Below are 115,343 nucleotides of genomic sequence, written 5' to 3' on the forward strand. Positions count from 1 at the left end.
GTAGCTGGGTTCTTCAATCCAGGCGACATCGCCCGGATCGCAAAGCATTTTTGCCAGTAAATCCAGAGCCTGATGCGTACCGGCGGTGATGAGGATCTGGTCGGCAGTGCAGTCCACCGAGCGTGCAATACGCAGATAATCAGCGAGCGCATGCTGAAGTTCCGGGCAGCCACCGTGGCGCGAATAGGTGAGATATTCCGGATGCAGACGGCGGCTCAGGCGGTTTTGAAGCTTGCGCCAGATGTCATGAGGAAACTTTGTGACATCCGGTACGCCCGGCATAAACGCGCCCCACTGGTGCGACGCCACGCCGGTGCGCGTCAGCAAATTTGAACCGCGTTTGGAAAGTGAAACATGGCTGCGGAGCGGGGCACAGCGTGTGGTGTTTTTGTCGGCGATCACGCCGTCTTCCGGTAAATCGGATGTGACGAAGGTACCACTTCCGGTACGCGTCTGAATGTAGCCCTCAGCCTGCAATTGCTCGTAGACCGCCAGCACCGTATTGCGCGAAATATCCAGTTCTTTGGCCAGGTCCCGGGATGCGGGTAAACGGCTGCCGGGGCTGATGCTGCCGTCAAAGATAGCCTGTTGTAATGCCTGATAAACCCGCCTGTTCAGCGTGCCTCCTGAAGATTCAGAAAGCCCGGTGAGACGCTGAAAAATGAGGTCAGAGAGCAGTGAGCGCAAAAGTGGATCCTCAAAATAATTAAAACTGGTTCTGGATTATAGAACCGCTGACAGGATAAAAAACAAGGACAGATTGCTATTTCGACAAATTGTTCACCTTGCAACCGGCAATCTCCAAAACATAACCCTCAGGCAGGAGCGAAAGATGAGTCACAGCGAACTGGAAAAACGCCGTAAAGAAGCGACACCGCGTGGTGTCGGCGTCATGTGTGATTTCTATGCAGCGAAGGCGGAAAACGCAACGTTGTGGGATGAGCAGGGTCGGGAATATATCGATTTCACCGCCGGGATCGCCGTGCTCAATACCGGTCACCGCCATCCGAAAATTGTCGAAGCGATCCGCAAACAGCTCGACCTTTTCACGCACACCGCCTACCAGATTGTGCCTTATGCAAGCTTTGTCACGTTGGCCGAATGCATCAACGAAATCGCTCCGGTGACAGGAAATGCGAAAACCACCTTCTTCAGTACCGGTGCCGAAGCGGTAGAAAACGCGGTGAAAATTGCCCGCGCTGCCACCGGTCGCCCCGGCATTATCACTTTCTCCGGTGCATTCCACGGCCGCACCTTACTGACCATGGCGCTGACCGGAAAAGTCGTGCCATACAAAGTGGGTTTCGGTCCATTCCCGGCATCAGTATTCCACGGTCAGTACCCGAATGCGCAACACGGCGTCAGCACCGAAATGGCGCTGGAAAGCATCGAACGAATTTTCCGCAGTGATATCAGTCCGCAGCAGGTTGCCGCCATTCTTTACGAACCGATTCAGGGCGAGGGCGGTTTTAATATTGCGCCGGAAGATTTTGTGAAAGGTCTGCGCGACATCTGCGACCGTCACGGCATCGTGCTGATTGCGGATGAAGTGCAGAGCGGCTTCGCGCGTACCGGCAAAATGTTTGCATCTGATTACTACCCGAATTCCCGACCGGATTTAGTCACCATGGCGAAAAGCCTGGGCGGCGGGATCCCGATTTCAGGCGTGACCGGTCGCGCTGAACTGATGGATGCGCCGGAACCGGGCGGTCTGGGCGGCACTTACGCGGGCAACCCGCTGGCGGTGGCGTCGGCGCTGGCGGTTCTCAAAATCATCGAAGAAGAAAAACTCTGCGAACGCGCGAGTCGTCTGGGTGCGGAATTGGTTGAAACGCTGGAAAAAGCCAAAGCGAAATGCCCGGCGCTGGTTGATGTGCGTGCGCGCGGTTCCATGGTCGCGGCAGAATTCAACGATCCGGCGACAGGCAAACCGTCGGCAGAACTGACAAAACAGTATCTGCGTAAAGCGCTGGATGCCGGATTGCTGATGCTGAGCTGCGGCGTCCACGGCAACGTGATCCGTTTCCTGTATCCGCTGACCATTCCTGATGCGCAGTTCAAAGACGCACTGACTATTTTGTCCCGTGTGCTGGCTGACTGAGGAACGCTATGCAACTCAAACATACTGAACTCCTGCGCCAGCAATGCCTGATCAACGGTGAATGGGCCGACAGCGAAAATGGCGAACGCGAGGACGTCGTCAACCCGGCAACGGGCGCGGTAATCGGCAGCGTACCGCAGATCACCACCGCGCAAACGGCGCAGGTTATTGCTTACGCCGAACAGGCGCAGGCGGTCTGGCGGGAAAAAACTGCCAAACAACGTGCCTCGCTGATGCAGAAATGGGCGCAACTGATGCTCGAAAATGCGGACGACCTGGCTGCGTTGCTGACTGCTGAACAGGGCAAACCGCTGACGGAGGCAAAAGGCGAAATTGTTTATGCCGCATCGTTTATCGAATGGTTTGCCGAAGAGGCGAAACGCGTGGAAGGCAGCGTACTGGCACCGGTTCAGGCGTCACAACGCATGCTGGTTCTGAAACAACCGGTTGGCGTTTGCGCGGCCATCACACCCTGGAATTTCCCGGCGGCGATGATCACCCGTAAAGCCGCACCGGCGCTGGCCGCAGGTTGCGCGATGATCGTGAAACCCGCAGAACAAACGCCGTTCAGCGCTTTAGCGCTCGGGCAACTGGCGGTCGAAGCGGGCATTCCGGCGGGGGTATTGCAGGTGATCACCGGTTCCGCGCAAAAAGTCGGCAAAGTGCTGTGCGCGAGTCCGGTGGTTCGCAAACTGAGCTTTACCGGATCCACTGAAGTCGGGCGCATCCTGATGGCCCAAAGTGCGCCGACGGTGAAAAAACTCTCTCTCGAACTGGGCGGTAACGCGCCGTTTATCGTGTTCGATGACGCCAATCTCGAGCGCGCCGTGGCCGGTATTATGGCTTCGAAGTTTCGCAACAGCGGGCAAACCTGCGTCTGCGCTAACCGGATTTATGTCCAGCAGGGGATTTACCCGGCGCTGGTGAAAAGGCTGGTAGAAGAAGTGGAAAAACTGAAAGTGGGCGAAGGTTCTCAAACCGGCGTCACGCAGGGGCCGCTGATCGACGACGCAGCCGTCAGCAAAGTGCGTGAGCATATCGACGATGCGCTCTCACACGGGGCAACAATATTGACCGGCGGCGAGCCGCACGCGCTGGGCGGCACGTTCTTCCAGCCTACCGTGGTCGGCGGTGTGACATCTGCGATGAAATTTGCGCGCGAAGAAACCTTCGGGCCGGTCGCGCCGGTTTTCAGTTTTACCGATGAAGCGCAGGTGGTGGCGATGGCGAACGATACCGAATTCGGGCTGGCTGCTTATCTCTTCACGCGTGACGCTTCGCGCCAGTGGCGGGTACCGGAAGCCCTGGAATACGGCATGGTGGGCATCAATACCGGTCTGATTTCCAACGAAGTCGCGCCGTTCGGCGGTATTAAACAGTCCGGTCTGGGGAGGGAGGGGTCCCGCCACGGTATGGACGACTATCTGGAAATGAAATATCTGTGCATCGAACTGGGTGAGTAATCCTGAAGCACAACGTCCCGATAGGGTGCAGAAATGCACGTCAGCTGTGCAAGGTTCATTAATAAAAAGAAACTGAGTGGTCATGAGGCACAAAAAAATCACATAACGCCTCTGCAAAACCTGTCCGCCCGTCATTTACGGCGTGGCGGACGGACTCAACAGTAATGGCATGGTTTATGCTTCGTTATAAAATATGATGCATCATGTTTTTAACAATGCCGTTACCTTAGCGCTTTCCTTACTTTTTTAGTTAACCCAGGAGTCACAGCATGTTTAAAAAGATTGCCCTTACCACTCTTCTCGCCGGGTTGGTGTTTCAGGCTCAGGCTGAATCTCTGACAGTGATCTCTTTCGGCGGTCTGAACAAAGACGCTCAGGACAAAGCGTTTTACAAACCTTTCGCAGCAGCCGGTAAAGGCACCATCGAGCCGGGCGAATACAACGGTGAAATGGCCCGTATCCGCGCCATGGTAGAAACCAAACAGGTAGGCTGGGACGTGGTGGAAGTCGAAAGCCCCGAACTGATCCGTGGCTGTGATGAAGGGCTGTTTGAACCGCTGGACTGGAGCAAACTGGGCGACAAAACGCAGTACGTGCCGGGCGCGGTAACCGAGTGTGGTGCGGGCATTTTCCTGTGGTCAACTGTGCTGACGTATGACGCCAGCAAACTGAAAAAAGCGCCGACCAGCTGGGCTGATTTCTGGAATGTAAAAGATTTTCCGGGCAAACGTGCGCTGCGTAAAAGCGCCAAATTCACGCTGGAAATCGCCTTACTGGCCGATGGCGTGAAGCGTGAAGACATCTATAAAGTGCTCGCCACGCCAGCCGGTGTGGAACGTGCCTTCAAAAAACTTGATCAAATCAAACCGAACATTCAGTGGTGGGAATCCGGCGCGCAACCGCTTCAGTGGCTGGTGTCCGGGGACGTTGTGATGACTTCTGCCTACAACGGCCGCGTGAGCGCCGCGCAGGGTGAAGGTCATGACTTCAAAATGGTCTGGGACAACAGCCTGTATGACCTCGACAGCTGGGCTATCGTGAAAGGGTCCAAACATAAAGATCTGGCCGAACAGTTCATCGCTTTCGCCAACAAACCTGAAAACCAGAAAGTCTTCGCCGAAACCATCCCCTATGGGCCGACTGAAAAATCAGTCACCGGCATGATTGACCCTAAATATGCGCAGAACTTGCCAACTGCCGAGAAAAACCTGGCAGGCGCTTTGCAGGTAGATACTAACTTCTGGATTGAGCATGGCGAAGATCTGGAACAGCGCTTCAACGCCTGGGCTGCTAAGTAAATACCCGTCATCCTTCGGTCTGACTCTGCTTTGGCTTCGCTCACGAACCCCGGTCACAGTCTTTTGTGTGCTCCCGGGGACTTGCTCACTTGCCGCCTTGATTCAGACCGAATGATTTTGTGCTCAGCACCTGTGAAAAAAGAAATCAGAACCCGCAGCGGGAGAAAATTATGAGCCAGACCGAAATGCTGACGACACCGGTGCCGGACGACGCCGCTTCAGGGCCGACGCTGCGTCAGCGCCTGCGCAAAGTAGAAGCGGCGTATACGCGACGTTCTTTGTTGCTGATTGCGCCACTTTTGTTATTTGTGATTGTCAGCTTCCTGTTCCCGATTGCGTCCATTTTGGGTAAGAGCGTGACCAACCCGGAGCTTGGCGAAACCCTGCCGGAAACCGTGGCGCAGCTTGCGCATTGGGAAGGCAAAACTGTGCCGGATGAAGCGACGTTTTCCGCGCTGGTGACGGATCTGCGCAACGCCCGCAACAGCGGGCAGATGGCGACTATCGCCAAACGTCTGAGCTATGAGGATAACCGCTACCGGAGCCTGATCACCGGCACATTACGCCATGTGCCCGAAGGTACCGCGCCGGTCAAAGAGGCGCTGATCCAGAGCATGCCGCTGTGGGGCGAAATGAGCACCTGGCAGACGTTGCAGCGCGCGGCGAAACCGCTGACTTCCTATTACCTGCTGGCTGCGTTTGACCGCAAAGTTGACGTCGATACCGGCAAAATTACTGCGCTGCCGCCGGACCAGGCGCTGTATGTTAACGTTCTTCTTCGCACCTTGTGGATGGCGCTGGTCGTCACGCTGTGCTGCGTTGCACTCGGTTATCCGCTGGCGTACTGGCTGGCGAAACAACCGGCCGGTCGCGCCAATCTATTGATGATTTTGGTGTTACTGCCGTTCTGGACATCGCTGATTGTCCGCACCGCCAGCTGGATTGTTTTGCTGCAATCCGGTGGTCTGATCAACCGCGCGCTGCTTTCCACCGGCATCATCGATCATCCGCTAGTAATGGTGTTCAACCGTCTCGGCGTTTACATCTCGATGACGCACATCATGCTGCCGTTCATTGTTCTTCCTTTATATGCCGTGATGAAAAGTATTTCGCCGAACTATGTTCGCGCGGCGATTTCACTCGGCGCGCATCCTTTCTCCGCGTTCTGGCGGGTGTATGTGCCGCAGACCTATGCCGGGGTCACGGCGGGTGCGCTGCTGGTATTCATGATGGCAATTGGTTACTACATTACGCCCGCGCTGCTCGGCGGGCCGGGCGATCAGATGGTCAGTTATTTTGTGGCGTTCTTCACTAATACCACGATGAACTGGGGAATGGCGGCGGCGCTCGGGAGCCAGTTGCTGGTGATTGTTGTGCTGCTTTATATCGTTTATATCCGCGTGACGCGCACCAAAGCCGAAGTGGCTGCGAACTAAAGGGGCCTGACCATGAAACACAGTATGAAACAAAAAGGGGCGCTGATTTTGCGGTTGTGGCGCTGGTGTTTCAACTTCTACAGCGCGGCAATCTTGCTGTTTCTGATTGTGCCGGTGCTGATCATTGTGCCGCTGTCGTTTAATTCCGGCTCGTTTCTGAGTTATCCGCTGACCGGTTTTTCGCTGCGCTGGTATCACACGTTCTTCCACTCGGATGAATGGCTGAGTTCGCTGGGAAACAGCCTGCTGATTGCGCCGCTGGCGACGATCCTGGCCACCGTATTGGGTGTTCTGGCCTCTGTCGGATTAGTGCGCGGGGAGTTTCGCGGCAAATCTCTGGTGATGGCAATTCTGATTTCGCCAATGATTGCGCCGGTGGTGATCATCGCCGTCGGGATGTTCTTCTTCTTTGCCCGCGTTTCCCTGCTCAACAGTTATCTGGGGCTGGTGCTGGCGCACGCGCTGCTCGGCGTGCCTTTTGTGGTGATTACGGTTACCGCAATCCTCAAGAACTACGACCGTAATTTATCGCGCGCCGCCGCCAGTTTGGGCGCTTCGCCGTGGCGTGTATTTCGCAAAGTGACGCTGCCGCTGATTGCACCCGGCGTATTTTCCGGTGCGCTGTTTGCGTTTGCGGCCTCGTTTGACGAAGTGGTTGTGACATTATTCCTCGCCAGCCCGCGTCAGCGCACGTTGCCGATCCAGATGTTCGCCGGTATCCGCGAAAACCTTGACCCGACGATTGCCGCTGCGGCGTCGCTGATGGTCGGCGCATCGCTGATTTTGCTGCTGGTGATGGAACTGCTGCGCCGCCGGGGCGAACGCCTGCGCCATTCTTTCGCCGCACATTAAACATAAATGACTCAGAGGACTTTACAGGTCCTCTTTTTTTGATTATTCCTGATGCATCAAATATCAAAACGACAAGGACCTTCATCATGACAGAGAAAAAAACGTTACTGCTGACCGGAGCAAGCCGCGGTATCGGTCACGCAACGGTGAAACATTTTTATGCTGCAGGATGGCGGATTTTCACCGCGTCGCGTCAGAACTGGGTGGATGAATGTCCGTGGGCAGAAGGTTTTCTTAACCATATTCATCTGGACCTGGAAGACATCGACAGCGTGCAAAAAGCGTTGCCGATGATTAAAGAGCGCCTCGGCGGACGGCTCGATGCGCTGGTAGATAACGCCGGGATTTCGCCAAAAACGCCGGCGGGCGGGCGCATGGGCGTGCTCGGCAGCGATTACGCCACCTGGTTGCAGGTGTTCAACGTCAACCTGTTCTCGACGGCGATTCTGGCGACCGGATTATTTGATGAACTTAAGGCCGCGCAGGGCAGCATCATCAACGTTACGTCGATTGCGGGCAGCAAAGTGCATCCGTTTGCGGGCGTGGCGTATGCCTGTTCCAAAGCCGCACTTTCCACGCTGACCCGTGAAATGGCGCATGAGTTTGGCCCGCACGGCGTGCGCGTTAATGCGATTGCGCCGGGGGAAATCGATACCGCCATTCTGTCGCCGGGCACGCAGGAAATCGTCGAGCGCAGCGTGCCGTTACAGCGTCTGGGCAAAGCCGAAGAAGTGGCGTCGCTGATTTATTTCCTCTGCACGTCGGGCGCGTCTTATGTGAACGGCGCGGAGATCCACGTAAACGGCGGTCAGCATGTCTGAAACACCGTCACTGCTGACTACCGAAGTGCCGCGCGTCAGCCCGTTGCAGGCCGAAAACATCGCCGCGCAAATCTACGGGCTGGAAGGTTCCGCGCAGGTTTTGGGCGGAGAGCGCGACAGCAATTTTTGTCTGACCACGCTTTCAGGCCGCGCTTACATGCTGCGGTTTGTGAATCCGGCGGAAGTGCCGGAAGAAGTCGATTTTCAGACCGCTATTCTCAGTCATCTTGCCCGGCGCGACAGCCATCTGCCGGTTCCGCGTTTGCAGAAAAGCCGCAGCGGCGAACTGACGCCGCAGGTCAGCGTCGCCGGGCAGAACCTGACTTTACGCGCCGTCAGTTATCTTCCGGGCACTGCGCAATTTCAGGTTCCCCGATCTCAGACACTGATGCGCGAACTTGGCGATACGCTGGCGCGTCTCGACATTGCGCTCAGCGATTTTGAACATCCCGGCGCAAAACGGGATTTATTGTGGGACATCAGCGATATGTCACGCCTCGAAGGCTGGATCCCGCATCTGACTGACCCGGAGCAGCGCCACACCATCAGCCGCGTGCTGGATATCCATCAGCAAAAAGTGGTGCCCGCCAGTCGCTTTTTGCGCAAGCAGGTGATCCACAACGATTTGAACGCGCACAACGTGCTGGTAAAAAGCGCAGACCCGCAGCGTCTGGCGGGGATTATCGATTTTGGTGATGCGCTGCGTGCGCCGCTCATCAACGAACTGGCAACGGCGCTGGCGTATCAGCTCGACAGTCAGGGCGAAAATCTCTTCCAGTATTGTCGCCCGATGATTGCGGCGTACACCGCCCGTCAGCCGTTGAGCGAGGCAGAACAACACGTTTTGCCTGAACTGGTGGCCTCGCGTCTTGCGCTGAGTCTGCTGATCGCCCAGCACCGCGCCGTGTTATATCCGCAAAATCGTGACTATATTTTGCGTAATCAGGCGCACGCTTGGGGCAGCTTATCACGTCTGATGGCGCTGTCGTTTTCGCAGACTGGCGAGATTTTCAGTCAGTCTTGTACGTCTGATTGGCCGTATAGGGAGCAAAAATGCTGACTCAGCAACAGGTTCTGGAAGGCCGCCAGCAGTGGCTGGGCGGCGGTTATCGTCTGTTTTATCAGGAACCGCTGCACGTCGTGCGCGGCGAAGGCGTCTGGCTGTACGACAGCGAAGGGCGTCGCTATCTGGATGCTTACAACAACGTGGCGTCCGTTGGGCATTGCCACCCGGCCGTTGTCGAAGCGATTGCCACGCAGGCGGCGCAGCTCAACACGCACACGCGGTATCTTAATGACGCCATCGTAGAGTTTGCTGAAGATTTTCTGACGGAATTTCCGCCGGAACTGCGCAATCTCACCATGACCTGCACCGGCAGCGAAGCCAACGATCTGGCGCTGCGCGTGGCGCGGCAAATCACCGGCGGGCAGGGCGTTCTGGTCACGCGCTGGGCGTATCATGGCGTCACCAGCGCACTGGCCGGACTTTCGCCTTCATTCGGTGACGGTTTTGAGCAGGGCAAAAATGTCTGGCTGATTGATGCGCCGGATACTTTCCGCCGCAAGGGTGCTTTCGCCGATGGCGTGGAACGGGCGCTGGAAGAAATGAAACAGGCTGGCTTAAAACCGGCTGCGCTGCTGCTGGACACTATTTTCTCCAGCGACGGCGTTTTCAGCCCTGAACCAGCCGAAATGCAGCGCGCGGTGGCGCGGGTGCGTGCGGCGGGTGGATTATTTATCGCCGACGAAGTGCAGCCCGGTTTTGGCCGTACCGGCAGCCAGCGCTGGGGCTTTGCCCGTTACGGCGTGATGCCGGATCTGGTGAGTCTGGGTAAACCGATGGGCAACGGCCATCCGGTCGCCGGGCTGGTTGGCAGGCCGGAACTGTTCGCGGAATTTGGCCGTCGTCAGCGTTATTTCAACACCTTCGGCGGCAATCCGGTTTCGTGCCGTGCGGCGCATGCGGTTTTGCAGGTTTTACGACGTGAAAAGCTGCAACAAAACGCGCAACGGACGGGGGAAATTCTGCGGGAAGGGCTGCTGAAACTGGCGGCGCGTTATCCGGTGATCGGCGATGTGCGCGGTGACGGTTTGTTTATCGGCGTGGAACTGGTGAGCGATCAGCACAACACGCCCGCGCCTGAGCTGGCAGCATTTGTCGTTAACCAGATGCGGCACAAGCAGATCCTGATCAGCGCTACCGGCCCGGCGGCGAACGTCCTGAAAATTCGCCCGCCGTTGGTCTTTCAGCCCGAACACGCCACGCTGTTGCTGGAAACGCTGGCGGGCGTACTCGCAGATATCCCGCTCTAAAATCACCTTTCCCGGCTGGCGGCCAGGAATTCGACCATCTTCTGGCTGCCGTCGAGAATGTCTTCCTGAATGGCTTTTCTTGCCGTTGCGCTGTCGCCTTTGCGCAGTGCGCGCAAAATTTCTTCGTGATGTTCGATCGCCATCCGCTCGGAAAAATGTGCGTACGCCTGGGCAATCAGCGGGCCAGTGCGCATCCATAAACTGTCGATGAAATTACTCAGCAGCGGCATGCGCGCGCTTTCGGCCAGCATCAGATGAAATTCACTGTTGAGGCGCAGCGCCTCCGGCAAATCTTCACTGCTGATGGCTTTGCGATTGTTTTCAATGTTCTGTGCGATGCGCTGTAACTCATATTCGGTGACTGTCTGCGCCGCTTTTTCCGCCCCGAGACCTTCGAGATCTAAACGCAACGTGCGGATTTCCTGATACTGCTGTTCATCCAGCTGCGGAACACGAATATCTTTCGGTGTGCGCATTTCCAGCGCCTGCTCTTTTGCCAGCTGCAAAATCGCATCACGCACCGGCGTCACGCTGGTGCCGACCTGTTCCGCAAGTTCGCGGATCCGCAGACGGTCATTGGGTTTCAGGCGGCCGGTAATCAGGGCTTCGCGCAAGGTGGCGTAGACGCTGCTGCCCAGATAGGCGTGGTTAATTGAGCTGATGGGATAATTCAAAGTTCACCGTAGCAATAGAGTGCGCGCACCCGGATTAAGGAAGAATTCGTGGAAGCCGATTATACAACATGATGCATCAAATGTGACGGGCAGAAATACTCCGAAGTTTGATACCTATTCCGGGTGATGAGTAATGTGCGATACATCACGGTAATTAATACATAACCTTATGAAATTAAAAAATAATGGGCGTATACCCCGAAAGGAGAGGCCACCTGCGTGCGCATTGATATCACACAAGGAAAAATTTGACTTAAGCATGAGATGATTTTTTCTTTTGCGAGCTAATGTTATGAAAAATAATGAAGATTGTAAGGATCCCTCAGGCGTTAACCGCCGGGATTTTGTCAAACTCAGCGGCATGGTGGCTGCACTTCCTCTGATCGGCTTTAAATTTGCACATGCAGGCGGGAAAATCTCCGTCGCCTCTCAGGAATTCCCCTCCTCACCGGAAAACATCGTTCCCACCTGTAGTTCATTCGACTGTGGTGGCAAATGTGATATCCGCGCCCATGTTCAGGAAGGTGTCGTTACCCGCATTTCCACCCGTCCGGATGCCGATCTTGACCCGGAAATGCCCATCATGCGCGCCTGCGTGCGCGGGCGCAGTTACCGGAAGTTTGTCTATCACCCTGACCGGCTGAAATACCCGATGAAGCGCGTCGGCAAGCGCGGCGAAGGCAAATTCGAGCGGATCAGCTGGGACGAAGCCACGACGCTGATTGCGGATAATCTCAAACGCATCACGGAAAAATATGGCCCGGAATCGCGCTATGTTCACGTCGGCACGGCGGTCAGCGGCAGCCCGTTCTCCGGCGATACCATGGTGCGCCGGTTGCTGAACCAGACCGGCGGCTATCTCAATACTTATCACTCGGTGAGTATGGGCAATACGGCGGCGGCGACGCCTTACACCTATGGCGCGGCAGCCAGCGGCAATACGCTGGATACGCTGGCGGACACGCCGCTGGTGATTTTGTGGGGACATAACCCGAACGAGACCATATTCGGGCATACCAACCACTATTTTCAGAAAATGAAACAGAACGGCACACGGTTTATCGTGGTGGATCCGCGCTATTCGGATACGGCGGCTTCTCTGGCGGATCAGTGGATCCCGCTGCTCCCCTCCACTGACAATGCGCTGATGGACGCGATGATGTACGTCATCATCACGGAGAACCTGCATGATAAAGCGTTTGTTGAGCGTTACACCCTGGGTTTTGACGAACGTTCGATGCCAGAAGGCGTTCCGGCCAATGAGTCGCTGGTGGCGTACCTGACCGGCGCGAAAGACGGCGTGAAAAAGACGCCGGAATGGGCGGAAAAAATCACGCATGTGCCTGCGCAAACCATCCGCCAGCTGGCGCGTGATTACGCCACCACCAAACCGGCGGCGCTGATCCAGGGCTGGGGCCCGCAGCGTCACAACTGCGGCGAACGCACTGCGCGAGGTTCGACATTACTGGCGACGATCACCGGAAATGTCGGCGTGAAAGGCGGCTGGGCAGGCGGTTATGGCGGTGACAGCAGCCGTAAATTCACCGCCGGCGTGGAAATGCCGGACAATCCGGTATCGAAGAAAATCTCGGTGATGAACTGGGTGCAGGCGGCGGATGACGCCAGTAAAATCACGCCAGCGGACGGGCTGACCGGAGGCGACAAACTGGACAGCAATATCCGCATCCTGTTTTCGCTGGCGGGGAATTATCTGGCAAACCAGAACCCGGATATCCATCAGGCCGTCAAGGTTCTCGAAGATGATTCCAAAATTGAATTTATTGTGGCCAGCGACCTGTTCCTCACGCCCAGCGCGAAGTATGCCGATCTGCTACTGCCGGAAACCAGTTTTATGGAACGCTGGAATATCGGCGAGTCGTGGGGAACCGGCAACTACCTGATCCTTTCTGAAAAGCTGATAGAGCCGCAGTTTGAAAGCCGTACCGACTACGACTGGATACGGGAAGTCGCGGGCAAACTAGGCGTTGAAAAAGAGTTCAGTCTCGGACGTACGGAAAAAGACTGGATCGTCAGCATCTGGGAGAAAACCCGTGAATCGATGCCGGAGGAGAAACTGCCGACCTTTGACGAGTTGCTGATCACCCGCCGTTATCTTTTTAAAGACAAACCGCATATCGCATTCGAAGCGAATATCCGCGATCCGCAAAACAATCCGTTCCCGACGCCTTCCGGCAAAATCGAGATTTTCTCAAAGCGTCTTTACGACATGCAGCACCCGGAAATCCCGGCGTTGTCGCATTACGTTCCGGCGCACGAAGGCCCGGAAGATGAACTTTCTGCCCGTTTCCCGCTGCAGCTGATCACCTGGAAAGGTAAAAACCGCGCGAACTCGACGCAGTACGCCAACCCGTGGCTGAAAGAAGTCCTGGAGCAAAAACTGTGGATCAACCCGGCTGATGCCATGCAGCGTGGCATTGCGCAGGGCGACAGCGTGCGCATTCACAACGATCGCGGCGTGACGCTGATCCCGGCGGAAGTGACGCAGCGCATCATGCCCGGCGTGGTGGCTTTACAGGCGGGCGCGTGGTGGCAGCCGGACGAAAACGGCGTTGACCGTGGCGGTTGCGCCAACGTGCTCAGTTCGGCGCGCATTACCGCGCTCGCAAAAGGGAATTCTCATCAAACCATGCTGGTGGAGGTTGTTAAAGCATGAGCCAATTTATAGATTACGCGCCGGTCAGTGACCGCCAGCTGGGTTTCTTTATCGACTCTTCCCGTTGTTCTGGCTGCAAGGCCTGTCAGGTTGCCTGCAAGGATAAAAACAATCTGGAAGTGGGCCGCCGTTTCCGCCGTATTTACGAAGTGAAAGGCGGCGGATTCGTACCCACCGGGCAGGGCGGCGTTTATAACAACGTCTACGCCTACACGCTGTCGATTTCCTGCAACCACTGCAAAGACCCGATCTGCACCAAAAACTGCCCGACTACCGCCATGCACAAACGTCCTGGCGACGGCATTGTGCGCGTCAATACCGACAAATGTGTCGGCTGCGGCTACTGCGCGTGGTCGTGTCCGTACGGCGCGCCGCAGTTAAATCAGGAAACCGGCCAGATGTCGAAATGCGACTTTTGCGTCGATCTGCAAGCCGCCGGAGAACAACCGGTTTGCGTCGCGACCTGTCCGCTGGGCGCGATCAAATTCGGGCCAATTGACGAGTTACGCGCGCAATACGGCGACCTGTGCGACGTTCAGGGTTTGCCGGAGTCCACGCTGACGCAGCCCAGTCTGGTCATCAAACCGCATCAGGGCGCTGAAAAGGGAGGTAAATAATCATGCACGAATGGCCACTTATTATTTTCACTCTGCTGATCCAGAGTTCCGTCGGCATCACGCTGTTCACCACGCTGATCCTGATTTCCGGCGCGGACAAACTGAGCGCCAGAGAAAAGCATCGTCTTGCGCTGCCCGCCATGCTGACGGCGTTTATTGCCGGTGCGCTAGGGCTTATCGCGTCCACCGCGCATCTCGGGTATCCGCTCAACGCGTTGCATGCACTGAGCCATTTCAGCAGTTCGTGGCTGAGCCGTGAAATCGTGTTTGCCAGTGCGTATCTGGCGGCGCTGGGATTGGCGACGCTGATTGCGCTTCTGACCAAACGGGTGATCGCGCTGTTAATGGTGATTGCCGTTGCGATGGGCGCGGTGGATATCTTCTGCATGAGCGCGATTTACGTTCACGCTTCCGTTGTCACGTGGATGCACTTCAACACCTACGTGATGTTTGGCGGCACCGCGCTGACCCTCGGCGCGGTCAGCGGAATGTGGACACTGGCGGCTCGTCCGATGCTGGCGTGGGGAACGGTGCGCAGGCTGGCGGTGATGTCGATTGGCGTGCTGATTGCGATCACCGTTTTGCGCCTGCTGGTTCAGCCGGTTTACGGCAACTATCTGGCGAGCCTGGGCGGCGCGGATCTCATCACGTTCCCGCATCAGCCCCTGGAAGCTTACGGGCAGATGGCGGTCACGCGTTTTGCGGCCTGGGCGTTACTGATTGCAGGTGTGTGCGTGACGGCATTGTCTCTGCACACGCAGCGGTTCAGCCGCCTGCGGTTGCTGGCGGGCGCGGTGCTAATCCTTATAGCCGAAGTGATGTTGCGCTTTAACTTTTTTAGCATTCATTAATGAAACTGTTTTCGCTCAATGCCCGTCCGCCCGAAGCCGGTGCCGGACGGGCCTGCGTTCGTAACCAGCTTCCCCTCAACCCTTGCCAGGCCTGCGTGGATGTCTGCGGCGCGGGCGTCATAAAGGTAAACAACGGAAAGATTGAAATAGAAACCGCAGGCTGTACGGCCTGCGGGGCCTGTCTTTTTGCCTGTCCGGCCGGTGCGATTGAAGGCATTACGCCGCCGGAACGTGCTTACCGCGACGGCTGTCTGACGATGCCGCTGAGCCTGAGCGCGCCGTCAGTTAACGAACTGCTGATGTGGCACGTGCAACACCAGATACGCGGCGTCGAGATGGAGGCCGGTGCGCATTCCGGCTGGCTGATGGCGGTTGCCGCGCTGAATATCTGGCTGAAAAAAACCGGTGAACCGCTGTGGAATCTACAGCCGCCTTCTGAAGAGACTCAGCAGGGATCGCGCCGTCACTGGCTGCGGATTAAAGATGATTCCCGCCAGACCGGCTACGTTACACCGGGCGGCAGGGCAAGACGCGCCAGCTTCCCGCAGGTCACTGAATATCGCATCGTGCTGGATCGCGAAAAGTGCTCGTTGTGCGGCGCTTGTGCGCGGGTTTGTCCCGAATCAGCGATGCATATCAGCAACACGTCTTTTACGCTGAACGCGGAGAAATGCACGGGTTGCGGCAACTGCGAAACCCTGTGCTTCGAAAAAGCGATCGGCGCGGAGAAAGATATCGCGGCGGGTTTAGAAATTTTGGAAACAACGGGCGCGGTGTGTACGACATGCCGCCGCCCGTTTACGGCATGGTCAGCAGATGAAAAACGGTGCCCGGTATGCCGGAAGCACCTATTTTCTATGCGCGAGGCGTGAGTGAAAGGCGCATCCCTGCGCCGGTGAAAAGGTTTAAACGCCTGCCTGCTCTGGCGCAGGGTCATCCTGTAAATGCTTTTTGAAGTGTTTCTCGATCTGTTCCAGCGTTTTACCCTGGGTTTCCGGGGCGAAAATCACCGCGAATATCCCGCCCGCCACGCCGATGGCGGCGAACGTGAAGAAGGACCAGGTCAGCCCGATGCTTTCGAGCATGATCGGAAACATAAACGCGATGGAGAAGTTCGTCATCTGCATGGCAAATACCGAGACGCCGTTCGCCATACCGCGGATGCGCATCGGGAACATTTCCGACAGCAACAACCAGGTGACCGGCGACAGCGCGCCCTGCTGGAAGCACAGGAAAATCAGCATCCCGCCGAGCACCAGATAACTTCGCACCGCATCAGGATGGCCGTTGACCGTTTCCGGCATCAGCCAGGTCACCAGCCCGATGGCAAGCAGCGTACAGGTGCAACCAATTTGCCCGGTGAGCAAGAGCGGACGCCGTCCGAAACGGCTCAGCAGCATGATCCCCACGAACGTCATGATCACCGAAATTACGCCGTTCGCGATGGTCGCCATGAGCGACGCATTGGTGCTCAGCCCGGTGGCCTGCAACATCGTCGGCGCGTAGAACATAATCGTGTTCACGCCCGACAGTTGCTGAAGCATCGCGACCCCGATCCCCAGCGCGACCAGCCGCTTCATCCATACGGAAATGGTCTTCTGGCGGCGTGAGTGTTTCTCACTTTTAGAACTCATGGAACTGCGGATTTCGCTCAGTTCTTTCTCGACTTTGCCCGCTTTACGGGTGCGTTCCAGCACGTCGCGCGCCTCGCGGTAGCGGCCATGCATGGCGTACCAGCGCGGTGTGTCTGGCAGGAATAACATGCCCACCCACAAAATCACCGCCGGAACGCATGCCACGCCGAGCATCCAGCGCCACGTCGTTTCGCCGCCCCAGACTTCGTTAATCGCCGCATTACTGGTGTATGCAATCAGCTGGCCGGAAACAATCATCAGTTCCTGCAAGGTTACAAACTGCCAGCGACGGTTAGACGGCACAATTTCGGCGATATAAATCGGCACAATCGCCGCTGCGCCGCCGACGGCCAGCCCGAGAATGAAGCGGAAGATAATCATCAGCACGACGTTCGGTGCCAGCGCACAACCCAGCGAACCGAGCATGAAAATCAGCGCCATTACGAGGATGATTTTCTTGCGGCCAAACCGGTCAGCGACACGTCCGGCGCAGATGGCTCCGATGGCGGAACCCAGTATCAGAAAACTGGTGACCATCCCGGTGGTCACCGAGGTCAGGTGAAGGTCGTGCTTCATAAACAGCAGCGCGCCCGCGATCACCCCTGTGTCGTAGCCAAAAAGCAAACCACCGAGGGTGGCGATGAACGCTATTACTTTTACAAGCGGTTCGGTCGGCTGCGGCGTTTTCTTCGCCTCGCTTTCCTGTCCGTCTTTGAGTTTGTCAGTCACAAGTGCTCCCTGTATTTCATTATTGTCGTTATGGAGTGTGATGCAGATCACACAACTATTAAACGTAACGCATGTTGAGGATTTTGGTAGGAAAAAGGGAAAATGAGGGGTTTGTGGCACGCCGGATGCTGAAATTTCGGAAAATACTGAACAGCGCGCAGGAGCGGGACGTGAACTGGATTACACTTGCTCACAGAGGATAGTCCGGTGGTTTTTTTAACCATTCGGGTAAAATTGAATCAGTTTTCACTTAAGAGAAGTCTGTTTACGATGGGATAAAGCAGCAGGTTTTGCCTGAAACGGCGCAAACCTATATTCTATCGGCCAATTTACTGAGACAGTTGCAACAATGAGGTCTATATGATTATCAAACCACGCATCCGTGGCTTTATCTGTGTTACTGCCCATCCGGAAGGTTGCAAGGCGAACGTTAAAGAACAAATCGATTACGTGACCGCACAGGGTAAAATCGACGGCGGCCCGAAAAAAGTCCTGGTGATCGGTGCCTCCACCGGTTACGGCCTCGCTGCCCGCATCTCCGCTGCTTTCGGTTCTGACGCTGCCACGCTGGGCATCTTCTTCGAACGTCCGGGCGATGAATCTAAAACCGCCACTGCGGGCTGGTACAACTCTGCCGCATTCGAAGAATTCGCTGAAGCAAAAGGCCTGTATGCTAAAAGCATCAACGGCGATGCGTTCTCTGATGAAGTAAAACAGAAAACCATCGAACTGATTAAACAGGATCTCGGTCAGGTTGATCTGGTGGTTTACAGCCTGGCAGCGCCACGCCGTACCCATCCGAAAACCGGTGAAGTGTTCAACTCCACCCTGAAGCCAATCGGTAAGCAAGTGACTATCCGTGGCATCAACACCGATAAAGAAACCATTAACGAAACCACGCTCGAACCTGCAACGCCGGAAGAAATCGCCGGGACTGTTGCGGTGATGGGTGGCGAAGACTGGCAGATGTGGATTGAAGACCTGAAAGCAGCCGGTGTGCTGGCGGATGGCGCGAAAACCACGGCCTTCACCTACCTGGGTGAAGAAGTGACGCAGGACATCTACTGGAACGGTTCTATCGGCGAAGCGAAAAAGGATCTGGACAAACGTGTTCTGGATATCCGCAGCTCACTGTCAGAACAGCACGGCGACGCACGCGTTTCCGTTCTGAAAGCCGTTGTCACTCAGGCGAGTTCTGCCATTCCTGTGATGCCGCTGTACCTATCCTTGCTGTTCAAAGTGATGAAAGAGAAGGGCACCCACGAAGGGTGTATCGAGCAGGTTTACGGCTTGTACAAAGAGAGCCTGTACGGCGCTTCTCCGCTGCTGGACAACGAAGGCCGTCTGCGCGCTGACCTGAAAGAGATCGCGCCAGAAGTGCAGGAAGAAGTCGGTAAACTGTGGGACGAAGTCACCAACGATAACATCGCTGAACTGACTGATTTCGCAGGTTACAAAAGCGAATTCATGCGCCTGTTCGGCTTCGGCCTGAACGGCGTTGATTACGCCGCCGACACCAATCCGGACGTGAAAATCAAACATCTGATCCAGATGTAATCTGATTTAACGCGCAACGATTGCTGAAAACCCGGTTCTGCCGAATGGCGGAGCTGGGTTTTTTTATAGCGAATAACTCAGTGCTTTATGGCTTATTTATTTCAGTGCGGTATTACCCGTCTGGAAATCAATTTGTTGTCCCGCCGCAAAAGCACTTCTGATTTCAGCGGCACCTGCTTGCCCATTGTATTTAAATTTTAATTTTCCGGTTCACACGTCTACCGAATGAAAGCTGAGCATAATCCGGGGGGTTTGTGTTAGACACAAAACTACGTCTCACGATGAATTTCATAAGCTGACTGGCGTAGAACATAAAAAAAGCCACTTAATCAGTGGCTTTTGTCGCGACGGATGAGACAGTTCAGCCGTATTTCTTGGCAAAATTCTCATCTGAATCGCATAAGTAAATAATGAACTCAATGAATGCGATTATTGACGGAATAAACGTCCAGCAGAAAATGAGGTATAAGAAACCTTGCCCGATCTTGCCTAAGTAAAACTTGTGGACGCCGAAACCCCCTAAAAAGAATGCTAATAAAGCTGCCGCAATTCTGCTTTTAGTCCCCTGCGTATTAATGCCTTGAGTGGCTCCGCAGTGAGGGCATGCTTTGGCAGATTCGTGGATCTCCTTTCCGCATCCTCTACAAAAAACCATCGATCCCATTTCCTATCCCTTTCCTTATTTGTTGTTATTCGGGCTAATCTTACCCGTTCTTTACATTAAGAAAAAGAGAATGATGGGCGTTGATGGCGCAGAGTGTTCCCTTCAGTTGATGGCAAATAGCCATTCTGAGAATTAAAAAATGCCGCAAACCTTCCCGGTGTGCGGCATTTTCATTTCAACACTGCTGTTGTAATCCATTAGCCATAAGCCACTTTGTGGTTGATATGGTAGAAGGTCGCCGTTGCGGTCATAACGTGCTGATCTTCCTTGCCCGGTTTGTGCGATTCCACATTGGTGATGTGGTAGCCGACGGCACCGGCGTCTAACGCTTTTTTAACAAACGCGCTGTTGAGTTCTTCCATGGACGTAGCCCAGGAAACCGTGGTCACGCCGACGGCTTGCAGGGAGGCTATTTCACGATGCGATAATCCGGCGCGCACCAAAACAGGCTTAACAGCTTTTGGATAGAATATGGATAAAACATCATTTACTAAGCCTTTCATGGATTTACTCCTCACTAATACAGTCTCTATACCCGGATGATTCGGGTATTCAGAATGTGCCGTAATAATCAGAGGCGATTGCGCACTTGAGATATTTATCCGGCACAATGCCAATAAACACCTTTTCATGTTGCGACCTTTAGCTTTAATTGCTAATTCATTGTTAAGCAAACTTCCGCCACAATTAACGCAGTATTTAAAGAGGATATTTACAGTGGGTTACAGGTTCAGTGTTTTTGACATGAACAAATAAAAGGGCGCATTTAGCACCCTTAATCTTATTTCCTCAAACCTGTTTTTAAATCCGGTTCGCCGCGCGCGGTGGTCGCTGCATCAGCTCATGGGTGACAGGATGGTAATAGCGACCCGGCCAGATGACGGAAGGGGGAATACCCAGCGCCTGACCAATCAGCATTTCACCTTTGGGCCACGGTCTGGAAAGCGCATTTGAAAGCGTCGAAGAACTCAGACCGGCAGCGCGGGAAACGGCGGCAAGCGTGGTGCCTTTCTTGCGTAACGCGGCAATGATATCGGCCTGATGCCAGTCCTGATTAGTCATAACGGTTTGCTCCTGTGTTGGCTTGCGCAGGAACCGCGGTGCAGAAGGGCAGAAAAGTGGGGCTATGCGATAGTTTCATTGTCTTACTCTCTGGTTTGTTAATTTAACCACCGCCAGAGCTGCGAAACTCTTAATGGTGGTAGCTCAGACAAGGTTCGCAGTACCGGTACAAACCAGAAACCCGGCCAACCCGAGGGTTGCCCTGCCTGAGCCACCATTGAATGTGCAAACACGAAATCGGTGTTTGACAGGTACAAGGAAGCCCAACACATAATTATCACATATGTGTTACTGGTTTAGTATTCAGGCTGCGAAACCCGGCTGCGGATTTTGCCGCAGCGGGCGCACTATAGCGTAATACAAAGAAGTAAACCAACAGGCTTAATGCAAAATTGAGGTTTGCTTTCCAGAGAAATTTCAAGCGTTGCAGTGAGTTACATTCTGTACTGCCCATTTCAGAAAATGAGTTTGACGGTGAACAAACTAAACGAACGCACTTCGTGAATTCATGACGTCATGAATGGATGTTTGCTTTTTAATATAAAAGCAATGTTATTTTTTTCTGTTGTCGGTAAATAATATTATCGTCATAGCAGGCAGGGAGTTAGCGTATTTAGGGATGAATAAAAAACGATTTTTATTTTATATTTCTGATGAGATAAGTCTCAAACAAAATTTACGGGGCTCAAAGGGGCTACGCTTAATGAGTTAATAAATTCGCCTCCGTAAAAAGGAACTATAATGTCTATTACAACCTTAAAAGAATTATTTATTCATGATTTATCTGATGTTTATAGTGCTGAACGTCAGATAACCAAGGCGCTGCCTAAAATGGCCCGTGCCGCCACTGACCCTAAACTGGTCGATGCTTTCAAAACACACCTTGAAGAAACGCAGGGACAGATTGAAAGATTAGATCAGGTCGTTGAGTCTTCTGATGAAATTCGCCTTAAACGTATGAAATGTCATGCGATGGAAGGGCTGGTAGAAGAAGCGCAGGAGCTGATTGATTCTGTTGAAAAAGGCGAAGTGCTGGACGCCGGGCTTATCGGTGCTGCCCAAAAAGTTGAGCATTATGAAATTGCGACTTACGGAACCTTAGCCGCGTTGGCGAAAAAACTGGGATATTCTCAGGCTGCGAAATTACTTGAAGAAACATTGCAGGAAGAAAAAGACACCGATAAAAAATTAACGGTTATTGCGGGTTCACAACCCGTGACCAAAACTGCAAAGAGTTAATTGCGCACGAACTATTACGTAACGTCCCCTATAATGAAAGGAATAACAATGAGCAAATCTAAAGCGCAGGAAAATTATATTGACTGGGTGCGTGACGCGCATGCAATGGAAAAACAAGCAGAAACCATGCTGACTAAAATGGCGGACCGGCTTGAACATTACCCGCTTTTACAGCGCCGCATCCAGGAGCACATTGTGGAAACACAGGGCCAGCAGAAACTGGTTCAGGATGTGCTGGATCGCCTCGATACTTCCCATTCGGTGATTAAAGATGTTGCCGCGAAAGCCACGGCGATGGGACAGTCGTTGAGCGGAATGTTTGTCAGCGATGAAGTGGTGAAGGGCGGGATCAGCGGCTATGTGTTCGAGCATTTCGAGATTGCCTGTTACAGCGCCCTGATTGTTGCCGCCGAAGCCGTGGGTGACCTGCAAGGCGCACAGACGTTTATGACGATCAAAGTTCAGGAAGAGCAAATGGCGAAATGGCTGGAAGAGAATCTTCCTGAAGTAACGCAGCGTTATCTCGCCCTGCTTGAAAACCCGGATGTCGATGCAAGTCGCTAGTTCCCGGCCTAAACCATGCACCAAATCCCGCATAAAAAAAGGGCGCTTTCGCGCCCTGTAACTCTTTTCTTAAACGCCTCAGAATCCGATATTCACCCTTACCATGATCATCTGCGAACGGCTGCGCGCATCATCCAGCCCCAGCGTTCCCTGATACGCGATGCCCGGCGTAATGTTATGTGGCAGCAGGATATCCAGTCCCATGCCCAGCACGATATTTTCCTGACTGTCGCCGAAAACATCTGCGCTCCAGCTGTCATTGCCGCTGTCCGCATACCCCAGACGGGCGCGTCCCTGATCGCTGAAGGCGTGCGTGTATTCGACACGACTTTGCCAGCGCAACATCGACCAGGTCAGCGGCAACGCGTACTGCGTCCGGATCCCAACGGCGCCGGTGACGTCATTCAGCACTTGTGAGGCAAAGGCTAAATCATAGGCGTCGGCGTTCGATTCGGTGTAGCTGTTCAGACGGGTGCGCGATAATTGCAGACGTCCGTAAGGGGAAATAAGCAGGTCTGGCAGGCGGTAATCGTAACCTGTGGTGACTGCGCCAAATACCTGATAACCACCACGGTCGCCGCGTGCGTAGTGATCCATTTCTGTTACGTAGCGGCGGCTGTCATAGTCCAGACGGCTATAGCCGAGCAGGCCATCGATAAAGTAGTTGTCCGGATGATAACTGCCATAAAACGCTGAACTGACGGAGCGCCCGTTGCTGCGGGAACCGCTGTCCCCAATGTCGCTGACGTCCCGGCCAAAACCCATCCCCATACCTGCGGTAAATGCAGGGGTGAACTGATAGTCTGCGCCGGTGCTGATCCCCACCAGCGTATGGCTGAAACTCACGCCGTCTTTGCCGGAATGACCAAAGTCGACAAAGCCACCGGTCCAGTAATTGATGCGTGAATTATTGCGGTTGAGCGGATGCTGTGCGGAGGTTTTATCTGTCAGCCGGGGCAATTCGGGGGTCTGACGGTTATTTTCCCAGGCAGAATTCCACAGCGTATCGTCAAGTCCGCGTTCTTTTTTAGACGACGGCATGTTGAAGCGGATACCGTTCATCCCGCTGTGAACACTGGCCGGATTGTGCAGGGTTTCCAGACGATCGCTGAAGTTACGGATCTGAGCGCGCGCAAAATTCTGCGCCGACTGAATCTGGGCACTGACCAGACCGAGAACATCTGGATCTTTTGACGGATCAGGGCGTCCTGCGATGATGAATGTCACTGTCGCAGGCGCAGATTGTGAATCTTGCGTCAGCAGCACATAACGCAGAGCCACTGTGCCGGAAGCCTGACTTGCAGCATCAAAATCCAGATAAACGCTGTTTTCACTCTGTCCGAGCGTGGCGTTACCTAATGTTTTTGGGGGTAAATCAACCAGGCGCGCGCCGGTGAACGGTCCGCCTGTGGCGCTTTCGGTCAGGTTAACGCGCACTGATTTACCGGCCAGTACGGAAGCGGCATGGTTCGCACCCACCGGCTCCGCAGTGATGATATTGAGTGTATACGTGACCTGACCGGTTACGCCGCTGGCATCCGTTGCCGTCAGCGTGAAATTGCTGTTGCCTGCGGCGGCTGGCGTCCCGCTCAGGGTATCGCCAGCCAGCGCTAATCCGGCCGGTAAAACCCCAGAAATGCGGTACTGATAAGGCGCTGTGCCGCCGGAAGCGCTGAACGTCTGACGGTAACTTGTGCCTGCACGACCCTCCGGCAACGCCCCGCTGGCGGGCGTAAATGCCAGCGTCGTGGCGGTAACGTTAAGTGTGACCGTCGCCTGTGCCGCGCCAAAATTGTTGGACGCGCTGTAGATGAAACTGTCGCTGCCGGAATATCCCGCGACAGGCGTATAGCGGATTTTCAGGCTTTGGATCCGCGCAGTGCCGTGTGCGGGTTGTTGCACAATGGCAAGCGACGTTACTGCGCCGCCGGATAACACCGGTTCAATCAGATTCTCACGGGTATTGGCGACCACGGTTGATGACACCGCGCTGACGACCGGTGCCTGACCGGCAACGATAAGCTGATAACTGACCGTGCCGGTGATCCCGGAGTTATCCGCAGCGCTGACCTGAATGGTATAGCGACCAGATACCGTCGGCGTTCCGGAAACTTCGCCGGTGCTGGCGCTGATTGTCAGGCCGGCGGGCAGGCCGGACGCGCTGTAGGTGTAAGGCGAAGTGCCGCTGCTGGCCGTGATGGTCTGTGACCACGGCGTGCCCGCCGTGGCAGAAGACAATGTGCCGCTGGCCGGTGTGAAGCTCAGCGTCACGTTGGTCACATGGAGGCTGACGGTGGCTGGCGCAGAGGTTCCCCAGTTATTGCTGGCGGTATAGGTGAAGGTATCCGTGCCTGAATATCCGGCAACGGGCGTATAACTCAGGGATGTGCCGGAAGCGACCGCCGTGCCATGAAGGGGGGCGGTGGCAACGGTGACCGACGCCGCCGCTCCGCCGGAAAGTGAGGGCACAATGGCATTATTGCTGCTGTTCCCGGTGACGGTCGTGCTGACCGCATTGGCAACCGGCGCCTGCCCGGAAACCGTTATTGTGTAGTTTTGCGTCCCCGACGCGGCGTTCGCCGTATCGTGCGCAATAATCGCAAAATGATAACTTCCCGCCGCTGCCGGTATTCCCGAAAGTTCGCCAGCCGGTGTGAACGTTAAACCCGGCGGTAATGTGCCTGATATCGAGAAACTGTAATTGCCCGAACCGCCGCTTGCCGTGAATGTCTGGGCGTAAGCGGTGCCGGAAATCGCTGCTGCGAGCGTCGCGGGGGAAAGGGTTATCGTGGGCGCAGAAATCGTCAGGCTGATGGTCGCCGGAGTGGACGTTCCCCACGAATTGCTGGCGGTATAACTGAAACTGTCCGCGCCAGAATAGTTGCTTGCAGGTGTGTAAGTGGCGGTGGTTCCCGTGATGACAACGGAGCCGTGTGCGGGCGGAGACGTTACCGCCACCGATGTGGCTGTTCCGCCGGAAAGGGGCAGGGTGATGGCGTTATTGCTGCTGTTAAATGCCACGCTGGCGTTGTTCGAACCTGCGACCGGTGGCAGCCCGCTGCGTTGCACCACTACGGTATAGGCGGAAGTGGTTGTCCCGTCTCCCGCCGTAACGACCACGCTTAATGTGTTATTACCTTCGCTTAACGCAACCGCACCGGATGCGCTGCCCGATGTGACGGAAACGCCATTCACGGTGACGGTTGCCGTGTTATTGCTGGTGGTTGGCGTCAGAGAAATGCGGGTGACGCTGTTGGCCACAACCACGTTGTAAGACGAGGTGCCGGAGGAAAACGCCGGAGACAGTGAACCCTGAGAGGCCGAAAGCGCCGAAAGGCTGGCGTCTGTTGATACGCTGGCCGCAGAGGTACAGGAAACCGTGAGCGGGCTGAGGTAGCCGTGGCTGGTCGTCATGCGAAACCGGAGTCCGGCACTCACCAGTTGCGAGCCCGTGACGGTATAAGTATGTGTTCCCGCCGTACCGCCGGAGCCTGCTGTGGGGTAATAGGTTGTGAACGTGCTCATCCCGTAGTTCGTCAGGCCGAAACTGTCGGTGTTCGTGTTGTCACTGTTCACGCCAGCACCGGAGTCGGTAAACGTCAGGGTCAACGTATCACCGGCGTCAAACTGGCTGGCCTGATAAGCCTGTGCAGCGAATGTCGCGGAGGAAAACGTTGCGTTATTCAGTGCGGTACAGCCTGCGGATTGTGCGAAGGCCGATGATACCGAAACTAAAGACAACAGAAGAAAAGTGCAGACAAAACGGGCACAGCCGCCTGTTGCGCGATGAAGGCGAGTCATGGTTATTCCCTGAGATAATCAGACGTGCAGGCGTCGTTTTTGTTGGTTTATTTCAGGGATGTTATCGGAATATTCCGAAAGCCAATCGCGCAATTACCGCATCAAAAGGGGGTTAATTGCGCGATGGCGTTCGAAAGGTGAAAGCAGTCTTAGTACTGAAATCTCATTATTTCTTTGGCCGGTATTTGTGGATCATTTTGCGGAGAGTGAGTTTTTCACGGGCGATGCGTTTACCGGTCATAGACGTAACCTGAAAATTAAGGTGTATCTATTAGACCTGTTCAAGTTTTTTCCGCAGATGACCTGACTCAATAATTCAGTTCATGAATGCTTTCTGGAGAACAGAAAGCCGCAGGCACAACGCCTGCGGCAAAACGTTCATCGGGTCAAATCAGAACGCGTAAGAAAGGCTGACGGAATAACTGCGCGGCTGGCCGTAAACGGCGTAATCGCTCAGCCATGAGTAATAGCTGCGGTCAAAGAGGTTATCGATATTCGCCTGCACCGCGAGCTGACGGGTGACCTGATAACGGGTGAACAAATTAACCAGCGGAACGCTGCCCTGATACACGCGCACTGTGTTGCCGTCTGGCCCGGTGGCATCCTGGAAGGTACGGTTTTGCCAGTTCACGCCTCCGCCGACGGTGAGATCCGGCATCCACGGCAACTGATAGCGGCTGAACAGTTTGAGCTGCGTCTGCGGCATATTGCTGTTGAGACGCCCGCCGGTGTTATCGCGCGCAACGTAGCGTGTGGCGCCGAAAGTCATTTGCAGGTTGTCGGTCACTGCGCCGTTAATCTCGAATTCTGCCCCTTTGCTGACCGTGCCCTGCGCGGCGTAGTAGGCCTGTTCACTGGTGTCATTGACGAAGTTGTCGCCGTCAGCTTCTGCGACATTATCCTGTTCGATGCGGAAAACGGCGAACGTGGCGGTCAGGCGGTCGTTCATCCAGCTGGATTTCAGGCCGGTTTCGTAGTTTTTCCCGGTGGCCGGTGCCAGATAATGGCCGTCGCGGGTGCGGTAGGTTTGCGGCTGGAAGATGGAGGTATAACTGGCGTAAGCCGACCACGTATCGTCAATGTCGTAAACCAGCCCGCCATAAGGCGTGAGGTTATTTTTACTCATGTTGCCGCTGCTGCCAACGGTGCTCCACTGCGTATAACGCGCGCCGATAATCAGTGAGAGCGGGTCGGCCAGCGAGAACCGGGTCGCCAGGTAGCCCGCTTTCTGGCGCACCACGTCGTCGGCGTTCAGATACCAGTCGTCCCATTCCGGTTCCGCAACATCGCCGTTCCAGTTGTTGAAACTGCCCATGGTGTCGCTGTCGATCGGGCCGTTGGCGCTGTAGGTCGAGTTGTGCTGGCGGCTGTAACTGACGCCCGCGACCATTTCATGCTGGCGGCCAAAGAGCTGGAAAGGTCCGCTGGCGTAGGTATCCACCGAGTCCAGTTTGCGCGTTCCGCGGTCTTTACTGCCGAACCCGGAAATCCCTTCGCCCGTCGTCGCGTCCGGGAAGTCTTCGATATACAGCAGCTTGTCGTCGAATTTCTGTTCGCCGTGCGTACCGTTGACGCGGAATGTCCAGCCGTTATCGAAATCATGTTTCACATTGGCGAACACTTTGCGCGATTGTGTGTTGTAGTGCGTCCAGTCCGCGGAAGTGTTGGTGCTGCGGTCGAAATGCGTGCGTGCCCCGTTGCTGTACCAGGTCGGCAGCCCGCCCCACGTCGGATTGCCGGTATTGTTTTCCTGATAATCGTAGCCGAGCGACACCGTGGTGTTATCGGTCACGTCGGCATCGACCACGCCATAAATGAATTTCTTGGTTTTATGGTAACGGTCGAGCCAGCTGTCCTGATCCTGATAACCGGCCACGACGCGGCCGCGCACCGAGCCTTCTTCGTTGAGCGGGCCGGAAACGTCGAGCACATAACGCTGCTTATTCCAGCTGCCGTAGCTGGCGCTGATATTGCCGGTGAACTCTTTGCTGTCCGCCTGTTTACGCACCATATTGACGGACGCTGCCGGGTTACCGGCACCGGTCATCAGCCCGGTTGCGCCGCGGACCACTTCGATGCGGTCATAAATGGCGGTGTCTTCGGCGGCATCGCCAAAGTTCCAGGTATCGCTGACGGAAGAAGGAATGCCGTCGTAGGTGTAATTATTGATGTAAAAGCCGCGTGAGAAATAGGAAACGCGTTCGCTGTCGATCACTTCCGTCGAGATGCCGGTGGTGTTATCCATCACGTCGCCGACCGATTGCAGGTTCTGATCCTGCATGCGCTGTTTAGTGATCACGCTGACGGACTGCGGTACGTCACGCGGCGTCAGCAACATTTTCGTGCCCGCGCGCGTGGTTTTGACGTTGTAATCCTGTGACTCATCGGCGGTTCCGCCCGTCGTGCCTTCCACAACCATATTCTCATCGGCGGCGGGCGCGGCGGCTGTCGCTGTGCCGGTGGCGGCTGCGGCGTGAGCCGCGGAGGAAGCCGTCATGACCAGGATCGCCAGTGCCGACAATGAGGTTGAAAGCTTACTTTTGTTCTCCGGCGCAGACGTTTCCGCGCCGTAATCCCTGCCACTGAAAGACATAATGTATCCCGTAAAAACCACATTAATAGAAAGCGCCGCCGCTTCTTTTCATTGTCTTTAAACAGGATCATCTGACCGCAGTCATCAGCCCGAATCGCAAATTTTAAGAAGAGCACGCAATGAGAATGTGAATAGTAATCATTTGTGTTTTATCCGTCCCAAAATCTTTTGCCATCGTAAAGTAACAAAATATGTTTGCGTCTGACCGGCAGCATAAATCCCTGATTAAACGTAAACCACTGCCATCTAAAATCGCCAAAGTCGTCATTGCGACGCAGGCACAGGCGACTGAAATAACTGACTAAACATTCTTCAAGGCCTGCCGATAAACCGTGCAAAGGGCGATCACCCATTTGCCATCTTGTGCTGACGCCTTCCTGTTGGATTACCGCTGTTATCAGAGGAATTGATATGGGATTTACCATCAAGAGCCGGTTGATTGGCATCGTGGGATTGTTGTGCGTCTTGCTGACTGTCGCCGCCGTCTGGGCCATTTTAGGGTTGCGCGCCGCCGATCAGCGGGCGATTTCGACCTACCGTACCGAGTTATTACCGTTACAGCATTCTGCAAAATTATACCGTCTGGCACAGATGCAATCGGCGACGCTGTTTGAATCGCTGCGCTACTGGACCGATCCGGCAGAAGTCGATCAGCGTGTTGCGCAGATTGATGCTTACGGCGGGCAAATTGCCACCGAGCGCAAGGCGTATGAAGCCACGTATGCCGTGCCCGGCAGCGAAAAACTCCGCACCACTTTTCTCGATGACCTGAACAGTTATCAGGCCGCCATCAGCCATGCTGCAAAACTGGTCGCCGGAGGCAATCCGTCCGGTGCGCTGGTCATTATCGAAACCCGCCTGAAAAATGGCAGTCAGGCATTGCAGCAGGATATCGACGGGCTGGATAACCTGATGCGAAGCCACGCCGAAAACAATTACGCCACCAGCTCAGCGGCGTACGCCACGATGCGCAACAGTATGGCGGCGATCCTGGCCGTCGGTTTACTGGTCGCCGGGATAGCGGGCTGGTTGCTGGTGCGTTCGATTACCGGCGCAGTGCGTCGCGCACGTCGTCTGGCTGAATCCATTTCCGAAGGCGGCCTGAATCACCGTCTGGGCGCAATCCCGAAAGATGAAATGGGCGAACTGATGCAGGCGCTGGCGAAAATGGACGCCCGTCTGAGCGGCATTGTGCGCGAAGTCGGGGAAAGCGCGCTGGCGCTGAGCAGCGCAGCCGGGCAAATGGCCGACGGCAACAATGATTTGTCCTCGCGCACGCACGCGCAGGCCAGCTCGCTCGAACAGACAGCGGCGAGCATGGAACAAATGACCGCCACGGTGAAATTCAACGCCGATAATGCCGCGCAGGCCAGCGAACTGGCGCAGACCGTCCGCAAACAGGCGCAGCAAAGCAGCGGAATTCTGGACGATGCGGTGACCGCAATGCGCGACATCGAAGAATCCAGTAATAAAATTGCCGATATTAACCGGGTGATCGACGAAATTGCCTTCCAGACCAATCTGCTGGCGCTGAATGCGGCGGTGGAAGCCGCGCGGGCAGGCGAACAGGGGCGCGGTTTTGCGGTGGTCGCCTCAGAAGTGCGTCAGCTGGCACAACGTTCTGCCACGGCGGCGCAGGAAATCAAAACCCTGATCCAGACCAGCATCAGCAAAGTCGATGCGGGCAGCAAACTGGTGCTTCGCTCCGGCGAAACGCTTCAGGAAATCAACGGCGGCATGGCGAAAATGGTGGAATACGTGGCTGACATCGCCGTCGCCAGCCGTCAGCAGTCCAGCGGTATCGATCAGGTTAACGTCGCCATCGTACAGATGGACAGCGCGACGCAGCAAAATGCGGCGCTGGTGGAAGAGGCCAGCGCGGCCAGCCATACCGTGAACGAACACGCGGCGCGGCTGGTTGAGAAAATGTCGTTCTTCCATCTGCGTCCGTCAGCACAGTTTGCGCCGGGTGCCGTGGAAGGCGTGCTGGAACCGCTGCCTGCGCTGAATTCGCCGGAAACAGCGCCCCGTCAACCGCGTCTGGCGAATGCCTGAGCCGAAAAGGAGCACGAACATGTCAGGTCTCATGCCAGGTCTTTTTCAGCGACGAGTCTTCAGTATTTTGCTGCCGCTGGCCTTTTGCGCCAGCACGCAGGCGCAAACCGTGGTCAAAATTGCCACCATCGCCAACGGTGACATGACGATCATGCAGCAGATGTCCGGTGAGTTTGAGAAATCACATCCGGACATCAGACTCGAATGGCACGTCATGGACGACGGCGAGCTGCGCAAACAGGTGCTCAGCGACATGAACAGCGGGCAGGCGAATTTCGATGTGATCACGGTCGGCACGTATGAAGCGCCGTTGTGGGGCAAAAAAGGCTGGCTGCAACCGCTCAACAATTTGCCCGCTGATTACAATGTCGATGATCTGCTCAAACCCATCCGCAGCGCGCTTTCCTGGCAGGGCACGCTGTACGCGTTGCCGTTTTACGGCGAAAGCAGCATGACGTATTACCGCAAAGATCTGTTCGCGAAAAAAAATCTGACCATGCCGAAAAATCCGAGCTGGGATGAAGTGAAAGCTTTCGCGGCGCAGCTGACCGATAAATCACAAGGCGTTTACGGCCTGTGCCTGCGCGGCCTGGCGGGGTGGGGCGACAACGTGGCGTTTATCACCACGATGGCCAACGCCTATGGCGCGGAATGGTTTGATGAAAACTGGCATCCGCGCCTCGACAGCGACGAGTGGCGTGCAGTGCTCACTGATTATGTACAGATGATGCATGATTACGGCCCGCCGGATGGGACATCCAACAGCTTTGGTCAGAACCTGAAACTGTTTGCGCAGGGCAAATGCGCGATGTGGATCGACAGCACCGTCGCCGCCGGAATGGTAATTAATCCGCAGATTTCGCCTGTCGCCGACAGCGCCGGTTTCGCGCCCGCGCCGACGGCGCTTTCGAGTAACGGTTCGCACTGGCTTTGGGCGTGGGCGCTGGCTGTTCCGCAACGCGCCAGCCATAAAGACGAAGCGCAGCAATTCATCACCTGGGCCACATCGCAGGCATATATTCAGGACGTCGCGAAAACCGTGGGCTGGGGCGCTATCCCGCCGGGCAGCCGCTATTCTTCTTACGCGCAGGTGAAATACCAGAAACTCGCGCCTTACGCAGACGGCGTAAAACAGGCGGTGGAAACCGCGACGCCGGAACAGCCGACATTATATCCGGTGCCGTATCAGGGCGTGCAGTACGTGAGTATTCCGGGCTTTGATCAGATGGGTGATGCGGTCGGGCGGAATATTTCGGATTTGCTGGAAGGGAAGAAAACGCTGGATGAAACGCTGAGCGCCAATCAGCAGGCGGTCACCACAATTTACGCCGAGACGTCGCAGGGGAATTAAATGCAAAGAATCACAGGATGATGGAATCCTGTGATTCTTGTTTTGACCACACGTTTCTGTGATTACGTGCGGTCAGTCCAGACCGTCTGCACGTTGCAGAATTCACGCAGGCCGAAATGCGACAACTCGCGGCCATAGCCACTTTTCTTCACGCCACCAAACGCCACACGCGGATCCGATGCGCTGTATCCGTTAATGAACACGCCGCCGGTTTCCAGCTCTGCGGTCATCTGTTTTGCACGTTCTGCATCAGCGGTGAAAATCGTGGCGCTCAGGCCAAAATCGCTGTCATTGGCCAGTTCGACCGCGTGATCTGCGTCGCGGGCAACCGTAATCGCGGCGACCGGTCCGAACAGTTCCTGACGAAATGCCGTCATTTCCGGTGTAACGTTGCCGAGAATAGTCGGTGCATAGAAGTTACCGTTTCCGGCCATTTTCTCACCGCCCAGCAGCAACGTCGCGCCTTCGGACAGGCTGTCCTGAACTTGTTTATCCAGCTCATCGCGTAAATCGAAACGGGCCATCGGGCCGATATAAGTGGCGTCATCCAGCGGATTTCCTACGACCAGCGCCTGGGTGGCCGCCACAAATTTCGTCGTAAATGCGTCGAGCACGCCTTCTTCAATGATCAGACGTTTTGCAGCGGCGCAAACCTGCCCGGTATTCTGATAACGCCCGGCGACGGCGGCTTTCACCGCTTCGTCAAGACTTGCGTCGTTCAGAACGATAAACGGATCAGACCCGCCGAGTTCCAGCACGCATTTTTTAACCTGTTTGCCCGCCAGTTCCGCAATCGCCGCACCGGCACGCACGCTGCCGGTGACCGTCACCGCCACCACGCGCGGATCGGCAATCAGCGTGGCAACGGCCGGAGTACCGACATTGATCACGCCAAATGCACCCGCCGGGAAACCGGCTTTCAGCACGGCCTGCTTCACCAGATATGTGGTGCCCATGACGCCCGGCGCAGGTTTGAGCAGGAACGTATTCCCCGCCAGCAAGGCCGGAACCGCGCCGCGCAGGATCTGCCAGACCGGGAAGTTCCACGGCATAATCGCCAGAATCATGCCGGAAGGGCGGTAATGAATGTGCGCTTCGCCGTTATCGACCAGAGTCGGTTCCGGTGCCAGCATCGCCGGGCCATTTCCGGCATACCATTCGCACAAACCGGCGGATTTCTCCACTTCGGCGCGCGCCTGTTTCACCGGTTTGCCCATCTCAAGAGAAATGCTGCGGGCGATGTCTTCACTGGTTTCGCGCAGTGCGGCTGCCAGGCGGATCAAAAGGGCAGCGCGTTCGCTGACGTCTGTTTTGCGCCACTGTTTGAAGGCAGAAAAGCCCTGCGCAACGGCGGCTTCAAGTGCCAGATCGGTGTCGTACGCATAATCTGCGATACGTTCGCCGTTAAACGGATTGACTGAGATTGCATGTGTGTTCGAAGTTGCTGTCGTCATTTCGGTGTCCTCGTTAAGCCAGTTCATTAAGAATAGAGGCTTGCGCGATTTAATAAAAATGAATAAAAATAAGCAAACCGTTCACTTTTTGAGAATCACTATGAACCTGTCCCAGCTTGAGATGTTCCGTGCCGTGGCCGAAACCGGCAGTATCAGCGCCGCCGCGCAGCGCGTACACCGCGTGCCGTCGAACCTGACGACCCGCATTAAACAGCTTGAAGCCGAGCTGGGTGTGGAGCTGTTTATCCGCGAAAACCAGCGTTTGCGGCTTTCTCCTGCGGGCCGGAATTTTCTCAGCTATAACAACCGCATACTGGATCTAGTCGAAGAAGCGCGCTTGTCGGTGTCCGGTACAGAACCGCAGGGAATTTTCTCGCTCGGCGCGCTGGAAAGCACGGCAGCAGTGCGCATTCCGGCATTACTGACGCGCTATCATCAGCAGTTTGGCAAAGTCGAACTGGCGCTGAGCACTGGCCCTTCCGGCGAACTGCTGGATAAACTGGTGGAAGGTGAACTGGAAGCGACGTTTGTCGACGGGCCGGTTTTGCATCCGGTACTCGACGGGATCCCGGTTTATCAGGAAGAAATGGTGATTGTGGCACCGCTCAGTCACGCGGCGGTGACGCGGGGGAAAGAGGTTAACGGCGAAATTATCTATGCGTTTCGTTCGAACTGTTCGTATCGCCGTCATTTCGAAAGCTGGTTTGCCGATGACGGTGCCGCGCCGGGAAAAATCTACGAGATGGAGTCATATCACGGGATGCTGGCGTGTGTGATTGCAGGCGGCGGGCTGGCGCTGATGCCGCGCAGCATGCTGGAAAGTATGCCGGGCAGCACGACGGTCAGCGTCTGGCCGCTGGCGGATAACTACCGCTTTCTGACGACCTGGCTAATCTGGCGCCGGGGAACGCTGACGCGCAATCTGTCGGAATTCATCAGGATGGCAAAAGTCGCTGCGGTCAGCCCTCAACCGTCTGTAAAATAACCTGCCAGTCGAGCGCCAGTTTGAGTAACACGCAGGCGGAGCACACGAAAATAATGGTTTTGAACATAATATGAGGGAAATCCTGTTTGTGACCGAAGTCACAGTCTAAGGCGAGAAATGTTAAATTACGCCCTATTTCTTGTGCAGAAAATGCGTTGAGGCGTAGAAAAATCGGATGATTCTATCAAAACGCTATTTTCCCCGCAGCGGTTCGCACGAAAAGAAAAGAACTTGTGTCAATCGTGCATAATAGCAACATCGGTTATTCACGCTGCGATACTATTAAGAAGATGCCTAAATTTAGGTTAATAATTCCCAACCTATTTCAAGGGGGTAAAGCGGAAAGTGGATAACTTTATTTATTCTCATGCGGCAAGCCCTTATAAAAATAGCATATTAACATTCAATGAAACTAAACGGCAGGCAAAGGAATTGTGTAATCGCTTGTAATATTATCCTGGCGCAATTGATATCATTATTTGTTTGTGTAGAATCAGTGTCACTAATTTAATGATACCCCCTAAAGTGAGCACATCATGGACAACGCGTTAAACGTTTTGAATAATATCCGTACACTTCGGGCTCAGGCTCGTGAAACGCCATTAAGCACTCTGGAAGAAATTCTGGAAAAACTGACCGCTATTGTTGAAGAATCCCGCGAGAACGTGAAAGCACGCAGCGCGCAACAACAAGAACGTGATGAGAAATTACTGAAATATCGTGAAATGCTGGCAAATGACGGCATCGCAATTGATGACCTGCTGGGGCATCAGGCGGCAAAAGAAACCACCAAAGCGAAGCGCAAGCCGCGCCCTGCGCTGTATGAGTACACCGACACCGACGGTTCCAAAAAAACCTGGACCGGTCAGGGTCGTACTCCTTCAGCCATCAAAGCCGCTCTGGATAAAGGCGCTGCGCTGGAAAGCTTCCTGATCGCGCGTTAATTAAATCGTGATGTGTTGGGGCGTTACCTGTCAGCTTGTGAAACGGGCAGGTAGCGTTATCCAACTTCTCAGCTTTTAAAGCCCTTATTCATTCACCGCCAAAGCGGTTAATTTTTCTTTCCACACAATCTTCTCCCCGGCGCGTTTACCGCCGTCTTAATGTAAGCTTAAGTCTCAACAAGTAAGATAACGGTAACTTTGTTTACCGGAACTTCTATGCGTACACGATATTCTTATCCGCAAATTGTGCTGCACTGGCTGGTGTTTGTTTTGGTCGTTCTGACCTATACGACGATGGATATAAAAGACGCGTTCGCCAAAGGTTCCTTTGTACGAGAACTATTAACTCTTACGCATTACAGCCTGGGTTTCTGCGTATTATTTCTGATGTGCGTACGCCTTTTTATCCGCGCGATGTACGTCACGCCTGCCATTAAACCTGTTCCACCGCGCTGGCAACATTGTTTGTCGGTCCTCACGCATGGTTCTGTTTATCTGATGTTTATGGGTTTACCGGTGCTGGGCATTTTGTCGCAATATTTTGGCGGCCATGACTGGACGATGTTTAACATCAGAATGCCCAAAAGCTACCTGGCCGATCTGACATTACAAAAACAGTTAAAAACCCTGCATGAATGGCTGGCGAATGCCGGATATTATCTGATCGGATTACACGCTTTCGCTGCGCTCTGGCACCATTACCGCCGCCGCGATAATACGTTGATACGCATGTTGCCGGGGAAGAATTAGCAGACATTAAAAAAGGCAATCCGGAAGAATAAAATTTCCCGCGGTGGATTTTGTATTGGATATCACGCCAGGCGGTTTTATTGAAATAACCTGTTTAATTTTTGCAAACGGTTGAATTTATGGCTCAACTTAACTCAAATTAAACCCATGAAAGATATGCCAGAACAATGAGTTCGCGCGATTTGTAGCCGGGTGCGTGAATTTGAGTTAATCACCTCCCCGCAGGTCGTCTGTTTATTGTCAGACCGCTAATCGAAGCACCACAAAAATCCCGCCTTTTGGCGGGTTTTTTGTTTTTATCGTTTGAAGATCCTCTGGCCTTCAAATTTGGCAAAATCAGGTATTATTCGCGGTTCTTCTGATACACACACAAATGCGTATACGCTGCCTGTAAAAGTGGAATGCTGATCCCCACACGCGTTGCGCGTTCTACCAGGTCACCAATAATCTGCTCCGCTTCGATAGGATATCCCTGCGTCATATCGCGATACATAGATGACGTCTGCGGCGAATTTTTGTCGGTCACGGCTTCCCTGACTTTCGCCACCGCCGCCGCGCGTTCCGCGTAGCCAAAGGCTTTCATGGTGGTTAATGCTTCGCTCACGATGGCCTGTGCGAACTCCGTTCCGCCAGGCGCAGAGGCGACCTGACCGATGTTGCCGCGCATGGTGCAGGTGATGGCGCCGAAGCTTGACAGCAGCAGCCACTTCTCCCACAAATCGCTGATGATGGTTTCCGAAAGGAGGGCATCGATACCGGCGCTCTGAAATGCCTGATCGACGCTAAGAATGCGCTCGGTTTTCTCGCCGGAGAGTTCGCCATAGATAATCTGATGCAGCGGCGTCATCTGGTGGATATGGCCGTCGGCATCCAGCGTGGCGTTGATTTTGCACAGTCCGCCAATCAGCGCGTGCTCACCAAACCTCTGGCTGAGCGTTTCCATGTGCTTCATGCCATTAAGTACCGGCATGACCAGCGTATTTTCGCCAACGACCGGTGCGATATCCTTAATGGCCGCTTCCAGCCCAAAACTTTTCACCGTCAGCAAAATCAGATCATAAGGGCCGGTCAGCTGAGAAGCCTGTACCACGGCGGGTTGCAGGTGAAAATCACCGTGCGGGCTGTGAACCGTCAATCCGTCTTTCTGCACCGCCAGCGCGCGCTTCTCGCGCAGTAAAAATGTCACATCCTGCCCGGCCTGAGCCAGCCGCGCACCGAAATATCCGCCCGTCGCACCCGCGCCTACCACTAAAATCCGCATATGTTTTCCCCATTGTTTCAAGACATTCAGAAACCAAGCTGTGGGTTTAAACTACGGGACAGTGTGCCTTTTAATCAAGAGGGGGTAATAAAGGATTGAGTAACAAGGTGGTAATAAAGGGTTGAGTAACAAACAGAAAAGAAGAGTTTTTGATGATTTTTTTCACCTGATATTCTTCAGAGTCATTTATTCGACGAACTGCACTCCCCGCCCGTAGACGGGGAGTGCAGGCCAGACGCTATTTCCCCCGCGCTGTCATCAGCCTCCGGTAGAGCACAGGCAGCGAAATCACCACAATCAGCATCGCGCCGACGATGACTGACATCACAATCCCCGGCACGTTCAGCAGGCTGAGGCCGAAGGTCAGCAGACCCATCAGGAAGGCGGCAATAATGACGCCGGTCATGCTGCCTGAACCGCCCAGCACGCTGACGCCGCCGAGCACCGCCATCGTAATCACGCTCAGCTCCCAGCCAAGCGCCAGCGTCGGGCGTGTACTGCCGAGCCGTGACGTCAGCAGAACCGCCGCCAGCCCGGACATCACGCCGACCAGCACAAACAGCGTCAGGTTGTGACGCTTCACGTTAATGCCGGAATACCAGGCCGCCACCGGATTATTGCCGATGGCGTAGGTACGGCGGCCAAAGTTGGTTTTGTGCAGCAGGAAGTAAAAGACAGCGCCCAAAACCAGAAATAACGCGAACTCAAACGACAGCGGCCCCCAGACATAACCCTGCCCGAACCACGCAAAGCTGGCCGGATATTTATTCAGTGACTGATCGCCGAGCAGCACATACGTGATGCCACGGAACAGGCTCATGGTCCCGATGGTGATCACGATCGATGAGAGATTCAGACGCGTTACCAGCAGCCCGTTAATCAGCCCGCACAATAATCCCACGCTCAGCCCGACGCCCACCAGCGCCGGTGTTGGCATCCCGGCCTGCGCGCAGAATCCCATTATGGTGGAACTCAGCGCCATCGTGGAGGCGACGGATAAATCGATTTCACGGGCGATAATCAGCATCGCCATCGGCAGAACAATGATGGCCTTTTCCGTGAAATTGAACGTCGCGTCGGACAGATTCCAGATATTGAGGAAATACGGCGAGGCGAGGGCGTTCACCACGAACACCAGCAGCGTCACCACCAGCAAAAATCCTTCCCAGCACATCAGGCGGCGGAAGAAGGGCGTCACAGCCATCGGCACACTTTCCCGTGCAGGCGTGCGCGAAGTTAAGGTCTTATTCATGATCTGGCCTCTGATTCAGGTCCTGATGCGTGGACGGAAGGAGAATGGCGTAAAATCAGTCTTCCTTTACGTTTATTGCCGCGTTCGTTGAGGATCACCGCGATAACAATCACCGCGCCCGAAATGGCCATCTGCCAGAACGGCGACACTTCAATCACCGGCAGGGCGTTATTAATGACGCCGAGGAACAGCGCGCCGAGCAGGCAGCCCACCACTGAACCGATGCCGCCCATGGTGCTGATCCCGCCGATGACGCAGGCGGCGACAATCTGCAATTCAAAGCCGTTGGCGACGTCCACGTAGGCGACGGCAAAACGTGAAATCCACAGGTATCCGCAGAAACCCGCCAGCGCGCCGGACAGGCAGAAGCTGATGAACTGCATTTTGCCCGCGTTGATGCCGGTGTAATACGCCGCCGTGGCATTGCCGCCCGCGGTATACAACGCGCGGCCTGTGCGGCTGTAGCGCAGGAAATACGCCACCAAAATCAGCGCGGCAATCGCGCACCAGCCGAGCAGCGGCAGGCCAAGAAACGGCGCGCGCGGCAGGCTGAGGAAATCCGGGCTCATCTGGTGTGCGTTAATCCAGCCGCCGTTCGAGAGCAGGAAAATAATCCCGCGATAAATACTCATGGTGCCCAGCGTCACCACAATCGGCGGGATCCCTACTTTCCAGACCAGCAGGCCATTAACCGCGCCCATGATCAGGCCGAGAACCGTCGCCAGCACGACCAGCGACCATACCGGAATGTCAGGGTGATGGAAGTTGATCAGCGCAACAATCATGCCGGTGAGCGCCAGATTGGCGGCCATCGACAAATCAATGCCCTTGGTCAGCAGCACCATCATCTGGCCGAGCGCGAGAATGATCAGAATCGAGGTGTCGTTGAACATCTCAAGCAGGTTTCCGGCGCCGATAAACTCCGGTGAGCGTGCGCCGACGCCGAGCACCATCAGGACAATCACCACCGCCAGCAACAGCTCACGGTACTTGAGTAAATTCTTGATCATGCCGCCTCCTCGCCCGCGCCGCTGGCGGCACTGACAATCATTTCGGCGGTCGCGTCACCCGCGTTGAATTCCGCCACCATCAGCCCTTCGTGCATCACGATAATTCTGTCCGCCATGCCCATGACTTCCGGCAATTCGGAAGACACCATAATCACCGCCAGCCCGCGTCCGACCAGCTCGGACATAAACTGATGTACCGCCGCTTTTGAACCGATATCAATCCCTTTGGTGGGCTCATCGAGAATGATGATGTCCGGCTGCGTCGCCAGCCATTTTGCGATCACCACTTTTTGCTGATTACCGCCAGAGAGCGTGCCCACCGGTTGTTTCCAGCTTGAAGCTTTCACCTGCAACCGGCGCGCATAATCGTCGGCCAGCGCCCACTCTTTTTTATCATTGAGCACGCCGCGCGGGTTGAGCTGACTAAGCTGCGGCAAACTGATGTTCTGGCTGATCGGCAAATCGATGATCGCGCCCTGTTTCTGGCGCTCTTCCGGCACGTAAACGATTCCCGCGCGGATGGCCTGAGAAGGGCGGGTGAAATGATGTTCTTTGCCGTGGATCAGAATCTTGCCGCCGCCCGGTTGCGTCACGCCAAACAGCGCCTGCATCAGCTCGGTTCGTCCCGCACCGACCAGCCCGTAGAATCCGAGAATTTCGCCCTTGCGCAGTGAGAAACTGATGCCTGCAAATTCGGTCGGATGGCTGAGATTCTGCACCTGCAACACCGTTTCACCCGGTTCGCAGTTCACTTTCGGATACGCCTGGCTGACTTCGCGCCCGACCATCATCGTGACCATCTGCTGCTCGCTGATATCACTGATTTTGCCGGAGCCGACATAACTGCCGTCGCGCAGCACCGTGTAGTAATCGGAAATCGCGAAAATCTCGTCGAACTTGTGCGAGATAAACAGGATGGCTTTTCCTTCATGTTTCAGGCGTTCGACAATCTGATAAAACTCCACGATTTCATGCTGCGACAACGCCGCCGTCGGTTCGTCGAGGATTACCACCTGTGCATCAAACGACAGCGCGCGGGCAATCGCCACCATATGGCGTTGCGCGATGCTCAGTTCTTTCAAAATGGCATGCGGATCGATGTTCACTTCCAGACGCGTCAGAATATCGCGCGCCTGCTGATGCATCGCCGGCCAGTTCAGCCGCTTGAAAATCCCGCCGTAAACATAGTGGCCGACGAAGATATTTTCGGTCACGGAAAGCTCATCAAACAGCACGGTTTCCTGATGGATGGCGGTAATACCGACTTTGTGCGCGGATTCCGGATTGGGCAGTTTTATCGGAATCGCTTTATAGCGCAGCTCGCCTTCTTCCGGCTGATAAATGCCGGTCATGACTTTCACCAGCGTGGATTTACCCGCGCCGTTTTCGCCAATCAGGGCCGTTACTTTTCCCGGATACAAATCCACATGCACGTTATTCAGCGCCCTGACGCCCGGAAAGACCTTGCTGATGCCCTGTAATGACAACAGCGGAGTCGTGGAATCTGTCATTTCGTTTCCCCTGTCTGGCTAAGTACAACAAAACGGCTCACCGCAAAACGATGAGCCGCCGTCAGGATCAGAATATTTTCGAGAATTTGTCGATGTTGCTGGCGTCGTAAACAAACGGTTCAGCCATCGCGCCGCTGCCGTCCGCGTCCAGTTTCACTTTACCTAAACGTCCCATGCTGGCTTCGGTTTTGGTGGCGGTGCCTTTGACCAGATCGTCGGCCAGATAGGTTGCCGCGTAACCAAGATCAATCGGGTTCCAGATGGCAAAACTTTTGGTCGCCCCGGATTTCACCGCACCCGCCATTTCAGACGGCAGACCGAGGCCGGTGACGTAAACTTTGCCAATTTTGCCCTGATCTTTCACCGCCTGCGCGGCCGCCACGATGCCGACGGAAGACGGAGAAATAATCACTTTCAGATCCGGATAAGATTTCAATAAGCCGATAGTTTCGCGATAACTTTTATCCGACAAATCATCGCCATACGCCACAGTCACCAGATTGACGGAAGGATACTTTGGCAGCACCTTTTTCATCTCGGCAATCCACAGATTCTGGTTGGTCGAGGTAGGTGTGGCGCTGAGGATCGCGACATCCCCTTTTTCGACATTCAGCGCTTTCAGTGCATCGGCGGCCAGTTTGACGTTGGTTTCGCCAATCAGCGCATTGTTGGACGGATTCAGGTGGATCTGACGGCCCTCTTTGGCGACGCCGGAATCCCAGGACACCACTTTAATGCCGCGCTGCATGGCTTTTTTCAGCACAGGCACCAGCGCGTCCGGGTCATTGGCGGAAACCGCAATCGCATCAACACCCTGTGCAATCAGGCCGTTCAGCACTTCAATCTGCGCTTCGGCGGTGGTAGTGGTCGGGCCGGTGTAAATTACTTTCACATCACCCAGCTCTTTCGCTGCCTGCTGCGCGCCAACGTTTGCCGCTTCAAAGAAACCGTTGCCCAGTGACTTTGCCACCAGCGCAATCTTCACTTCTGCCGATGCCGCGCCTGCCAGCAGGATGCTGCTCGCGATCAGGGTGAGGCTCAGTACGTGTTTTAATTTCATTGTTTGTACTCCGCATAAGTCTGCATAAAGTTTAACGACCAAAAATTGCCGACGCGCCAGGCGCATGATCACGACTCTAGGAGGTTGCTGAGGATCTGACCTTTCCGCGAGTGCCAGTTCTGCGCTAACTATGGCAAAGCTGCAAAGGTTTAAGAGAACAACCTCACAAATTGATAACAATCTTGTTTCGACCCATGGAAATGCCCCGAAAAAAACCGATTTCGGGCAGGGAAAAACCGCACTGAAAGAGGGCGTAAACCTGCGTCATACGCCGGATTGCGCAAGATTGTGCCGGGAAAGAAAGGTTTTGTTCAAAAGCGGCTGGCAGATCACAATTTCAGCCCGATGACGGCGTCAGTGACGACTAAGATATTACGATAATGTTAATAAGGAGTCGGAAATGACCGTGTTACGCAGTAGTGAATATTTCCCTTCAGGAGATTTTCCGGTCGCCATTGAACCCCGTTACCCGCAGGAAACTTTTCCTGAACATCATCACCAGGATTTCAACGAGATTGTGCTGGTCGAACAGGGCACCGGGACACACGTTTTTAATGACCATCCGCTGATCCTCAGTGCAGGCAGCGTCTGCTTTGTGCGCCACTGCGACCACCATCTTTACGAAGATACCGACAATCTGTATCTGACCAACGTTCTGTACCGTGGCCCGAATGCGTTTCGATTCCTCAACGGGGTCAGTGATTTACTGCCAAAGGAAGTCGATGGCATTTATCCGGCGCACTGGCGCATCAGCCCGAACCAGGTGACGCAGGCTAAAACGCTCATCGACCTGCTGGCGCGTAAAACGGTCAGCCAGACGCCGGAATCCCAGGCTCAGCAGGAACTGTATTTCATGCAGCTTTTATTGTTGCTGCGTCAGGGCAGCCGTGACGTCGGGTATCGCGGGCAGGGTGGCGACCTGAATAATCTGCTGGACTGGATGAACGAGCATTATGACGAAGAGATCAACTGGCCGGTGCTGGCGGAACAATTCTCGATGTCGCTTCGCACATTACACCGCCAGATGAAACAGCAAACCGGCTGCACGCCGCTCAATTATCTTAACCGCCTGCGGCTGCTCAATGCGCGCAACATGCTGCGTTTTAGCGACAGCTCGATCACGGACATCGCGCATCAGTGCGGTTTCTGCGACAGCAATTATTTCTCTACACTCTTTAAGCGCGAATTTGGGTATGCGCCCCGCCACGTCCGTCAGTAAATACCCGGCATATTCCTTTCACAAATGCTCAATTTTCAAAAATGTTATGTCGGGCAGACCGATCATGACATTTTTGCCATTTCTCAAAACCAACTGGCAATCACGGAAAGGTAAAAACGTCACGGATAGAACAGGCTGTTAGAACTTTACAAAAAAGAGCTTATTTTTTAACAATTCGTTCATCATCCCTCTATCCGTTCTTTGGAGATTTCTGACATGGGCACAGTTCAAAAACGTATGTACATCAACGGTGAATTCGTTGAAAACACCGGCGGTAAGTGGATTGACGTGGTCAATCCGGCCACAGAACAGGTGATTTCGCAGATCCCTGAAGGCTCTGCCGAAGACGCGAAAAAAGCCATTGATGCTGCCGAAGCGGCGCAAGCGGGGTGGGAAGCGTTGCCCGCAGTGGAACGGGGCGTGTGGCTGCACAAAATCGCCGCCGGGATCCGCGAACGAGAAGCAGAACTGACAGAAACCATTATTGCGGAAGGCGGCAAAACCTACGGCCTGGCGCAAACCGAAGTGCTGTTTACCGCCGATTATCTCGATTACATGGCCGAATGGGCGCGCCGTTACGAAGGCGAAATCATTCAGAGTGACCGGCCAAACGAAAATATCTTTGTGTTCCGCAAAGCCATCGGCGTGACGACCGGTATTTTGCCGTGGAACTTCCCGTTCTTTCTGATTGCCCGTAAAGCCGCACCGGCACTGATCACCGGCAACACCATCGTGATCAAACCAAGTGAAATCACGCCAAACAACGCCATTATTTTTGCAGAAATCATTCACAAAATCGGTCTGCCAAAGGGCGTGCTGAATATCGTCACCGGCTACGGGCCGGTTGTCGGGCAGGAACTGGCCGCCAACCCGAAAGTCGGGATGGTCAGCCTGACCGGCAGCGTCGCCGCCGGTATCGCCACCATGACCGCTGCGGCGCAGAACGTCACCAAAGTCTCGCTGGAACTGGGCGGGAAAGCCCCGGCCATTGTGATGAATGACGCGGATTTGGATCTTGCGGTCAAAGCCATCGTCAGCTCACGCGTGATCAACACCGGGCAGGTGTGTAACTGTGCGGAACGTGTTTACGTGCAGGAAGGTGTGTACGACGAATTCATTTCGCGGATCAGCGTGGCGATGAAAAAAGTGACCTTCGGCAATACCGCTGAACAGAAAGAGCTGGATATGGGGCCGCTCATCAGCGGTGCGGCGTTAAAACGCGTCGAGGACAAAGTGGCGAAAGCCGTCTCGCAGGGGGCGAAAGTGCTGCTGGGCGGCAAACGTCACGGCGACAAAGGCTTCTTCTATCAGCCGACGGTGCTGGTGGATGTAAAACAGGATATGCCGATCATGCATGAAGAAGTGTTCGGCCCTGTGCTGCCGGTCGCGACATTCAAAACGCTGGAAGAAGCCATCGCGATGGCCAACGACAGCGAGTATGGTCTGACGTCTTCTATCTATACCTCCAATATCAACACCGCGATGAAAGCGCTGAAACAGCTGAAGTTCGGGGAAACCTATATCAACCGCGAAAACTTTGAAGCGATGCAGGGGTTCCATGCGGGCTGGCGTAAATCCGGCGTCGGCGGCGCAGACGGCAAACACGGCTTGCAGGAATATCTGCAAACCCACGTCGCATATCTGCAATTCCATTAATTTCTGCATGAAAACAGCCGGAGCGGGGGAAACCGGGTTCCGGCTTTTTGTATCTCAAGACTACGGCCATTAATCCTTCAAAACATCCGCTTAAAATAACTTCGATAAATAAAACAAATCCTATCTGATACAATGAGTAATTAGAATCTGATGCACCTAAGGTCTGCATCATGCGTGTCCTGAATATATCCTGCGAGCGAGCACGACAAAATGAGCGTGATACAGAGCCTTATCAAACAAGCCTTTGGCACCGGTAACAGCAATGAAGCGGCCACTTTTCTGGCCAGCGCGTGCAACCGGATGAAGGCAATGGATAAAACGTCCATCGCCCGCGAAGTGGAAAGCGCACTCAGAGGCGTCAGTTTCAGCCGCGCTGAAGGCGATAAAGCCAAAGTCAAAACCGTTTTTAAAGACACCGCCGTCACGCTCGAAAAACTGGTATCACTGGAAAAGCAGGTGCGCAGTCTGACCCATGAACTGGCCGTTGCACGCAACCAAACCAGCAGCGGGAATAAAGAAGACGTTCAGCGACTGGAAGGAGAATTATACCGTCTGAATACGCGGGTCAGCGAACTGCTGCGCCAGGCTGAAATACAGAAAAAACAGCACGCTGACGAACTGGCGCTGATGCGCGCACGTCAGCAAACTGCCGGGAATTCAGTTTCCGCCGAGCTGGAAGAGTCCAGAAATCTTGTCGCTTATATGGGCAGTCAGATGGCGGCGATGGCCGCTGCCCGCGACAGGCTTCAGGAGCAGGTGACCGGGGAAGAAGACAAACGCCACGCGGCTAACCGTCGTGCCGACGGTAATTACGCCTTGCTCGGTCAGCAGAAAGAACTGACGGCTGAGGCTAACCGTAAAGTCACGCAACTGCGTGCCAGTCTGAAACTGGAAGAGTACGAAGGGCAGAACGCGAAGAGTGAAAAAGCGAAACTGAAAAAGCAGCTCGCTGAAATTCAGGAAGAAAATACCCGTCTGGCAGAGCGCGTTCGCGATAACGAAGAAGATTGCGAACGCCTGAGCCAGGCGCTGGGTCGCACGAATCAGGAATTCGCCGCCTACAAAGCACAAAAACAGCGTTTAACCCGCTGGATCCATATCCCCGGCGCGATGATGGGGATCGCCGTTTCGGCGGTCATACTGTATACCGGCGCCCAGCCGGGACATCTCTATGACAGCCTCGCCCCCGCCGCCTTCCTCGGCTGCGTGGTGTACGCGCTATCCCACATGATCGCGTACACCCGAAAAGCATAACTTTTTATACGCAGCGCCGGAAATGGCTGCCACAACTCAGCAGGGATCTGGCCCGGAAAAATATTTCCTGCAAAACACGCATAAAATATTACCGGGCCTGATTTAGTCTGCTTATTTAAGCGCAAACATTTGCCATGCACCTTTGATATTTTTCAACTCAATATTACTGATTATGCAATGGTTGGGGTTACCCGGCTGCGGATCCGTGGACACCGTGGCATTTTTATTAATCAGCGTGGACGCATTGGTGCCTCCTGCCTGTTTTAAATCTTTAGATCTGCCGGTATCCGTTTTAATTAACGCTTCGACTTTAGCCTGATCAACGCCGGAATTCGCTTTAGAGCATAAGGCCGAAACGTTTTGTAAGGTGCCCGGATATCCATCCTGGCTGGCGTAATTCGCATCCGTATTAGCCGCACCGTAACGGACTACTAATGCCCCTTTAGGCACGTCGTTAACTTTTGCAAAAGATGACGCGGAAACCAGCAAACCAGCAGCAATAACGAGCATATAATGTTGTTTCATTTGAACCTCGCTAACAGATTGTTTTAAAGACATATGCAGGAAATCTGCACAGGTCACTTCACAAAAAATGGCCGAGGACAGATCGCAAAACAGATCATCTGCTTCGGGAATCTAACGCTAAATAATTTGTACAGAATCTTTATTCTCATATCAGATTTCGGGCATAGGCATCTCCTGATTGTGATATTTAAACTGACGGCATTCAGCCCTTTCCGGGTATTACATTACGGCACATAAATAATCTCAAACGTGGTGGTCTGGTTATTACGCTCCACTTTTCCTCCGTCGACGTAACGAATTTGCAGGTCATAGGTATATACGGGTTTTTTATCCGGATGCAGGATGAGATCAATCACCGATACTTTTACGATGGCGTCGTGATCCGGATTCGTTTTATTCAGTTCGAAAGTTTCATTCCCGATATTGACTAACATACGCTCGATCGGACGTGGCCCGGACGAACTGTAGGCCTGGGGATCACTTTTGAACGTAAGGGTATTGGAAATGTCCACGGGCGTGGACTGTGTAATAAAATCGAGCGGTTTATCCTTATATTTGTCATCCAGCGCAATTTTCACCGGCAATTTATCGGGATTGAATCCCTTGAACTGAACCTCCAGCTCCCCTTTGAGTAACAGGCTTTGCGGTGATTTTGAAAACAGCGCATCCCAGATTGTCACAAACTGACTGACCGGCAGGGTGAACGAATCTGCGACGCCGCTTTGCAGGTTAATCAGCGCATTCTTTTCCTCTGTTTTACCCGCGGGCAATTCCAGCTGTAATGCCAGCGTATCGGCATTGGCAAACGGGATCAGTTTTCCGTCAGGATGTTTCTGGGTGAACTGGTCTCTGGCGTTGGCAATCCGCGCCTGGTTCACCTTAGGCAGTAAAAAGTAGTCCATCGTGACGTTGACCTGATCCAGTTTCGTGGCGTTATCAGGGGCAGAAAATGAAAATGAGAGCATCGGTTTAAGGTCTGTGCCAAGACCAACCTCAAAGGTATCAGGCAGGTAATACAGGTAATTCTGGAGAACATAGTCCTGATAATAGTTGTAGGTCACATTCTGAAAAACCAGCGGCAGAAGTTTCAGTTGCAGTCGGGCGGGTGGCGGCAGAATGCCCTGATAAATATACGGATAGTAGTTTTCCGCGAAGTAGAAAACTTTAGGATCGGTGATCGTATTGGTAATGCTGTGATCGGTTTTGAGTGCAACGACCAGCGTGGTTTGCGCATCAAAATCAGACAAGGCGCGCAGCAACGCATCACGCTGTGCCAGCTCGTTCAGCTCAAGCTCTGCCTGATAAACATTTTCCGTTTCAGTCTCCATCACTTTGTCAAAGACCATTTCTTCGGCATTGCCGAAGGTGCTGAAGCTCAGCACAACATAAGGCGTTTGCGGAACCGGCTGGCTCAGCGCGAAGTTCAGCATCATCTTCCAGCTTGTGCCGTCGGTGCTGGTCGCAATTTCGTAGCGGGTTTCTCCTGAGATGATTTCGGTACACACTTTGGCGGTCAGCGCATCGGCCAGCACCGCCTGGGCAGCCCGGTAGCGCAGGTGTTTCCCCTCTGCAACCGGGAACTGTTCGCGAGCGTTTTGCAAAATAATTTGGTTCAGCGCCACCAGGTTATTAAGAAATATATTCATGGTTTTCCTCAGCATATTCAGTTTGAGCCAGAGATCTGAACTGATTCAGGCAGGGAGACGTCCAGAGATAGCGCCCGTCATGCCGGCGATAAAGCGGGCTTTCCCGTTGTCCTGCGGGCAATTGCCAGCAGGAAAGTGCATTAATCAACGGCGTGAGTTGCGGGATCCCCGCTTGTCGGGCGTAAATCAGTGTGGCCAGCCATTCCGCAGGGTGGGCGTAATACGGGGTTAATGTACTGAGCCGGTCGAAGTCACTGCCGCTCCATTGCACTGCCTGATTCAGCATCTGAGTAATGCGCGGATAAGCGGGCGGCAGAGGACTGCCTTCATCCGTCAGCCTGTGCAGCAAAATCAGGGCATTGGTGTTGACGCAACAGTCGAGCTGAGAGAGTTGGTTCTCATCCTGCATCCAGGTATAAAAGCTCTGACACTCAGCCCACTGGTTTTGCGTGGCTTTCAGGCGGGGATCTACTTTCCGCACCTGATAATTGTTCATATGAGAAAGCGTCTGCCGGGCCTGCGCGAGCGACAGTCGGCCAGATTTATAAAGCAGTTCGGTAATAATGGCCGTGTCATCAATATCGGCACAGATTTTCAGGTTCGCCATCCACTGAGGATGGGCGGCGGCTGGCCAGAAACTGAAATGGTGCGGACGGGTTTCACAGGTTGTCAGGAAACCGAGCGCCTTTTCAATGTACGGAGCCGTCTGCGCGGTGTTCTCCAGCGTGCGTAAGACCTGCGCGGTCACAAACGCATTTTCATCCTGATGCCAGCGCCCGTCGGGTGTTCTGACATACGACACAAAAGCACCGCTGGCAGACTGTTGCGCCAGTAAGGCTTTCAGGCTGAGCCGGGGCGTGTGTACTGACGGCGGCGATGGTCTGACCGGCAATGTCTCAAAATGACTATTCTGCGGGCTGAAAGTGCAGCTGATGGCACGGCTTCCCTGCCTGTCCACCGAAAAGCCCACCACGTTGAACTGTATGGGAATTTGCTCAGTAACCACCCGTTGCAGTAAAGGCAGCTGTTGGTCATTTTGCGTCAGCAGGTTCTGAACTGCGGGGAAAACCCGCTGATTATCACCAAAGAAACTTGCCGCCATCACAAACAGCGTGAAGCTTGCAGGCTTTGCATCCTGTCCATAAACCAGACTAAAACCGTAGGTTGTCGCCGGAAAAACCTGCCCGTTCAGGGTTTGTTGTACGGCCTGCTCCAGCAAGGGCTTCAGCGCAGGCCAAAGCGATTCACAGTCAAAAAAACGCATGACCGCCGCAATGTCAGCGTGCGTGATGTGCGCGCTATGCCATTGAAAGTAATACTCACGCGGCGAGGCGGATTGCTGCGGATATTCGCCGGTCATCAGCAATGACAATCCGGCTTCCCGGCAGGCGGCGAGGGAGAGATTCTCCATCGCGCCGGGCCAGTTCGTTTCGTCAAAACCACCGGACTGCACCTCGGAATAGATCTTCGTTTTCATCCCTTCAGGCGTATATTTTCGCCCCAGCCAGGAGCCAAACCGCAGCGGTTGCGCGCTTTGGTTTTGCATTATGGCTGCCGCATCAAAACGAATGTCAGCGTCATTCTGCGAAACCGGCGCAACTATCTGCCGGTAATGGCGGGCAAACGCGTCTATCCGGCGATCTTCTGCGTAATAAGGTAAAAAGGGATCCAGAGTGCAGGCAAGCGCCTGCGGTTTTGACGTCGAAACAGTAAATTCAAGCGGACAGCCGTTGTAGGCCAGCAGGCTGGTATTAAAAGCCGCCGCTAGACCGCCGGACGCCAGACGTGCCTGCGTGAAACGGGCAATTTCCGCGGTCAGCGTTGCCCGCAGATAAGGCGCTTCCCGGCAAAGTGCGTTAACCAGGGCGTTCCATGCCACTGGGATTACGGTATTAAGTTCGACCATTGTCTGTCGCCTACGCTACTGCCGGAATAACGATAGCGGGCGGGTTTTCGCTGCCATCAAGCGTCGTTGTCTTACCGCCGACTAAGAAGTACGTGATTTTGTAGTGAACGTTCCACGGTTTCTCGGTCAGACAGCGGTATTTAAAGGTCTGGGCTTCGCTTTTATCTTCGCTGAAGGTGTACTTTTTGCTTTTTTTGCTCTGCTTATCGTCCGTATAAGCCAGCTCGACGATCAGCTGGTTGCAATTCTCCCACGAAAATTTCTTGTCCAGAAAAATGGAGATTTCATTGAATGTCAGCACTGAGCCGGGATCGAGATTCAGCAAAGTTGAAGCCGATTGTGATTTTGGCTGGTAGCTGCTGCTGCCTTCCCAGCCGGACGTAGCGGCTGATTTAAAAATAAACTCGCTCTGAATATCGAACAGTTCATTGGTGTTTTTACTCCGGGAGATATTCTTTCCCCATGTCCCGTCGTCGGCGGTGAACGGCGCGGCGGTATACACCTGATTGTTGTAGCCGATTTTGAAGCTCGCGGCTTTAATGCCGTATTCATCAAATCCGTCCGGCCCGAGCACGGTGAAGTCAATTTTCTGGAAGAAGGGATCGTTAACGTTGACTTCAATGAAGTAGGGAGGAACCTTCTTCGCCCGCAGGATATCGCTGCCGATAAAGTTTTGCGGCACCGCGGCCTGGGTGATCGCCTGCGACGAGATGTAGTTGAAGTTCAGCGCTTTCGTCTCTTCGATGCGCACCATTTTTATCTCCAGTGATGCGCTGGGGAAGAGCCCGCCTTTTCCGCCTTCTTCGTCCTCTTTTTTGTCGCTGGCGATCAGGGAATCCAGAATGGAGGAACTGGCCGATTTCGCCTGAGTATTGCTGTCATCGTTGGGGCTCAGCGAAGCGGTAAAGAAGCTTTTCAAAATCTCTTCTTTGACAAACTGCAACGCCCATTCCTTTTCTTTTTCCGCCTGATCGCCTGGCATACTTTCAGTGACCTTGATGATCAGTTTCTGATCCTGCTGTAGCTTTTTGATGACGCTGTCAAAACCCAGCCAGAAGCTGGCGGGCGTTTCGACCGGGATCGGAATATTGGCCCCAAATTTAAGATCAAACTCTTTATAAAGGCTTTCGAGCTTGGCTTCGACTTCCACTTTTAAGGCTGGCGTGATGCCCGTAAAACTGAGGTTGTACGCCACGGCGGCCGGTGCCTGCGCCTGATTAAACGCGGCTTCCAGGATCACCGCTTGTTCCGGCGTTAATTTCGCGCTGAAGATCGCGCTGTTTTTGCCAAAAAGGCTGGGGCTTTGGGCGCTGATTAGCTCGCCGTTCGTCCCTTCCGCACCCAGTACAAAGAAATTCACCGTGCCTTTGTCAAACATCACCTGCGTTTTGCGCGCCGTTTTCGGATCCACCTTGAGTTTGCTCAGGTACTCCTGGAATGCGTTGTTGAGTACATCTTCATCAATAGACGTGTTCACCTCGAAGTTGATGTAGCCCCCTTGCTGACCGCTGCCGTCGCCGGTGTATTTAATCAATGAAAATACCGGCTTTTTGTCATTTTCCGCGATATGGATATCACCGGGTAAATACCAGAACTGCTTGTCATCGGAGTCATCAGCAAAGAAGGTGATGTTGTTGATGGTTTGTGTTCTTTCTCTAAGTAATAACATGGCGTTTCCTTAAATGAGGTTGGCGATATTGATACTGTCTTGAACGGTTGCGGTTTGGACGTACTCGGGGTGATCACCGCCTTTGCCATCCTGGTAGGTGAACCAGATATCAAGGTTGACGGTGAGCCGCGCAGGGTCTGGCTGATCAGCGCTGAAACGCTGAATGGCGGCGTCTTTTTCGGTAAATTGAAAGACCTGTTGCAGGCAGGCATTCTCGTCAGTGGGAGAATAAGGGTAGCTGACCGACACGATCACTTTTTCGACCTCCTGCCAGTCCATGTTGGCGGAAAGTGTTAATACCCGCTGGTGATACAACGAGGAGAACAGCGAGATATCCTGGCTGGTCGGCTCTTCAATCACGGCGGATAAATGCGGCGAATTGACCTCACTGCTGTACTCCTTGCTGACGTCAAAGAGATACAAATCGGGGTCCGGCAGCGTGACCGGATAATCTTCTTCCCGGGACGTGGGGGTGATCTGAAAAATTTTTGACACGATGGGGCCCGGCAAGAGCCTGTGGCGGCAGCGCACGGTAACCAGAACCGACTGATACCAGTTCCAGTTAAACTGGCTTGCTGCGCGGATAAGAAAATCATAGCGGGCATAAACGGAATCGAGATCCAGATAAATGTCGTCCAGCTCAGTTTGCAGATCGCCGGAACTGACGGACGTCACGCTCCCAAAAGGCTTATTAAAATAGACGATAAAATCGTACCCGACGGGCCACAGCATTTTCCCCGTTTTCGGGTCGGTAATGCTCGGTGCTTTGAAATGCTTGGGCAGAACGTCGCCTTTACGGAAGGCATATTGCTGGACGTTGTCGCCATAACGCAGGCGCGCCATCACCAGCTGAATATTGCTGTCCAGCTCGGGCGTCAGTAAGTTTATCTGCACGTTTCGGGAGGCAAAAAAATCATCCTGCAGATCCGTTTCCGTGATCACGCGGCCGGCCTGATAGTCCGTGCCTTTGACCAGTTCACTGAATAAAGCCTGCGGATAAACCGAGCGTTTTACCACCGTCGTTTCGCTCAGTTTTCCGCTCAAACGGCGCTGCTCAATGTCTTTAACAGAAACCCGCTGCAGATAAAAACCGGCCTGTGGCCGGGGTTGCGCAGGGACATCGGCAAACACCGGGGTAAAGAATTCGCTGAGCAGGATCTGCGTCAGTTCGGCACCGGCCTGCGCGATATGTTTGTCGGGATCTGTGTCGCGGACTTTGATGGTCACGATTTTATCGGTGATCAGCCGTGACGAGGTATTTTCGATATCGACCGAAAAAAACAGCAGGTTGAAGCCCATCGATTCTTGCAGGAACTCATAAACTTTGTCCCAGCTGGCCTCAAGTTCAAAGGTTGCGGGCGGCAGCTGTTGCAGATAATCGATTTTGTAGCTGACCGTGACAGGTGCCGTTTCCGGCTTCGCCATCAGGCTGGTCAGCAGGGCGATATTGTCTTGCGGGCCGAGCCTGGCCAGCAGATAGCAATTTTGCTGGTCGTTCAACGCCGTCTTACTGGTTAGTCCGGTAATGAAACCGGGAATATTCAGCGTCGCGCTGCAGGAAATAGCCTGCAAGGGCAAAAGCACCGCATCGCGCGGGATATCCGTGCTGGCATCTGCCGCTGCGCGCGCGGCTTCAGGGCTGCTGACTAATAAAGTTTGCAGTGACAAGCTGGCATAATAAACGGTGGCCGGTTCGCTGCTGTTTCTGAAAATCTGTAGCTGGACCGCGGGCTGATCGTCGCGGGTGACCATAATGCCCGGCGCTGCGGCGCAGTAAAAATAAACAGGTCTGTCCGGGTCGGCACGGATAAAACAAATGTTTTGCACTATGATCTGATTATTCATCGCGACAATCCTGCGTGACGGAAGTAAAAACAGGGCAACGTTGATTGCCCTTTGTTATTTCAGAGCATCAGAACTTCACCACCACAATTGTCGTGGTGTTCGATACCTTATCTGTTTTCGTTTTCTCTTCGCCTTTGTCACCGAAATACACGGTCGAGACATAGCTTATTTCCGGCTCATTGCCCGCTTCTGCCTGCATGAGATTGAAGGTCAGATATTGGGTCATCGACTTACTGTCGAATTCGGTGATGGCAATACTTTGCGATTCACTGAAGTCCCATTTCGGGTATTTCACCGTCATTTCATAGGTGATCAGCGTGACGTCTTTCTGCGTTGGCTGGAAGATAACCGTGTACTTCTGCGCTTTAGGCAGGGCGTTAGGGATCAGGATCTGATTGCCCTGCGTCAGGCCATAACCCGGCAATTGCGGGCTGGTCTCAACGCCATTGGGAATGTAGGTCAGGCTGTCGCCATTGATGGCGTAGTAATCGGCAGAATAATAAATCGGTTTATCCACGGTCGTGCCGATGGGATAAATGAACGGTTTAGGCGGTGCGGATTCGCTGATGACCTGGCTGGTGGTTTTAAGATCAACCCCCTTATCGGGATCGGAATAGCGCGTTTTAACCACCACCTGGCTGAAGACTTTCCATCCCAGCGGGTCGAGCAGGGTAGAAATATCGGCGTAAACGACGCCACACTGTGCGGTGTTAATGGAGATGATCAGATCCCTGTCGCTCTGAATATCGCCGGAATGATAGGGTTTGGCCTGTGTACCGCTGAAGTTAACGGTGTAGGAATATTTAAACGCGCGGCCCAGCTCCGGCTTGATAAACCATTTGTCGGTTTTTTTCGGATCCATATCTTTAGGGTTAAATTGCAAGGTGCTCTGATTGTCTTTGTCGTAGATGGCCGTCACGACAATATTGGCGATGTTATAGGTCGCCAGATCCTGAGTGACATAGAACTCAGGCTGAATAAATTGATAGAACGGATCGTTCAGGTCGTACTCTTTGAAATAATCCTTCAGGTTCGCTTCGCCCACGATGGACTGGATAGACGGCAGCTGGGTTTGCGGTGCGATGGCAAAGGAAACGACAGAGTTTTCGTCATAAACCCGGGTAAAACTTTTGGTCTGTTTGAGGCTTTCCTGGAATTTACCAAAGTTACCCGCGTCATTTAGCATATCGAGACTCATGTCCAGGCCGGTCTGACTGCTTAAGATTTGCTCAACCTGTTTCTGCCCCCACGCCGTCAGACCCTCTTTCCACTTGATGTACTGATCGGCCGTCATCCCCATTTCTGCCGCGGTCAGCCCGACCTGAACATCAATTTTAATGGCCCCTTTCTCAATGTATTCGCGTTCAATCTTTTTCTCATCTGCCGACCACGTATGGTAAGAGATGGTTTGCGTGACCGACTTGGTGATTTCGCTGTCGTAGCTCACCGTTACTTTGGCCGCAGGCAGGGAAGCGTCCAGATTGAAGTTAAAACGAACGCCGACGCTTGAGTTTTTATCGGTGCCCGCCAGCACATTTTCAAACAGGGTGGCGCCTTCGCCGGTCAGTGTCAGCCCGAAAACGGTTCTGTTATCGCCTAAACCAGATGGCGATAAAGGCGTCGGGATCTGACGGTAGAATTTTTCATTGTCATCAAGAATTAATGTGGCCTGCGCCGAGGTGTAGTTAGGCTGCAACAGCTTAATTTTCTGTGCTTCTTCCGGCATCAGCTCAGGAAGAAACTGGTCATTGCCTTTGCTGCTGTCATACAGCGACACAAATTTGCTGGCCTGATCGGTGTCAAGGCCGGTATTTTTCAGCGCAGCGTCCATCGCCGCTTTTTTAGTCTGGTTTTCCGGATCCGCTGCCGAAGCCTGTTCGGCTTTAACATAGGTGACAATCAGGGTGGATTTCGCCGTCAGCTGGCCCTGAATATTGCCAAACAGTTCAGCGCGGATTTTGGCTTGCAGATCATCGGGAGGCAACGGCAGCATCACGGTAAACTGGGCATAACCGCCTTGCATGTCTTCGCCGCGATATTTATAGAACATAAAACTGGGGCTGTTAGCGTCGCGGGCAACAAATACCGGGATTTCGGGCACGACGTAATACGTATTCTTGTCCAGGCTGTCGCCGTAACAGGTACAGATATATTCAGTTTCGCCCAGATACTTATCCGTTGGGATTTTGATCGACTGCTGCAAAGCGGTGGTTAACATAGGGCATTCCTCTTGTTTATATCACTTGGTGTATTGCAGTTTGACGGGGCTGACACTGGCCTTCAGGCGGCCAGAGTCGTAGGTTTTCGGGAACAGCGATTTCAGGTTTCCACTCCAGCTGTATTCAATCTGGCCGTTGAGACCGGCAAAATGGGCGTTGACCCACCAGCTGGCCTGCCACGTGGGTTCTGTGGAAAATGAGAAGCTAAAAGATTGTTTTTTTGCCGGGCCCGCGGGCAGGTAGGTCGCGCTGCCTTTGACCGACTTAAAGCTGGATTTCAGGTCTTCGGCATCAAACAGGACGCTGTAAAAACCCAGTTCCTGCGGCGTAAGGGCAATGTCGTCTTGCCAGCGAAGTTGCGTTTCGTAGTCGCTGTAATCCGCAAATTTGACCCGGAGCGTGATCGTGCTGATGTCCGATTCGGTTTTCAGCGTGACCGGTGTGAAATTGGGCCACGGCATCGGCGTCTGCTCATCTGCGTAAACCAGATCAACCGACATGATGTTGAAACCGGCCGGGTTGAAACCCAGACTTACCCGGCATTCACGCGTGATGACCGGCTTGTCAGGGCGGGTGGGTTCAGGCAGCGGCGTCGGGGTAAACGTGATAATGCTTTCTGCGGGCAACGTGCCCAGCAGCACGGCGATATCCTGTTGCTGTGTCAGCAAATACTGTTGCGGCACACTGTTGCTGTAGCTGACGTCGTAGCTGATTTTGGTCGGGATCTCATCCACCGAATGGATATTTCGCAGCGTATTACTGACCAGCAGCGACGCCGTTTCTACCAGAGAATTCCTGACCCGTTCGCGGGTCTGTTCTGAAGGTGCATTATCAAACTGTTCGTCCAGGGTAATCACACCGGCATCGATCTGCTGGTTGAGCAGGAGGGCGATGGTCTCCGGCTGACGGGCATCTTCACTGAACGCCAGCGTCAGAAATGCAACCCAGTCCGTTTCCATCCGTGCCGCCGCGCGGCTGCTGACGCTGAACTGGCTGCGGATCCGCAGGTAAACCTTGTTTTTATCGCCTCTGATAGCGTCGTCCAGAACTCCGCTTTCGCTATGCGTCAGCGCCATACGGGATTGCTCAAACTCAACGTCATAACTGTCCGCTTCCGGCTGATGGACAAAACGCAGGAACAGGGACTGGCGGACATCGCCCTGGATCAGACTGATCTCGCCCGGCGACGGGATGAAATGTTCCCGGATATACGCTTTTAACGCCGGGGTATCTGCGGGCTGTGCAGGAGCGACGAAGGTCGCCATTCCCCCGCCGGGGCTGGTCAGTAAATGCAACGCGCTGATCTGACCTCCGGGAGTATCCAGCACGACCTGAGGGGCAAAGCTGCCATAGGTGTAGGCCTCCGGTGGCAGCGTCTGATCATGGAAAGCAAAGTCCCGGCCAAGCAGAAAGAAGTTTTGTAGCGTCTGCTCAGGGTTTAAATATTCAGTGTTCATCTTTCACCTTTAAAATCAATTGTTTGATTACCGGTTACATAGGCTGACCACGGGCCACCAGCAGATCTGTAGCGAAAACCGCTGGCATAAATAGAGGTGACCGTCCATTTGTAGTCGAATGTGTTATGCAGATGAGTGAAGTTATATTTTGTGGCAGGCATCAGGCTTTGCGGCTCAAACTCGAATTCTGCCGCAGTGACGCCGTCCGGCAGATTCACCGTGATGCGCGCCAGTTGCGCCCCAAACTGCGGAAAACTGTATGCGCCCAGTGTGGTGGACAGAGTGACTGGCCCGGGCAGCGGAACCACGCCTTCCCCGGATATCTGACGGGCTTCCACGTCGGCATACGTATTGCCGCAGAGGATCGGGTAACTGAAATCGGGCGCGTCAGAGGTTAATTTAAGGTTCTGATCCACGCCGCCAGAATGATAAGTCCCGCTGATTATGCTCTGGCGGGCAAAACCTTCATCCAGGCTGAGGGTCAGGAACTTACAGGGTAACGACGTGGGATCCAGCACCAGAAAGCGGTCCGCGCACTGCAACGGATCACCGGAGATTGTTTGCCAGCTTCCCCCCTGAGAATAATTCACGCGGACCTGGTAGAAGAAGGGGCTTACGCCGAGTGAGCTGTTAAAAAACGTGAAGGTGACGCGACTTTTATCTGGCGTCAGAGCCTGCGTTTGTGTTTGTTTTTGCGGATAAATATTACCGGCCGGCAGCGTCAGCTGAATATCGATAGAAACGCCCGCGCCCAGCCCTGGCGGTGGCGTGTAAAAAACGTCGATCGCCCGTTTGTCTTCTGGCATAGGGGGCGGAGTGACCCGGTGAATTATTGTGTCGGGCGACTTTTTGGCAATTTGCTGCGCAGCGCTGAAGGGATCGAGTAAAAAGCTCAAAGGGCGCAGGCTCAGCACGACGGTATCAAGTATGAAAATCACCCGGCCGCTTTGTGGTTGCGACGCCAGGCAGATCATGGCGACATTGCTGTTCGCCGGGCCCGCACAGGGTGAAGCTGCCAGGTTACAGAGCCGGTCAAGGAAGGCCTGACAGAACATTCGAATTGCGGCGAGATCGTTCACCGGCAGCGCCGGGGAGATCGTCAAAGGCAGTTGACGGATATTTTGGTACAGATATTGCGTTAACAGCTCATAGCCAAACGCCACCCGGGTGCCGTCAGCGGTAACGGTTCCCGGAACGTTATCGGTTAACACCTGCATCAGCGAACGGGGATCAAATTCGATGGAATAGGGCAGGCGAGGTGATACCCCTTCTACAAAACCATCCAGCCGGGCATTAAACCCGATGATTTTGTCGAGGATCGTATCCTCAATCAGCTGAGTGCTTGCTGAATTAAGCAGAATAATGAACTGGATGTACTGCGCCGAATACCACGTGGCATCAAAGCTCTGCGCCCGCAGATCGCTGTGATACTCAACCGGCACGTCAAATCCCAGGCTCCCCGAGACCAGAGGCAAAATGTTCACCGCTTTACCCGGATACAGTTTTTTGAAATCTTCCAGGCTTTGCCCGCTGGCATACTCAAGCTCAGTCGTGAAACTCAGCCAACCATAAATGCTGTCTGCACTTGTACTACGGACAATATCCAGAGAAAACGGTAACGGCTCCGCCGCCTGAATACCGAGGGATTCCGGGTACAGAAAATAGGCTGCTTTTTGCTGATACGTCCCGATAAAACGTTGCGTAGCTGTTGTTATAATTTTCTGAAAGTCCGGATATCCTTCGTACATAATATTATTCACCCATTACGTTGAGATGATTTTGGTAATCTTCATGCCATTCTTCTGGTAACTGGCTCAGAATGTTTTCAGGTCTCCGGTAATATTCATCTTCATAAAATCTTTGCATCTGGATATCGCCAACCAAAATGTTATTAGCGTACAGCATATTTTCATCGCGTTTTTCGCCAGACAGTTGCAGGTTAAATACCGTAGCTTCCTCCGGCTGCGGTTGAATATCGATAACGATACTTTCTCCCGTCAGCGTTAAAAGTTTGTCGCCAGATTTAAGCTCCCGCGCAATAATTACGCCAGACGAGGTTATAAAAGGATGTCCGGGGCTGGCGACCACGCTGAGTATTTTATTGTCCGCAGCCTGTGCGACTATTTTTATACAATGCTGTTCCTGCCCGGTGGTGACGTTTTCAACGGTAAGCTCACCATTATTTACGGTTTTCACCCGGTCTCCCATTCTCATCGCTGAAATTATTTTTTCACTGCCGTCAGTCATCGTTATTTGGGTGTTTTCATGCAGGCACCCGTAAACAATTTTCATCGGTTTTATTGTGACCGTATTTAAAAGTTGCTGACCGGGGACTATATCTTTAGGGGCATTAGTGATAAAGGCTGCAATGCTTTTTCCTGAGACGGAAAGAATGAGTTTAAAAACATAATAAACCATTTCGCCGGAATCAAAATCGACCTTATTAAATTTTAACCAGTTAAGATCCCATTTGATGTTATTGCCGGCGATGGTTGAATTTTTGGGGTCGAAAAAATCAAATCCCGGATAAGGCGTAATCGGGTTACCCCCCGCGCGGGTGCGTATCAGGTAGATACTGCTCATCCCGTTAACGGGTTTGCCACCACTGACATCAATATTCCCGCCGTAGGTGATATAACCTTTGACCGGAACACTGACGATGCCCCCGCCCTCATAGGGCTGGCTGTAGTCACAGTCGGCTTCCACGCGCGTTAAGCAAATTTTTATTTCGTTTGGATTATGAATAGTCTGTGGAGATTCATTATAAATTTCCTGAGGGTAGTTCTGCGTGGTAATAATTTCAGCGCCGTAGACCGTCATGTTATTGATGGTTTGCGCAAAGGTATAAATCACCGTGACCGGGAAATCAGCTTTTTTATCACTGTCCGGATATACCCCTTCAGCGCCGATAACACAATCCGCGGCATTCACATAATTCTGTGTATATTTTACCTGGCCGACATTGGTGGCATCACCGTCAAATAATCCCAGCGTTTGCGTCACATTGTTGGCGGAAACAGGAAGAGAACCCACGGCATCCGCGCGATAATTTTTTCCATCGGTAGAGTCAACCCGGACAATACTGTATACCGGAGTGACAGAGTCATTTGCTGCCTGACTTAACTGGCCGGTGCTGCCTTTAAGTTTTTTTGCGTTTTCCCAACATTGGGAGAATTGACGGGAATTCGCGTAGGCTAAACCGGAAAGCTTTAACTGAATGTCATAAAAATTGACCAGCAGAGTATTTCCCGGATCAATAATAAAAACGCCTTTATTGCCATAGTTGTTGATGACATTTTTTACAACGCTCTTTTCATCGGCTGTATAATTTTGTGTAGTCATAAATTCAGCACCCAATAAACTTCAGACACAAGGCTTTGAAAATGGCAGTAACGAACTTCTGCCATTGCGAGTTATGCAATAATTCTTTAAAAATTAAATGCACTAATGAATAGCAATCGAATTATTTTAGCCTGGTGGGGTGTGAGTGCACCAGATTACCCGTCAGGCAATATCCGGCGAACCTTAATATTTCAAAAGTTGCAAAGTGAAGTCATTATTTAACACGACTTTTCCTGAACAACAGGAAAGCCGTTTTTTAAGTAAATTCAAATTTTCATGTAAGAATGCGTTCCGTAATGGAGTGTGTTTCTTATATTTAGAGACTGTCATGAACGACATAATCAACAATAGCAACATTGCAAAGAAGATCAAACGACACATAAAAAAAGATTAAGAATTATCTTGATGCGGGAAAGAGGAGTTTGTGCACCGGCCGGTATGGCAACACGATGATATCTCAGTGTGTTCTGCCGCTTTGATGCTGCACGCAGATGTTCGTAAGGACAAAGTGACGCAAAAATGACCATTGCAATTAATTGAAATATATGAATAAAAATATTTTTCTGAGATATCGATAATGGCAATGATTTAAATATGCCAAAAACAAAGAAGAACCTGTTTAGACCATAAGTGAGATTTTTTTGTGATGGGAACAGCCTTTTTTACGTTTTTAATCTGACCTGACAGGCATAAAATTAGTAAATACATAAGTATGGGTTAAGTATTTCGGTTGGCTAAAGGAGAGGCCGTTACGCAACGTGTTGCCTAAAGGTAACAAGTTTTGAGACGCGTCCCTGCATCCCCAATCCTGAATCTCTATTTCACTGCGCCTTTTGCCGCCTGTTCGATCAGTGCGGCCACTTCTTTTGGATGTGACTCGTAAACTGAATGGCTGGCGCCCGCGATTTCAACCGTGTGGCTGTGTGCGCGTTTGGCGTACATCCGTTCTAAATCCGGGTTAATGATCTTGTCGGACTTCGCCACCATGTACCAGCTTGGTTTTACTTTCCATGCAGGATCCGGGATGTTGGCCGTGAACACGCTGGCGGACGTCAGCATCTGCGCCTGCGCTTCGAATTCGGCTTGTTTAAGCGGTAAATCAGCGGCGAAGTCTGCCGGGAAATTCGCCGGATTGATGTAAAGGAAACCGTCCGGCGTTTTGGCAAACGGGTGCGCGGAGTTCGGGAATTTCCTGCCGTTTATCGCTTCAGTTTCGCCGTTATCCAGGGCATGCGCCGCGATATAAACCAGCCCGGCGACGTGCGGATCGTTACCCGCTTCCGTAATAATCGCGCCGCCGTAGCTGTGACCCACCAGGATCGCCGGGCCATCTTGCCTGTCTAAAATACGTTTGGTGGCAGCGACGTCTTCCGGGAACGACGTCAGCGGTTCCTGCACCAGCGTCACTTTATAGCCGTCATGCGTCAGGATGTCGTACACCGGACGCCAGCCCGAACCGCCGACAAATGCGCCATGAACCAGCACGATATTTTTGACCGGTGCGGCCAGTGCAGCCTGAGAACCGAACGCGGCTGCAGCGGCAACCAGAAATGTAGAAGCTAAACGTAAACGCATGGCATGACCTCTTTGCTTTAAATCAGAATGAACATCGGATGTGTGATTTCACTCTGAGCCCGCGGCTCTGACAGGCGGGTGACGGCTTCATGACAAAAACGTCATTTGTGAAAACGCTTTCCCTCAGTAAATCCTCACGTCACAGGGCATCCGGTTCTATTTGTTTTGTAAAGGCAGGGCGGGGCCATATATCGGAACATTGTGCGTACGAAAATGCCGCGACTTATTCCCGCTTGTGCAAATCGTGGTCTATATTCATTCAGTAAGCAGAACTTTCTGAGGGAAATGAAACAGGATATTCCGAATTATGGGGCGCTTTCTGAACGTAATTTATGGGGATATCTGGTAATGCAGGTTTTTTATAAATTAATTGCTAATCAATCGGTTGAATTTACTGTAACCGTTACCATGCAAAATTATTAATACCCTTGTGGTTATCGGGTTAATTTTCATGTGAAACAAACCGTTTATTTCATATGGGAGAAAAAAACGCCACAAGTTGTATATACACGCAGGTTTGGGGCGGAGATTTAAAATGAGAATGGCCCTCAGATGTACTCTGCGTGCGATATTTTGTTAAAAAGTTATATTTGTAAAGTTGCGTATGTACTAACAGGAAGAAAAAAACTATAGTGACGCCCTTCACCGCTCTCAATCAGATTGGTCGATTTGTGTCTACTTCTAATGTCTAAAATTGAGATGTGCGTCGTCTTTTTTGACTCAGCCTTTTAACTTAAAACAAAAGAACTCATAAAGTGAACGCCAAAACCTCTGCTTTTATCATCACGTTTTTATCAGTTTTGAACCCAGTTTCAGTCAGTTACGCACAGTCAGCGCCGGGCACTTCCGCGAAAGATTCCGACGATTCGTCAGATTCTTCCTCGCTGATGGTCATCAAGCGTGAAAGCACCGGTGGATTATCCGAACTGGATACCCCTGCGGCGGTCAGTGTGATTGATGGCGACGATTTCAGAAACAGCAAAGCGCAGGTCAACCTGTCTGAAAGCCTCGGCAGCGTTCCGGGTTTACAGGTTCAGAACCGCCAGAACTATGCGCAGGATTTACAGCTTTCCGTTCGCGGATTCGGCAGCCGTTCCATGTATGGCGTGCGTGGCGTGCGCATTTATGTTGATGGCATTCCGGCCACCATGCCAGACGGGCAGGGGCAGACCTCCAATATCGACCTGAACTCGGTCGACCGCGTGGAAGTGCTGCGCGGCCCGTATTCAGCGCTTTACGGCAACTCTTCCGGCGGCGTTGTCAATGTGGATACCCAAACCGGTTCCCAGCCTGCCAGGCTTGAAGCCGGCACCTATTTCGGCAGTTACGGTTCTTTCCGTAACAGCGTAAAAGCCAGCGGCGCAACCGGCGACGGCACGCATGCGGGCGACGTGAATTACCTGATTTCCGGTTCGCGATTCACCACCGACGGCTACCGTGACCACAGCGGTACGCAGAAAAATCTTGGTAATGGCAAGCTGGGCGTGCGTATCGATGACGCCAGCACCCTGACGCTGATGTTTAACAGCGTGTCCGTTGATGCGAATGATCCGGGCGGTCTGACCGGGTCCGAATGGCACGATAACCCGAAACAGGCGACCCGCGCCGATCAGTATAATGCGCGTAAATCGCTGGATCAGACGCAGGTCGGCCTGCGCTATCAGCGTCAGATGGGCGAGAACGACGAGTTCAGCCTGATGACGTATCACGGCGAGCGCCATACAACGCAATACCAAACCATTCCTGCCGCGTCGCAGAAAAACCCGCTGAACGCAGGCGGTGTGATTGTGCTGGAGCGTAAATATTCCGGTGTGGATACCCGCTGGAAACATGACGATCAGATGGGTTCCGTGCCGTTCTCCGTCACCGGTGGCCTGGATTATGAAACCATGACCGAGCGCCGTTTCGGTTATGAGAACTTCGATGCGGATGGCGATCTTGGCGTGAAGGGCAATGAACGCCGTAACGAAAAGAACGTGATGTGGAACCTTGATCCGTATCTGCAAACCACGTGGAACCTGACGCCGCGCTGGACGCTGGATGTCGGCGCGCGCTACAGCACCGTTAATTTCGATTCGACGGATTACTACATCACCGGCAGCAACCCGGATGACAGCGGTTCGCGCCGTTATCACAAACTGTTGCCAATGGCGTCCCTGAACTTCGCGGTGACGCCAACGCTGAATACTTATGTCTCTGCGGGCCGTGGTTTTGAAACGCCGACCATTAACGAGCTTTCTTACCGCACTGACGGCAAGTCCGGCCTGAACCTGGATCTGCAACCGGCGACCAGCACAACGGTTGAAGTCGGCAGCAAATGGCGCGTAGGCAACGGTTTAGTGACCGCCGCCGTGTTCCAAACTGATACCGATGACGAGCTGGTGGTGGCCGAAAGTGTCGGGGGCCGTTCGAGCTATATGAACGCCGGGAAAACACGTCGTCGCGGGCTGGAGCTGTCGCTGGATCAGCAGTTCGAAGAGAACTGGCGTCTGAAAATGGCCTGGACGTTGCTCGATGCGACATTCCGCAATGAGACCTGCGGCGCGGGCGACTGTACGCCAGCGGGTAACCGTCTGCCGGGGATCGCACGCAACATGGGCTACGCCTCGCTGGAATGGGCACCGGTTGACGGCTGGCACGCCGGCGCGGATGTCCGCTACATGAGTGATATCGAAGTCAATGATGAAAACAGCGAACAGGCACCGGCCTATACCGTGGCCAGTGTGAGTGCGGGTTACCGCTTCAACTGGGACAAAGTGACGCTCGACCTGTTCACCCGCGTCGATAATCTGTTCGACAAAAATTACGTCGGTTCGGTGATCGTCAACGAAGGTAATGGCCGCTATTTCGAGCCGGCACCTGGCAGGAACTACGGTGGCGGAGCTACGCTCTCTTATAGCTTCGAATAAGTTTTATGTTTTCAATCAGTCAGAGAAGTCCGTTTTAATTTTGTAAAAAAGTACCCCGCGAAGCTGCCAGACGCCTGTACGTGTTAACGCTGGCAGCATTCGCAAGGCATGACGCCCGGGTAAACCGGGTGTTCTTGAAGATTCAGCGCACCTGAATCGACGATTATAAAAATCTGTAAGGTCATCAACTATGGAAACGAAAGCCTCGTTATCACGCATCGTCGTAATAATTACCGCTTTGTTCGCCGCGTTAAGCGGGATTTATCTTTTAGTCGGCGGTATCTGGCTGGCGAAATTAGGTGGTTCTCTTTATTACATTATTGCCGGTGTTATTTCGCTGGTTACCGCGTGGTTGCTGTATCGCCGTCGCTCCTCTGCATTATTGCTGTATGCAATCTTCCTGTTCGGCACCACGGTGTGGGCTGTCTGGGAAGTGGGCACAGACTTCTGGGCACTGACGCCGCGTTTAGACGTCACCTTCTTCCTGGGCCTGTGGATCTTACTGCCTGTTGTTTATAATCAGATGCTGGCGAAAAATGCCTTTGCACGCGGCGCTCTGGCGCTGTCTCTGGTGTTCACAGTGCTCGTGCTGGCGTATTCCGTCTTTAACGACCCGCAGGAAATCAACGGCACCCTCAAAGCTGCCGATGCGGCACCTGCCGCGACCGATTCCGGCGTTCCAGCCAGTGACTGGCCGGCCTATGGCCGTACTCAGGGCGGTACCCGTTACTCGCCGCTGAGCCAGATCAACGATAAAAACGTCAGCAAACTCGACGTGGCATGGACCTTCCGTACCGGTGACCTGAAGACCCCGAATGATCCGGGCGAAATCACCGACGAAGTCACGCCAATCAAAATCGGCGACATGCTTTACCTGTGTACGCCGCACCAGAAGCTGTTTGCTCTGGATGCTGCAACCGGTAAAGAAAAGTGGAAGTTCGATCCTGAGCTGAAACCAAACCCAACCTTCCAGCACGTGACCTGTCGCGGGGTGTCTTATCACGAGACTACGCCAGCCGCGCAAGGCACCGAAACGAACGGTGCAGCGCCTGCTGTTTGTTCACGTCGTATCATTCTGCCAGTCAACGATGGCCGTCTGTTTGCGCTGGACGCTGAAACCGGCGCACGTTGCCCGGCATTCGGTAACAACGGTGAGCTGAACCTGCAAGGCAACATGCCTTACGCAACGCCGGGCCACTACGAGCCAACTTCACCGCCAATCATCACGAAATCTGTGATCATCGTGGCCGGTGCGGTTACCGATAACTACTCAACCCGCGAGCCTTCAGGCGTTATTCGTGGTTTTGATGTAGAGACCGGCAAACTGCTCTGGGCGTTCGATCCGGGCGCTGCTGATCCGAACAAAATGCCTGCTGATGGTCAGCACTTCACCCCGAATTCCCCGAACTCATGGGCACCTGCGGCTTATGACGACAAACTGGATCTGGTTTACCTGCCAATCGGCGTGGCGACACCAGACATCTGGGGCGGCAACCGTACTCCTGAAATGGAACGTTACGCGAGCGGCCTGCTGGCGCTGAATGCAACCACCGGTAAACTGGCATGGTTCTACCAGACTGTTCACCATGACCTGTGGGATATGGACGTTCCGGCGCAGCCGACGCTGGCTGACATCACCGACAAGAACGGCAACAAAGTGCCTGCGATTTATGTTCCGACCAAAACCGGTAACATCTTCGTGCTGGATCGCCGTGACGGTAAGCTGATTGTAGATGCACCTGAAAAACCTGTTCCGCAGGGCGCGGCGAAAGGCGACCATGTGTCTCCGACTCAGCCGTTCTCAGAACTGACTTTCCGTCCGGAAGCGAAACTGACCGGTAAAGACATGTGGGGCGCCACGATCTACGACCAGCTGATGTGTCGTGTGATCTTCCACAAACTGCGTTATGAAGGCACCTTCACACCGCCATCCGAGCAGGGCACTCTGGTGTTCCCGGGTAACCTCGGTATGTTCGAGTGGGGTGGGATTTCTGTGGATACCGACCGTCAGGTGGCTATCGCTAACCCGATTGCTCTGCCGTTCGTGTCTAAACTGATCCCACGTGGTCCTGGCAATCCTATGGAGCCAGATGAGAACGATAAAGGCGGTTCCGGTACTGAGACGGGCATTCAGCCACAGTACGGCGTGCCATTCGGCGTCACGCTGAATCCGTTCCTGTCTCCGCTGGGCTTCCCTTGTAAACAGCCTTCATGGGGTTACATCTCCGGTGTTGACCTGAAAACCAATGATATCGTGTGGAAAAAACGTATCGGTACCGTGCGCGACAGCTCACCATTACCGCTGCCGTTCAAAATGGGTATGCCAATGCTTGGCGCGCCGATTTCTACCGCCGGTAACGTGTTCTTCATCGCCGCGACCGCAGATAACTACCTGCGTGCATTCGATATGAGCAACGGTGACAAACTGTGGGAAGCCCGTCTGCCAGCAGGCGGCCAGGCAACCCCTATGACTTACTCTGTGAATGGCAAACAGTACGTTGTTATCGCCGCCGGTGGTCACGGTTCATTCGGCACCAAACTGGGCGATTACATCATCGCTTACGCACTGCCAGACGAGAAGTAATCCGCGTTTGAAGAAAGTGTGAAGATAATGGAAAGGCCGCGAAAGCGGCCTTTTTTACGGCTATAGCAAACGCAGCAGTTTCGCCGGATTCCCCGCATACACGCCTTTCTCTGTGATATCTTTCGTCACCACGCTGCCCGCACCGATGACCGCGCCGTCACAAAGGGTCACCGCCAGAATGGTCGCGCCGCTGCCAATCGAAACGTGGTTGCCGACTACAATTCTGGCCCATGAATCACGATCCGGACCGGGTTTCCCATCACGGAACATATCGTTAGCAAACATCACGCCGTGGCCGATAAAACATTCTTCGCCGACGGTTACGTACTCGCAGACAAAACTGTGTGACTGGATTTTAGTACCACGTCCTATGACGGTGTTCGCCTGGATTTCGACAAAAGGGCCGATAAAAACCGCATCACCCAGCGTGCAGCCATAGACGTTGGCCGGTTCGATGATCACGACGTCGTTGCCGGTAATTACATTTTTGATCTGTGCGGTGTGAGATGTGTAGGGCATCCGGTGCTCCTTTAAATGAACATAATAATTCCACTCAATATTTCAGGCAAAATGCCGATGTCTTTTTAGTCTTTTGAAACAGACAATAATTTATACTTTATTGCGGAGTTCGTTTTGTAAGAAACGAATATCACTGAACTCATAAACTTCAGGGAAAATGTGAAATGACAGACATGGATGTAAAAATTGTAGAAGAAAATACGGTGCCTAAGGCGATCAATCGCCTGATCAAGAATGGCTGGACGGGCGCAGTGGCTTCGGCACTGATTACCGTTGCGCTGGATGTCTATTTCTGGACAAGCGGCGTCAGAAACCTGCTCGTTTATTTCAACCTTATTTATGTGTTTGTAACCTGTGGTCTGGCATACGGTATTTACCGGCGCAGCCGGGTTTGTGCGGTGCTGATGCTCTTGCTGTTTGTGCTGGACAAAGTCTATGCGCCCGTTACATACAGCAGCGGTAATATCGTATTCTTCGTCATGTTTATGATGTTTTTTTCCGGCGGGGTTGTGGGCACTTTCTGGTATCACTCAAAAGCACGTTCGCAGGATGTCAGCAGCACAAAAGTGCTGCTCCTGACGGCGCTGTGTGCTGCCGTTTGCATAGGATTCGTGGCTGGCGTGAAATACCTGATGACCGATTCCCCGCAGAAAGCCTGGCATGAATTCCATCAGCAACTCGATACAGCCAGGGCGAAAGGCAGCTTCCCGGTCAGATTGGATTATTACACCGTCCTGCAAAACGCCGAGCTCAATGACAAAACCCTCATTTATACCTACACCATCGAAAACACCCGCCTTGCCGATATCACCGATGCTCAACTTGAAACTCAGAGCCGGACTAATTTCACGGGGGCGTATTGTGCGGGCAATATGGTGAAGAAATACGGTTTGCAGGTTGAGTACGTGTATACGCAAGGGTTGACTGAAAAATCATATTCATACAATAAAAATGATTGCATGAATTAAGGCATTGCCGGACAAAGTTTTCGCTATGTCCGGCACCCCGTCACCTGCGGGTAGTTTCGGCAAACCAGGATGAGTTTATTTCAGGTTCGAAGCCTTTATCCAGCATACATTGCTGAATCTGTGCGGCCTTCAGGGCCATCGGAAGAAAAGACACTGAGCCCAGCGGTTTCGGATAGCCACACTCATACATCGTGCCTAACGCGAGCTTATCGTTCTCAACGGCATGGGAAAAATGCAGCGAAGCCCCGGCTTTACGCCACCGAATGAACTGGGATTCATCTACGTCCGAATCCGGTTTGATGGAGTAGAAACCCCATCAGCGACAAAAGGCGTCGCTTCGAGTTGCTACTGGCTCACCGGGTAACCCTGCTGTTTAGCCACGCAGGCGGGCGTGTTTTTGTTCACATCACAAATATGAAAATCATGCTTAAACGTGAATCCCTTTCCTTCCATGCACTGGTAGTAAAGAACCGTTTCGTTATCGGTAAATTCCGGTTCAGGCCCCGGCAGCGGCACGCCGCATTGCCCTATCGCGACGCGTGTTTCATCGATTGAAGTATGAGGGCGCAACCATTGCGTTAAATCCGGAGGCGGCGGGCAGCCGTGATATAAAAAGGCTCGGTCTGCTTCTATGTGAACAGGAATTTAATCGTCGATCCTACAAGATATAAAGCGAATGCGATCTGCAATACCCGGAATAAGCGCCTAACATAGCGCCATTGGTTACGTTCTCTGGCGTTGGCTTTAGCGATTGAAACATCGGGGTTTTCTCTTTTTTTCTTTCTTTTCTGTAGCTCAGCATAGCCCCAATAGATAAGAAGAAGAACAACCAATATTTTCATAAGGACTGAGCTTTCTATATTGAAATGTGCTTCCCAATGCCAGTTTGTATTGCCCATTCCTTCTCATCTCTTCGGTTGGCTTCGGGGTTTTATAACAAGTAATGGCCTTAATATCCATGCTTATGGAAAGGTTATGATGCATTCAGGCAGAGACTCCGGGTCAAGCAATTTGCTTACTCAACCCGGACGGCGTTCTTTTCAGGCGGGGTTATTTAGCCAGCAGTTCTTTGCGGACGATTTCTGCGCCTGCGCTTAACGCATCGAGCTTGCCTCGTGCAACGCCACGCGGTAACGGGATCATGCCGCAGTTGGTGCAAGGGTAGAGCTTATCGGCGTCGACGAACTGCAATGCTTTGCGCAGCGTCGCGGCGACTTCCTCAGGTGTTTCAATGCTATTGGTTGCGACATCAATCGCACCAACCATCACCTTTTTACCGCGAATGAGTTCCAAAAGTTCGATGGGAACATGCGAGTTATGGCATTCCAGTGAAATAATATCGATATTTGATTTCTGCAGTTTCGGGAAAATCTTTTCGTATTGTCGCCAGTCTGTTCCCAGCGTTTTTTTCCAATCCGTATTGGCTTTGATGCCGTAGCCGTAGCAAATATGCACCGCCGTCTCACATTTCAGCCCTTCAATGGCTCTTTCTAACGTGGCAATGCCCCAGTCATTCACTTCATCAAAGAACACATTAAAAGCGGGTTCATCGAACTGGATAATATCGACGCCAACGGCCTCTAATTCTTTCGCTTCTTCATTGAGAATTTTAGCGAATTCCCAGGCCAGTTTTTCGCGGCTTTTATAGTGGTTGTCATAAAGCGTGTCGATCATCGTCATCGGCCCTGGCAGGGCCCATTTGATCGGCTTGTCGGTTTGCTGACGCAAAAACTTGGCATCTTCAACAAACACCGATTTCTGGCGGCTCACCGGGCCCACGACGGTCGGCACGCTCGCATCATAGCGATCACGAATTTTAACGATCTCACGTTTCTGGAAATCAACGCCGTTAAGATGCTCAATAAACGTGGTGACAAAATGCTGACGCGTTTGCTCGCCATCACTGACAATATCAATCCCTGCCTGCTGCTGATCTTCCAGACAAAGACGCAGGGCATCTTGTTTACCGTCGATTAATTCCTGATCTTGCAATTTCCAGGGTGACCAAAGGACCTCAGGTTGCGCCAGCCAGGAAGGTTTAGGTAAACTGCCCGCCGTTGAAGTGGGTAATAACTTTTTCATAATAAATGACCCTGTATTTTGGTTAATCAAAGAACGGAATTAGCAGTCCACTGCTCAAGAATTGTCTGGTAGGGTTTAATGAAATTATCTTCAGTAAACTTTCCCTGCTCAATGGCTAAATGGCTACGTTCTTCCCGATCATAAACAATTCGTGTTAATGAATAATCTTGTTGATTCAGGCTTGGCTGATAGCATATTCCTGCCGCTGAATTCGCGTTATAAATCTCAGGACGGTAAATCTTCTGGAACGTCTCCATCGTGCTGATGGTGCTGATAAGCTCGAGATTTGTGTAATCGCTGAGTAAGTCGCCAGAGAAATAGAAAGCCAAAGGCGCAACGCTATTTGCAGGCATGAAATAACGAACCTGTAATCCCATTTTGCTGAAATAGTGATCGGTTAATGAAGATTCATCCTGCTGATATTCAATGCCTAAAACAGGATGCACATTACCCGTACGGTTATAGATGTTTTTACTTGAGACACTGAGACAAATTACCGGCGTTTTGGTGAAATTGCTTTTGTAACTGTCGGAATTGACGAAGTGCTTGAAGATGTTTCCGTGTAATTCGCCGAAATTATCGGGAAGGGTAAACTGGTTTTTTCCCTTATTGTGCGCAGAAAGCAGCACGCTAAAATCATAATCACGTACGTAGGAGGAAAAATTATTCCCGACAATACCGTCAATGCGTTCATTCGTTTTTTTATCAACGATATTCGTTTTTAATATTTCAATGACCGGGAAAGTATCGCTATTGTCTTCAGCGTCAATCTTCAGCTCAACGGAAATAATTTCAAGTTCGACGCAATAACGATCGCCTTTAGGGTTATCCCAATGCGCAAGAGAATTGAAACGATTGTCAATCATCACTAAGGCATTGCGCAAATTCTCCTGGCGTTTCTCACCTCTGGCCAGATTCGCAAAGTTGGTGGTGATACGCGTACTTTCTGAAGGGTTATAATCCTCGTCGAAACGAATGCTCTTAACAGTAAATGCAAACTTTTTATTCATTGTATTCCGGCGCCCTGATGTATGAAATATAAACTGATATGTTGCTTGCCTTACAGGAATAAACCTTTTTCGTTTCTGACTTGCTACATCCTGTAGCCTTCAACCTGTTTACAGATAACAATTATGTAAAATTCTTGTATGCACAATTTATGCCTGAGTCATTGAATGAGGAAAAGTGATTTAATTTCACCGAACATGAACGATGTTCATGATCAGTCGTACGGCAGGAATGCGACAGAGCTCACATTACGATGATTTATGGAGTTGATGCTGAAGGTCAGAGGGGGAAGGAACCGGTTGGCAGCTGATTTTCCATCAGGGCACGCCAGCAGCTGAAACGCTGGCGTTGCCTTGTACCGGTTAATCATCAGGAAGAAGCACAGCCCGCAGGATTCAATACCCGTGTTGCCGACGCCGGATTATTGGCGAGTTTATTTTCCGGCCTGCGGGGACGCGCAACCAATTCTCCGCCACAATTCGGGCAAATTCCGCCCAGTTTTGTGTCGGCGCACGTGACGCAGAAGGTGCACTCAAACGAACAAATTTTCGCGTCAGCCGACGTCGGCAGCAAATCGGTATTACAACACTCGCAGTTGGGTCTCAGTTCCAGCATAGAAATTTATCCTCTGTGGGTTTACTTCATGAGCACGCTTCAATTTTCACCGACGTGTATCGTCGTAAACATAACCTGAAACAGCGGCTTGGGAAAAGGCTTAGCCAGTAGAACGCCCGTCATTTCTCTGCCTGCAAATCATGTCGCTGCCCGCGCAACCGGCTCACGCTGATTACAACCGCAAGAATAGTCGCAATCACGGCGACCCACAGGCTCAGTTTTACGGCGTGGGCTTCACGGATCACGTTGCTGGCGGCGTAAACGGACAGGATCACGCCGACGACTGCCGCGCCAAGGCACTGCCCGAAGGTACGCATAATCGCCAGTACGCCGGAGGCGTAGCCGCTGTGTTCGCGGGAGGCGTTCGACAGCATTTCGCGATTATTCGGGCTCTGGAAACAGCCGAAACCCAGACCACAAACGAAACTTCTCAGGCCGATATCCCAGAATTGCGGATGTTCAGGCAGTTGCGCGAGCAGCAATAATCCCACCCCGAAGACCGCCAGACCGATTGTGGAAATGATGGCGGCCGGATAGCGATCTGCGAGACGTCCGGCGTGGGGCGCAGCGAGAATAATCCCCAGCGGCCACGGCGTGAAAAGCAGGGCGGAGACAAACGCGCTGTAACCGTAAACGCTCTGGAACAGAAACGGCAGCGCCACGAAGGTAATTCCCTGGCTGACAAATGAGGCCAGCGAGGTCAGCGCCGCCAGAGAAAAGCGCGGGGAGGCGAAAATGCCGAGCGGCAAAAGAGGTTTTGTTGCGCGGCGCTGACGCCAGACAAACGCGACGCCGGTCAGAATAGCGATCAGCCCGTAGCTGACAGCCATCGTTAAATCATCTGCACCGGGGCGTGAAAACGCGTCTGCGGCCATGATCAGCGCACCGAGCATCGCGGCGGATAATACCGCACCCGCAAAATCAAACGGCTGGCGCGTGGCTGCCGGATTCGCCGGAATGACGCGCAGCGCGAGGATCATCGCAATAATGCCCAGCGGGATATTAATCGCAAAGAGCCATTGCCAGCTGAGCGCCGATAAAATGGTGCCGCCCAGAACCGGCGCGATGGCCGTGCTGGTGGCGATAATCAGGGCATTCAGGCCAAGAATTCGTCCCAGCAGACGGGTCGGAAATACGGATCGTAAAATCGCCGGGCCAATACTCAGCGTGGCCGCCGCGCCAATTCCCTGCAACACGCGCATGAACACCAGCACGTCGAGGGAGGAAGAGAGCGCGCAGCCCAGAGATGAAAGAGTGAAGAGGGCCAGTCCGGCGACGAAAATCGAACGAAAGCCGATATGGCTGGCCATCGCGGCAAAAATCGCCAGCGCCATCGACGCTGAAAGCAGATAACCGTTGGAAACCCACACCGCCGCGCCCGCCGAAATATCCAGCGCCCGCGCGATTTGCGGCAACGCGATATTCACCATCGAACCGTCAAAAACCGACATCGTTGCCATCGTCATGACGGCCGCCATCGCAAAACCGCGCTCGCGGCCCGGTAATCCTTCATCGCCGGGTCTGTCTGAAAATAATTCCATAATTAAAACCGTTCTCTCTCACAGGGGATGCAGGGAATATAGCGGGACGCCGGATATAGCGGAAGACGCAGCATTTGCATTGAATACCTGCACCAAACGCCTTCTCTCCGGTTTCATGGCGCGTTACACTGCGCGCATGACTGAACCTGATCTGAACTTACTCATTGCGCTGGATGTGCTTCTCGCTGAAAGAAGTGTAGCGGGTGCTGCGCGCCGTCTGGGATTAAGTGCTTCCGCGATGAGCCGGACGCTCAGCCGCCTGCGCTCGACCACCGGCGATCCTTTGCTGGTGCGCGCCGGACGCCAGATGGTGCTGACGCCGTATGCCGAAGCGATCCGCGAACGTGCACAGAACGCCAGTTTTGAAGCGCGTGCGCTGCTTCGCCCGTCTTCGGCAGAACTCAATTTAGCCCGGCTTGAGCGCACTTTCCTGATCCGCTCCAACGATGGTTTTGTGGTGGCGTTTGGCGCCGCGCTGATTGCCGCTGCCGCGCAGGCCGCACCTTCCGTGTGTTTGCGGTTCACGCCAAAACCGGAAAAAACGTCTAACGCATTGCGCGAAGGGCGGGTTGATCTCGAGATCGGCGTCGTCGGCGACATGGGGCCGGAAATCCGTTTGCAGACATTGTTCCGCGACAGATTTATCGGCGTGGTGCGCAAAGGCCATCCGCTGGCGCGAAAGAAGGGGCTTACCGCGCAGGAATATGTTTCTTTCGGGCACATTGTCGTTGCCCGCCGCAACGGCACGCACGGCCCGGTGGATAACGCGCTGGCCGAAGCGGGGCTGAAACGCAGAATCGCCGCTGTGGTGCCGGGGTTTTCCGCCGCGCTGGCGATTGCCCAAAACTCCGATCTGGTGGCATTGATTCCCGCGTCATTCCTGATTTCTGATCCCGTCGGGCTTCACGCGTTTGAACTGCCGGTGAAAACCCGCGAGATCACGATTTCACAAATGTGGCACCCGCGCTCGGAAGTCGATCCGGCGCACCGCTGGCTGCGTCAGCTTGTGATGGGCATTTGCCGAGAAAAAGTGCCGCAATAAACCCTATTGCGCATCCAGATAATGCTTAAGCGTCATCCGCAGGTCGGGCGTTAATTCTTTGATGTTTTTCAGCATCCAGCGCAGATAAGCGGGGTCGTCTTCGGCTATTTCTGCAATCTTTTTGCCGCGATATTTGCCGAACATCATGGTGTTGATCAGCGCAGGCCGGCCGGTGATAGTGACCATTTCTTCCGGCGTCCAGTCGGATTCATCCATGATGCGGATGAGTAACGCGGCGGTGATATAGCAGTCAAAAAGCGCGCGGTGGTGGTGCAAATCCGCAGGCGTGGCGACTTGCAGCTTGAGGGACTTGTAGAGTGCCATATTGCTGTACTTGATCCCCGGCCATAAACGGCGCGCCAGCTTAACGGTACAAATCCACTGGCCGGGCATTTCAGGCAGCATACGCTGGTCAAAACTGGCGTTATGGGCGACGTAATATGGGCTGCCGTGATAGCGGGGAATGACGTCTTCAATCCACGGTTTGTCGGCCACCATCGCTTCGGTGATTTTGTGGATGGCCATCGCCTGATGGCTGATAGGCCGGTCAGGGCGCACCAGATCACTCATCGGGTTAACGATTTTCCCGTTCTCAATATCGACGGATGCCACTTCCACCACGCCACCCTGCAATCCGCAGGTTTCCGTATCAATAACACGCAACATTTCTTACTCCAGCTGGTCACCGAACACTTTCTGTTTACGTTAGCCTAACGGAATGGCGTTCGTGTGCCCACTTTTGTGATCACAACTTTTTTCATCACAAACAAAGGCTGAATATTTCCCCACACTCACTCCGTCTATTTCCTGTACAGATCACACTTCCCCACGCTTTCGTGAAAATGCTCACATTCATCCGTGCAGATGCCCAAACTTACGCGGATATTTTCGGCTTTTAGCCGTGGCAATGCGTGAATAAACTGGCTAACTTCAATAATGAAACGCTATTTTATTTATGTTGGATTGCGGTTTTAACACAATGTGAGTGCGCTCACAAAGCGGGTAAGAACGCAGTCCGGGGACGCTCTGATGAGCGTTAACTCTCTCAGTAATGGCAGGTATCGCTGTGAAAATAAGTTCTGTTGAAGTCTCTGTTTTTACTTATCCGACCCGTCGCGTTTCTGACAGCGCGGGTCATTCGCATCCGGGTGAAGAAAGTCTGGCAAAAATGGCAATGCTCACCATCACTACCGACGAAGGTGATTGCGGTTATTCGTTCGCACCGCCGGAAGTGGTGCGTCCGCACGTCGTGAACGCCTTTTTCAGAAAGGTACTGATCGGCCAGAATCCGTTTGACCGCGAACGTCTCTGGCAGGATCTGGTGCACTGGCAGCGCGGCAGTGCGCATCAGCTGACCGAAAGGGCGCTGTCGTTTGTCGAACAGGCGTTGTGGGATCTGATTGGCCGCAAGCTGAACATGCCGGTACACAAACTGCTGGGCGGGTTTCGCGAAAAAGTCCCGGCGTACGGCAGCACCATGTGCGGCGATGAGCTGAAAGGCGGATTGTCGACACCGGACGAATTCGGTCAGTTTGCCGAAAAACTGGTCGCGCGCGGTTATCAGGCCATCAAGCTGCACACCTGGATGCCGCCGGTGGCCTTCGCGCCCGATCCGAAAATGGACATCAAAGCCTGCGCCGCCGTGCGTGAAGCGGTCGGGCCGGACATCGAACTGATGCTCGACGGTTATCACTGGTACAGCCGCAGTCAGGCGCTGACTATTGGTAAGGCGCTGGAAAAACTCAACTTTGCATGGTTCGAAGAACCGATGGAAGAAGAGAGCATGGCGTCCTACGCGTGGCTGGCGGAAAACCTGTCCATCGACGTGATCGGGCCGGAAAGTCTGGGCGGTAAACATCACAGCCGTGCGGACTGGGTGAAAGCCGGAGCCTGCGACATTTTACGCGCCGGTGCCAATGGCGTCGGCGGTATCTCGCCGTGCATGAAAGTCGCCAGTCTGGCTGAAGCGTTCGGCATGGACTGTGAAGTTCATGGTAACGGCGCGGCCAGCCTGGCGGTGGTCGGCGCTATCCGCAACTGCCGCTGGTACGAGCGCGGCCTGCTGCATCCGTTCCTTGAATACGATGAACCGGCTGCGTATCTGAACAGCCTTGTTGATCCGATGGATGAACAAGGCTTTGTGCATCTTTCTGACCGCCCGGGTCTGGGTGAGGACATCAATTTTGATTACATAGAAACCCATACCGTCAGCCGCGACTGACCTGCGGGCAGAAAAAATAATAAACCTCTGACTCTACCCGGAAGGTACATCATGAACTCTGGCAAAACGTGGGGCGCGTGGATTTTCGCGCTCCTGCTGATGACCGGTGGCTGGACGGCGCAGGCGAAAACGCCGCCCGACCAGCTGATCATCGGCATGAACATGAATAACCTGTTAACGCTCGACCCCGCAGCAATGACCGGCAATGACATTGTCGGCATCGTGGTCAATCTTTATGACCCGCTGATTGAGCTGGACCCGCAACAACTCACCAACGTGCGACCGGCGCTGGCGACCTCGTGGGAGGTTAATGACGCCCGTAATCTGATCACGTTTCATCTGCGCGACGGCGTGAAATTCCACTCGGGCAATCCGGTCACTGCGGACGATGTGGTGTGGTCGATGCGCCGCATTTTGCACCTCAATCTGGCACAAGCCTCGGTGTGGAAGTCCTACGGATTCACCAAAAAGAATGTTGATGAAATGGTGCGTTCGCCCTCTCCGGGTATCGTCGAAATACAGTTACCCAAACCCAACGATCCGAAACTGGTGATTTACTCACTGGCGGCGCTCGGCAGCGTGGTGGCGTTAGACCGCAAAACCGTGCAGGCGCATGAAGTGAATGGCGACTGGGGTAACCGCTGGCTGACCACCAACGAAGCCGGTTCCGGACCGTTCCGCCTCGACAACTGGCAGGCGAAAGACGTGCTTAATATGAGCCGGAACACGCAGTACTGGCGCGGCGAACCTAAGCTTTCCCGCGTAGTCTTCCGTCATTTTCAGGAATCCCAGACCTTACGTCTGATGATTGAAAAAGGCGATCTGGATATCGCCAGTAATATGGCGGTATCGGATGTGACCGCGCTCAGCCACGACCCGGCGATGCAGATCGATCAGGTGAAAAAGGGCACTATTTATTACGTGGCGATGAGCATGAAAGAGCCGCATTTCGCTAACCCGAAAGTACGCGAGGCGGTGCGCTATCTGATTGATTATAAAGGCATTGGTAAGGCGCTGATGAACGGTTACGGCATTGTGCATCAGCGTCCGATTCAGGTCGGGATGCCCGCGACGCTGCCGGATCCGGGTTACCAGCTCGATATTCCGCGCGCCAAAACCCTGCTGGCAGAAGCCGGTTATGCCGACGGTTTTGATACCACGTTGCGGGTGCTGGCCGATCAGCCGTTCCTCAATATCGCCATAGCCGTACAGTCCACGCTGATGCAGGCGGGGATCCGCGCCAAAATCGTTACCGGCACCGGCAACCAGATTTACGGCGCGATGCGCGAGCGTAAGTTCGACATGCTGGTCGGGCGCGGCGGCAGCGGCGTGGAACCGCATCCGCATTCCAGCCTGCGCGCGCTGGTTTATAACCCTGATAACAGCGACGCCGCCCGCCTGACCAATTTCCAGGGCTGGCGCACCGGTTTTTACGACAAGCAGCTGAATGCGGATATCGATCAGGCGCTGCTCGAACGTGATCCGGAGAAACAAAAGCAGGATTACTTCGCGATTCAGGAACGATACGACGCGCTGATCCCGGCGCTGGTCCCGGTTTCGCAAATGGTCGATTCCATCGTGGTGCGCAGGGACGTCAAAAACTATCTGCCGCATCCTTCAGCGACGACGTTCCTGCGCGACGTCTGGAAAGACGAGGCTGCTGACGTTCTGCCAACCGGAGGAAAAGGGTTATGACTATGCAAATTCCCGCTCCTGCTTCAAAGCCAGCGGCGCGGATGTCGCTCCCCGCCGGACGCATCGGCAAACGGCTGGTGCAGGTAGCCGTCACGCTGTTCGGCCTTTTACTGCTGACGTTTTTCATTGGCCGCGTGATGCCGGTGGATCCGGTGCTGGCGATTGTCGGGCCGGACGCCGACCACAGCACATATCAGCAGGTTTATCATCAGCTTGGCTTTGATAAACCGCTGTGGACGCAGTTTGGCATTTACCTTTCCGGGCTGGCACACGGCGATTTAGGCAATGCGCTGCTGACCGGTAAACCGGTGACGCAGGACATTCTGCGCGTGTTCCCGGCCACTATGGAACTGGCGACGCTGGCGATCATTCTCGGCGCAGGTGCTGGCATTCCGCTGGGCGTGCTGGCGGCGGCAAAACGCAACAGCATTGCCGATTACGGGGTGCGCATCATCAGCCTGGCGGGTTATTCCACACCGATATTCTGGGTCGGCATGATGGGATTGCTGGTGTTTTACGCCTGGCTCGGCTGGGTTGGCGGTGCCGGACGGGTGGATTTCAGCCTCGACGGACAGGTCACGCGGCACAGCGGTTTTATGCTGATTGATGCGCTGATCGCCGGAAACTGGGAAGTGTTCCGCAACGCGCTCAATCACCTGATCCTGCCTGCTGCATTGCTGGGTTTTCACTCGCTGGCGTACATCAGCCGCATGACCCGTAGCTTCATGCTGGCGCAGCTTTCGCAGGAATTCATCATCACCGCCCGCGTTAAAGGGCTGAGCGAATGGGATGTGCTGTGGAACCATGCGTTTCGCAACATTCTGGTTCAGCTGCTGACCGTGGTCGCGCTGGCCTACGGCTCGCTGCTCGAAGGCGCGGTGCTGATTGAAACCGTGTTCTCGTGGCCGGGTTTCGGTTCGTATCTCACCAGTAGCCTGATGTTAGGTGACATGAACGCGGTGATGGGCTGCGTGCTGGTGGTCGGCATGATTTTCGTGGTGCTGAATTTGCTCTCTGACCTGCTGTATCAGGTCTTTGACCCGAGGACAAAAGTATGACGATTTCCCTCGATTCCGTCACGCTCAGCGCAGGCGACGAAACACGTCAGCGCGTGAAAAGGGCGTTCGGTCGTATCGCGCATTTTCTGTGGCAGATGGCGTGTAATCCGCTGACCGCCATTGGCGGCGCAATTGTGCTGGTGCTGATGATGGTGGCGATTTTCGCGCCGTGGATTGCGCCGTTCCATCCGCTGGTGCAGGACTTAAATAACGCGCTCAGCCCGCCGTCGGCGGCGCACTGGTTTGGCACCGACGAGTTTGGCCGCGATATCTTCAGCCGTCTGGTTTACGGTTCGCGCATCACGCTCTACATCGTGTTGCTGGTGTCCGTCACCGTCGGACCGCTCGGGTTATTACTCGGCGTGACTGCCGGTTATTTCGGTGGCAAAACCGACATGGTGCTGATGCGCGTCACCGATATTTTTATCTCCTTCCCGAGTCTGGTGCTGGCGCTGGCGTTTGTCGCCGCACTGGGTCCCGGTCTGGAGCATGTGGTGATCGCGATTACGCTTACCGCCTGGCCGCCGATTGCGCGTCTGGCACGTGCCGAAACCCTTTCTCTGCGGCAGGCCGATTTTATTTCGGCGGTGCGTTTGCAGGGGGCGAGTCCGCTGCGGGTGTTGTGGCGTCACATCGTGCCGCTGTGTCTGCCGTCGGTGATCATCCGCATCACCATGAATATGGCGGGGATTATCCTGACCGCCGCCGGTCTGGGCTTTCTCGGCCTGGGCGCACAGCCGCCGGATCCGGAATGGGGCGCGATGATTTCCAGTGGCCGTACTTACATGATGGAGTGCTGGTGGGTGGCGACGATCCCCGGTCTGGCAATCCTGATTAACAGCCTGGCGTTCAACTTTTTAGGAGATGGCCTTCGTGACATTCTCGATCCCCGAAATGACTGACGCTCCGGCGTTACTCGACGTGCGTGACCTTAACGTCAGCTTTGTGAATGGCCGTCAGGTGACGCACGCGGTGCGTGGCGTGTCCTTCCAGCTCGGACGCGAAAAACTGGCAATCGTCGGCGAATCCGGCTCGGGTAAATCCACCGTCGGACGCGCGTTGTTGCATCTTCATCCGTCGAAAGCGCAGATTACGGCCAGCAAAATGCAGTTCGCCGATGTGGATTTGCTGCACGCCAGCCCGAAACAAATGCGGCAAGTTCGCGGCAAGCGTATTTCGATGATTATGCAGGATCCGAAATACTCGCTGAATCCGGTGCTGTGCGTCGGTGACCAGATTGCCGAAGCGTGGCGGTCGCACCACAAATGTTCGTACAACGATGCCAAAAGCAAAGTGCTGAACATGCTGGATGTGGTGCGTATCCGCGACCCGGAACGGGTGTACGGCCTGTATCCGCACGAGATTTCCGGCGGGCAGGGGCAGCGCATCATGATTGCGATGATGCTGATCACCGATCCGGAGATGGTGATTGCCGATGAACCGACCTCGGCGCTGGATGTGTCCGTGCGTTTACAGGTGCTGGCGCTGCTCGATGATCTGGTGAAAACGCGCGGTCTGGGGCTGATTTTTATCAGTCACGACATCAATCTGGTGCGCAGTTTCTGCGACCGTGTGCTGGTGATGTACGCAGGACGCATTGTGGAATCCATCGCTGCCACCGATCTGGATAACGCGCAGCATCCGTACACGCGCGGCCTGCTCAACGCGCTGCCGGACATGGATAACCGCCGTTACCCGCTGCCGGTGATGCAGCGCCAGGCCAGCTGGCTGACCGATTAAGGAGCCGACATGACAGCTAAAACCATGATTGATGTGCGCAACCTGAACCTGACGTTTGGCGAAGGTGCGAAAACCACGCAGGTGCTGACGGATGTGAATATCGCCGTGCGCGAAGGCGAGATTTTCGGGCTGGTGGGCGAATCCGGTTCCGGTAAAACCACGGTACTGAAATGTCTGGCGGGGTTGTTTACCCACTGGAAGGGCGAACTGGCAATCGACGGCCAGCAGCTCGAACATCGTATCGGGCGTGACCGCTGCCGTCTGGTGCAAATGGTGTTTCAGGATCCGTACGGTTCGCTGCATCCGCGTCACACTGTCGGCGATATTCTGGAAGAGCCGCTGCAAATCCACCGTATCGACCAGCGGGATCAGCGCATTAATACCATTCTGGAAAAAGTCGGCCTTAACCGCGCCTTCCGCAGCCGCTATCCGCACCAGCTTTCCGGCGGACAGCGCCAGCGCGTGGCGATTGCGCGGGCGCTTATCCTCAAACCGCGTGTACTGTTGCTCGATGAACCGACCTCCGCGCTGGATGTGTCAGTTCAGGCGGAAATCCTCAATTTGCTGTTCGATCTTCAAAAAGAGGAAGGGCTGACGTACCTGATGGTGACGCATGATTTGGGCGTTATCGCGCATCTCTGCCAGCGCGTAGCGGTGATGCAATACGGCAAAATCCTCGAAATGCTGGAAACCGAGGCCCTGCTGCGAGGCGACATTCACGACGACTATACCCGCGTTTTGGTAGACGCCAGCCGCGATTACAGCCGCGAAATGGCGGCGAAAGTGATGCTGTAGAGAGGGGGAAGTTCACCTGAAGGGAGGCCGCTGTATTACATACGGGACAGCGGCCGTCCCGGTTTTTTATCCCTGATCCGCCCCAGTTTCATCGTCACCTCTTTGGGCATGTTATCCAGATTATCTTCCCTCAACCCCATCACCACGTTATAGCCCGCCATCAGCATAGGGTCACCCAGTCGCGGAAGCGGTGCGAGCTTCATCGGGATAGTCAGCGTCAGGCTGGCATCGTAATCACAGCCCAGATAAACGCGCAGCAGGGTAAACACGTCCTCCCGCAACTGACCACCGGGCAGCCAGCCTTTAGCCTCTGCCGCGTCTTCGGTAAACATTTCTACGCCGATGCAGTAGTTAGCGTCCGAGGTTTCACTGCCGAGAACCAGATGATTGCCAAGGCGTTGCTGAGCTGTGAAAGAAAACATCGCCTGCTTACCGGCGGGCATTCGCGTGACCTTGTGCGGTTTCACGGTGACCTGCGTGTGGGGTGCCTGCGTTTTTATCACGCTGACAATACCTTCCGCCGTGCGGGTGGTTCTGACCAGCGGTTGCAGTAACGCCAGTAATCGCGAGGCGGGCACGTCGCCGCTGTCGGTGATGCCGGTCAGTGCCATCAGGCTGCGCGACGTTTTGTCGGTACCGCCGTTCTCAAAGGTGGCGGGATAGCTGTATTTTCGCCAGATACGGTAAAACTGCGTCATCATCCGGTGGTTGAAGATGTCTGAGAAGGCTTCCAGCGCTTCATGGCCTTCGCGCTTTTGGGCAATGTCATCGATGTAGCGGGTCGGCAGCGGCGAGTCCACGCCGTACAGCCCCATAAACGTGGTGCGCACCGTCGGCGGGGCGTCCGGTCGTCCCGGATCCGTTTCTACTGCTTTCAGCTCGCTGACCGGGAATCCCATTCCGGGGTGCGGACGAAAACGCACGGGGTCGTCTTTCGGCGAGAAGGTGCTGCCGATCGGCTTGTTATCTGAGAGCTGTTTCTCCAGCAGCTGGCAGAAACGGTAGAAGTTAAAGGCGTGCGCCCGGTCGTTGCCGTCCTTGTCCCGCCAGAATTCGCTCAGCCGCTTTTCGTTATCATCCGTCGTCATCAGAATAAAATCCGTTTCAAGCGCCTTTCCGGCCATGCCCATTGAGTCCCGGACTGACTGAGCGTCACAGTCAGTTGCGTGAAGCGGCGGATATCGGCGTACTGGGTGTAAAACTGTTCGAGAACTTCACAAAACAGCAAAGCATCACCCTGACCGCAGAACTGATGTTCATCCAGCGTCACGCGGATGGCCACGCCGTGCCAGCCTTCGGCGGGATAGTGAGACGGTGCGTATTCAACATGCGTGATGCCCGCAATGCGGCGGGCGTTGTCCGGGTCGTTTGTCCAGTCCAGCAGGCTGAGCGCGTGACGCAGCGTATCGATTTCCATCAGACCGGCGATGGCCTGCGGATGCAGCAGCGACAGCACCTGCCACTGATAGAGTTCAGCGGTCGGCGGGTAATGCGGCATGGAGGGACGCGTGCGGGTCGCACACTTCAGCTCAAGATTACTCAGGGACGTCTCGCCGTCGAAAACACTTTCCTGTAACGTCATGCGCGGCCAGGCACCGTTGGTGCAGGTCATGTTCAGGCGCATCTTCAGGCCGTTTTGCTCCTCGTGGGTACGTCCCCCGAGCATTAAAATAGTCTCGTTGAGTCCGGACGTTCCGCGGTACATGCGGGTATGGTAATAGCGATCGGGCCAGTTCCTGGCGTATTTCAACATCCCACCTTTCTGGCGAAACTGGCTGTAGGGCACGTAGCTGAACTCAGTGTTGTCCTCAGTCACTTCCGCGACGTCATTGACCGCGTAGATTTCGGTATGGCCGTCGCTGAGCCGGTGCGGCCGAAGGCGGTAATCGCTGACCGCGGTGGTCACGGACAGCGGCTGAGCCAGCAGGCGGAACAGGTTAATCACCGGCACGCAGTGCATGCGGATGGCGTCCGGCGGTACGGCCAGATCGTTCGGCCAGCGTTCGCTGAGCGTCACCTCGATATCAAAGGAGGTGGTGTCAGACGGGAAGGTCAGGGTCTCCAGCCCGCGCAGCTGCATATAGAAATAGCGCTCGGGCGAAGAGAAATACTCCAGCCACGGGCGCACTTCGCCGCACAGCGCCGGGCTGTCGCTCTCCGGCCAAAGCGAGGCGTCGTTTTCTGCCTGCCAGCGCGGCAAAAACTGCACGTCCACCGGCGTCAGCTCTGTCGACGCCTGCCAGAACCGCACGTTCACCCGCTTTACCTGACGGCTGAGAGCCAGATACAGCGCAGACTGCAGCACGCGATCGCCGTTGAGATACAGGCTGATGTTTTGCCAGTCGGCGCGGCGGATTTCAGTGAGGGCGGGCAGGGTAAAGCGCAGTTTCAGCGCCTGCTGGCCTTCCGGAAGGGTAAACAACGATACCGTTTCGAGCGCAAAAGGATGCACCTTCAGGTCGCGGGTCGTGCGGTAGATGTAGCGCTGACGATCATTGCCCAGCGGCAGGGTCAACAGTTCACTTTCAGCGGGCAACACCCCTTCGCGCACGTGCAGCTCCGGCGCGGTCGGTGTCAGTTCGACAATCGCCGTGGAGGGCAGCGTGCGGTTGATCACCGGCAGCAGGTGCGAGAGCAGCGGCTCAGTCAGTTCGGGGATGTCATCGTCAATCTTCTGCCGCAGCTTCGCCATCATCAGCGAAAAGCCCTGAAACAGCCGTTCGACCGAGTCATCGCGCGGTACCGGACTGCCGTCCAGACCTAACGCGCGTCCCAGTTCCGGGAACTCTTTCGCAAACTCCAGCCCGGCTTCCTTCAGGTAGCGCATTTCGCCGTCAAAATATTTTAAGAAATCGTCTTCCATGTCGGTGCCTGCGTTATCGGAAAATCGTGGTGGGTAATCTGAAACCATCAAGTTTCAGCAGGCTGACCGGATCGTTACCGGCGATAAAGGCCAGGCGGTAATTGAGCGGCAGGCCGTCACCGGCGGTCCAGACCACCTGATAATGTGTGTTGTCCACCGGCGTAATTTTGGCCTTCTTCAGCAGCCGGTAAAATGCCCAGGTGCCAGGCGTATCAAAATAGAGCCGCGCACCGGCACGGACGCTGGCCCACACCAGCGATGCACCGGGATAGTACGTGTCGCCCGGCCACTGAATGTCCTGCCATAACGGCATCTGGTTGAAGTACAACAGCTTCTGGCCATCGATGCTCAGTTCGGTCTGCACCACGTCTCTGGCCGTGCCCGCCTGCAGTTTGAAACGAAATCCCCAGCCCGTATCGTTAAGCGCGTGACCTAAGCGGTCGAGCTGGTTCAGCTTGCTGAGAAAAGCGGCGTTCACCGTCAGCCCCGGCGGCAGTTTGCCGGCCTTCTGCCAGCGGTTGTCTTTATACTCCAGCACACCATTCAGATGTTCGCGGATGAAACCGGCAATCAGGCCGGTCTGCGGGTTGATAAAATCGTTCAGCGCCGCCAGTGACGCGTCTTTCGGACTGTCGCTGAACGGGAAGGTGTTATCGAATTCTTTATGCCATGCTGTGACAATTTCCTGCTGCCACTGCGCATCCATCCCTTTGACGCCGGTGGTCATCACACCTTTCCATGTCTGGCTGAGCGGTGCCAAAAACAGCGCCTGTGCCATCGGTTGCCAGCCGCTGCCCAGTTGAATACGCAGACGGGTGGGTAATTCAGATACCTGGTTATCGATTTGCGTACCGCGAAATACCGACTGCGAGAGTGCCGCCGTGCCGCCGGTGGCCGCGGACAGGTTGCGCATCTTGTCGCGCAGTGCCGCTGTTTGTGACCGCCAGGCAGACAGTGTAATACCGTTCCCTTTACCGGTTCCGGTCGCCATCGAGACGATGCCGCCAAACACCGGCTGCAGGGCAGGATCCAGCTCACTGCGTCGTGCGTTCGGACTGCCGGCCAGTCCCTGCCAGGCCAGCTGTTTCATCAGCGCTATCTGTGGCGACCGGCTGACGTCAGAAGCCAGTCCCAGCTGTTCTGCCGGATTAGCCGCCGGATGTGCCTTCAGCTGGTTAAGCGTTTTCTGCCACGCGGTGCCGTATTCGGCAAAATAGCGCGCCGTTAACCGTTCACCCAGTGCGGCGGGGGAGAGTGACGCTTCCACCTGATGCCCCGGCTCTGCCAGAACCCAGCCGATCTGTTCCTGCCGCTGCGTGACCAGTGCGGTAATTTCCGGCGCGATTGCACCTTCATACGCCTGGCGGGTAAAGCTGCCCGGTACGTCGGTGTCGAGGGTAAACATTCCGCCCGAGTCCTGACCGTCAAGCAGCTGCGTCAGCGACAAATCCGCGAAATTGCGGGATGTGCGGTAAATCAGGGCGGCATAGAGCTTGTGCTCTGCGTCCGCGCCGCTCATGGCGTTCAGCAGGGCCGACCGCGCCTGCGTGACCGCCGCAATGTCAGGTCGGATTTTCCAGTCAGGGTGCCGGGCAAACTGCGCGCCCAGAAAAGCGATATCCTGAGGCGCGATGTTTTCCAACAACGGCGTCAGCTGCTGCGCAAAATAGCGCTGCGCCTCTGCGCCGGTAGTTTTGTCGGGCTGGGCCAGCATCAGGTAGGTTTTCAGGACATCGTAGGACGGCGTGGGTGATATCAGTTCCGCAATCAGCTGCCGCTGCGCCGGTTGAACGATAAGCCGATGGGCCAGCGCCGAGTATTGCGGCCAGAGCGCGGGAAGCAGAGAATCCGTGACGTCCAGACCAAAACGGCGGTACATCGGCGTGCCCTGTTCCTGCTGAGCCAGTAAGGATTGCACCCTCTGTCGCAACGAAGACAAGACGGCAGGCGAGGGCGAGGTTTTCGCCTGTTGTACCTGCTCCGCACTGCCGGTCACCAGCCGGTAATTGCTGATGCCGGATACGATTGCACCGATGGCCAATACCATTATCGCGGTCGCGGCGCTCCAGTTCGCCACTGTTCGCGCCGTTACCCCAACCGGACGACCAGCGCGGCGATGAATACCCGCAGACAACTCCCGCCAGACCGGAGAGTCCGCGCGTTCATGCGGGCTGTACGCCCGTAGCGCCAGCGCCGGTGAAAACGCCACGCCGTACAAAGGCAGCGGACGATAGCTGTGAAGAAGCGGTTTGAATGCCTCTGTCCAGCCGGTCAGGCGGGCTTTTAAATCACTGGCCAGTTGCAGCAAAAACGCATGGCTCAGGTTTCCGCTGATTTGTGCCATGCCCTGTGCGCGAAGTTCGGGGAGCAGTGAATCGAAAGAAGACGATAAAGACTCCGGCGTCAGCCTTTTGTTCCCGAACACCCCTACCAGCTGCACCGGCCGTTCGGGTTGCGGCCAGGTCATTTCGCGCCGGTCCAGCAGATACACCGGCAGCTCCCAGCGCAGCCGGTGGCGGACGATTTCATAACCACGAAGCACGGAATCAGCCTGCGCCGCCTGGGTATATTGCGCCTCATGGCTGACCCAAATCAGCGCATCGGCAGGAGCATTGGAGCGCAGACGGCGTAACACCTGAAGGTCTGCCGGGTTGCCGCCTGTCGCAAGTGACCCACCCCACAACAGCAGGGTCTTGCCAACGGTCATCCAGCCAGATTCTGTCAGCCCCGGAGCAATTGATTCGACATCATTCACTTCACCCATCACCAGCAGCCAGGGGAGTTTGCGCTTCCAGCGCAGACCATAGCGATGCCGGAGGACAGATTTTAACCGGCCAACATCAATGGACGCCTGAATTGGTCGCTCTAATTCTAAACCCGCCGGGGCGACTTTAGGACGCACAGGAACCCTCCAGCTGGCCGATGTGGTGACGAGGGTAAATGACAGGGCAATAAGCGTGACAATCAGCGTGATGACCAGAACGGCCATTAAAATGTCGGAGTCCTTTGCGGACGAAGAAAACACGCCGTATTGCCGGAACACACTGATAATCGCGACTGCAACGGCCAGCAGCAGGAACAGTATTCCCAGTGGCTTAATGAATTTCTTCACAATCAGCTTCCTTGCTGCGCAGAACGGATAAAGTGCGGCTCAAGCAGGCGATTTAACACGATCCGCAGGCCCACGGCGCTGCCAGTCATTGTGACAACCAGTGTCAGGATCAGCGTGATCGCGCCCCAGAAAGAAAACAGCCAGTCCGGGAAGGCATTGCCGAGGGACCAGAACAACACCAGATTGAACAGTAGTGAAGCGACCAGGCATCCGGCAGGGTAGACATCGCGGGGTAACTGGCTGTGATAGTCAGTCTGAAACGGCGCTTGATCCCCGACAACGACTGCCCAGGCTGACTCTTCTGTGGTGGTCAATACCCACTGGCTGCCCTGACCGCGCTTAATCATATCAGCGGCGGCGCCGATCATCAGCCAGCCTGAAAGTGACCCATACATCCCGCAGCCTTTGTCGAAATCCAGCTGCCCGCCCATAGGGGCTTCTTTGCGCAGCGGTAATTTCACGTCATGAACAACGGCATTGAGCTTCTGACGCAGGATGTCGGTCAGCCCGGAGAACCACAGCAGGCGAAGAGACTCTGCCGGCTGCTGAGTCATGTCTCGCAGTTCCAGCAAATCTTCGGGCAGTTTTTTAAGATTTAACGGCATGGCTCTGAAGAGCTGCGGGGCATTTTGCAGGGTATCTGGTCTAAGCAAGTCGGCGGGGGAGAGCAGCAGGCCAGTCGCTATTTCGCTGAGAGGCTTTTCATCCACACCGTCGTAATACTGCATCGCAATAACGAGACAGGGCGCGTGTGCGTCTAAGCAGGTTCCCACAGTTTCCAGAGACGCCTGCGGGCGAACAGGGTTTACCTGTAACGAGTATCCGGGATAAAGCGTTTGCCAGAGCTCTTCGAGGTAGAGAACGTGTGTTTCCGTCACCTCCGTTTGCGTCTGCACATAGAATTTGAATGTTACCTGTTTTGGCAGATTCAGCGCTTTAATGGCGTCTTCAAACGACGTCAGGATATGGCGGCAGATGATTTCAAAACGATAAATACCCGGCGGCGCATCGTCCTCAGGAAACAGCAACACGGCAGGCTCCTCGTTATCGCCTTCTGGACGGGAGAGGCCAGCAACCTGCGGATATAAATGCTGACGGGTGGTGAAGTTCACGCTATCAACAATATGCAGATGCTGATGTGTCCAGTTTTGCCACGCAGCGTTGGTGTTTGCCTGCCAGTGCGTCCAACTGTAATACATCAGCGCTCCGGCCTCCCATATCAGGAGATAAAGCGACAGGCACGACAGGATCCCAACCAATGTGAAGCCAGTCAGCGGCAGATAATGACCTGAAGACAACGGATACAACCCGGTTGATGGCGTGTCAAGCACGACCCAGACTAAAGCCAGTGCAAAAGCCGTCATGAAGATAAACACGCATACCCACGGTGACCACGCAGGAGGCTTTTGCTGAGATTCAGCCTGAGGAACTGACCAGCCCATTATTCGAACCCTGCATCAGGGAAGCGGGCATACACCACGGATCCGCATTCGGTTTTACAGCCCTGTACTACAATGCCTTTCCCTTGTTCTTCATAACCCGGCTCACATTCGATAATGCGGTTCGGGCCGTGTTCAGGGCAACTCACGCTGTCGTGTAGCAACGCCGCATTTTTACCTTCGATTTCAAACGTCGATGAAGCAGAAATCACAGCGCCGCCGTGGGATGTTTTATCTCCAAGAACTACGACATTTTTCATGCGAGTTCTCCCTGCGTTTTCTGTGCCCGGACTAACGCGATATTGTCAGCCTCGGCTTTTTTCACCGCCGCGTCATAACGTAGCTGTGCATCAGCGTCCACGTCTTTACGGATAATGGGTGGCAACGGAGGTGGCGTGAAAGTGCCTGTTTGGTAGTAATTATCTGAGCCAATATGTGTCCAGTCAGCCATATCGCGTAACATCTGCATCTGGGTTTCATTTTGCCCGATATTACAGAATCCGATCGGTAAGTCGTAGGCCATTACTTGCTGAAGGAACAGCGGGTTCTGGGGTAAATCACTGTGGTCGGCAGGCCGGGAAATATATTGACCTATACGCGAGCGCATTTGCTCAACGCTTTCCCTGTCAACATTACGTTTATCATAGGGAGAGCCAGAGCCTGGCGGGACGGGGAAGGTTTTACGCTCATTGAAGCCATAGAGCTTGATGTAATATTTGTAGGTATTGTCGTTGGGCTTCCCTGTTTCCGGATCATTGGTGCTCCAGCTATAACCATAACTGTCGTAGTTTTTATCACCCAGGTAGATTTTATGCGCTGCTTTATCGGCGGGTAATTCTTCAATATGTTTACGGTCTTTATCAAAATCAGCCAACTGCTCCGCAGTAATGGGCTGGGGGACCTGTTCGGCATTGATGTATAGCTTTTGGTTTGGGTCCGGATTAGGCCATGCCTGGCGGCTAAACAAAGTATCATTGCTGTCCCAGAATTTTTTACCGCCATTCGGTTTCCAGTCCCTGCTCATATCTGGCAACGTACCGAACGGCGTTTGCAGATTCGGTGCTTCGCCACAAGCCATATTACGGGCGAGCATGCGCACAAAAAGTGAGTTTTTCGGCACCATCGCAAAAACAGGGTGCGGCTGGGTATAGTTGCTGGCTTTCGTATTGGGAAGCCCTTGCCAGCCAATACTCAATAAGGGTGACGACCCCATTACCCGGTCATGTGGGCTGCAATAAATATATGTGCGTCCGTGATTGTCCCGCTCAGGAACATCCGGATTGGAGGTTTTCCCATCCGGTTGCCAGTTTTCACCCGCACCATCAAGACCGCAAACGAGTTTTTTCGGGTTGGCGTTCTTAAGCCGGTCCTTATTTTCAGCCACCTTTCCGACTATATCAGCAAAGGTGACGCGTCTCGCAGCGTCAGAAATACATTCGGCTAATGGGTAGGAGAGATAATCCATCCCCTTACTTTCCAGGCAGAGCGGGGAATTCATCACAAAAAGCGCATCGGGCGCGGCGCCCTCCATTGCGGCCGCTGCGGTGGCGATCATGGTGCCCTGGCTGTGAGATATAACGGTGACGGTATCCGTCGGGCTGAGTTCGCGGATCTTTCTCACCAAATTAGCCAGTCGCTCGGCCGCATGCGAGTAATATTCACGCGGTGGTGCATTTGCCAAAAGGCGATCTGTTTCTTCATTGATAAACTGCGTACTAAATGGGATTGGAATTTTTTTGACCCATTTACTGAAGCCGTATTTGCTCCACAACGAATACAGTGAAGTGCAGCCGTTCTGGAAAGGGCCTCCGCCCCAGAAAAATCGGTTATTACTTTTCTTAATCTGTTCATCACTGAGGTCGGTATAGCTATCGCCTTTTGCAGTTCTCAGAGGGATGACGAAATCATTTTCTTTGCCGGATTGTGCTCTGTATCCCCAGTAAAAACGGATGACAGGAGATCTGCCCTTCTGAGTTATTTTTACTGGAAATGTATTATCTTCATTGTATGTATTAGGTGTTAAAGTAAATTGAGGATCTTTCAGACCAAGACGTTGATTAAGACCTGCACAAAGATTTTCTTCTGCTGTTTTGTACCATTCGCCTTCTGAGTTAACGCCATGAACAAAAATAACCAGGCCTGGAAGTTGGGTACCTTTTCTTATCTCCCCTCGAACACCAACACTTTGGGGGCTCATCGTACTTCTGGCTTGTTGAATACCATTAGCAGTGGTTTCGCTATTCAGTAAACGAGTAGGCTGATCGTTTTGATAGGCTTCAGACATAGGTCATCCTTGATTTTTAAGCTGAGTAGGGAGTCGTGTGGAGTTGCAGGTAAATTGAGTTGTGCTGTGAGGGGATAGCATCAATTTTGGAATTGTATCTTGGGGAATATTATCTCTTATATTATAATATAAAGTACTTACCTTATTGCCCAACTCAGAAATTTTTTCATTCGTATATGAATACTTGGATGATAATAAACTTCCATTTACATCCAAAAGATTACTTTTATCTAAAGCATCATCAGGTATTCCCATTGCCAGTAGTTTTTTATAGAAAATTTCATTAATTAATATTTCTCTTGGTTGTATAAAAGTGCCATCGGTATTATTTGTGTATTTATTAGCGTTGTAATTGATGCTCTTAATGTATATGGCATCATCAGAAATAACGATTGTGTAATCTTTAGATGCTGAGCGATCACTAGCACCAAATTTAATATCCCTAAATGTTTTCCCACCATCATTACTGGCTGACAATATACTATAGGCACAGCCTCTGAGGGGATCACCGCAAGCATCGTTATCACCACTCACTAATGGAATTGCCAGCATGTTGTCGTTTTTAGCTGCCCAAATAAACTTGCCTCTGTAGTTCATCGTTCCCTTGGAAAGGAACCAGAGCTTAGTTTTTATCTTCTTGTTATCATTGTGATAATAAATTGACCCATCATCACAATTCGAATAATCCTCCAGCGTGAGATAGCGATTTTTATCGATACGATAAATCACCTGAGGCGGGTTATGGATGGGTAGTACTGCCAGTTTTTCTGGCTGCATTGATGTTTGCACCGGAGGGGGTGTCACGGCACAGCCATTAAGGCTGGTCAGCGAAAATATTAATACACCTGAGAGTAATATCAGCTTTTTCATATTCTGTCCTTGAAGTCCTTATTCGCCATCCAGTAACGAAATGACCATATCCTGCGCGGCTTGTGATTTAGTGAGAGAGGTCAGGCCTTTTTCATCGGTCAGTCCTTCAATGACCTGCCCATCATCCAGTGTGATTTTATATTTCTGAGAAGCCAGTGGCTTGCCGTTGAGCGGATGAGTAACCACAAACCCCTCATTAAACTGCTCCGGCTCAAATGATTTCATCGCACTCTGCATGCTCGCTGCGCCTTGTTTGACGATGCCGCCATTTTTCACCAAGAGTTTCCCCGGCCCGCCAATCTCAACGTTCCCGCCTTTCAGCTTGATGTAGGCGCCGCCGCAGATCAGAACCAGCTCGTCCTGTGCTGTCACCGTCATCTTTTTTCCGCTGGCAATATGCGTATCGTCCGTTGACCAGGTGGTGAATTTCCCGCCCTGCGCCTGAACGTCGATGTCACCTTTGGCGGCAAACATTTTGGTTCCCTGACGGCTGTAGAGGCTGATTTGTTCTCCGGCTGCCACCGTGAATTTCTTCGTCGCGCCGATATCCACCTGTTTACCGGCGGTCAGCGTCAGGCTGTCTTGCGCGTACAGTTGCATGCTGTCCCCGCTGACAATACCGACGCCTTTTGGGGCGCTTAAAAGTAAAACGGCTTGCTGAAGTTTGTCGAGTTTCTGCTGAAGCAAGGTTTGTTGACGGTCAATATCAGCGGCTAATGCCTGCGCCTGTTGCGCGCTGGCCGACAGGCTCTGCATTTCCACCATCGCACTGGAAAGAAGTGCTTTGGCCTGTTGCATGTCCAGTTGCTGACCTGCGGCGGAAGCCTGCACATCGGCGGAAATAAACACCCCCTTACCACCGCGAACGGCCACCCAGTCGTCGGTACGCAGCTCGGCACCGTGGCCACGGTCTTTGCGCTTGTCATCGACCAGCGCACCGAGGTTCAGCTGGCTTTTACCGCTGGCCGGTGTCGAAAGCTTGATGTGCTCTTTCCCACGCGTATCGTCCAGTCGCAGCTTGTTATTGGCCGGAGTGCGGATAACGTTCCGCTTGTAGTTCGGTAATGCCACATGATCCGGGTGCGTTGAATCATGCAGCGCACAGGCGATATAAGGGCGGTCAACGTCGCCGTTCTCAAACGCAATCGCCACGCCGGTGGAATCCAGCAGCGGCATATGGAAGCCGTAGGTATCACCGGAATAGGGTTTAGCCAGGCGCAGCCAGCAGCTCTCGAAGCCTTTCTGCCATTCGGTGCGGTCGAAGCCGAACTGCGCGCGGTACAAACCGTCGGCGTTGATGTGGGCGTAAGGTTCATCCGGATGCGCGCTGGAGATGCGGGCGGGCAGCGTGCCGGTGACGGTCGGCCACGGCAGCAAGGCAGGGCGGTACGGATGTTGGGTATTACGCGGAACGGCGGTGAAGGTGACAAAATACGCCGTATCGCGGGCGACGTTTTTAGACTCAGTGGAGACAATCAGCAGGCCGTCCGGCGCTTCCGGCCAGTCTTTACCGGGCGTGGTGATGACCATCCCCGGACGCAGCGTCATGCAGTTAGATTTGCCCTCGAACGTGACTTGTTCGCTGAGGTAGCGCTCCTGACGGCGTCTGGCGTACCACATCCCCTGTCCGGGCTCGGTGCTGTATTCCTTGCCCGGCTCAGGATAGTACTCACCCCAGCGGTAATCTTCGGCCACCAGCGCAGGGTAATCCGGACTGGTCTCCGTCGTGCCAGTCATATCGCTTTGCGCAGCAGGGTAATAGTCGTCGTTGACCGTTACTGCCTTCGGAATGGCCTTGCGGCTGACCGACATCTCCCAGACCGATTCCATTCCGCCGTCGAACATGCCCGCCGGGTTGCGGAACGGGATAGCGACCGGCTCCGGCCAGGCGTAAGAATGGTCTGCCAGCACCATGACGTCGCAGTTGTTCTCTTCATCGTATTCGAAGAAGTACGAGATGCCGCTGTCGGCCAGGCGTCGCGCAATGTGCGCATATTCACTTTCACCAAACTGCATCATGAATTTTTTCAGCGGGTACTGATCATTGAGCGCAAACCGAAAATCCAGGCGGTCCATGTTGTAACGCAGGAAGGTGTTTTCGGTCATGCTGATGACGCTGTCGTTCTGGTAAATCGCGTTATTGCTGCCCTGATTTAACCGGGTGACGCGGTGTTCCAGTGTGGCGACGTAGCGGGTCTCATCGGCGGAGGTGCTGCACTGACGAAACTGTGTAATAACGCCGGGAATAATACGCGGTTTAACGGACTCCCACGGTTTACCGTCGGGATACATCAGGAACAGCGCGGAATAGTTGATGATGTGCTGGGCGGGGATGTCTTTCACCGCGCTGGTGAACTCAATCTCATAGCGCAGGATATCGCTGATGGCCTCGCTGCCGCTGAACTTGAGCACCGATATATCGACGCCGGGCTGCTGAGATTCCAGCCGTTTAAGTTTTAACTGGTAGTGGTTATGGATCGGTAATTTACTGCCTGCAAGAATGTAATCCTGAATGCTCATTGCTTAATTCCCTTTATCCAACGGCCAACCTGAATACAGACTGTGTCTGCTTCAGGTCATCGCGGTGTCATTATCCATTGCACGACGTCTTGCCCCTTTGAAACCGAGGCCTTGACCTGACTTAAGTCAAATTATCATTGTGCGAGTTTACTCATAAACGTTCTGAATTGAAGTGTTATTTGTCCAGTTTTCAGAAATTGCGAGGGGAGAAGAATTTCATCATGCCATGTGCAGACAAGAGGTGTTTTTTGCGTGAAAGAAAAGGGGTTCTCCCGCCGAAACGCGGGTAACCGACGTCTTCATACAGCGGCAAAATTATCCGGGGTGTTTAACAGGGTTGATAACACAGGAAAATAGCGGGGTATCACTCTGGATAAAAAGGTAGGTAGATTTGTTTTCTTTGGCTAACTGATATGTCACTCCCCGATCGCTATAAAGGAAAAAATCGGGCGTCAGCGCGTTGAGTGATGCGTCCGTGACATTATCATTATGCAGATAGGAAGAAACCATTGTCAGCGTGTCATCATTGACCCAGTACCGGAAGGCGATTCTTTTATTGATTTTGGTAATTGCGGCACCCTCTTTTTTAAAATAACCGGATGTTTCAACGATGCCGTTCCCGTTATCAAAATGGTAGTACATCAGTGCCGAGTAAACAGAGTTGCCCTTCGATATCACGATTTCTGACTGACAAGAAAAATTATTCTTCTGGTGATTCAGATACCCCAAAACGAACAGAGGGGAAAGAGCAAAAATAGCGAGCAGAAGGTAAATCCACACATGCTTATTATTTATCATCATTTTTTTCCAGATATATATAGCTCAGGCACTGTGCGTTAATTTTCTCTGCAGGCTTATCGCACATTAATAAAGCTGTTCCTTCAGGGAGCCGGTTGAGGGTGATGTAAGCATACGTTTTGTCTGTACAGGTGATCCCTCCGTGTTGGAAAAGCGCTGAAAATTCCTTTATAGCGACGTCTTTATCATAGTAAGAGGAGGTAAGCATGCAGCCATTTACTTTGCCAATCAGATGATAATCAGAAAAAAAGGAACCTTCAGGCTTGAGCTGCAGATAGGTCATCAGACTCAGTCCACAAAATACGAATGCTGTCAGATAAAAATAAAGAGGGGAAATTCTCTGATGGCCGGTTTTTTGCGGCAATGCGGAGTCGGGAGCAGAGAAGGTTTCGGGTTGCCGATCAGAGGCGGGTAAATTTTGTTCTGTAGCGGAGTTTTCAACATCGACATTCTGTGGTGAATAAACCTCACCCGGAAGGGACTGAACAGGGGGAGACGCTTCACGCATTTCCTGTGGGTCTGTTTCTTTCGCGAAATAAAGCGTCGCATGACCGGTAAATTTAATTCCCGTTTTGGGTATGGTTTGAACAATATCGTCCTCGATGCCAGCGGATTTCAGGCCTTTACGGACAATGGCAATATTCTGATAGAGCGTATTGGCACTGACAAATGCTCCGTTTTTGCCCCAGATATTTTCAAAAAGAAATTTCTGAGTGAGTACTTCACCCTGGTTTTGCAGCAGTAGTAACAAACACTGGCTTGCCGGGGTATGCAACGTGACTTTAACGGTGTCCGATGTCAGTGAGATCAAGTGATGGGCGTCAGAATCAAAGATCACCTGATCGCTGATAAGGTATTTGAGGGTCATATTGGTATCTGTTCCCTTTGAGGATTTCTTAAAGTGTATACCACCTGAGGATCTGCGCCGGGGTAACAGGAACCCGGGTCAGAAAAAATCTAATTAAGAGTTATATGCTTAAAAATCAGTGCATTGAGATTGTTTTTTTATGTGTATACGCCCGTAACATATCCTTCCTTTTCTTCTTTCCCCTTTCTTATTAAACATAATTCAAAAGACTTCACTTCCCTCCCGGTACGTTCGACCTTAGTTTGTGTCTCAGCGCCACGGTGAAAGTATGTTCCCCTGCGTGGCTTGTACTGATGGTCATAAAAATTTGCCGCTGAACGGCCATTACCCATTTGGGAGTAAGCGCAGATATGAGGAGTAGAAAGTGGAGGGTTTAGAAAAGTAGTGCGAGAAATCCTAATATATACCACAAAGGAAACATTACCTTAGGCAGGAAAGTAGCATAAAACTCTTCATGTGAGCATTTTTTTGGTTTTTTAAAGTGAGTTTTTCGGGATGGTGGGTTGTTGATTTTTAACGCCACTGAATTCTCCATTCATAGTGAATAACTCTGGCTAATTCATTTTAAACGGAATAATCAGCAAGAGCATGTCAGGCCGGGTGACTCATCAGAGATACCCTGAAGTGTATTGTAAGATCGTAGTGGAAACATATAATCAGCCACATTAATTCTATGGGTAATATATTTTTGCTAAATACATGGATGACAGCCTTGGTTGGTTGTTTCGACTAACGGGTAAAGTAAATGGATTATAAACTGTACGGTTTTTTAATTGGTAAAGACATTCACTTTGATATAGGCAGCAAAAGGCTTTATCGCTTTTCTGTTGACTGTACAGAGCGAAACCTGATGTTTGGTTCGGTCTTTTTTAACGACACCATGATGCAACTTTTCCTTTATCTGCTGAGCCATGGCCGGTCGCAAAAAGTAACCAAAGATGAACTCCTGAGCAAAATTTGGGAAGAAAATAATCTGAGCCCATCGACGCAACGTCTGTGGCAGGTACTCAATAAGCTTAACAAGAAACTCGCGATGGTGGGGCTTCCTGAAGATTTCATCCAGAGTGCCAAAGGAGCGGGTTACACAATTAATTATCCTGAAATAACGCCGCTCTATTGTGAGCATGTTAAATAGTTTCAGTGCAACTTTTCATTCATTTGGTGAATATTTAAATTAATTTTCTACGAAATTAATATACATGAATCATCAGAGCAGAGGAGTATTCATCTTTGCTTGTGTAACATATTGGCAGCATTAATAACATCTTAGATAAATGCCTTATATTTTATATAACGGCTGAGGGCCGCTCTACGTCTGAATATTATTATCGGCGCTTTTTTTGCAAGCCGCGGTTACCTGCTTAATGATTTTTAAATAAAAGTTGAATTACCCATTCATCTACTGTGAGTTTTTTATGAAAAATATGACATACGGGATTTATTTGCGTAATCCGCTTATATCTGCGGCCCGCGCTATTTCCACCTCAGCATTATTGCCTTTGCTGATGCTGAGTTCGTTATTGACGTTCAGCCAGGTTGCCGCTGCCGATACGCAGGTGAAAACCGGCGTGCATGAGCAGACAGAGGTCGCCGGGGATCCTGCGGCCCGCCATTTGGCTTATTCAACTGTTTTTAATGACGCGGTAGCCAATGATCTGAATGGCAATCCGCAGGCAGCCCGTCAGGGCTATGACCTGCTGCTGGGTACTGAATTCGCCGGTCAGGTTGCGACGCCTTCAGCCATCAATCTGGCCGTTCTTAACCGGTTCGACGAATCAAAAACGGCATTTCGCCATCTCGCCGACGGCAAGAATACGCAGGAAGCCCAATACGCCAGCCTGTGGCAGTTATGGCTGACCGCCCGCACCTGGACAGGGTCTTCTGCCGCATTACAAAAGCAGCTGACCAAAGACACGGCGAAATACCACTTCACTTATCCACGCTATCAGGCGATTGCCAGATTGTATGCCGGTAAAGGCAGTCCGGACGCCATTTTCTCTGCCGTGAAATCGATGCCTGAAACCAGCCCGCTTGCAAAAGGGGACGCAGTCACCGAAGCCACTTTCTTCACCGGCGGATATTTGCAGTACGTCGCACACAACAATAACGCCGCTCAGAAATTATACGAGCGCGAAAAGAACGCTTTGAACCGCACCTCACTGGAAAAACCTTTGATCGATAAGGCCACAGCAACCCTGCTGGCCACAAACCACAAGCTTTAACTTAATCCTGGCATGGAGCCAGGAGGAGAATATAGATGAACAAGATATACCGTTTAGTATGGAGCTCTACACATAAAGCCTGGGTTGTTGCGGGTGAATTTGCGGGAGCAAGAGGAAAAGGCAGCAGCTCCCTGCGTATCGCAAAACGCGTGGGTGGGTTGTCTGGCTTTGTGGCCGCAGCACTTATCGCCTTCCCGGCTGACGCCTGGGTGGCAGGCGCGGGCACCAGCAGTGCCGCATTAGATAACAACATTGCAAGTAACACCTCAATCAACGGTGGCGCTGCCACGGCGTCAGGCAACGCAACGGCAATCGGACCTACCGCGTCAGCCACCGGTTCTTCAGCCACGGCGATTGGTCAGTCAGCCACGGCAACCGGAGCAGACAGCGTGGCACTTGGCCATTCGGCCAGTGCCACGATTGTGAATGGCATCGCAATTGGTCAGGGGGCAAAAGCCAGCGGGGGCAACGGTGCGATGGCTATCGGCTCGTTATCTGCGGCGTCTGATGATGGCGCGATCGCCTTTGGTTCTAATGCGACGGCGACGAATACCAACGCCACGGCTATTGGTCGTAGTGCGGTCGTAAATGGCTACAGTTCTGTGGCGATTGGTGATATGGCGAAAGCCGTTCCGGACCATACCACGGCGATTGGTGGCGGTTCTACCGTGACCGGTGCCACCGGTACGGCAATTGGCTGGTATGCCAACTCCGCAGGCGCCAACTCACTGGCGATGGGGTCGAATACCACGGCAACGGGTGACTCCTCACTGGCAATGGGCAATCTGGCCTCTTCAGTGGGTACCGGCTCCCTTGCTTTAGGTAACAGTGCCAGCTCCGCAGGGAATTACTCCCTGAGCTTCGGGGCCACTTCTCAGGCCGTGAACGGGCGTGATGTGGCAATGGGTTATGGTGCGGTGGCTAACTCAAATCCGGTTAACCCTGCACTGGGAGCGGAAGGCGCTGTCGCTATTGGCGGTAACGCGACCGCCGTGGGCTCTGTAACTCCGGGGGCGAATGGTTCTAATGCGCCGGTGGCTATCGGCGCTTATGCCACGGCGAATAACGCCGCAGGCGGGATAACTCAGGGTATTGCTATCGGCCAGCGTGCCACGGCGACCTCAACGTCAGCAGCGGGTAGCTCTCCGATTGCGATCGGCACCAAAGCCGTGGCGACCGGCGCGGGTTCCCAGACTGCGATTGGTGACAGCGCGTCTGCAACAGGTACAGATGCGATTGCTATCGGGGGGCATGCCTACTCCGCTGGCGTCAATGCCGCCGGGAATCAGTCTACCGCGATTGGTCAGTCTGCTTCTGCGCAGGGCCAGTCCGGCGTCGCTATCGGTAATAACGTGCAGGCGTACAACAGCGGATCTCTGGCAATGGGCGGCAACGCTGTCGCCGGGGTGAGTGGTTCTGCAACGATCACCAACGATACGGCTTTAGGTAACGGCAGCTCGGCGACCGGCGGGACGTCTACCGCAGTAGGGTATAACGCTAACGCCAGCGGTGCGGCTGCTTTTGCCGTCGGTGCGTCTTCTGCCGCTTCTGCTGCAAATGCAATGGCTGTCGGCAATAACGCCGTCGCCTCGGTAGCGGGGAGCGTGGCGCTGGGTCAGTCCGCGGTTGCCAGCCGTGCCGGGATGAGCGGTGCAAAAGAGAAGTTCAGCAATACGGCGGTGGCTTCAACTCAGGGTGCGGTTTCCGTGGGTAATGCGGGCTCAGAACGCCAGATCACTAACGTTGCCGGTGGTACGCAAGCGACGGATGCCGTCAACGTGCGTCAGCTTCAATCTGTTTCTGACGGCAGCGTGCATTACGACACCAACCCGGACGGCACGGTTAACTACAACAACGTCACCCTGGGTGGCACCACGTATAACAGCAGCACGCACACCGGCGGGACGAAAATCACCAACGTGGCGGACGGGTCTGACCCAAGCGACGCGGTGAACTTCTCGCAGCTGACGAATACCAATAACAATATTAATAATATTTTTAACACCGGCACTAAGTACTTCCACGCCAACTCGACCGGGACGGATTCTAAAGCGCTGGGTGCAGATGCGATTGCAGTAGGTGTGAACGCGGTTGCGGATGCCAATTCGGCCAACGCGATTACCATGGGTAATGGCGCATCGGCAACGGCAGCAGGTAACAGCGTCGTGATCGGCAATAAATCTTCGGCAAGCTATACAGGAATCGCAGCCAATGCCAGGCAGATCGTGATTGGTGATTCTGCTTATACCACGGGCAAGTCGGGTATCGCGATTGGCGCAGCCTCTGGCGCTACTGGTGATTCATCTATTGCTCTTGGTGCGGCCACCACTGTTTCTGGCAGTGGTGCAATGGCAATAGGCACCAGGGCTTCAGCTACCGGCGCGACTTCCATCGCTCTGGGTACTTCTGCGATCGCCAGCGCTGATAACAGCGTTGCCCTCGGGTTCGCTACGACAACGACCGCGAATCTCGGGCAGGCTGCCTATGTGCCTAAAGGCGCTAACGCGGCTGATATGAAAGGTAATGCCTCCGGGGAAGTCTCGATTGGTTCCGCCGGAAGCGAGCGCCGGATTACCAATCTGGCGGCCGGTGCTGCGCTGACTGATGCGGTCAACGTCTCACAACTGAAATCTCTTGCTGACGAGTCCGTGCAATACGACAAGAACGGCGACGGCACGGTCAACTACAACAGCATGACGCTGGGTGGCACGACGTACAACAGCACCACGCACACCGGCGGGACGAAAATCACCAACGTGGCGGACGGGTCAAATCCGAGCGACGCGGTGAACTTCTCGCAGCTGACCACGACCAATAACAACATCAACAACATCTATGCCACCGGCACGAAATACTTCCACGCCAACTCGACAGGGACGGATTCGTCTGCGACGGGGGCTGATGCGGTGGCGATCGGTATGGGTTCTGTCGCCAGCAGCTCGTCATCTATTGCGATGGGGCAAGGTGCTCAGGCAACAAATACAAGTCCTCTTGACAGCGCGGATAGCGCAATCGCCATTGGTAATGGCGCCAACGTGAACTCCACAAATGCCATCGCGTTAGGTAATAAAGCATTGGTCGGGTTCCTCGACACCGGTTCTATTGCCATAGGGAGTTCATCTACAGCTCATGGCGTGAATTCAATTGCTATGGGGGATCACTCAAGCACGATAGCTGATGATGCACTTGCTATTGGGGCCAATTCCAAAACTTATAACCAGAGTGTGGCCATAGGAAGTGGCGCGAAAGCGGGCACTGTCACCACCACCGGGGCTGTTGCTGTGGGTTATAATGCAGTGGCTTCAGGGTTGTCTACCTCTTCTATTGGTCGTAATTCACAAGCGATCGCCAATTATGGCGTAGCTCTTGGTGCTGGCGCGATCGCTGATCGTACCGGTATGAATGGCGCGAAAGAGCTCTTCAGCAAAACGGCAGTAGCTTCAACTCAGGGTGCTGTATCAGTGGGTGCGGCCGGTGCGGAGCGTCAGATAACGAATGTCGCTGGCGGCACACAAGCCACCGATGCTGTCAACGTACGTCAGCTTCAGTCTGTCTCTGACAGCAGCGTGCATTACGACACCAACCCGGACGGCACGGTTAACTACAACAACGTCACCCTGGGTGGCACCACGTACAACACCACCACGCACACCGGCGGCACGAAAATCACCAACGTGGCAGACGGGTCTGACCCAAGCGACGCGGTGAACTTCTCGCAGCTGACCACCACCAACAACAACGTGACCAATCTGGGTGACCAGGTTAACAACATCTATGCCACCGGCACGAAGTACTTCCACGCCAACTCAACCGGCACGGATTCTTCCGCGACGGGCATTGATGCAGTGGCGATCGGTATGGGTGCGGTGGCGGATGTGGCACGCAGCGTTGCGCTGGGCGACGGCGCGACCACGCTGGCCGCTGTCGGCACGGCAGGCACCAAACTCCTTGGTGTTGATTACGCGTTTGCCGGCACGGTGCCGGTGGGCACGGTCAGTATGGGTAGTGCAGGTTCAGAACGTACGCTGACCAATCTGGCAGCCGGCCGCCTGAGCGCAGACAGCACCGACGGCGTGAACGGTTCACAGTTGTTCGCCACCAATACGGCGCTCAATACCGTGACCAGCAGCGTGACCAATCTGGATGCAGGCACGGTGAAATACGACAAATATGTCGACGGCACGGTGAACTACAACAGCATCACGCTGGGCGGCGATACCTACGACAACAGTACGCACACCGGCGGCACGAAAATCACCAACGTGGCAGACGGGTCTGACCCAAGCGACGCGGTGAACTTCTCGCAACTGACAGAAACCAACAACAACGTGACCAATCTGGGTGACCAGGTTAATAACATCTATGCCACCGGCACAAAGTACTTCCACGCCAATTCAACCGGCACAGATTCTTCCGCGACGGGCATTGATGCAGTGGCGATCGGTATGGGTGCGGTGGCGGATGTGGCACGCAGCGTTGCGCTGGGCGACGGCGCGACCACGCTGGCCGCTGTCGGCACGGCAGGCACCAAACTCCTTGGTGTTGATTACGCGTTTGCCGGCACGGTGCCGGTGGGCACGGTCAGTATGGGTAGTGCAGGTTCAGAACGTACGCTGACCAATCTGGCAGCCGGCCGCCTGAGCGCAGACAGCACCGACGGCGTGAACGGTTCACAGTTGTTCGCCACCAATACGGCGCTCAATACCGTGACCAGCAGCGTGACCAATCTGGATGCAGGCACGGTGAAATACGACAAATATGTCGACGGCACGGTGAACTACAACAGCATCACGCTGGGCGGCGATACCTACGACAACAGTACGCACACCGGCGGCACGAAAATCACCAACGTGGCAGACGGGTCTGACCCAAGCGACGCGGTGAACTTCTCGCAACTGACAGAAACCAACAACAACGTGACCAATCTGGGTGACCAGGTTAATAACATCTATGCCACCGGCACAAAGTACTTCCACGCCAATTCAACCGGCACAGATTCTTCCGCGACGGGCATTGATGCAGTGGCGATCGGTATGGGTGCGGTGGCGGATGTGGCACGCAGCGTTGCGCTGGGCGACGGCGCGACCACACTCGCCGCTGTCGGCACGGCAGGCACCACTATTCGCGGTAACGATTATGCCTTCGCAGGTGCCGCACCGGTGGGTACGGTCAGCATCGGCAGCAAAGGCGCTGAACGTACGCTGACTAACGTGGCGGCGGGTCGTCTGAGTGCAGACAGCACCGACGGCGTGAACGGTTCACAACTGTTTGCCACCAATCAGGCTATCGACAGTCTGGATATCAGCTTCACCGATCTGGATAACCATGCGGTGAAATATGACACCCACGTTGACGGCACGGTGAATTACAACAGCGTCACGATGGGCGGGGATACCTACAACAGCACAACGCATACCGGCGGCACGAAAATCACCAACGTGGCAGACGGTTCTGCACCGAGCGATGCGGTTAACTTCTCTCAGCTGACGGAAACCAACAACAACATCAATAACGTTTACAGCAACGGGACCAAATACTTCCACGCAAACTCTTCCGGCGCGGATTCTGCCGCAACGGGCGCTGACGCCGTGGCAATTGGTCAGAGTGCCACCGCCAGCGCGATGAATGCTATCGCTATCGGTAACGGCGCAGACGCCTCCACGGCAAGCAGCGTGGCGCTGGGCGATGGGGCGAAAACGCAGGCTGCCGTCGGCACCAGCGGGATCACCCTTCAGGGCAAGAATTACGCCTTCGCGGGTTCTGCTCCTGTGGGTACGGTCAGCGTCGGCGGTGCCGGTGCAGAACGTACGATCACCAACGTCGCGGCGGGTCAGGTCACGGCCACCAGCACCGATGCGGTGAACGGTTCCCAGCTGTATGCCGTCGCGGATGCGGTGAACAACATCAACAGCGACATCACCAATATTGACCAGCGCTCAGTCAAATATGACGTCAATACAGACGGGACCACCAATTACAACAAGATCACGCTGGGCGGCGGGCCAACCACGATCACGAATGTGGCGGCCGGTACTCAGGACAGCGATGCGGTGAACTATGCACAGCTGGAAGTGGTGTCAACTCAGGTGACGAACATTTCCAACGGCACCGACGGTATGTTCCAGGTCAACAACACCAGCAATCTGCCTAAGCCAAAACCAACCGGTAAAGATTCAACCGCCGGTGGCGCGGGTGCCGTGGCATCGGGTGATAACAGCGTGGCGCTGGGTGCTAACTCCGTCGCTTCCGCGACTAACGCTGTGGCCCTGGGTGCGAACTCAGTGGCTGACCGGGCGAACAGCGTGTCGGTGGGCTCTGCGGGTAATGAGCGTCAGGTGACGAACGTTGCAGCAGGCACCAGCGGAACCGACGCCGTGAACGTTAACCAGCTGAAATCAGGCGTTGCTGATGCCAATCAGTACACCGATAACAGATTCGGTGACCTGAAAAATCTGGTTGATGGCAACAAAGACAAGCTGAGTGCCGGTATTGCGGGTGCGATGGCGATGGCGAGTCTGCCACAACCTTATGCGCCGGGCGCCAGCATGGTCAGCATGGGCGGGGGCACTTACCAGAACCAGTCAGCGGTTGCGCTGGGCGTGTCTGCTATCTCCGATAACGGTAAGTGGGTAGCCAAACTGTCCGGGACCACCAACAGTCAGGGTGATGCGGGTGCCGCCGTCGGCGTGGGTTACCAGTGGTAATCCCAGCACATTATTGATCTACAGCGTTATGCCCCCGGCATGAAGCCGGGGGAATTCCACCCATTTTGCAGTAACAGGATGATGTAAATGAACAAAAAACAAGCGGGTCTGGCAGCGGTAATGGGCTGTGTGTTGCTACTTGCCGGTTGCACACATTCGGTCAGCAACGTCGACTCACAGGGCATGACGGACAAACCGGTCTTCCCGGACATGGCATCTGCCGTGAGAACCGAAGGCAGTTTCGTCAATATCGATAACCTGAAGCAGGTTCGCAAAGGGGATACCAAAGCACAGCTGTATGAGCTGATCGGTACGCCGCACTTTTATGAAGGCACATTCCGTGTGAAAGAGTGGAACTACATATTCCACTTCACCAAAGCCGATAACAGCGTGCTGACCTGTCAGTACAAAGTGTTATTCGACAGCCATATGAAAGCGCAGAGCTTCTACTTCCTGCCGGAAAACTGTCTGTCCCTGCTGAATGCGAAAAAAGCAGTACCTGCGTTACCGGCTTCGGTCGCGCATCAGGAATTCACCGCAGAAAGCCTGTTCGCATTCGGCAGTGCTTCGCTGAGCCCGGCAGGCGTTTCTCAGGTGCAGAAGATGGCGCAAGGGCTGAAAGCCGCCGATCCTGGCGACCGCAACGTGGTGGTCTCCGCTTATACCGACCGTATCGGTAAACCGGCAGACAATCTGCGCCTGTCTCAGGCCCGCGCAGACTCGGTCAAACAGTTGCTGGTGGCCGGAGGCATTCCTGCAAGCCATATCGTCACCCGCGGTTTAGGCGACAGTGAACCGCGCGTCCGGTGTGACGGCAGCAAATCCCCGACGGTTATCGATTGTCTGGCGCCAAACCGCCGGATGGTGGTTGACGTCGTTAACGCCCGCTAAGAGCCCATTGCCATGCGTATATCTTCCACTTTCATCAGGACCGCCCTGGGCGGTCTTATCGGTCTGATCAGTTGTCAGGCTATTTCGGCACCGGCAGACCTGAATGTGAAATCCATCAGTGTCCCGGCTTACAGCCTTATCACGGATGCTTTAATTGCCGCCACGCCGACGGTAAAAGGGCAGCGCAACGATGCGGTCATGCAACTGGTGTGTGATCTGGCGCGCGGCACCAAAAACCAGCAACAGGTCAATGACGTCCTGAAGCAAAATAACGTTGAAGTGGAAAATATACCCGCATCAGGCAGTGCGCTTTCATTGTTAGTGAATAAAAATGTCGCCATGCAAAGCACCGCCTGCGCGGTATTTATTGCTACTTCACTTTTCACCCCGGTGAATAACAGCGTCTTATTTGATGTGGTAAAAGACGGGCAAGATAAAAATAAAGAAAAGATCACACTGAATCCTGAGAAATTTGCACAAGAGATGCGTCTGAGGATGGCTATTTCGCAGGCTACCGCGCAAATGTATGCGGTGATCGCCGGTAACCTCAGCAAAGGGAATAATCTGAGCTGGGCAGACCAGCAAAATAGCGTGCTGCGTATTGTCGCAAGTTATGCCCCGCAATATTTACAGTCGGTCAGGGATATCTACCTGTCCGGCCAGCAGGTTTTTACGCCAGTCAGCATTTACGCCAAAAGTTATGACGTTACCGACAGCGTGGGTCACGAACTGAGCCAGACCCCGCAGGGCCCGGTATTAACCTATCGCGGCGTGGAATGGCTGGGCAACGGCAAGATCCTGGGCAAAGAGTATTTTGTTGATGTGCGCGTGATGAGTGATCCGGCGCAGGCAGTTAAAGTGAAAAAGCGTCGCTAATTCTGAATGAAAAGTTAACCGCATTCATTTACGGTCCGGCACTGTCGGATAACTATTTCCCAGGGATGATTAAGAGGGGACCATGTGTATTTATATTATTACGGATGATGTTTTTTTCTTCACCGGACTGAAAAGCATTATGCGCCAGCGCATCGGGGATGAATATATACACCTTCACTCGGACAATATTTTCTCATTTTTAAAGGGTAAGGTTCCGGGAAGTGAGGATATTTTTATTATTGCCTCTGAATGCCTGTCCCTTAATCTGATGGTTTTACTGTATCTGAAAAATTTCATGGCGAAATTATTGGTAACTGAAAATAAAACCAACCGGGCTTTATATCACTATCTGCCGTCAGCCGTGATAAAAAGCAATGCAACCGCCGTCGATATTTTAACGATGATAAATCTTGATGAAATAAAACATCGTCACAGCATGTTCGACAAAATCACTGAGCGCGAGCGGGTGATATTGCTGTATACGCTGAAAGGGATATCGGTGAGATCGATTAAAAGTGTGATGAAAATATCGATAAAGACCATTTATTCTCACCGGAAAAATGGTCTTTCTAAACTGGGCGTGAGAAGTCTCATGGATTTGCTCCCTGAGTAAACAAGGCGCTTCTGCCGCAGGAACTGAGCGGAGTGCTTTTGATCAATGGGAAAGAAAATCCTGATCTGAGTTTGACAAAAAGACGCCGGTTCACTCATTATCATTGATACTATCAACTATCAGGGTTAATGATGTCGGCCATTCATACCATTCGCACCGAGCTCCGCTATCTGGTCAGGGAGCTCGGGCTGCTGGATAAAAACTGTTTTCGCTCGGGTTTATCCCTCACGCAGGCGCATCTGCTGACCTATCTGTCAAAGAATGGCGTGACGTCTTTTGCTGAGTTGTGCCTGCAACTGAGCATGGATAAGGCGTCGCTGAGCCGGACGCTGAGCGTGCTGGTTGGGAAAAATTACGTTGAACCGGTCTCTGGCATCAAAGACAAACGGCAGAAAAACTTTCAGCTGACGGCGGCGGGGGCGCAGAGTTTAGCGACAGCAGATGATGCCGCGGATAATGAATTTTCATTTATTGATAATCAGATGGAATTGCAGGATGCGCAGGCGGTCATTAACGGATTACGGGCGCTGAGAATGAATGCTTTCCGGCGTAATGCCGCGCGTCATCCGCAAAGAATACAAATTGAAATAATGCGCAGTAATTACCAGCCTGAAGTGACGAAACTGTTATCTGAGACCTTTGCGCAGGAACAGAATATTCCCGCAGAGCTGATTTCATTGCCTCCGCACCTGAAAAGTCAATGCTGGATAGTCCGCTCGGGGGAATATGTTCTGGGCACCGTGGCCGGCTGGCATGAAAATAATCACTGGCACTGGGGGAGATTTGCGGTAAATCCGGGTTATCGCGGCATGGGCATCGGTAAGCAGCTGGCGCGGGTATCCCTCGCGGAAATGCTGGCGAAAACGGATAAAGTCCTGCTCGATGCCCGGGATTCTACGGTAAAAATCATCACGGATCTGGGCGGCGTCATTACAGGCCCGACCACAGATTTTTACGGTATGCCGATTACGTCGATGCGTCTGACAAAAGAAGATTTTGAAAAAGCGACCGCCTGACCGGTCGCGTTCCTGTTGCCTGAGCCCGCGTGGCGCGGCGGCTTTTCAGAAAGCTGAGCGCCTGCGGCTGGTTGAGGTCATTTTCCCTGAACAGAATGGTGCCCTGAATTTGCGGGTTGGATTCATTCATACCGGGCTGTTTTTTCAGCTCAGGCACACCCCCGTTAATCATCCCGTCCGGTTCGCTCTTTGAAGGGCAAAGGGCGCGTAAACTCCATTTTTATGTAACCGCGGAGACCGGTTGCAGAGTAGTTCCTTCGTGCCGCGTGCTTAATGAACAGTATTAATTTTCTTTGTAATCAGGAATTAACGCAATTTCCCCAGACGCTTTTTTGCTATCCATTGGCCCAACATTCCTTCGGCACTCACCGTCAGTATTCCCAGCAGGATCAGCAACGCACCGGCGATAAAGTTGATTTTCAGCGGTTCATGCAAAAATACCACCCCCGCAATAATGCCGAAAACCGGCGTCATAAACGAGAGGATCCCCAGACGCGACGCCTGATAACGACGCATCAGACTGAACCACGCCAGATAGCTGCCAAACGTCACGACCACGGTCTGAAATACCATGCTGCTGACGGAAACCGGGCTGAGGCTGAAATGCGTTTGTCCGGTCACCCATGCAAGCCCGCCGAGCAGCACGAACGCGCCTGCCAGCTGATAGAACAACGTCATCGTTGCGCTGCCAGACGATAATTTACTGCGGCGAACGACGAGTGTGGTCATGCCCCAGAACATGCCGGCCAGCAGGCCGAAGAAATCCCCGAGCAGCATATTGCTGGCCTGTGGCGCGGTGGCGGTATGCCCGCCAAACAAAAATGCCACAATCACGCCGATAAACGTGATACCGACGCCCGACCATTGCAGCGCGCTCAGCCGTTCTTCCGGCACCAGAAAATGCAGCCCCAGCGCGGCAAAAATCGGTGCGGTATACAGAAACACCGCCATGTGCGCCGCTGTGGTGAAGCGTAATCCTTCGGCGACAAACATAAATTCGATGGAAAACAGCAGGCCGACCAGCAAACCGGGGCGCAGGGTTTCACGGCTGAACGGGATTTTCCGCTGGCGAACCAGCATCAGAATCAGCACCGCCAGCCCGGCGATCCCCGAACGCAGCGCGACCTGCAACAACGGCGTGATATCCGCCGCCGCGCTTTTGATCGCCACCTGCTGCACGCCCCAAATCACACATAATCCTACCATCACGCTGGTAGCCATTCCGTCCAGCGGTTTACGCGCTTCCATTTCCATTCATCCGGTAAAAACTCAGGCCGACAGCTTAGCGCGAAACGAATGATTCAGATAACGCTCAGTGTGCGGTGGCACGCTTTTTCCACCGCAAACCGCTGAGCGTGACGGCCATGACGGAAAGCACGGCCAGCGCGGCGGCAGGGGCGAAAACGCTCCACCACGCGCGCTCGATATACGGCATACCTTCCGCCAGCACGCGCCCCCATTCCGGCACCGGCGGCGGTGCGCCCAGCCCGAGGAATCCGAGTGACGCCAGCGCCAGCGCGATCCCCGGTAAGCGTAACATCGCGTGGCGCAGCAGCGGGCCACACAGCGCGGGCAGTACGTAAAACACCGTGCGGCGGATGGCGCCCACGCCGACGACTGGCAGCATTTTCATGTACGGGCGTGCCTGAATTTCGCTGACCAGCGCAGCGGTATGCGCCGCGAGCGGTGCCCAGCTTACGGCGGTGACGGCAATCGCCGCGCCGGTGGCGGTCGGGCCATTGACGGCGGCGACAACTAATCCGGCAATCACCGGCGGCAGCGCATTGGTGACTTCAATCGGTCCGGTCATCGCGCGGGGAAATGCACCCATCAGCAGACCGGCGGCGAGACAAATCAGCGACACTGCCAGCGCCTGCAAACAGGTGTTGAGCGTGCCGTGCGCGACACGGGCGAGCAGGTCGCGTCCCATCGCATCGGCCCCGAAAGGCAGCGCCAGCGACGGCGGTTGTAAGCGCAGGTATTCCGACGTCAGCGGGTCACGTGGCAAACCGGCGAGCACCATCATCAGCAGTATTCCCAGACACAGCAGCGGGATCCACGCCCGCTGTTTTTCCGGCTGAGCCGTCTGCGCCGGAACCGGCACCGCGCCGAGTTGCAGCGCACGGCCCAGCAATAAACGGCGTCCGCCGCCTGCCAGCATTCCTGTCAACGACGCCAGCAACAGCAGGATCAGCACGCCCGTCTGCAAGGCCGGTAAATCTCCGGCAGCCGCCGCGCCCAGCGTGGCGCGCCCGAGTCCGGGAATGGCAAAAACCTTTTCCACCGCGATGGCGCCGCCGGTCAGCGAAACCAGCACCAGACCGGTTAGCGGCATAACGCCCGGCAGCGAACGGGCGATCACCGCCAGCGCGGTGTGGCGACGTGAGATGCCCAGCACGCTCCAGGTGGTCAGCCAGCTTTCGCCAAAGGTTCCGGCCAGCGCATCGGAATACAGCCTGCCCAGATAACCGCCCGCAGGCAGCCCCAGCGCCAGCGAGGGCAAAACCGCGTACTGCCAGCCGAGCCAGCCGTAAGGCGGGAAGAATTGCAGCCAGACTGCGCCGGTGATCAGCAAAAGCGACGCCAGCAAAAACTCCGGCAGCGCGGTCAGCAGGGCGGCGAAAAAGCCCGCCGGGCGCGGCGTATGGCCGCGTAATCCGCGCAGTAACGTGCCGGCACACAACAGCAACGCAAGCACCAGCGCCACCAGCGCCGACGACGCCATTAACGTCAGCGAAACGCCTGTCGCACGCAGCATGCCCGGCAACACCGGCAATCCTGAAACCCACGAAACGCCCGCATCGCCATGCAGCAAACCGCCGAGCCAGTGGGCCAGCGCGTGCCACGGCCCCTGATCTAGCCCGAGCGACAGCCGGATAGCGTTCAGCGTTTCAGCCGTTGCTTCCTGCTCACCGGAACGGGCGCGCAGCAATGACAGCGCCGGATCCGTACCGGAAAGCCACGGCAGCAGGCCGATCAGCACGACAATGGCGGCCAGCGTCAGCAGGCGTGAAATCAGCGGCACCAGCGTGTCCGGCGGGCGCTGGCGCAACCGGCTGACGCCCGCGCAGGTCCGGCAATACATCGATTCGCTCATCAGTCGGCCTGAGAATTGCGCTGTGTGGCGGCGTTGATCAGCGTGCGTTCGCGCGGGTCACGCAGCGCATCACGGATGTCCGCCGCTTCGCCCTGGATCACGCGCTCATGCAGCATCGGAATGGCGGCGTCGGTGGCGAGGATCTGATTTTCAGCCAGCATGATTGCCTGACGGCGCGCTTCTCCGGCGGGAATGGCGGAGGCGTGTTGCAGCGCTTCATCAATTTCCGGGCGGCAAAGTTGCGCGATATTGAACGACCCTTTGCAGGAGAAATCGCTGTAGAGATACGCCACCGGATCGCCGGAATCCAGCACCGTCGCGCGGGATAAAATAAAGGCATCGAATTTACCCGCCAGCGCATCGGTTTCAATTTGCGAATACTCGCGCACCACTTGCTTGACGCTAAACCCGGCGGCGGTCAGCTGTTGCGCCAGATACACCGCCACTTCCGGCAGTTCGGCGCGGTCGCTGAAGGTCGCCAGCGTGATGGTTTCCCCGGCCGGTTTACGCGCTGCCGCCGGATGAGCGACCGGCTGGCGTAACTGCGCCGCCCACGGTAACGCCGGACCGAGCAGGCCTTGCGCCACATCCGCGCGTTTTTCATAAACATTATCCACCAGTTGCTGACGGTTGATCGCCTCGCGCACCGCTGCCCGCAGCGCCGGATCCTTCATCACGCCGAGCCGCGTGTTGAGATACAGCGTGTTGGTGCGCGGCATCGGCACTTCATGGATTAAGCGTTGGTCGAGCAAAGGTGCCTGAGAAACCGGGATGGCTTCGACGATATCCGCTGTCCCGGTGCGTAATGCCGCACCACGCGCCGTGCCGTCCGGCACAAAACTGACGTCGATGCCGCTGGCTTTGGCTTTTTCGCCCCAGTAGCCGTCAAATCGCTCGAGCCTGGCACTGCTGGTGCCGTCCACCTGAACCAGTTCAAACGGGCCGGAACCGGTGTGGCGCGGGTCAACCACGCCGCTGGCGCTGTAGGCTTTTTGCGACAGAATCGCCAGCTGAGGACTGGAGAGGCGCTGCGGCAGCAAAGGATCGGGCTGCGCCGTGGTGACAATCACCGCGTGTTCGCCGTCAGCCACGGCAGTGAGCTTAACGCCGTCGAGAATGCGCGGCTTCGGTGCTGCACCGGCGGCAACGGTCAGGGAATTTACGACCGCCGCCGCATCCAGCGCCGTGCCGTCGTGGAATTTCACATCATGGCGCAGCTCGAGACGCCAGCGGTTTTCGCCGGTTTGCTGCCATTTTGTCGCCAGCGCCGGTTGGGCTTCGCCGAGTTTATCGAGCACCACCAGCGTTTCCGCCGTGCTCCAGCGCGAGAGCTTAAACGCATCGTCGCTGAGCGGCGTCAGGCCGGAACGCGGCGGTTGCAACATCGCCAGCCGCAGACGGGAATCGGTGCTGTTTTCGGTGTTTTTATCGGCTTCATTAAAGCAACCGGTCAGTAAAAGTGCAGCAGAAAGCAGCCCGGCCAGCGGGCTAATGCGTAACGCAG

84 protein-coding genes and 2 pseudogenes (2 of these 86 only partly in view) are annotated in these 115,343 nt (G+C 54.0%); 40 read left to right on the forward strand and 46 right to left on the reverse strand.

Annotation, left to right across the window (positions count from 1 at the left end; all coding sequences use genetic code 11):
* Positions 1–687, reverse strand: the start of a protein-coding gene (gene pdxR / locus GW579_RS15405; protein ID WP_235937399.1) for a MocR-like pyridoxine biosynthesis transcription factor PdxR. The gene continues 870 nt to the left of window position 1, outside the view; 687 of the gene's 1,557 nt are visible here — the first part of the coding sequence; its start codon is at positions 685–687; its stop codon lies off the left edge, out of view.
* Positions 688–832: 145 nt separating this feature from the next.
* On the opposite strand from pdxR, the gene GW579_RS15410 reads away from it, so the two are divergent.
* The 8 genes from GW579_RS15410 (at position 833) to GW579_RS15445 (ending at position 10,284) form a co-directional block, all read left to right on the forward strand.
* The gene (locus GW579_RS15410; protein WP_152326707.1) at positions 833–2,101 is read left to right on the forward strand and encodes a 4-aminobutyrate--2-oxoglutarate transaminase; all 1,269 of its coding nucleotides are present in this window, start codon (positions 833–835) and stop codon (positions 2,099–2,101) included.
* A gap of 8 nt (positions 2,102–2,109) precedes the next feature.
* Complete coding sequence (locus GW579_RS15415; protein ID WP_165059895.1) at positions 2,110–3,564, forward strand: NAD-dependent succinate-semialdehyde dehydrogenase; 1,455 nt, start codon at positions 2,110–2,112, stop codon at positions 3,562–3,564.
* A 269-nt stretch (positions 3,565–3,833) separates the two neighbouring features.
* Entirely contained in the window at positions 3,834–4,862 is a 1,029-nt protein-coding gene (locus GW579_RS15420) for an ABC transporter substrate-binding protein (protein ID WP_165059897.1), read from the forward strand.
* Between the two features lie 170 nt (positions 4,863–5,032).
* Positions 5,033–6,298 (forward strand): ABC transporter permease, encoded by a 1,266-nt coding sequence (locus tag GW579_RS15425; protein ID WP_165059899.1) that lies wholly within the window; start codon positions 5,033–5,035, stop codon positions 6,296–6,298.
* Positions 6,299–6,310: 12 nt separating this feature from the next.
* Positions 6,311–7,150, forward strand: coding sequence for an ABC transporter permease (locus GW579_RS15430; RefSeq protein WP_371819750.1), 840 nt, complete (start codon positions 6,311–6,313; stop codon positions 7,148–7,150).
* Between the two features lie 86 nt (positions 7,151–7,236).
* Positions 7,237–7,971 carry an SDR family NAD(P)-dependent oxidoreductase gene (locus GW579_RS15435; RefSeq protein WP_152326703.1) on the forward strand — a complete coding sequence of 245 codons (735 nt, stop codon included), beginning with the start codon at positions 7,237–7,239 and terminating at the stop codon, positions 7,969–7,971.
* The gene (locus tag GW579_RS15440; RefSeq protein ID WP_165059900.1) at positions 7,964–9,031 is read left to right on the forward strand and encodes a phosphotransferase; all 1,068 of its coding nucleotides are present in this window, start codon (positions 7,964–7,966) and stop codon (positions 9,029–9,031) included. The genes GW579_RS15435 and GW579_RS15440 overlap by 8 nt, the downstream gene beginning before the upstream one ends.
* Positions 9,025–10,284: an aspartate aminotransferase family protein gene (locus tag GW579_RS15445; protein ID WP_165059902.1), complete on the forward strand. Its 1,260-nt coding sequence runs from the start codon at positions 9,025–9,027 to the stop codon at positions 10,282–10,284. The genes GW579_RS15440 and GW579_RS15445 overlap by 7 nt, the downstream gene beginning before the upstream one ends.
* A 2-nt stretch (positions 10,285–10,286) precedes the next feature.
* Here the strand turns inward: GW579_RS15445 and GW579_RS15450 are convergent, their stop codons facing one another.
* Positions 10,287–10,958, reverse strand: coding sequence for a GntR family transcriptional regulator (locus GW579_RS15450; protein WP_101078088.1), 672 nt, complete (start codon positions 10,956–10,958; stop codon positions 10,287–10,289).
* 292 nt (positions 10,959–11,250) lie between these two features.
* Between GW579_RS15450 and GW579_RS15455 the strand changes: the two genes are divergently transcribed.
* From GW579_RS15455 to GW579_RS15470, 4 genes are read left to right on the forward strand one after another with little or no spacing between them, the layout of a single operon-like run.
* Positions 11,251–13,632 (forward strand): DMSO/selenate family reductase complex A subunit, encoded by a 2,382-nt coding sequence (locus GW579_RS15455; RefSeq protein WP_165059905.1) that lies wholly within the window; start codon positions 11,251–11,253, stop codon positions 13,630–13,632.
* The gene (locus tag GW579_RS15460) at positions 13,629–14,249 is read left to right on the forward strand and encodes a DMSO/selenate family reductase complex B subunit (protein WP_152326699.1); all 621 of its coding nucleotides are present in this window, start codon (positions 13,629–13,631) and stop codon (positions 14,247–14,249) included. The genes GW579_RS15455 and GW579_RS15460 overlap by 4 nt, the downstream gene beginning before the upstream one ends.
* A 2-nt stretch (positions 14,250–14,251) precedes the next feature.
* Positions 14,252–15,100, forward strand: a complete 849-nt coding sequence (locus GW579_RS15465) for a dimethyl sulfoxide reductase anchor subunit family protein (protein ID WP_165059908.1) — start codon at positions 14,252–14,254, stop codon at positions 15,098–15,100.
* A complete protein-coding gene (locus GW579_RS15470; RefSeq protein WP_165059911.1) occupies positions 15,100–15,972 on the forward strand; it encodes a 4Fe-4S binding protein in 873 nt (290 codons plus the stop codon). Before GW579_RS15465 ends, GW579_RS15470 begins: the two co-directional genes overlap by 1 nt.
* A 33-nt stretch (positions 15,973–16,005) precedes the next feature.
* Here the strand turns inward: GW579_RS15470 and GW579_RS15475 are convergent, their stop codons facing one another.
* Positions 16,006–17,478, reverse strand: coding sequence for a sugar porter family MFS transporter (locus tag GW579_RS15475; protein WP_152326815.1), 1,473 nt, complete (start codon positions 17,476–17,478; stop codon positions 16,006–16,008).
* A 345-nt stretch (positions 17,479–17,823) separates the two neighbouring features.
* Here GW579_RS15475 and fabV point away from each other — a divergent pair, with 345 nt between their 5' ends.
* Positions 17,824–19,020, forward strand: coding sequence for an enoyl-ACP reductase FabV (fabV, locus tag GW579_RS15480; protein WP_152326696.1), 1,197 nt, complete (start codon positions 17,824–17,826; stop codon positions 19,018–19,020).
* A 361-nt stretch (positions 19,021–19,381) separates the two neighbouring features.
* Here fabV and GW579_RS15485 read toward each other — a convergent pair whose 3' ends face one another.
* The 3 genes from GW579_RS15485 to GW579_RS15495 all read right to left on the reverse strand — a co-directional run bounded on the left by GW579_RS15485 (position 19,382) and on the right by GW579_RS15495 (position 20,746).
* Positions 19,382–19,684, reverse strand: a complete 303-nt coding sequence (locus GW579_RS15485) for a TM2 domain-containing protein (protein WP_152326695.1) — start codon at positions 19,682–19,684, stop codon at positions 19,382–19,384.
* Between the two features lie 197 nt (positions 19,685–19,881).
* On the reverse strand, positions 19,882–20,187 hold the full coding sequence (locus tag GW579_RS15490) for a YdgH/BhsA/McbA family protein (RefSeq protein ID WP_165059914.1): 306 nt from the start codon (positions 20,185–20,187) through the stop codon (positions 19,882–19,884).
* Between the two features lie 298 nt (positions 20,188–20,485).
* On the reverse strand, positions 20,486–20,746 hold the full coding sequence (locus GW579_RS15495) for a helix-turn-helix domain-containing protein (protein WP_152326694.1): 261 nt from the start codon (positions 20,744–20,746) through the stop codon (positions 20,486–20,488).
* A 741-nt stretch (positions 20,747–21,487) separates the two neighbouring features.
* Here GW579_RS15495 and GW579_RS15505 point away from each other — a divergent pair.
* Together GW579_RS15505 and GW579_RS15510 are read left to right on the forward strand one after the other, a co-directional pair.
* Positions 21,488–21,985 carry a YciE/YciF ferroxidase family protein gene (locus GW579_RS15505; protein ID WP_152326693.1) on the forward strand — a complete coding sequence of 166 codons (498 nt, stop codon included), beginning with the start codon at positions 21,488–21,490 and terminating at the stop codon, positions 21,983–21,985.
* A 48-nt stretch (positions 21,986–22,033) separates the two neighbouring features.
* Positions 22,034–22,549: a ferritin-like domain-containing protein gene (locus GW579_RS15510; protein ID WP_165059920.1), complete on the forward strand. Its 516-nt coding sequence runs from the start codon at positions 22,034–22,036 to the stop codon at positions 22,547–22,549.
* A 78-nt stretch (positions 22,550–22,627) separates the two neighbouring features.
* Here GW579_RS15510 and GW579_RS15515 read toward each other — a convergent pair whose 3' ends face one another.
* Both GW579_RS15515 and fhuE read right to left on the reverse strand, forming a co-directional pair.
* Positions 22,628–26,350: an autotransporter domain-containing protein gene (locus GW579_RS15515; protein ID WP_165059922.1), complete on the reverse strand. Its 3,723-nt coding sequence runs from the start codon at positions 26,348–26,350 to the stop codon at positions 22,628–22,630.
* A gap of 391 nt (positions 26,351–26,741) precedes the next feature.
* A complete protein-coding gene (gene fhuE / locus GW579_RS15520; protein WP_165059924.1) occupies positions 26,742–28,943 on the reverse strand; it encodes a ferric-rhodotorulic acid/ferric-coprogen receptor FhuE in 2,202 nt (733 codons plus the stop codon).
* A gap of 411 nt (positions 28,944–29,354) precedes the next feature.
* On the opposite strand from fhuE, the gene GW579_RS15525 reads away from it, so the two are divergent.
* Both GW579_RS15525 and GW579_RS15530 read left to right on the forward strand, forming a co-directional pair.
* Positions 29,355–30,998, forward strand: coding sequence for a methyl-accepting chemotaxis protein (locus GW579_RS15525; protein WP_165059926.1), 1,644 nt, complete (start codon positions 29,355–29,357; stop codon positions 30,996–30,998).
* Between the two features lie 19 nt (positions 30,999–31,017).
* On the forward strand, positions 31,018–32,349 hold the full coding sequence (locus GW579_RS15530) for an ABC transporter substrate-binding protein (RefSeq protein WP_235937400.1): 1,332 nt from the start codon (positions 31,018–31,020) through the stop codon (positions 32,347–32,349).
* Positions 32,350–32,411: 62 nt separating this feature from the next.
* Here GW579_RS15530 and GW579_RS15535 read toward each other — a convergent pair whose 3' ends face one another.
* On the reverse strand, positions 32,412–33,803 hold the full coding sequence (locus GW579_RS15535; protein ID WP_165059928.1) for an aldehyde dehydrogenase family protein: 1,392 nt from the start codon (positions 33,801–33,803) through the stop codon (positions 32,412–32,414).
* A 100-nt stretch (positions 33,804–33,903) separates the two neighbouring features.
* Between GW579_RS15535 and ptrR the strand changes: the two genes are divergently transcribed.
* The 3 genes from ptrR (at position 33,904) to GW579_RS15550 (ending at position 36,482) form a co-directional block, all read left to right on the forward strand.
* A complete protein-coding gene (gene ptrR / locus GW579_RS15540; protein ID WP_165059929.1) occupies positions 33,904–34,788 on the forward strand; it encodes a putrescine utilization regulator PtrR in 885 nt (294 codons plus the stop codon).
* Between the two features lie 536 nt (positions 34,789–35,324).
* Entirely contained in the window at positions 35,325–35,732 is a 408-nt protein-coding gene (locus GW579_RS15545) for an H-NS family histone-like protein (protein ID WP_152326686.1), read from the forward strand.
* 216 nt (positions 35,733–35,948) lie between these two features.
* The gene (locus GW579_RS15550) at positions 35,949–36,482 is read left to right on the forward strand and encodes a cytochrome b (protein WP_165059931.1); all 534 of its coding nucleotides are present in this window, start codon (positions 35,949–35,951) and stop codon (positions 36,480–36,482) included.
* A gap of 343 nt (positions 36,483–36,825) precedes the next feature.
* On the opposite strand, the gene panE is transcribed toward GW579_RS15550, so the two are convergent.
* From panE to rhaS (GW579_RS15575), 5 genes are all read right to left on the reverse strand, one after another.
* Positions 36,826–37,743, reverse strand: a complete 918-nt coding sequence (gene panE, locus GW579_RS15555; RefSeq protein ID WP_152326684.1) for a 2-dehydropantoate 2-reductase — start codon at positions 37,741–37,743, stop codon at positions 36,826–36,828.
* 238 nt (positions 37,744–37,981) lie between these two features.
* On the reverse strand, positions 37,982–38,947 hold the full coding sequence (locus GW579_RS15560) for an ABC transporter permease (protein WP_420821550.1): 966 nt from the start codon (positions 38,945–38,947) through the stop codon (positions 37,982–37,984).
* A gap of 44 nt (positions 38,948–38,991) precedes the next feature.
* Positions 38,992–40,005: an ABC transporter permease gene (locus GW579_RS15565; RefSeq protein ID WP_152326683.1), complete on the reverse strand. Its 1,014-nt coding sequence runs from the start codon at positions 40,003–40,005 to the stop codon at positions 38,992–38,994.
* Positions 40,002–41,516 (reverse strand): sugar ABC transporter ATP-binding protein, encoded by a 1,515-nt coding sequence (locus GW579_RS15570; RefSeq protein ID WP_152326682.1) that lies wholly within the window; start codon positions 41,514–41,516, stop codon positions 40,002–40,004. The genes GW579_RS15565 and GW579_RS15570 overlap by 4 nt, the downstream gene beginning before the upstream one ends.
* Before the next feature lie 67 nt (positions 41,517–41,583).
* Entirely contained in the window at positions 41,584–42,576 is a 993-nt protein-coding gene (gene rhaS, locus GW579_RS15575) for a rhamnose ABC transporter substrate-binding protein (protein ID WP_104925188.1), read from the reverse strand.
* 400 nt (positions 42,577–42,976) lie between these two features.
* Here rhaS (GW579_RS15575) and rhaS (GW579_RS15580) point away from each other — a divergent pair, with 400 nt between their 5' ends.
* The 3 genes from rhaS (GW579_RS15580) to GW579_RS15590 all read left to right on the forward strand — a co-directional run bounded on the left by rhaS (GW579_RS15580) (position 42,977) and on the right by GW579_RS15590 (position 46,705).
* On the forward strand, positions 42,977–43,795 hold the full coding sequence (gene rhaS / locus GW579_RS15580; RefSeq protein WP_165059935.1) for an HTH-type transcriptional activator RhaS: 819 nt from the start codon (positions 42,977–42,979) through the stop codon (positions 43,793–43,795).
* A 216-nt stretch (positions 43,796–44,011) separates the two neighbouring features.
* On the forward strand, positions 44,012–45,451 hold the full coding sequence (gene aldA, locus GW579_RS15585) for an aldehyde dehydrogenase (RefSeq protein WP_152326679.1): 1,440 nt from the start codon (positions 44,012–44,014) through the stop codon (positions 45,449–45,451).
* Positions 45,452–45,661: 210 nt separating this feature from the next.
* Entirely contained in the window at positions 45,662–46,705 is a 1,044-nt protein-coding gene (locus tag GW579_RS15590) for a coiled-coil domain-containing protein (protein WP_165059937.1), read from the forward strand.
* A gap of 111 nt (positions 46,706–46,816) precedes the next feature.
* Here GW579_RS15590 and GW579_RS15595 read toward each other — a convergent pair whose 3' ends face one another.
* The 10 genes from GW579_RS15595 to GW579_RS15640 form a co-directional block, all read right to left on the reverse strand.
* Positions 46,817–47,263: a hypothetical protein gene (locus tag GW579_RS15595; protein WP_165059940.1), complete on the reverse strand. Its 447-nt coding sequence runs from the start codon at positions 47,261–47,263 to the stop codon at positions 46,817–46,819.
* A 191-nt stretch (positions 47,264–47,454) separates the two neighbouring features.
* Positions 47,455–48,876, reverse strand: a complete 1,422-nt coding sequence (locus GW579_RS15600; protein ID WP_165059943.1) for a hypothetical protein — start codon at positions 48,874–48,876, stop codon at positions 47,455–47,457.
* A complete protein-coding gene (locus tag GW579_RS15605) occupies positions 48,860–50,782 on the reverse strand; it encodes a hypothetical protein (protein WP_165059946.1) in 1,923 nt (640 codons plus the stop codon). Before GW579_RS15605 ends, GW579_RS15600 begins: the two co-directional genes overlap by 17 nt.
* A 10-nt stretch (positions 50,783–50,792) precedes the next feature.
* Positions 50,793–52,451 carry a hypothetical protein gene (locus GW579_RS15610; RefSeq protein WP_165059949.1) on the reverse strand — a complete coding sequence of 553 codons (1,659 nt, stop codon included), beginning with the start codon at positions 52,449–52,451 and terminating at the stop codon, positions 50,793–50,795.
* 9 nt (positions 52,452–52,460) lie between these two features.
* A complete protein-coding gene (locus GW579_RS15615; RefSeq protein ID WP_165059952.1) occupies positions 52,461–54,296 on the reverse strand; it encodes a hypothetical protein in 1,836 nt (611 codons plus the stop codon).
* Positions 54,297–54,363: 67 nt separating this feature from the next.
* Entirely contained in the window at positions 54,364–56,514 is a 2,151-nt protein-coding gene (locus GW579_RS15620) for a hypothetical protein (protein WP_165059954.1), read from the reverse strand.
* 21 nt (positions 56,515–56,535) lie between these two features.
* A complete protein-coding gene (locus tag GW579_RS15625) occupies positions 56,536–57,972 on the reverse strand; it encodes a hypothetical protein (RefSeq protein ID WP_165059957.1) in 1,437 nt (478 codons plus the stop codon).
* Positions 57,969–59,720 (reverse strand): hypothetical protein, encoded by a 1,752-nt coding sequence (locus tag GW579_RS15630; RefSeq protein ID WP_165059960.1) that lies wholly within the window; start codon positions 59,718–59,720, stop codon positions 57,969–57,971. Before GW579_RS15630 ends, GW579_RS15625 begins: the two co-directional genes overlap by 4 nt.
* 4 nt (positions 59,721–59,724) lie before the next feature.
* Positions 59,725–61,314: a Hint domain-containing protein gene (locus tag GW579_RS15635; protein WP_165059963.1), complete on the reverse strand. Its 1,590-nt coding sequence runs from the start codon at positions 61,312–61,314 to the stop codon at positions 59,725–59,727.
* Positions 61,315–62,130: 816 nt separating this feature from the next.
* Positions 62,131–62,889, reverse strand: a complete 759-nt coding sequence (locus GW579_RS15640) for an alpha/beta hydrolase (RefSeq protein ID WP_165059966.1) — start codon at positions 62,887–62,889, stop codon at positions 62,131–62,133.
* Between the two features lie 755 nt (positions 62,890–63,644).
* Here GW579_RS15640 and pqqU point away from each other — a divergent pair.
* Both pqqU and GW579_RS15650 read left to right on the forward strand, forming a co-directional pair.
* A complete protein-coding gene (gene pqqU / locus GW579_RS15645; protein ID WP_165059969.1) occupies positions 63,645–65,798 on the forward strand; it encodes a TonB-dependent receptor PqqU in 2,154 nt (717 codons plus the stop codon).
* A gap of 190 nt (positions 65,799–65,988) precedes the next feature.
* Complete coding sequence (locus tag GW579_RS15650) at positions 65,989–68,382, forward strand: glucose/quinate/shikimate family membrane-bound PQQ-dependent dehydrogenase (RefSeq protein ID WP_165059972.1); 2,394 nt, start codon at positions 65,989–65,991, stop codon at positions 68,380–68,382.
* Between the two features lie 60 nt (positions 68,383–68,442).
* Here GW579_RS15650 and GW579_RS15655 read toward each other — a convergent pair whose 3' ends face one another.
* On the reverse strand, positions 68,443–68,901 hold the full coding sequence (locus GW579_RS15655) for an acyltransferase (RefSeq protein WP_165059975.1): 459 nt from the start codon (positions 68,899–68,901) through the stop codon (positions 68,443–68,445).
* A gap of 164 nt (positions 68,902–69,065) precedes the next feature.
* Here GW579_RS15655 and GW579_RS15660 point away from each other — a divergent pair, with 164 nt between their 5' ends.
* On the forward strand, positions 69,066–69,869 hold the full coding sequence (locus GW579_RS15660; protein WP_165059978.1) for a hypothetical protein: 804 nt from the start codon (positions 69,066–69,068) through the stop codon (positions 69,867–69,869).
* A 23-nt stretch (positions 69,870–69,892) separates the two neighbouring features.
* On the opposite strand, the pseudogene GW579_RS15665 reads toward GW579_RS15660, so the two are convergent.
* The 6 genes and pseudogenes from GW579_RS15665 to GW579_RS15690 all read right to left on the reverse strand — a co-directional run bounded on the left by GW579_RS15665 (position 69,893) and on the right by GW579_RS15690 (position 75,115).
* Positions 69,893–70,514, reverse strand: a pseudogene (locus tag GW579_RS15665) (hypothetical protein).
* Positions 70,499–70,768, reverse strand: a complete 270-nt coding sequence (locus tag GW579_RS15670) for a hypothetical protein (RefSeq protein ID WP_165059981.1) — start codon at positions 70,766–70,768, stop codon at positions 70,499–70,501. The pseudogene GW579_RS15665 and the gene GW579_RS15670 overlap by 16 nt, the downstream one beginning before the upstream one ends.
* A gap of 151 nt (positions 70,769–70,919) precedes the next feature.
* Positions 70,920–71,951 carry a methionine synthase gene (locus GW579_RS15675; RefSeq protein WP_165059984.1) on the reverse strand — a complete coding sequence of 344 codons (1,032 nt, stop codon included), beginning with the start codon at positions 71,949–71,951 and terminating at the stop codon, positions 70,920–70,922.
* Between the two features lie 26 nt (positions 71,952–71,977).
* Entirely contained in the window at positions 71,978–72,961 is a 984-nt protein-coding gene (locus GW579_RS15680; protein WP_165059987.1) for a DUF1852 domain-containing protein, read from the reverse strand.
* Positions 72,962–73,328: 367 nt separating this feature from the next.
* A complete protein-coding gene (locus tag GW579_RS15685; protein ID WP_152326660.1) occupies positions 73,329–73,574 on the reverse strand; it encodes a DUF1272 domain-containing protein in 246 nt (81 codons plus the stop codon).
* Between the two features lie 119 nt (positions 73,575–73,693).
* Positions 73,694–75,115, reverse strand: a complete 1,422-nt coding sequence (locus tag GW579_RS15690; RefSeq protein WP_152326659.1) for an MFS transporter — start codon at positions 75,113–75,115, stop codon at positions 73,694–73,696.
* Positions 75,116–75,251: 136 nt separating this feature from the next.
* Between GW579_RS15690 and GW579_RS15695 the strand changes: the two genes are divergently transcribed.
* Positions 75,252–76,157, forward strand: coding sequence for a LysR family transcriptional regulator (locus GW579_RS15695; protein WP_165059991.1), 906 nt, complete (start codon positions 75,252–75,254; stop codon positions 76,155–76,157).
* Between the two features lie 3 nt (positions 76,158–76,160).
* Here the strand turns inward: GW579_RS15695 and exoX are convergent, their stop codons facing one another.
* Positions 76,161–76,823 (reverse strand): exodeoxyribonuclease X, encoded by a 663-nt coding sequence (gene exoX, locus GW579_RS15700; protein ID WP_165059994.1) that lies wholly within the window; start codon positions 76,821–76,823, stop codon positions 76,161–76,163.
* Between the two features lie 400 nt (positions 76,824–77,223).
* On the opposite strand from exoX, the gene GW579_RS15705 reads away from it, so the two are divergent.
* The 6 genes from GW579_RS15705 to GW579_RS15730 are packed head-to-tail and all read left to right on the forward strand — an operon-like array spanning position 77,224 to position 83,666.
* The gene (locus tag GW579_RS15705) at positions 77,224–78,378 is read left to right on the forward strand and encodes an enolase C-terminal domain-like protein (protein ID WP_165059997.1); all 1,155 of its coding nucleotides are present in this window, start codon (positions 77,224–77,226) and stop codon (positions 78,376–78,378) included.
* Between the two features lie 51 nt (positions 78,379–78,429).
* Positions 78,430–80,073 carry an ABC transporter substrate-binding protein gene (locus GW579_RS15710; RefSeq protein ID WP_165060000.1) on the forward strand — a complete coding sequence of 548 codons (1,644 nt, stop codon included), beginning with the start codon at positions 78,430–78,432 and terminating at the stop codon, positions 80,071–80,073.
* 41 nt (positions 80,074–80,114) lie between these two features.
* The gene (locus GW579_RS15715; RefSeq protein ID WP_420821551.1) at positions 80,115–81,131 is read left to right on the forward strand and encodes an ABC transporter permease; all 1,017 of its coding nucleotides are present in this window, start codon (positions 80,115–80,117) and stop codon (positions 81,129–81,131) included.
* Complete coding sequence (locus GW579_RS15720; protein ID WP_152326654.1) at positions 81,128–82,033, forward strand: ABC transporter permease; 906 nt, start codon at positions 81,128–81,130, stop codon at positions 82,031–82,033. The genes GW579_RS15715 and GW579_RS15720 overlap by 4 nt, the downstream gene beginning before the upstream one ends.
* The gene (locus tag GW579_RS15725) at positions 82,005–82,871 is read left to right on the forward strand and encodes an ABC transporter ATP-binding protein (protein ID WP_165060006.1); all 867 of its coding nucleotides are present in this window, start codon (positions 82,005–82,007) and stop codon (positions 82,869–82,871) included. The genes GW579_RS15720 and GW579_RS15725 overlap by 29 nt, the downstream gene beginning before the upstream one ends.
* 24 nt (positions 82,872–82,895) lie before the next feature.
* On the forward strand, positions 82,896–83,666 hold the full coding sequence (locus GW579_RS15730) for an ABC transporter ATP-binding protein (protein ID WP_165060548.1): 771 nt from the start codon (positions 82,896–82,898) through the stop codon (positions 83,664–83,666).
* A gap of 35 nt (positions 83,667–83,701) precedes the next feature.
* On the opposite strand, the gene tssG is transcribed toward GW579_RS15730, so the two are convergent.
* The 10 genes from tssG to GW579_RS15780 all read right to left on the reverse strand — a co-directional run bounded on the left by tssG (position 83,702) and on the right by GW579_RS15780 (position 98,420).
* Positions 83,702–84,790 carry a type VI secretion system baseplate subunit TssG gene (gene tssG / locus GW579_RS15735; protein ID WP_420821545.1) on the reverse strand — a complete coding sequence of 363 codons (1,089 nt, stop codon included), beginning with the start codon at positions 84,788–84,790 and terminating at the stop codon, positions 83,702–83,704.
* Positions 84,754–86,529, reverse strand: a complete 1,776-nt coding sequence (gene tssF, locus GW579_RS15740) for a type VI secretion system baseplate subunit TssF (RefSeq protein ID WP_165060012.1) — start codon at positions 86,527–86,529, stop codon at positions 84,754–84,756. The genes tssG and tssF overlap by 37 nt, the downstream gene beginning before the upstream one ends.
* Positions 86,530–86,542: 13 nt before the next feature.
* Complete coding sequence (locus tag GW579_RS15745) at positions 86,543–89,641, reverse strand: ImcF-related family protein (protein WP_165060016.1); 3,099 nt, start codon at positions 89,639–89,641, stop codon at positions 86,543–86,545.
* 2 nt (positions 89,642–89,643) lie between these two features.
* Positions 89,644–91,083, reverse strand: coding sequence for a hypothetical protein (locus GW579_RS15750; RefSeq protein ID WP_165060019.1), 1,440 nt, complete (start codon positions 91,081–91,083; stop codon positions 89,644–89,646).
* The gene (locus GW579_RS15755; RefSeq protein WP_152326648.1) at positions 91,083–91,340 is read right to left on the reverse strand and encodes a PAAR domain-containing protein; all 258 of its coding nucleotides are present in this window, start codon (positions 91,338–91,340) and stop codon (positions 91,083–91,085) included. Before GW579_RS15755 ends, GW579_RS15750 begins: the two co-directional genes overlap by 1 nt.
* Positions 91,337–93,364 carry a T6SS effector phospholipase Tle3 domain-containing protein gene (locus GW579_RS15760; protein ID WP_165060022.1) on the reverse strand — a complete coding sequence of 676 codons (2,028 nt, stop codon included), beginning with the start codon at positions 93,362–93,364 and terminating at the stop codon, positions 91,337–91,339. Before GW579_RS15760 ends, GW579_RS15755 begins: the two co-directional genes overlap by 4 nt.
* Positions 93,365–93,367: 3 nt before the next feature.
* Complete coding sequence (locus GW579_RS15765; RefSeq protein ID WP_165060025.1) at positions 93,368–94,234, reverse strand: T6SS immunity protein Tli3 family protein; 867 nt, start codon at positions 94,232–94,234, stop codon at positions 93,368–93,370.
* An 18-nt stretch (positions 94,235–94,252) separates the two neighbouring features.
* The gene (locus GW579_RS15770) at positions 94,253–96,754 is read right to left on the reverse strand and encodes a type VI secretion system Vgr family protein (protein WP_165060028.1); all 2,502 of its coding nucleotides are present in this window, start codon (positions 96,752–96,754) and stop codon (positions 94,253–94,255) included.
* 315 nt (positions 96,755–97,069) lie between these two features.
* Positions 97,070–97,555, reverse strand: a complete 486-nt coding sequence (locus GW579_RS15775) for a hypothetical protein (protein ID WP_165060031.1) — start codon at positions 97,553–97,555, stop codon at positions 97,070–97,072.
* Positions 97,542–98,420, reverse strand: a complete 879-nt coding sequence (locus GW579_RS15780) for a transcriptional regulator (protein WP_165060033.1) — start codon at positions 98,418–98,420, stop codon at positions 97,542–97,544. Before GW579_RS15780 ends, GW579_RS15775 begins: the two co-directional genes overlap by 14 nt.
* Positions 98,421–99,165: 745 nt before the next feature.
* On the opposite strand from GW579_RS15780, the gene GW579_RS15785 reads away from it, so the two are divergent.
* The 7 genes from GW579_RS15785 to GW579_RS15815 all read left to right on the forward strand — a co-directional run bounded on the left by GW579_RS15785 (position 99,166) and on the right by GW579_RS15815 (position 110,742).
* Positions 99,166–99,555, forward strand: a complete 390-nt coding sequence (locus GW579_RS15785) for a winged helix-turn-helix domain-containing protein (RefSeq protein WP_152326641.1) — start codon at positions 99,166–99,168, stop codon at positions 99,553–99,555.
* Between the two features lie 280 nt (positions 99,556–99,835).
* Positions 99,836–100,642, forward strand: a complete 807-nt coding sequence (locus GW579_RS15790) for a hypothetical protein (RefSeq protein ID WP_165060035.1) — start codon at positions 99,836–99,838, stop codon at positions 100,640–100,642.
* 35 nt (positions 100,643–100,677) lie between these two features.
* On the forward strand, positions 100,678–107,346 hold the full coding sequence (locus GW579_RS15795) for a YadA-like family protein (RefSeq protein ID WP_165060038.1): 6,669 nt from the start codon (positions 100,678–100,680) through the stop codon (positions 107,344–107,346).
* An 87-nt stretch (positions 107,347–107,433) separates the two neighbouring features.
* On the forward strand, positions 107,434–108,237 hold the full coding sequence (locus GW579_RS15800; protein ID WP_165060041.1) for an OmpA family protein: 804 nt from the start codon (positions 107,434–107,436) through the stop codon (positions 108,235–108,237).
* Between the two features lie 12 nt (positions 108,238–108,249).
* On the forward strand, positions 108,250–109,113 hold the full coding sequence (locus GW579_RS15805) for a hypothetical protein (protein ID WP_165060044.1): 864 nt from the start codon (positions 108,250–108,252) through the stop codon (positions 109,111–109,113).
* A gap of 139 nt (positions 109,114–109,252) precedes the next feature.
* Positions 109,253–109,726, forward strand: a complete 474-nt coding sequence (locus GW579_RS15810) for a helix-turn-helix domain-containing protein (protein ID WP_165060046.1) — start codon at positions 109,253–109,255, stop codon at positions 109,724–109,726.
* A gap of 128 nt (positions 109,727–109,854) precedes the next feature.
* A complete protein-coding gene (locus tag GW579_RS15815; RefSeq protein WP_235937401.1) occupies positions 109,855–110,742 on the forward strand; it encodes a GNAT family N-acetyltransferase in 888 nt (295 codons plus the stop codon).
* Here GW579_RS15815 and GW579_RS23840 read toward each other — a convergent pair.
* The 4 genes and pseudogenes from GW579_RS23840 to GW579_RS15835 all read right to left on the reverse strand — a co-directional run.
* Positions 110,693–110,938 (reverse strand): annotated as a pseudogene (locus tag GW579_RS23840) (glycoside hydrolase family 10 protein); the annotation flags it as partial. The gene GW579_RS15815 and the pseudogene GW579_RS23840 overlap by 50 nt on opposite strands.
* Positions 110,939–111,048: 110 nt before the next feature.
* Positions 111,049–111,990 carry a DMT family transporter gene (locus GW579_RS15825; RefSeq protein WP_165060049.1) on the reverse strand — a complete coding sequence of 314 codons (942 nt, stop codon included), beginning with the start codon at positions 111,988–111,990 and terminating at the stop codon, positions 111,049–111,051.
* 64 nt (positions 111,991–112,054) lie between these two features.
* A complete protein-coding gene (locus tag GW579_RS15830) occupies positions 112,055–113,839 on the reverse strand; it encodes an ABC transporter permease subunit (RefSeq protein ID WP_165060051.1) in 1,785 nt (594 codons plus the stop codon).
* Positions 113,839–115,343 carry the 3' portion of an ABC transporter substrate-binding protein gene (locus tag GW579_RS15835; RefSeq protein WP_165060054.1) on the reverse strand. It continues 4 nt past the right edge of the window, so the window shows 1,505 of its 1,509 coding nt (coding positions 5–1,509); the start codon falls outside the window, past its right edge; it ends in the stop codon at positions 113,839–113,841. Before GW579_RS15835 ends, GW579_RS15830 begins: the two co-directional genes overlap by 1 nt.

Source organism: Rahnella contaminans (assembly GCF_011065485.1).
GTDB lineage: Bacteria > Pseudomonadota > Gammaproteobacteria > Enterobacterales > Enterobacteriaceae > Rahnella > Rahnella contaminans.

Excerpts from the sequence above, each read along its gene's own strand:
- GW579_RS15825 (WP_165060049.1), bottom strand. The coding sequence starts at position 111,990 with ATGGAAGCGCGTAAACCGCTGGACGGAATGGCTACCAGCGTGATGGTA.
- GW579_RS15790 (WP_165060035.1), top strand. The coding sequence starts at position 99,836 with ATGAAAAATATGACATACGGGATTTATTTGCGTAATCCGCTTATATCT.
- GW579_RS15800 (WP_165060041.1), top strand. The coding sequence starts at position 107,434 with ATGAACAAAAAACAAGCGGGTCTGGCAGCGGTAATGGGCTGTGTGTTG.
- GW579_RS15465 (WP_165059908.1), top strand. The coding sequence starts at position 14,252 with ATGCACGAATGGCCACTTATTATTTTCACTCTGCTGATCCAGAGTTCC.
- GW579_RS15595 (WP_165059940.1), bottom strand. The coding sequence starts at position 47,263 with ATGTCTTTAAAACAATCTGTTAGCGAGGTTCAAATGAAACAACATTAT.
- GW579_RS15535 (WP_165059928.1), bottom strand. The coding sequence starts at position 33,803 with ATGACGACAGCAACTTCGAACACACATGCAATCTCAGTCAATCCGTTT.
- GW579_RS15670 (WP_165059981.1), bottom strand. The coding sequence starts at position 70,768 with ATGGGCAATACAAACTGGCATTGGGAAGCACATTTCAATATAGAAAGC.
- GW579_RS15690 (WP_152326659.1), bottom strand. The coding sequence starts at position 75,115 with ATGGAATTATTTTCAGACAGACCCGGCGATGAAGGATTACCGGGCCGC.
- GW579_RS15805 (WP_165060044.1), top strand. The coding sequence starts at position 108,250 with ATGCGTATATCTTCCACTTTCATCAGGACCGCCCTGGGCGGTCTTATC.
- GW579_RS15635 (WP_165059963.1), bottom strand. The coding sequence starts at position 61,314 with ATGACTACACAAAATTATACAGCCGATGAAAAGAGCGTTGTAAAAAAT.
- GW579_RS15600 (WP_165059943.1), bottom strand. The coding sequence starts at position 48,876 with ATGAATATATTTCTTAATAACCTGGTGGCGCTGAACCAAATTATTTTG.
- GW579_RS15415 (WP_165059895.1), top strand. The coding sequence starts at position 2,110 with ATGCAACTCAAACATACTGAACTCCTGCGCCAGCAATGCCTGATCAAC.
- GW579_RS15615 (WP_165059952.1), bottom strand. The coding sequence starts at position 54,296 with ATGAATAATCAGATCATAGTGCAAAACATTTGTTTTATCCGTGCCGAC.
- GW579_RS15620 (WP_165059954.1), bottom strand. The coding sequence starts at position 56,514 with ATGTTAACCACCGCTTTGCAGCAGTCGATCAAAATCCCAACGGATAAG.
- GW579_RS15485 (WP_152326695.1), bottom strand. The coding sequence starts at position 19,684 with ATGGGATCGATGGTTTTTTGTAGAGGATGCGGAAAGGAGATCCACGAA.
- ptrR (WP_165059929.1), top strand. The coding sequence starts at position 33,904 with ATGAACCTGTCCCAGCTTGAGATGTTCCGTGCCGTGGCCGAAACCGGC.
- fabV (WP_152326696.1), top strand. The coding sequence starts at position 17,824 with ATGATTATCAAACCACGCATCCGTGGCTTTATCTGTGTTACTGCCCAT.
- GW579_RS15755 (WP_152326648.1), bottom strand. The coding sequence starts at position 91,340 with ATGAAAAATGTCGTAGTTCTTGGAGATAAAACATCCCACGGCGGCGCT.
- GW579_RS15695 (WP_165059991.1), top strand. The coding sequence starts at position 75,252 with ATGACTGAACCTGATCTGAACTTACTCATTGCGCTGGATGTGCTTCTC.
- GW579_RS15495 (WP_152326694.1), bottom strand. The coding sequence starts at position 20,746 with ATGACTAATCAGGACTGGCATCAGGCCGATATCATTGCCGCGTTACGC.
- GW579_RS15605 (WP_165059946.1), bottom strand. The coding sequence starts at position 50,782 with ATGGTCGAACTTAATACCGTAATCCCAGTGGCATGGAACGCCCTGGTT.
- GW579_RS15685 (WP_152326660.1), bottom strand. The coding sequence starts at position 73,574 with ATGCTGGAACTGAGACCCAACTGCGAGTGTTGTAATACCGATTTGCTG.
- GW579_RS15515 (WP_165059922.1), bottom strand. The coding sequence starts at position 26,350 with ATGACTCGCCTTCATCGCGCAACAGGCGGCTGTGCCCGTTTTGTCTGC.
- GW579_RS15570 (WP_152326682.1), bottom strand. The coding sequence starts at position 41,516 with ATGACAGATTCCACGACTCCGCTGTTGTCATTACAGGGCATCAGCAAG.
- GW579_RS15430 (WP_371819750.1), top strand. The coding sequence starts at position 6,311 with ATGAAACACAGTATGAAACAAAAAGGGGCGCTGATTTTGCGGTTGTGG.
- GW579_RS15610 (WP_165059949.1), bottom strand. The coding sequence starts at position 52,451 with ATGTTATTACTTAGAGAAAGAACACAAACCATCAACAACATCACCTTC.
- GW579_RS15775 (WP_165060031.1), bottom strand. The coding sequence starts at position 97,555 with ATGATGATAAATAATAAGCATGTGTGGATTTACCTTCTGCTCGCTATT.
- GW579_RS15550 (WP_165059931.1), top strand. The coding sequence starts at position 35,949 with ATGCGTACACGATATTCTTATCCGCAAATTGTGCTGCACTGGCTGGTG.
- aldA (WP_152326679.1), top strand. The coding sequence starts at position 44,012 with ATGGGCACAGTTCAAAAACGTATGTACATCAACGGTGAATTCGTTGAA.
- GW579_RS15490 (WP_165059914.1), bottom strand. The coding sequence starts at position 20,187 with ATGAAAGGCTTAGTAAATGATGTTTTATCCATATTCTATCCAAAAGCT.
- exoX (WP_165059994.1), bottom strand. The coding sequence starts at position 76,823 with ATGTTGCGTGTTATTGATACGGAAACCTGCGGATTGCAGGGTGGCGTG.
- GW579_RS15590 (WP_165059937.1), top strand. The coding sequence starts at position 45,662 with ATGAGCGTGATACAGAGCCTTATCAAACAAGCCTTTGGCACCGGTAAC.
- GW579_RS15445 (WP_165059902.1), top strand. The coding sequence starts at position 9,025 with ATGCTGACTCAGCAACAGGTTCTGGAAGGCCGCCAGCAGTGGCTGGGC.
- GW579_RS15510 (WP_165059920.1), top strand. The coding sequence starts at position 22,034 with ATGAGCAAATCTAAAGCGCAGGAAAATTATATTGACTGGGTGCGTGAC.
- tssF (WP_165060012.1), bottom strand. The coding sequence starts at position 86,529 with ATGGAAGACGATTTCTTAAAATATTTTGACGGCGAAATGCGCTACCTG.
- GW579_RS15815 (WP_235937401.1), top strand. The coding sequence starts at position 109,855 with ATGATGTCGGCCATTCATACCATTCGCACCGAGCTCCGCTATCTGGTC.
- GW579_RS15715 (WP_420821551.1), top strand. The coding sequence starts at position 80,115 with ATGTCGCTCCCCGCCGGACGCATCGGCAAACGGCTGGTGCAGGTAGCC.
- GW579_RS15655 (WP_165059975.1), bottom strand. The coding sequence starts at position 68,901 with ATGCCCTACACATCTCACACCGCACAGATCAAAAATGTAATTACCGGC.
- GW579_RS15440 (WP_165059900.1), top strand. The coding sequence starts at position 7,964 with ATGTCTGAAACACCGTCACTGCTGACTACCGAAGTGCCGCGCGTCAGC.
- GW579_RS15565 (WP_152326683.1), bottom strand. The coding sequence starts at position 40,005 with ATGATCAAGAATTTACTCAAGTACCGTGAGCTGTTGCTGGCGGTGGTG.
- GW579_RS15640 (WP_165059966.1), bottom strand. The coding sequence starts at position 62,889 with ATGCGTTTACGTTTAGCTTCTACATTTCTGGTTGCCGCTGCAGCCGCG.
- GW579_RS15730 (WP_165060548.1), top strand. The coding sequence starts at position 82,896 with ATGATTGATGTGCGCAACCTGAACCTGACGTTTGGCGAAGGTGCGAAA.
- GW579_RS15420 (WP_165059897.1), top strand. The coding sequence starts at position 3,834 with ATGTTTAAAAAGATTGCCCTTACCACTCTTCTCGCCGGGTTGGTGTTT.
- GW579_RS15410 (WP_152326707.1), top strand. The coding sequence starts at position 833 with ATGAGTCACAGCGAACTGGAAAAACGCCGTAAAGAAGCGACACCGCGT.
- GW579_RS15750 (WP_165060019.1), bottom strand. The coding sequence starts at position 91,083 with ATGGGCTGGTCAGTTCCTCAGGCTGAATCTCAGCAAAAGCCTCCTGCG.
- GW579_RS15560 (WP_420821550.1), bottom strand. The coding sequence starts at position 38,947 with ATGGCTGTGACGCCCTTCTTCCGCCGCCTGATGTGCTGGGAAGGATTT.
- rhaS (WP_165059935.1), top strand. The coding sequence starts at position 42,977 with ATGACCGTGTTACGCAGTAGTGAATATTTCCCTTCAGGAGATTTTCCG.
- GW579_RS15770 (WP_165060028.1), bottom strand. The coding sequence starts at position 96,754 with ATGAGCATTCAGGATTACATTCTTGCAGGCAGTAAATTACCGATCCAT.
- GW579_RS15680 (WP_165059987.1), bottom strand. The coding sequence starts at position 72,961 with ATGAATAAAAAGTTTGCATTTACTGTTAAGAGCATTCGTTTCGACGAG.
- GW579_RS15455 (WP_165059905.1), top strand. The coding sequence starts at position 11,251 with ATGAAAAATAATGAAGATTGTAAGGATCCCTCAGGCGTTAACCGCCGG.
- GW579_RS15785 (WP_152326641.1), top strand. The coding sequence starts at position 99,166 with ATGGATTATAAACTGTACGGTTTTTTAATTGGTAAAGACATTCACTTT.
- GW579_RS15545 (WP_152326686.1), top strand. The coding sequence starts at position 35,325 with ATGGACAACGCGTTAAACGTTTTGAATAATATCCGTACACTTCGGGCT.
- GW579_RS15795 (WP_165060038.1), top strand. The coding sequence starts at position 100,678 with ATGAACAAGATATACCGTTTAGTATGGAGCTCTACACATAAAGCCTGG.
- GW579_RS15830 (WP_165060051.1), bottom strand. The coding sequence starts at position 113,839 with ATGAGCGAATCGATGTATTGCCGGACCTGCGCGGGCGTCAGCCGGTTG.
- GW579_RS15630 (WP_165059960.1), bottom strand. The coding sequence starts at position 59,720 with ATGTACGAAGGATATCCGGACTTTCAGAAAATTATAACAACAGCTACG.
- panE (WP_152326684.1), bottom strand. The coding sequence starts at position 37,743 with ATGCGGATTTTAGTGGTAGGCGCGGGTGCGACGGGCGGATATTTCGGT.
- GW579_RS15435 (WP_152326703.1), top strand. The coding sequence starts at position 7,237 with ATGACAGAGAAAAAAACGTTACTGCTGACCGGAGCAAGCCGCGGTATC.
- GW579_RS15525 (WP_165059926.1), top strand. The coding sequence starts at position 29,355 with ATGGGATTTACCATCAAGAGCCGGTTGATTGGCATCGTGGGATTGTTG.
- GW579_RS15505 (WP_152326693.1), top strand. The coding sequence starts at position 21,488 with ATGTCTATTACAACCTTAAAAGAATTATTTATTCATGATTTATCTGAT.
- GW579_RS15710 (WP_165060000.1), top strand. The coding sequence starts at position 78,430 with ATGAACTCTGGCAAAACGTGGGGCGCGTGGATTTTCGCGCTCCTGCTG.
- fhuE (WP_165059924.1), bottom strand. The coding sequence starts at position 28,943 with ATGTCTTTCAGTGGCAGGGATTACGGCGCGGAAACGTCTGCGCCGGAG.
- GW579_RS15675 (WP_165059984.1), bottom strand. The coding sequence starts at position 71,951 with ATGAAAAAGTTATTACCCACTTCAACGGCGGGCAGTTTACCTAAACCT.
- tssG (WP_420821545.1), bottom strand. The coding sequence starts at position 84,790 with ATGGCCGGAAAGGCGCTTGAAACGGATTTTATTCTGATGACGACGGAT.
- GW579_RS15660 (WP_165059978.1), top strand. The coding sequence starts at position 69,066 with ATGACAGACATGGATGTAAAAATTGTAGAAGAAAATACGGTGCCTAAG.
- GW579_RS15425 (WP_165059899.1), top strand. The coding sequence starts at position 5,033 with ATGAGCCAGACCGAAATGCTGACGACACCGGTGCCGGACGACGCCGCT.
- GW579_RS15650 (WP_165059972.1), top strand. The coding sequence starts at position 65,989 with ATGGAAACGAAAGCCTCGTTATCACGCATCGTCGTAATAATTACCGCT.
- GW579_RS15720 (WP_152326654.1), top strand. The coding sequence starts at position 81,128 with ATGACGATTTCCCTCGATTCCGTCACGCTCAGCGCAGGCGACGAAACA.
- GW579_RS15470 (WP_165059911.1), top strand. The coding sequence starts at position 15,100 with ATGAAACTGTTTTCGCTCAATGCCCGTCCGCCCGAAGCCGGTGCCGGA.
- rhaS (WP_104925188.1), bottom strand. The coding sequence starts at position 42,576 with ATGAAATTAAAACACGTACTGAGCCTCACCCTGATCGCGAGCAGCATC.
- GW579_RS15780 (WP_165060033.1), bottom strand. The coding sequence starts at position 98,420 with ATGACCCTCAAATACCTTATCAGCGATCAGGTGATCTTTGATTCTGAC.
- GW579_RS15765 (WP_165060025.1), bottom strand. The coding sequence starts at position 94,234 with ATGAAAAAGCTGATATTACTCTCAGGTGTATTAATATTTTCGCTGACC.
- GW579_RS15460 (WP_152326699.1), top strand. The coding sequence starts at position 13,629 with ATGAGCCAATTTATAGATTACGCGCCGGTCAGTGACCGCCAGCTGGGT.
- GW579_RS15760 (WP_165060022.1), bottom strand. The coding sequence starts at position 93,364 with ATGTCTGAAGCCTATCAAAACGATCAGCCTACTCGTTTACTGAATAGC.
- GW579_RS15530 (WP_235937400.1), top strand. The coding sequence starts at position 31,018 with ATGTCAGGTCTCATGCCAGGTCTTTTTCAGCGACGAGTCTTCAGTATT.
- GW579_RS15625 (WP_165059957.1), bottom strand. The coding sequence starts at position 57,972 with ATGAACACTGAATATTTAAACCCTGAGCAGACGCTACAAAACTTCTTT.
- GW579_RS15810 (WP_165060046.1), top strand. The coding sequence starts at position 109,253 with ATGCGCCAGCGCATCGGGGATGAATATATACACCTTCACTCGGACAAT.